The following is a 114,850-nucleotide window of genomic DNA, read 5'->3' as shown; positions in this document are numbered from 1 at the left end:
GCGGCTGGTGGCCGCGGCCAACGGACTGCCGGTCCGGTGGGACGGCACCGCCTCGGGGGGGGGGGGGGGGGGGGGGGGGGGGGGGGGGGGGGGGGGGGGGGCCCGGGCCCCCCCCCCCCCCCGCCCCCCCCCCCCCCCCCCGGGCCGGGGGCGGGGCCGAAGGATCAGTAGCTGGTGGTGACGGTGGCCCCGCCGAACGCGGTCGCGGCGTGGACGCTGATGTAGTGGGCGCCGCCGCGCGGGTTGTCGATCGTCAGGGTGTGGGAGTTGCCGGGGCCGGTGTCCCGGGCGGTGTGGGCGCCGGTGGTGGCCCAGTTGGAGTCGCTGTAGTAGAGGTCGGCGTCACCGGTGCCGCCGCTGAGGGTGATCTTCAGCTGGGTGGTGCCGTCCGGGATGTACAGGTAGTGGTAGGCGTAGTCGCCGGTGGGCGCGGAGAGGTTGCCGCGGCTGCAGTCCTTGTCCAGGACGCGGGTGTCGGGGTCGGTGCACTCGCCGCCGCCGGAGCCGTCGGTGACGGTGACTTCGCGGGTGGTGGTGGCCGTGGCGCCCTGGTCGTCGGTCACGGTCAGCCGGACGGTGTAGGTGCCCGCGGTGCTGTAGGTCTTGATGGGGTCGGTCTGCGTCGAGGTGGTGCCGTCGCCGAAGTCCCAGGCGCGGGAGGCGATGGTGCCGTCGGAGTCGGTCGAGCGGTCGGTGAGGGTGACCGTCAGGTCCTCGACCGCGGCGGTGAACTCGGCGGTGGGGGCCTGGTTGCCCGGCTGGCCGCCGCCCCCGCACTCACCGGCGGCGCAGGCCGCCAGCCAGGTCTTCCAGTCGCTGTCGTAGCGGGTGCCGATGGTGCTGGTGAGGTAGGTCCGGGCGGCGCTCCACTCGCCGGTGCGGTAGTGGCCGAGCACCGTGTCCAGGTCGTCGGGGTGCTTCTCCAGCAGGTAGCGCACGGCGAGGTAGCCCCAGCGGTACACCCGCGTCTGGTCGTGGGTGTAGTCGGTGTCGAACAGGGTGCTCAGGTTGTAGGTGCCCTTGCCGGCCTCGGTGATCGCGTCGGTGTAGGGCTCCTCGCGGTAGTGGTAGGAGATGTACTCCGCGAAGCCCTCCACCCACCAGATGGTGGGGGTGGTCATGTTCTCGGCGAAGTCGCCGTACATGGTGAAGCGGCCGTCGAGGTAGTGGGTGTACTCGTGGTTGAGGTTCCAGATGTGGAAGTCCGGCCGCAGCCACTCGGCCTCGTAGGCGATGAAGCGGGGCTGGTTGCCGACGACGGAGGGGTCGCCCTCCAGGTACATGCCGCCGTTGTTGGTGTCGATCCCGTACATCGCGCCGGCGTATGTCTGGTAGTCGGTGCTGGAGTCGTAGGCGATCACCTCGATGGTGGTGTTGTTGTCGTCGGCGACCGGGCCGTCGTCCTTGGCGATCCGGTGGAAGTAGGCGTCCTGCTCGATGAGGCTGGTGCAGCTGGCGTTCAGCTCGGCGGCCGTCATCTGCTGGGCGAGGATGCGGATGCTGGGGCTACAGGTGTGGTTGACCGGCAGGACCTCGCGCTTGAGGCGTTCCTGGAGGTCGCAGACGCCGTAGTCGGCGCAGTTCTCCCGGTCGTAGTAGTCGGCCATCTCCGCTATGCCCACCCAGAGCGGGGCGGTGGGGCCGGTGATGGAGGTCTGCTGGAGCAGGGCGGTGGCCAGGGGGCGGACCTTGCTCCGCAGGGTCGGGTGCTGGAGGAAGCGGCCCAGTTCGCGTCCGGCGTTGGACGTCAGATAAGCCTGATCGCCCTCGAGCAGGGAGAGGTGGTCGGCGGCGAAGCGGTACAGCGAGTCGATGACGCTCGGGTCCGCCTCGACGGCGCTGACGAACTCGGGCACCTGGTGGCCCCGGAAGGTCACCGTGTACACGTTGTTGACCGCGGCGAGCATCCGTGAGGACGCGTTCCAGGAGGAGTCGTAGTCCGCCAGCAGCTGCTTGACGACGGAGAGGTAGCGGGCGTTCTCCTGGGCGCTGTCGATCAGGATGACCGCCTCGGAGAGCGTCTCGCCGTTGGCGTCGGTGACGTCGCGCGACCGGGGGCTCGCGAAGAAGCCGTCGAGGCCCGAGCGGATGGCGGTCGTCAGGGTGGGACCGTACGGTCCGACGACGTCCGGGTTGTACCACTGCACGTAGTACCCGGCCCGGAGGTAGAGCACGAGCTGCGGGGTGCCGGTGCTGCCGTCACCCGGGTAGCTGGCGGCGTTGTCGCGCAGCGCGTACGCCACGGAGACCATCTGGGCCTCGCGGAAGGCCAGTTGGGCGTCGTTGCCGGTCAGGCTGAACAGGGTGTTGACGCAGTCGAGGGGGGACTCCTTGATCTGCCGCACCAGTTCGTCCCCGGTGCGGCCGGTGAAGTCGGCCGGATCGCACGCGGCGGCCGCCCGGGCCTTCTTGCCCGCGCTCTGCTTCCGCGGGGCGTCCTGGTGGCCGTAGGCCTCCTTGAGGGGGGACTTGTCGGCGCTCAGCGGCGGGATCTGGGACACCTTCAGCCGGCCCTCGATCTGGTGACCGGTGTCCGAGGTGGGGGACTGCTGCGCCAGCGGCGCGGGGTCGGCCGAGCCGCCGGGGCGGGACGGCTGCGACGCGTTCGATGCCGTGGCGGCCGAAGGGGAGTTCGGCTGCGCCTGGGCCGGCTGCGCGAGCAGCGCGACGCTCATCGCCCCGGCGAGAGCCAGGGGCAGAACGGCACCCACACCTCGGCGGACGAGTGTGGTTCTCACGTTGTTTCCTCCCATGAGGGATCGGAGGCACGCAGATGCGTGACCGATGGGATGCACAGGGCGTGGGCCAGGGGGTGTTGTCGTGCCGTGCTGTCGGCCGGACGGAATGGGGTCCATGTCCAGAGTTGACATGCCCACGCCCTGTGCCATGTACCATGGCACAGGTCACACCTCACAGGGAAGACGTAGGACCGGATCCGATGCGACTTCCCGGTGAACACCGCCCGGCGGTAAGGGGGTAGCCCGCCGGGAACCTCTCAGCCCGTTTCGGGGAAGTGACAGGCGGCCGTGCGCGCGCCGGAGCCCACGACCTGGAGCAGCGGCCGCTCGGTGCGGCAGACGGCCTGCGCCTTGGGGCAGCGCGGATGGAAGCCGCAGCCGCTGGGCGGCGCGGCGGGGCTCGGCGGGTCGCCGAGCAGGATGATCCGCTCCCGGCGCCGCTCCGCCGCCGGGTCGGGCAGCGGGACCGCCGAGAGCAGCGCCCGGGTGTAGGGGTGCGCCGGCCGCTCGTACAGCTCGCGCTTGTCACCGATCTCGACGATGCGGCCCAGGTACATCACCGCCACCCGGTCGCACACCCGCTTCACGACGGACAGGTCGTGGGCGATGAAGAGGAACGACAGCCCCAGCTCCTCGCCCAGACGCTCCATCAGGTTGACGACCTGGGCCTGGACGGACACGTCGAGCGCGGAGACCGGCTCGTCGGCGACGATCAGCCGGGGGCCGGTCGCCAGGGCGCGGGCGATGCCGATGCGCTGGGCCTGACCGCCGGAGAACTGGTACGGGTGCCGGTCCAGGTGTTCGGCGCCCAGGCCCACCAGGTCGAGCAGCGTGGCGGCCCGGTCCCGGGCCGCCGCGACCGTGGAGCCCTGCACCAGCAGGGGTTCGGCGATGATCCGGGCGACGGTCTGCCGGGGGTTCAGGGAGGCGTGCGGATCCTGGAAGATGATCTGGAGGTGCCGCCGCACGGGCCGCAGCGCGCGCGGGGACAGATGGGTGATGTCACGGCCCTCGAACTCCACGGTCCCCGCGGTGGGTTCCAGCAGCCGGACCAGCATCCGGCCCGTGGTGGACTTGCCGCAGCCGGACTCCCCGACCAGCCCGAGGGTCTCCCCCGCCGCGAGCTCCAGATCGACCCCGTCCACCGCGCGGACCGGTGCGGTGGCCCGCCCCAGGACGCGCCGGCCGGGGAACGTCTTCACCAGATCGCGTACGGACAGCAGGGGCGGCTCCCCCTCCGAACCGGCATCTGAGCGACGGGACTTGGCGTAGGTGGGTTTCATCGGGCCTCCTCGGCCGGTACGGGGACCCCGCCGGACGGACCGGAGTGCGGGGCGGCCGGGGCGGCCGGCAGGGGAAGGTGACAGGCGACCAGCCGGCCGCCGCCGGGCACGTCCCGGATACGGGGGCTCTCCCCGGCGCAGCGGGCCCGCTCCGGGGCGGTGGCGGCGGCCGCCCGGGGGCAGCGCGGCGCGAAGGGGCAGCCGGCCCGTGGCTCGGCCGGGGACGGCGGGGAGCCGGGGATGGCGCGCAGCGGTGCGTCGTCCGGGTCGTCCAGGCGGGGCAGCGAGTCCAGGAGGCCCCGGGTGTAGGGGTGCGCGGGGCTGTGGAACAGGTCGTCCACCGGGGCCTGTTCGGCGCCGCGCCCGCCGTACATGACGAGCACCTCGTGGGCGACGCGGGCCACCACGCCCAGGTCATGGGTGATCATCAGCACGCCCAGGCCCCGTTCCTGCTGGAGCCGGGCGATCAGTTCGAGGATCTGCGCCTGGACGGTGACGTCGAGCGCGGTGGTCGGTTCGTCGGCGACGAGCAGTTCGGGTTCGCAGGACAGGGCCATGGCGATCATGGCGCGCTGGCGCATCCCGCCGGAGAACTGGTGCGCGTACTCCCCCGCCCGGCGGGCCGGTTCGGGGATGCCGACCTCGCCGAGCATGTCCACGGCGCGTCTGCGGGCGACGCGCCGGCCGCTGCCGAAGTGGTGGCGGTGGGCCTCCGCGATCTGCTCGCCGACCGTGTACGCGGGGTGCAGCGCGGACAGCGGGTCCTGGAAGACCATGGCCATCCGGCGTCCGCGCAGCCGGCCGAACCGGCGGTCGGTCAAGCCGAGGAGCTCCTGTCCGGCGAGGGAGATCGATCCGCTCACCCGGGCCCGGCGGTGCAGCCCCATCACGGCGAGGGAGGTGACCGACTTGCCGGAGCCGGATTCGCCGACCAGCCCCAGGGTGCGGCCGGCCGCCACGGTGAAGGAGACCCCGTCGACCGCCTGGACGGTTCCGGCGGGGGTGTCGAAGGCGACCCGCAGGTCGTGGACGCGCAGCAGGGGGTGGTCCGGTGCGGTGGTGGCGGGCGGCACGGTGGTGGGCGGCACGTCAGTTCCTCACCCTCGGGTCGACGACGGCGTACAGGAGGTCGATGACGACGTTGGCCGCCACGATGAAGAAGGCCGCGAGCAGGGTCACGCCGAGCACGACGGGCTGGTCGGAGCGTTGCAGGGCGTCGTAGAAGAGCCTGCCGACGCCGGGGATGCCGAAGATGGACTCGGTGATGACCGCGCCCGCCAGCAGGGCGCCGAGGTCCATGCCGAAGAGGGTGAGGACCGGCATCATCGCGGAGCGCAGCCCGTGTTTCACCACGACGGTGCGGGCGGGCAGGCCCTTGGCGCGGGCGGTCCGGATGTACGGCTGCGCCATGGTCTCGATCATCGAACTGCGGCTCTGGCGCGCGTACATGGCGGCGTAGAGCAGAGCCAGGGCGATCCAGGGCAGCAGCAGGTTGACCGCCCAGGCCACGGGGTCCTCGGTGAGCGGGACGTAGGCGGGGTAGGGCAGCAGCCCGGTCAGCCGGACCAGCCCGTACAGGAGCATCACGGCGGTGAAGTAGACGGGCAGGGATGCCGTGGCCACCGCGCCGACCATCAGGGTGCGGTCGAGAAGTCCGCCCTTGCGCAGGGCGGCGGTCACTCCGGCGCTCAGCCCGAGCACCAGCCACAGGAGGGCGGCTCCGAACGCCAGGGAGACCGAGACGGGCAGGCGGTCCATCAGCAGGTCCCACACCGGCAGGGCGTTCTCGTAGGAGTAGCCGAGGCAGGGGAAGCCGCACTGCAGGGCGTGCGGGCCGCTGCCCAGTTCGCGGCCGGCGAAGATGCCGACGAGGTAGTCGCCGAACTGCCGCCACACGGGCTGGTCGAGCCCCATGAAGTGGCGTACCTCCGCGAGCCGTTCGGGGCTGCACGTCTTGCCGCAGGCGGCCGCGGCGGGGTCGGCGGGCAGCAGGTAGAAGATGACGAAGGTGACGGCGCAGATGGCGAGCAGGACGCCGGCCACGCCGAGGATCCTGCGGACCAGGTAGGTGATCACGGGCGTCCTCCCTGGGGGTCGAGGATGTCGCGCAGCGCGTCGCCGAGGACGGTGAAGGCGAGGACGGCGACGAAGAGGAAGACGCTGGGGACGATGAAGTACATGGGGTCCATCTCGTAGTACGCGACGGCCTCGGCGATCATCTGGCCCCAGGAGGGGGTGGGCGGGCGCACGCCCACCCCGAGGAAGCTGAGCGCCGCCTCGGTGCTGATCATTCCGGGGATCAGCAGGGTGGTGTACGCGATGACGGGACCGGAGATGTTGGGCAGGACCTGCCGGGTGAGGATGCGCCAGGGCCCGCTGCCGCAGGCGCGGGCGGCCTCGACGTACTCGCGGTGGCGCAGGGAGAGGGCCTCGGCGCGCACCACGCGGGCGATGCCGGGCCAGCCGAAGACGCCGATGACGACGGTCATCAGGACGACCCGGTTGACGTCCTGGGCCACCGACATCATCGCGATCATGAAGATGAGCGAGGGGAAGGACATGGTGAGGTCCATCAGCCGGCTCAGTACGGTGTCGACGCGGCCGCCGAAGTAGCCGGCCGCGATGCCCGCGGCGGTGCCGGTGACGACGACGATCGCGGTGGCGGCGAAGGCGATCAGCAGGGAGACCTGGGCGCCGTGGACGACGCGGGCGAACAGGTCGCGGCCGGTGACCGGTTCGACGCCGAGCCAGTGTTCGGCACTGATGCCGCCGAGGGCCCCGTGGGGCAGGCCGCCGAGGTAGGGGTCGATGGCGTCGGCGTCGAAGGCGGTGGGCGACCAGCCGCCCAGCCGGCTGAGGAGGGGCGCGGTGAGGGCGACCAGGATGAGCAGGGCGGCGGCGATCAGGGCGGTCCGGCTGCCCCGGTCGCCCCACAGACGGCGCCAGGTGGTCCGCCAGGGGGCGTCGGGCAGGGCGGCCGGGGAGCCGGGTCCGCCGGCGGCCGGGGTGTCGCCCGGTCCGGTGGCCGGCGGGATGAGGGTGGTCATGGTGATGGGTCCCCGTCCCCTCAGCCGTTGGTCCGGGACGGGTCCTTCAGGCCGATCACCGCGAAGTCGAACTGGCCGGTCCAGGAGGGGTGTCCGAAGGCTCCGGCGATGTTGTCGCCGACGAGCAGCGGCTTGCGCTCCCAGAGCAGGGGGATGGCCGGGGAGGTGCGCTGGATCTCCCGGTCGAGTGCGGTCCACGCCTCGTTGGCGGCGGCCGCGTCGGGCATCGCGGCGATCTCGTCCATGCGCTTCTCGACGGCCTTGTCGCGGAACTGGGAGACGTTGCCCTGGTTGCCCTTGGGCTTGATGGTGCGGCCGTCGAAAACGAACGGCAGGAAGGTGGCGGCGGACGGGTAGTCCGGGCACCAGCCGCTGATGGCCATGTCGGGGGCGTTGGCGGTATCGCCGATGGTGTCGTAGTAGACGGAGGGGTCGACGGTCTCGATCCGCAGCCGTATGCCGACCCGGGCCAGGCTCTGCTGGAGCGCCTCGGCACGGGTCTTGTCGCCGGTGGACACGGTGATCGTCGTGTCGAAGCCGTCCTTCCTGCCCGCATCGGCGAGCAGCTTCTCGGCCTTCTTCACATCTCCGGTGGCCGGTCCGTCGTGGACCGGGTCGGCGGGCCGGCCGCCGGTCAGGGACGGGGGCAGATAGCCGGTGGCGACGTCGTTGAGGGCCGGCCCGCCGTTGGCGGTCACCTGGGCCTCCTTGTCGACGGCGTACTGCATCGCCTGACGGAGCTTCGGGTCGTCGAACGGCGCCCGGGAGGTGTTCAGCGCGAGCATGTCGGTACAGCCGGTGCGCTCGGCGGAGAGCCGCTGCCGGATCGCGGGCTTCGGCAGGACCTTGGCGACGCTGGAGGGCTGGAGGTCGGACCACTCGACGGCGGAGGCATCGGCGCCCGCGCTCTCGATGATCCGGTCGTCGATCTGGCCGCCCTTGAGGCCCTGGATCACGACGATGCGGTCGGGGTACGCCTTGCGCACCGGGTCGGTCGCCGCGTCCCAGTGGGGGTTGCGGCCCAGCACCAGCTTCTTGCCGCGGGCGTAGCTCTCGATGCGGTACGGCCCGGAGGAGAAGGGCCGCAGGTCGTACTGGACGCCCTTCTCCCGGGACTCGGGCACGGGCGAGAAGGTGGGCAGCGTGACCGTGTAGGAGAACTCGGCGACGGGCCTGCGCAGCGAGAAGACGATGGTCCGGTCGTCGGGCGTCCGGATCGAGTCGAGGTGCTTGCCGTCCAGCGGACCGGCGTACCCCTCGGTGCCGGCCAGATAGCGCTGGGCGTAGTCGGGGCCGCCCGCGAGGTCCGGGGCGAAGGAGCGCTCGACGTTGTACTTGATGTCGCGGGCCCGGATCGGGGTGCCGTCCTCGTACACGAGACCGGACTTGAGGGTGAAGGTCCAGGTGCGGCCGCCGTCGGAGGATCTGCCGAGGTCGGTCGCGAGGTCGGGGACGATCTCGCTGCCCTTCTTCCCGGGTGCGGCCCGGAAGGTGGTCAGGGTGCGGTAGATCAGCCGGGTGCCGAAGTCCATGGTCGGCATGACCCAGTTGCGGGCCGGGTCCAGGTGGGCGAAGTCCTGGTTGGACAGCACGGTCAGGGTGCCGCCCCGCTTCGGGGTGCCGCCGATGACGGTGCCGGTCGCCACACCGGGCTGCCGCTTGTCCGGGCCGCGGCCGTCGTCACCTCCCTGTGTGGTGCAGGCGCCCAGCAGGGCCAGGGAGAGCGAGGCGGACAGGGATACGGACAGCGCGCGGGTGCGACGGGACATGGGTGCACTCCTCGTACGGGGATGGGTCACGGCGAAGGCGGAACGGGCCGGAGGAAGGAGAAGGGCCCCGAAGGGCTCGGCGATCCGGGCGGGCGAGCAGGCATCCGCGTCCGTATCGTGTGACCCGTAACATAGTAATGTGAAATTGCACAGCCAAGATGTACGTCACCCCGTTACCGAAACGTGTCCCCCGGGGCCCGGGTCGCTCACCGGCCTCCGCACCCCGTCGCCCGCCGCGCAACGTGACATTGTATAGTGCGGTGACAAATCATGAAGGGGAACGCATGAGTGAGCTGAAGTCCCGCAAACTCATCTCGGTGCAGGAGCATCTGCGCGACCAGGTGGCAGGCGCGCTGCGTGCCGCGCTGATAGCGGGGGAGCTTCAGCCCGGCGTGATCTACTCCGCGCCCACCCTCGCCGCCGAGTACGGCGTCTCGGCCACGCCCGTGCGCGAGGCCATGCTGGACCTGGCCCGCGAGGGCCTGGTCGAGGCGGTGCGCAACAAGGGGTTCCGGGTCACCGAACTCTCCGAGCGCGACCTGGACGAGTACACCGAGATCCGCGCGCTCATCGAGATCCCGACCATCGGCCGCGTGACCCGCACCGCCTCCCGCGAGCAGTTGGAGGCCGTACGCCCGGTGGCCGAGGAGATCGTCACCGCCGCGCAGGCCGGCGATCTGATCGCCTACCTGGAGTCGGACCGGCGCTTCCATCTCGACCTGCTCGCCCTCGCGGGGAACGCCCGCCTCGTCGAGACCGTGGCCGACCTGCGCAAGCGCTCCCGGCTCTACGGGCTCACCGACCTGTCCCAGGAAGGGTCGTTGGTGGGTTCGGCGCGGGAGCACACCGCGCTCCTGGACATCATGATCTCGGGGGACGCGGAAGCGGCCGAGGAGCACATGCGCCGCCATCTCGCGCATGTGCGGACCCTGTGGGCGGACCGGAAGCGGGAAGCCGAACGCGCCGCCCCGGCCCGTAAGCTCGGCACGCGCTGACGCCGAAGTCCGGGCGGGGCGAGGGGTGTCGACACCCGGTTCAGCTCAACTCAGCCGCGCATCACCGGCGTTGCCCGCCTTCCTCCGATACGCCGCGACCGCGACCACCAGGTCCTGCCAGCCCATCCCGCACGTCTTCACGACCAGCGGGCGGTCGGCCGGGGCTGCGGCGGCGGCCCGGTCCCCGGTCAGATCCGCCAGGGTGACCAGGGCGTCCGGGTCGAGCGCCCCCTCGTGGATCGCCATCACGACGTCGCCCGCCTCGCGGAGGGCGGTCGCGCGGCTCTCCACCAGGACGGTGGAACGCCCCATCAGCACGCTGTCGAGCTCCCGCGCGGCCGGTTCGTGCGAGCCGACCGCCAGCACCACCGCGCCGTCGCGCACCAGCCGCCCGTCGACCACCGGTTCGCGCGCGGACGTCGCCGTGACGACGACATCCGCGCGCCGCACCAGGGGAGCCACTCCCCCGCCGTCCGCCGCCAGGTGCCGGTCCGCCCAGCCGGGCACGCGCCCCCCGCGCCGGGTGACGACCGTGACGTCGGCCACCGGTACATGGGCCCGTACGGCGGCGACGTGCCCCTCCCCCTGGGGGCCCGCGCCGTGAACCACCAGACGCAGCCCCCCGCCCCCGCACCCGTCGGCGAGCGCGCGCAGCCGTTCCAGGCAGGCGGCGACCGAGACGGCCGGGGTGCGCAGGGTCGTCAGCGCCACCCCGTCCAGGAGAGCCACCGGCCTCAGGGTCGCGCTGTCGTGCAGCAGATACGTGGCGTTGATCCGGGGCAGCCCGCGCGCGGCGTTGCCGGGCGCGACGGTGGCGACCTTCACGCCGAACCAGCCGCCGTGCTCGGAGGGCATGAGCAGCCCCTGACCGTACGCCAGCGGCAGGACCGACCGCGGCACGTCACCGTCGGGGTCGAGCCCTCCGGCCAGCGCCTCCCGGACCGCGGCGACGGCGCCCGCCGGGCCGAGCGCGAACACGTCCTTCTCGTCGAGCGTCACCGTCATCGCAGCACGAACCCGGGTACGAGGGTGTCGTCGGGATCGACGGTGAAGCGGCTGGTCCCGGTGGCGTACGCGGTGCCCGTCACGGCCGGGACGACCGCGGGGCGGCCGTGGACCGTGGTCAGCCGCTCGATCCGGGCGCGGAAGACGGAGCCCACCACCGACTCGTGCCGCAGCTCGTCGCCGAGGCGCAGCTCCCCGGCGTCGGCGAGGAGCGCCACCCGGGCCGCGGTGCCCGAGCCGCACGGGGAGCGGTCGACCTGGCCGTCCGCGAACACCGTGACATTGCGGTGGTGCAGCCGCCGGGTGCCGTCGGGCCGTTCGACCGGGGTGCCGGCCTCCTCGGTGAACACCGTGCCGTAGACGCCGGACAGCCGGGCGTCGTCCGGGTGTTCGGCGGCACGGACGGCGTTCAGCGCGTCGCGGATCTCGCGGCCGGCCGCGACGATCGCGGTGACGTCCCCCGGCCGGACCCGCAGGCCGAGGCCGAGCCGGTCCAGCGGAAGCACGGCGTACATGGCGCCGCCGAAGGCGATGTCGACGGTGAGGCTCCCGTACGAGGTCGCCACCTCGACGCCGCGCGCGTGGACATGGCCGGGGACGTTGATGAACGTCACGTCCGCGACCCGGCCGTCGGCGGTGCGCACGCTCGCCGTGACCCGGCCGGACGGGACGTCGATGACGACGTCCGTCGTGCCGTCGGCCGGGGCCGGGACCAGGCCGGTGGCGACGGCCCAGGCGCCCAGAGCGATCGTGCCGTGGCCGCAGGCCGTGGAGAAGCCGTCCTTGTGCCAGAAGAGGGCGCCGAGTTGGGCCCCGGCGTCGTCCGGCGGGACCAGGAAGGCCCCGTACATGTCGGCGTGGCCGCGCGGTTCGCCGCACAGCAGGGCCCGCGTCCACTGTGCCCCGGCATCCGCCATGGCGGTCGTGCGACGCTCGGCGACGGTGAGCCCGGGCCCGGTCACGGCCGGCGGGGACGCGGACACGATCCGGAACGGTTCGCCGCCGGTGTGCCAGTCGACGGTCCCGATCGGCCCGGTGTACGAGTCGGCCGTCCCGATCGGTGCGGTGTACGGATCGGCGGTCATACGGTGAACCCCCTGGGATAGGGGTCCGTGGGGTCGAGCAGATACTGCGCGGTCCCGGTGATCCAGGCGCGGCCGGTGACGGAGGGCAGGACGGCGGGCCGGCCGCCGACCGTGGTCTCCGCCAGGATCCGGCCGGTGAAACGGGAGCCGATGAACGACTCGTTGACGAAGTCCTGCCCGGTCTTCAGCAGTCCCCGCGCGTGCAGTTGGGCCATGCGGGCGCTGGTTCCCGTCCCGCAGGGCGAGCGGTCGAACCAGCCGGGGTGGATCGCCATGGCGTGCCGCGAGTGCTCGGCGGTCGATCCGGGGGCCTCCAGGTAGACGTGGTGGCAGACGTCGATGGCGGGGTTCTCCGGGTGGACCACCGGGTTCTGCTCGTTGATCGCCTGCATGATGCCCAGGCCCGCGTCGAGCAGCCGCTGTTTCTCCGCCCGGTCGAAGGGGATGCCGAGGTCCTCGGTGCGTACGACGGCGTAGAAGTTGCCGCCGTACGCCATGTCGTAGCGGACCTGCCCGAAGCCCGCCACCTCGACCACCTGGTCCAGCGCGTGGCTGTAGGAGGCGACGTTCTCCAGGGTGACGGACTCCGCGCGGCCGTCGCGCACGGCGACCCGGGCCGTGACGAGACCGGCGGGGGTGTCGAGCCGTACGACGGTCTCCGGTTCGACCGCCTCGACCATGCCCGTCTCCACGAGGACCGTCGCCACGCCGATGGTGCCGTGGCCGCACATGGGCAGACAGCCGGAGACCTCGATGAACAGCACGCCGAAGTCGGCGTCCGGCCGGGTGGGGGGCTGGAGGATGGCTCCGGACATGGACGCGTGCCCGCGCGGCTCGCACATCAGCAGGGTGCGCAGTCCGTCGCGCTCCGCGATGAACCGCTGCCGCCGCTCGGCCATGGTGGCGCCCGGCAGGACGCCCACCCCGCCGGTGACGACCCGGGTCGGCATGCCTTCGGTGTGCGAGTCGACCGCGTGGTAACAGACCGTGGAACGCACGTCAGTTCACCCCGGCGTCGATGAGGGCCTGGGTGGCGGAGCGGACGACGGCCTCGGTCTCCGGGTCCAGAGGCTGCCGGGGCGGACGGCAGACGCCGCCGGTCCGGCCGATCATGTCCTGGCCGAGCTTGATCGCCTGGACGAACTCGGTCCTGCTGTCCCAGCGCAGGACGGAGTGGAGCCGGCGGTAGAGCGGGAGCGCGGTGTCCAGATCGCCCGCCAGCGAGGCGTTGTAGAGGTCGAGGCAGGCGCGCGGGAAGACCTGGGGGTAGCCGGCGACCCAGCCCTTGGCCCCGGCGACGGCGACCTCCAGGAGGGTGTCGTCGGTGCCGATGATGAGGTCGAGCCCGGGGGCGAGTTCATTGATGGCGTAGCACCTGCGGACGTCTCCGGAGAACTCCTTCACACCCACGATGAAGCCCTCGGCGTGCAGCTTGGCCAGCAGCTCCGGGCGCAGGTCGACCTTGGTGTCGATGGGGTTGTTGTAGGCGGTGACGGGGAGCCCGGCGGAGGCCACCATCGCGTAGTGCTCCAGGACGGCGCGGTCGTCGGCCCGGTAGGCGTTGGGCGGCAGGCACATGACGGCCTGGCAGCCGGCGTCCTTGGCGAACCGCGCGTGCCGCCGCGCCTCGATCGCGCCGTACGCCCCGACGCCCGGCATCACGGTGAAGCCCTCGGGGGCGTTCGCGACGGCGGTCTCCACGACGCGGTCGCGTTCCTCGTACGTCAGGGTCTGGTACTCGCCCAGCGAGCCGTTCGGGGCGACGCCGTGCAGGCCCTGTTCGGCGAGCCGGGCGACGTTGTCCCCGTAGGCGCCGTGGTCGACGGCGAGGTCCCGGTCGAAGGGGAGGCTCGTCGCGACGATGACGCCGTGCCAGGGCATACGGGTGGGGCTGGGGGTGGAGGTCGAGGTGGAGGTGCGGTCCATGGGAACTCCTCAGGTGTGATCGGAAGTGGACTCGCCGGAATCGGCGAGCGCACCGAGGGTGACGGGGGTCGCGATCAGCCGTTCCGCGGGGGTGTACGGCTGATCGCGGGCGGAGACGAGGCAGTGCACGGCGGGCCCGCACATCCGGCCCTGGCACCAGCCCATGCCGGCCCGGGTCAGCTGTTTGACCTGCCGGTGGTCGGATGCCGCGTCGTCGGCGCACGCGGTCCGGACCGCCCCGGCGGTGACCTCTTCGCACCGGCAGACCGTCGTGTCGTCGGTCAGCCAGGCGGGCCAGGCCGGCGGGAGAGGGTGCGCCTGTGCCATCGCCCGGGCGAAGGTGCGGTGCCGGGCCACGGCCCGGCGTTCCGCGGCCGCGCGCCGGGCGTTCGGCCGGCCCGGCACGGGAAGGTCGGTGAGCACCGAGACGGCGGCGACGCGGCCCTCGCTCACCGCGAGCGCGGCCCCGCCCACGCCGCAGGTCTCGCCCGCCGCGTACAGCCCGGGCACCGTGGTGCGCTGTCCGTCGTCGACGGCGGCGGCCGTGGTGCCGTCGCCCGCGTCGGCGAGCTCGCAGCCGAGGGGGAGCAGAAGGTCCAGCTGGGGGACGAAGCCCCAGCCGACGCCCACGGTGTCGGCCTCGATCCGGCGCTCCGTACCCGGCAGCGGGCGGCCGTCGGCGTCCAGGGAGGCGGTGCGCACGACGGCGACCCGTCCTCCCTGCCCCTCCTTGCCCTCCTTCTCCGTCTCTGCTTCCGCGCCGATGATCGCGGTGCGGGTGCGGACGGGGACCCGGTGCCGGGCGAGTGTGCCGGCGTACCCGGCGGCCTCGGCCCACTTGGCCGGGTTGCGCAGCAGCGGCACGGGACGGCGCAGCCACGCCGAGGGCGACGCCGCCTCGCACACGGCGACGACCTCGGCCCCGCGTGCGGCGAGGGCCGCGGCGACGGGCAGCAGGAAGGGGCCTGTGCCGCCGAGGACCACCCGGCGGCCGGCGACGACTCCCCCGCCCTTGAGCAGCGCCTGGAGCCCGCCGGCGGTGAGCACACCGGGCAGGTCCCAGCCGGGGAAGGGGAGTTGGCGGTCATAGGCGCCGGTCGCCACCAGCAGGGCCGGTGCGCGCAGCACGACGGCCCGCTCCTCGGGTGCCCGGGTGCGGTCCACGGCGTGGATGGTGAAGCCGTCGTCCTCGCGGGCCGTGGTCCAGACGTGGTGGTTCAGCAGCAGCGTGAGCCGCCCGGTGCGCTCGTGGGCGGAGAGGGTGGCGCGGAGCGCCCGGTAGGTGCGCAGGTCGTGGTGGAGGTCGGCGGTCGGCAGGGTCTCCTGGGCGTGGCGCGGCGGGTGGCGCCAGAACTGGCCGCCCGGGGCGGCGCCCGAGTCGACGAGGGCGACCCGCAGCCCGCCGTCCAGGGCGGTGGCGGCGGCGGCCATACCGGCCGGGCCGGCTCCCACGACGACGAGGTCACGGGGCTCACGCGTCGTCACGGGGCCGGGTGGCTCCGCCTGCGCCACGGGGTCACGGGGCTCACTCATCGTCGGCCTCCCCGGTCGTGACGGCCATGCCCGCACGGGCCTGGACCAGACAGGCGCGCTGCCCGCCCGTGCCGTCGACGGTCACCAGGCAGTCGTAACAGACGCCGATCCCGCAGAAGATCCCCCGGGGCCGCTGCCCGCCCCGGGTGGTCCGCCAGGCGACCCGGCCCGAGGCGACGAACGCGGCGGCCAGGGTCTGCCCCGGCACGAACGGCAACGGCTCGCCGTCCACGGTGAACGCGGTCTCTGCTGTCTCTGCGGTCACTTCGGCACACCTCCGGGGTTGAGGAATCGGTCGGGCAGCAGGCCGGTATGGGCGGCCGGATCGGCGCCGTGCCACGGGCGGCCGAGCAGATGGGCGGTGACGAGCGCGCCGGTTCCGGGGGCGAGGCCGATGCCGGCGCCCTCGTGGCCGCACGCGTGGACGACGCCGGGGACGCGGGGGTCCGGGCCGACGACCGGGAGATGGTCCGGGCAGTACGGCCGGAAGCCCCGGTAGGCGCGGATCAGGTGGACGCCGCGCAGGAACGGGAAGAGGCGGCACGCCTGCGCGGCGAGCGCGGTCACCACGGCCGGGTTCATCGAGGTGTCGAAGCCGACGCGTTCGCGGCTGGCGCCGATCAGGATGGTGCCCGCACGGGTGCCCTCGACGACGCACGAGGTCTCCAGCCCCTCGTCGCTGGAGGCGACGTTGGCGACGTAGTCGGCGGAGTAGACCTTGTGCCGGATCATCGGCGGCAGCGGCTCGGTGACGAGGACGAAGCCCCGGCGCGGCAGGATCTCGACGGGGGCGCCGAGCCGGCGGCCGACCTCGCCGCCCCAGGTGCCCGCGGCGTTGACCACGGCGTCGGCGGGCAGCACCGTGCCGTCGGCGGTGCGCACTCCGGTGATCCGGCCGTCGGCCCCGGTGACCGCGGCGGAGGCCTCGCCGGTGTGTGTCCGGGCGCCGCGCCGGACGGCGGCGCGCAGCAGTCCGGCCGCCGCGAGCACGGGCTGTACCTGGGCGTCCTGGGGATAGTGGACGCCGCCGGGGAGGCCGGGTGCGCTGTGCGGTTCGAGGTCGCGGACGCGTTCGACGGGTTCGGCGCGGACACCGGACGCCGCCTGGCGTGCGGCGAACGCGTGCAGGGCGGTGAGGGCATCGGGCGTGCTCGCGACGACGAGGCCGCCCTTGGTCTCGAACTCGACGGTCTCCGGGCCGAGTTCCTCGGCCGCCTCGTCCCACAGGTCACGGCTGAGCCGGGCCAGTTCCAGTTCGGGTCCCGGCTCCTTGTCGGAGAGGAGGATGTTGCCCTCCCCCCGGCTGGTCGTGCCCGCGCCGACGGGGCCACGGTCGAGGACCGTGACGTCGAGCCCCGCCGCGGCGGCATGGAACGCGCAGGCGGCGCCCACGATGCCCGCTCCGACGACTACGACTTTCATGGCCGCTCCCTAGTGCAATGTCACATGCCATTGCTTAGGCTATACATCCGGACGACCCGAGGACAACGCCATCGCCCCGGTGACTTTCACCCGGGCACCCGACGACGGCGCGCCGCCCACCGGCGCATACAGGGAGACGCATCACTGTGCATCCGACCGCACATCCCACCCCACCCGGGGGCTCACCCCTGACCGGGCACTCGCTCCTGGCCGGCCGCGAGGTGCCCGGCACCGGGGACGCCTGGTACGCGGTCGCCGCCGCGACCGGCGAACCGTTCGGCCCTCCGCACCGGGACGCCTCGGCGGAACAGGTCGCCGAGGCCGCCCGGCTCGCCGCGGCGGACGCCCGCGCCTACCGCGCCCTGCCGCCCGGACGGCGGGCGGCCTTCCTCGACGCCTGCGCGGAGGAGATCGAGGCGCTCGGCGACGCCCTGCTGGAGCCGGCGGCCCGGGAGACCGGACTCCCGACGGCCCGGCTCATCGGCGAACGGGCGCGCACCTGCGGCCAGTTGCGCCTCTTCGCCGAGCTGGTCAGGAGCGGTACGGCGCTCGGCGCCCGGCTCGACTCCGGGCCCTCGGGCGCCGACGTACGGCTGCGGCGCATCCCCCTCGGCCCGGTCGCCGTGTTCGGTGCGAGCAACTTCCCGCTGGCGTTCTCGGTCGCGGGCGGCGACACCGCGTCCGCGCTGGCCGCCGGCTGCCCCGTGGTGGTCAAGGCGCACCCCGCGCACCCGGGCACCGGCGAGGCGGTGGCCCGCGCCGTCACGGCCGCCGCCGCGCGCACCGGCATGCCGGCCGGGGTGTTCTCCCTGCTGGTGGGCCGGGGCCACGATGTCGGCCTCGCCCTGGTCGGCGATCCACGGATCAGCGCGGTGGGCTTCACCGGCTCCCGGGCGGGCGGGCTGGCACTGGTCGCGGCGGGCCGGTCGCGGCCGGTGCCCGTCCCGGTCCACGCCGAGATGTCCTCGGTCAATCCCGTGATCATGCTCGACGGGTCCCTCGCCGAACCGGAGCCGGCGGCCGGAGCGTACGTGGCGTCACTGACCAACGGGGCGGGGCAGTTCTGCACGAACCCCGGCCTCCTGCTGCTGCCGGCCGGACCGGCGGGCGACGCCTTCCTCGCGACCGTGGCCCGGACCCTGAAGGCCGCGGCGGGGCAGGTGATGCTCACTCCGGACATCGCCCGGGCGTACACCGAGGGCGTACGGCGGTGGGAGGCCGTCGCCGGCGTACGGGAGGTGGCCCGGGGCACGGCCGGGCCCGGCCCGTACGCGCCGGCGCCCGTGGTCCTGGAGTGCGACGCGGCCACGTACACCGCGCACGAGGTGCTCACCGGTGAGGTGTTCGGTGCCGCCGGGCTCGTCGTGCGCTGGTCCGGTACGGATGAACTCCTGGGCCTGCTGGAGGAGTTGGAGGGACAGCTGACGGCGACCCTGCACGGGACGGACGCCGACCGGGCGACGGCCCTGGAGCTGCTGCCGGTGCTGGAGGAGCGGGCGGGCCGCGTTCTGTGGGGCGGCTGGCCCACCGGCGTCGAGGTCTGCCACGCGATGGTGCACGGAGGGCCGTGGCCCGCGACGAGTTCCCCCGGGGCGACGAGCGTGGGCACCCTCGCCGTCGAGCGCTGGCTGCGCCCGGTCTGCTACCAGTCCCTCCCCGACGCCCTGCTGCCTCCCGAACTCCGCGACGGCAACCCCCTGCGGGTCCCCCGGCGCACAGGGGCGGGCCTCACGCCGGAGGAGTGAGGATCTCGACGACACCGCGCACGCACCGCACCCGTCCGCGCACGCCCCACGCCCGTCCGCGCACGCCCCACGCCCGTCCGCGTACGCCCCACGCCCGTCCGCGTACGGCATACACTGATTCGCGTACGCTATACACGGTCATGATGCGGCGTCAACACGATGGGAAGCTGGCGATGGCCGTGGAGCGCAGTCTGGAATTGCTCTGGGGAGACCGGAGCAGGCCGACCCGGGGGCCGAAGCCCGGGCTCAGCGTCGACAAGATCGTCGCGTCCGCGATCGAGATCGCGGACACCGAGGGCCTGGACGCCCTGTCCATGCAGCGGGTGGCCGCCCGGCTGAACTTCTCCACCATGTCGCTGTACCGCTATGTGCCGGGGAAGGAGCAGCTGTTCGACGTCATGATGGACGTCGCCGGCGGCCCCGCCCCCGACCTCGACGACCTCGACGGCTGGCGCCCCAAGATCGAACGCTGGGTGCACGCCCTGTGGGCCCGCTACCAGCAGCACCCCTGGATGCTGCAGGTCCGGGTCAGCGGCCCGCCGGTCGGCCCCAACGCGCTGTCCTGGCTGGAAGCCGCCCTGCGGGCGTTGTCCGAGACCCGGCTCCGGCACGAGGAGGTGCTCTCTGTGAGCCTCTTCCTCAACGGCGCCGTGAGCGGCCTCGCCAGGCTCTCCACGGACACGGCCCGGGCCACCGAGGCCACCGGGCGCGCCGACGCGCCCGCCGGTGACCCCGCGCCCGGCTACTCCGAGACGCTGGCCTCGCTGATCGACGCCGAACGCTTCCCCACGCTGCTGAAGATGGTCTCCGCCGGTGTGCTGCGGCCGGGCAGCGCCGCCGGGAGCGCCATCGGCGCGGGCTCCGCCCCCGACGTCGAGTTCGGCCTCCAGCGGCTGCTGGACGGCATCGAGGTCTACGTGGAGGCGCACGACCCCACACGTACCCGACCCCACGAGTGAGGAACGAAGTGCAGGCGAACACAGCGGTGCTGCCCTGGAGGGGCGTCAACTACAACACGGGGACGGACTATGCGGGCCTCGGTCCGGGCGCGGCGGGACCGCACTGGTCCCGCCCGCTCTACCGGGAGCACATGGCGGCCATCAGGAACGAACTGCACTGCACGTCGGTGAATCTCTACGGCACCGACATCGCCGGACTGACCGAGTGCGCGGCCGCGGCCGCGGAGGCGGGGCTGCATGTCTGGCTCCAGCCCCGCCTCGTGGAGGGGACGGCGGAGGCCACGCTCGCGTACCTCGCGGAGGCCGCCGGGGCCGCCGAGAAGCTGCGTCTGCGGTACGGCGCGATCGACCTCAACGTGGGGTGCGAGCTGACCGTCTTCGGTTCGGGCATCATCCCCGGCCGGACCCACGGGGACCGTGCGGCGAAGCTGCCCGACCCCGAGTGGTGGACGAAACTCCCCCAGTTCAACTCGCAGTTGAACGAGCTGCTCGGCCACGCCCAGGAGGTGGCCAGGACGCACTTCAACGGTCGGATCAGCTACGCCGCCGGCCTGTGGGAGGACGTCGACTGGACCGGCTTCGACTTCGTCGGAGTGAACTACTACCGGATGGCGTACAACTCCGCGGAGTACGTCACCGGCCTGCGGACGTACCTCCGGCCCGGAAAGCCCGTCCTGATCACCGAGTTCGGCTGCTGCACGTTCACGGGCGCCGGGGACATGGGCCCCGGCGGCTACGGAATCATCGACTGGTCCGCCCGTCCCCCGGCGCTGAACGACGCGTACACCCGCGACGAGCGGGAACAGGCGGACTATCTGGCACAGCAGTTGGACATCTTCGCCGCCGAGGGCGTCCACGGGGCGTACGTCTTCGAGTTCATCGCCCCCAAGCCGTACTCCCCCGATCCCCGCCACGATCTGGACATGGGCAGCTTCGGTCTGGCGAAGGTGGACCAGGACGGGGGCTGGGTGCCGAAGCTCTCCTTCCACGAGGTGGCGCGGCGCTACGGGACCCCCTGACCCCGTACACGCCGGCCGTTCAGAAGTCTCAGAGGTTCTTGAGGATCTCCGTCGCGATGTCCATGTGCAGCCGGCGGGTGTGGTCGACCGTACGTACCGGGCCGGTCAGCGCGACCCGGGCCGTGAGGCGTGCGTCGGTGCTCGACGCGCTCAACCGCAGTTCGAGATCGCCCGGCTCGACGATCCGGTGGCCGTCGCGGCCCGTGAAGGACGCGAGGTCCGCCGGGACCGTCGCCCGTACCCTGGCCGCCCGTCCCGGGCCCAGGTCGAGACGTACGTACCCGATGAGCCGCTGCACCGGCTGGACCACGGAGGCGACCGGGTCGTGGAGGTAGACCTGAACCACTTCGGTTCCCTCCCGCGTTCCGGTGTTGCGGATGGTGCAGGAGATCGTGAACTCCCCTTCTGTCGTGGCCCGTCCGCGCTCCACGACGAGGTCGTCCCACGCGAAGGCGGTGTACGTCAGACCGTGGCCGAACCCGAAGGCCGGGGTCGGGTCGACACTGGACATGTCGCCGGCGTGGCCCAGCCGCGCCGCCAGGTAGGTGGAGGGCTGGGAGCCCGGGTGGCGCGGCACGCCGACGGGCAGTCGGCCGGACGGTGCGGTGCGGCCGCTGAGCACCGAGGCGATGGCCGTCGTTCCCTCTTCGCCGGGAAAGAACGACTGCACGATCGCGGCCGCCTCGTCCACCGCGCGCCCGAGGGCGTACGGGCGTCCGGCGAGCAGGGTGACGACGACGGGGGTGCCCGCGTCGAGGAGGGCGTCGAGCAGTTGCCGCTGGACACCGGGGAGGGCCAGGTCCTCCGCGTCACAGCCCTCCCCGCTCGTGCCACGCCCGAAGAGTCCGGCCCGGTCGCCGAGTGCGACGATCACGAGGTCGGCGCCCCGGGCCAGTTCGACGGCCTCGGCGAAGCCGCCGGTGTCCGTGCCGTCGATGTCCGCGCCCCGCGCGGTGACGAGCTCGCTGTGGGGGAACTCCGCCGCGCATGCCTCGCGCAGGGTGGGCAGGTCGATGCCGAGCGGGGTGTCGGGGTGCTGACCTCCGACGTGGACGGGGAAGGCGTAGCAGCCGAGGACGGCTGTCGGGGTGTCGGCGTTGGGTCCGATGAGGGCGATACGGGCCGGGGCCCCGGCGCCCGCCGCCAGGGGCAGGGTGCCGTCGTTGCGCAGGAGCACGACGGCCTGTTCGGCGACGCGGCGGGCGAGCGCGCGGTTCTCGTCGGTGTCGAGACGGACGGTCCCGCGCAGCGCCTCCGAATTCCCGCCCGCTGGGCCGTCCGCGTCCACGACTCCGGCGAGCACCGGGGGCTTCGGCCTCCAGTCCGCGTCCAGCAGCCCCAAGCGGGCTTTCTGGACGAGGACTCGGCGTACCGCACGGTCCACCAGCGCCTCGGGGACATGGCCGTGGGCGATCGCGTCGGTCAGCGGGGTGCCGAACGTCTTCACGGTCGGCAGCTCCACGTCCACGCCCGCACCGAGTGCGGCACCGGCCGCTTCCCCGAAGGTTCCCGCCACCCCGTGCAGCGTCTTCAGGAACGCGATGCCGAAGTAGTCCGCGACCACGGTCCCGTCGAACCCCCAGGTGTCCCGGAGCAGACCGGTCAGCAACCGTCCGTCGGCCGCGGAGGGGATGCCGTCGGTGTCGGTGTAGGCGTGCATGACGGACCGTACGCCGCTTTCGCGTACGGCCATCTCGAACGGGGTCAGGATGATGTCGGCCCGCTCCCGCGCCCCCATGCCGACGGGGGCGAGGTTGCGGCCCGCCCGGGAGGCGGAGTACCCGGCGAAGTGCTTGAGCGTGGCGACGACTCCGGCCGACTCCAGTCCCCGTACATAGGCGGTGGCGACGGTTCCCACCAGGTACGGGTCCTCGCCGATCGTCTCCTCGACGCGACCCCAGCGTGCGTCGCGTACGACGTCGAGGACCGGGGCGAGCCCTTGGTGCACGCCGACGGAGCGCATGTCGCGGCCGATCGCGGCGGCCATCTCACGGATCAGCTCCGGATGGAAGGTGGCGCCCCAGGACAGCGGCACCGGGTAGGCGGTCGCGCCCCAGGTGGCGAAGCCCGCGAGGCACTCCTCATGGGCGAGCGCCGGGATGCCGAAGCGGTTCGCTCCGGCGATCCGCTCCTGGGTGCGCGCCAGCGAGAGGGCGCCCACGGCCGGGTCGACCGGAGCCGTTCCGAACGGGCGGGTCAGCTGGCCGAGGCCGTGCGGAAGAAGGTCGTCGAGGGCGACGGCCTCCTCCATGTCGTGCTGGAACGGCGCGACTTCGGCGCCCTCGTCGGACGCGCCCACCCAGACGCCGACGAGCTGGGAGGTCTTCTCCCGGAGGGTCATGGCGGCGATCAGGGCGTCGGCCCTGGCCTCGGGGGTGAGGCCGGGATCGTGCCAGGGCCCGGTGCGGTGGGCCGTGGTCACACTGTCGGTGTTGGCGGTCACTTTCCTCCTACCCCCATGAGCCCCTGGACCAGGGCACGACGAGCGAACAGGTAGACGATCAGGATGGGGAGCATGGACAGGACGACCGCGGCGAGCAGGCCCGGGGTGTCGACGCCGTGTTCCGTCTGGAATTCGTAGAGCCCCAGGGTGATGACCTTGGTCTCCGCGGACTGCGTCAGCACGAGGGGGAAGAGGAAGCCGTTCCACGCCTGGAGGGCGGAGAAGACGACGATCGTCGCGAGCCCGCTCCTGGACAGCGGCAGCACCAGCTGGAAGAAGACGCGCCGGGACGAGGCGCCGTCCATCGTCATCGCCTCGTACAGATCGGGGGTGATGTCGCGCATCACCCCCGTGAGGATCAGGGCGCACACCGGCATGGCGAAGGCCGCCGTCGGCAGGATGACGCCGATGAGGTGGTCGTAGAGACCGGCCTCGCTGATGACGAAGAACATCGGGACGATGACCGCCTGCGAGGGGATCGCCAGGCCCAGGAGGAACAGCCGGAAGACCGTGGTGGTGGCCCGGCCCCGGCTCCTGACGATGGTGTACGCCAGCGGCGGGACGAGGAGGACGACGATGCCCACCACGCACACGGTGACGACGACCGTGTTGAGGAAGTACTGCGCGAAGCCGCTGTTGAGGTCCTTGATGTAGTTGTCGAGCGTGAGGTGTCCGGGGAAGGCCAGCGGGCCGTTCGCCGCGTAGTCGGGGCGCGACTGGAACGTGGCGATGAGCATCACGTACAGCGGCAGCCCCACCACGAGGAGCCAGACCACCGAGCCGAAGCCGGCGACGTAGTTGGGACGGCTCTTCCTCACAGTCCCTCCATGGTGCTGCGCATCTTGTCGTAGCCCGAGAGCCGCACCACGATCAGCGAGATGAGCGTGGAGACGAGGACCAGGAGGAGGGCGATGGCCGAGGCCGATCCGTAGTCGAAGCTCTTGAACGCCTTCTGGTACATGTAGTACGCGCTGATGGTGGTGTCGCTGCCCGGTCCGCCCTGGGTCAGGATGAGCACGGTGTCGAAGGTCGTGAGTCCGCCGACCACCATCAGGATCATCGAGGTGATGATCGCGTTGCGCAGTTGTGGCAGCGTGATGTGGAAGAACTGCCGCACCCGGCCCGCGCCGTCGATCTGCGCCGCCTGGTAGAGGACCTGCGGCACCGCGCGCGCCGCGCCCTGGTAGATCAGCGTGTGCAGGGGGGTGAACTGCCAGGTGCTGACGAAGACCAGAACGCCGATCGCGCTGGCCTGCATCCCGAAGAGGTTGCCGTCGCCGAACAGCCAGGTGGCCTGCGCGGGGACCCCGAGGTTGGGGTCGAGGAGAGCGCGCCACAGCACGGACACGGCCGCGATGGAGAGCAGCATCGGGACGAAGTAGATGGCGGAGAGGACGGCCCGGTTGCGCTGGTGCCCCGCCGCCCAGACCCCGAGCAGAATGCTCAGCGGGGTCTGGACGAGGACCCCGAGCAGGGTGAGCAGGACGCTCAGCCAGAGGCTCTTGATCATGACGGGGTCGTCGAGGAGCTTCTTCCAGTTGGCGAGGCCGACGAACTCCGGGTCGCTCAGCCCGTCCCAGGCGGCGAAGGAGAGTACGGCGACCATGATCAGCGGGACGATGGCGAAGAGGCCGAAGAAGACGGCGGCGGGGGCCGCCCAGAGGAATCCCGGGCGGCTCGCTCCGATGCCGGCCGGGCCACCCCTGCTGATGGTTCGATTCATGTCATGCGTTCCGGGTCCCGGTTTCGGTGGGCTCACGAGGTCGGCAGCGCCTGCATGGCCTCGATGAAGGCGTCCTCGTCCATCGAGCCGTTGAAGAACTGCTGGAGGGACTGGTACATCGCGGTGGCCGCCGACTGCGGGTACGCCTGGTCCCAGGAGAGCTGGAACGCCGGGGCCTCCTTGACCATGTCGTACTGGAACTTCGCGAACGCGGGGCTGGCGGCGGTGTCCAGGAGACCTTCGGTGTTGGTCGTGGTCGGCAGGTTGCCGATGGAGAGCTGCGCCTCGACGAACCGGTCCGAGTACATGAGTTTCAGGAACTCGGCGACGGCCTGCGGGTGCTTCGTCCTCTTCACGACGGAGTAGAAGTTGTTGGTGTTGCCGACGAGGTTCGCCCGGTCGCCCTTGCCGCCCTCGACGGCGGGGAAGGCGCTGTATCCGAGGTCGCTCTTCGCGAACTCGGGGTGTGCGTCCTGCTGGGTGGAGTACTCCCACGAGCCCATCAGTTCGAAGCCGGCCCTGCCGGTCGCCAGGAGCGTGGGGGAACCCTGGTCGGTGAACTTCACCGAGTCGTAGTTGGTGCCGAAGGCCCCGGCGTCCACCAGCTCCCTGATCATGCCCAGCGCCTTCCGGCTGTCCGGGCTCGCCCAGGCGTCCTTGTCGCCGTCCAGCGCCTTCTGGAAGAGCTCGGGCCCGGCGATGCGGTCGTAGAGGTACTCGAACCACATCAGCGTCGGCCACCGGTCGCCGCCGCCCAGCGCGATCGGGGTGACGCCGTCGGCCTTCAGCGCCTTGACCGCCGCCAGCAGGTCGTCCCAGGTCTCCGGGGGTTCGACGCCCGCCTTCTTCAGGACCTTGCCGTTGTTGAACAGCAGCACGGGCTGCGTGCCGCGCATGGGGATCCCGTAGGACGTGCCGTCGACCACCGCGCTGTTGAACACGGACGGCAGGAACTTCGCCCTGAGGTCCGGGTCCTTGTCGATGAAGGGGTCCAGCGGGAGCAGCAGACCGGCGTCGACGAACGGCTTGATGCTGCCGCCGCCCCAGTTGAAGAAGACGTCCGGCGCCTGCTTGCCGCGGATGATCGTCTGCAGTTTGGCCTGGTAGTCGGCGCCCGGGATCGTGTCCAGGACGGCCTTCACCTCCGATGTCCGGTTGAAGGTGGCGACGAGCTCCTTCTCCACCTTGTTCGCCGCGTCCCCGTAGACCAGGACGTGGATGGTGTCGTCGCCGGCCGCGTCGGAGCCTCCCCCGCACCCGGACAGGGACAGCACCAGGGCCAGCGCGGCACCACCGACGACAACGGTCCGCGAGAACCGTGCGCGTTGCTTCATCGACTCGCCTCTCGAAACTGTTTCGGAGCAATTGCCGAAACTTCTGAGTCGGGACGCTAGGACTCCCCCTCCAAGGGGTCAACCCTCGGTCACAGCGTTATCGAAACGTTACGTACGGTTGGGGGTCGAGCCGTGCTTTATGCTCCTCGGCATGCGCGATGACGAGGAAATGGGCCGCATCACCCTGGCCCAGGTGGCCGAACGGGCCGGCGTCTCCATTTCGACAGTTTCGAAGGTCCTCAACGGGCGGCAGGACGTGGCGGCCCCCACGCGGGTCAAGGTGGAGCGCCTGCTGGAGGCCCATGCCTACCGGCGCACCACTCGGTCGGCCCGCGAGGCGCCGCTCATCGAGATCGTGTTCCACGAGCTGGAGAGCATCTGGGCGATGGAGCTGATCCGGGGGGTGGAGAACGTCGCCAAGGCCCACAACGCCGGGGTCGTCCTCACCGAGAGCGGAACCCGCCACGCGCCAGGACCGGAGTGGATGGAGGCGATGCTCCAGCGTCGGCCGCTCGGTGTCGTGCTGGTCTTCTCCACCCTGCCCGGCGCAGTGAAACAGCAGCTCAGGGCGCGTTCGATCCCGTTCGTCATCATCGACCCGGCGGGCGACCCCGACCCCGACGTGCCCTCGGTCGGCTCCGCCAACTGGAACGGCGGACTGGCCGCCACCCGGCATCTCATCGAGCGCGGGCACCGGCGCATCGGGATCGTCACCGGACCCGAGGACATGCTCTGCTCCCGCGCCCGGCTCGACGGCTACCGGTCGGCGATGACCATGGCGGGGCTGGAGGTGGACCCCGGGCTCATCCTGTTCGGCGACTTCCACGTGGAGGGCGGATACGACCGCGCCACCGAGATGCTGTCCCGGCCCCAGCGGCCCACCGCGATCTTCGCGGGCAGCGACCTCCAGGCACTCGGCGTGCTGGAAGCCGCCCGGGTGCACGGCCTGCGCGTCCCCGACGATCTCTCGGTGGTCGGCTACGACGACGTATCGATCGCCCGCTGGGCGAGCCCGGCACTGACCACGGTCCACCAGCCGCTGCGTCAGATGGCGGAGGAGGCCACGCAGATGCTGATGCGGCTCCGGGCCGAGGAGCCGGTCTCCACCCGGCTGGAGCTGGCGACGAGCCTGGTCGTACGCAAGAGCACGGCGCCGCCGCCCGAGAGCTGATCGCCTTGGGGGCACGGGGCACCGGGGGCACGGGGGGGCGCGGGGGGCACGGGGGGCACGGGGGGCACGGGGGGCACGGGGGGCACGGGGGGCACGGGGGGGCAATACCAGTGCGGCCGACGTGGGGCAGAGGCGAGGCCGTGGCCTGATTCCGGCCACACCCGGCCCTTACACCGCCTTGTGTACTCTCAAATACAGGATGCCCCGGCGCATGGCTGCTCTTCCCTGGCCTTGGGGAGAAGTACTGGCGTCCGCGCCGAGTTTGTGACGCGTGCTGAATCCCAGTGCTGTGCCAGCACCGTGGGGAACCGGTCTGTTGGACGCCCGCCTCGGCGGCGTAGCAGATTCCATCCCCCCTACCGCCCCGACCCGACTCGTGGTGCGACGTGCCGTTGTGACGTCGTCCACGCGCGGGCCGGCGCCGGAAGCCGAGGCATCATGCCGACCACTCGTCCCCCTTCGACGACCGTCTGTCCCCGATCTGTTCGCGAGCGACAGGACCGACGATGACCACAGGCACCACGCAATACGCGAGCGACACCGCACCGACGCGGGAACGACGGGCTGGCAGCGACTTCTCGCGCCTGTCCAAGCAGATCAAGGACGCCGGGCTGCTGCGGCGCCGCCCCTTCTACTACGGCGTGCGCATGGCGCTGGTGACCGCGGCGTACGCGTTCGGCTGGCTGGCCTTCGTGGCTGTCGGCGACAGTTGGTGGACGCTGCTCGCCGCTGTGTTCCTCGCCGCGGTCTTCGGGCAGGTCGCGCTCGTCGCGCACGACGTCGGTCACCGCCAGGTGTTCCGGCGCAGCCGGTCGAGCGCGCTGATCGGGCGGATCGCCGCCAATACGGGGATCGGCATGGGGTACGGCTGGTGGCAGGACAAGCACTCACGCCACCACGCGAACCCCAACCACGAAGAGCTCGACCCGGACGTGGCGCCCGACATCCTGGTCTGGAGTCAGGCCCAGGCCCGCAAGGCCACCGGTCTGCCCCGCGTGCTCGGCAAGGTGCAGGCGTACCTGTTCTTCCCGCTGCTGACGCTGGAGGGCTTCAACCTGCACGTCGCGGGGGTGCGAGCGCTGGCGGACCGTGGCCTCAAACAGCGCCGGATCGAAGGAACTCTTCTCGTCACTCACTTCGTCCTGTACCTCGGCGCGCTGTTTCTCGTCCTGTCCCCGGGGAAGGCCGTGGTGTTCCTCGTCGTGCACCAGTGCCTGTTCGGGGTCTACCTGGGAGCCATCTTCGCCCCGAACCACAAGGGAATGCCGACGCTCACCGGCGGCGAGCGGCCCGACTTCCTGCGCCGACAGGTCCTCACTTCCCGCAACGTGCGCGGAAACTGGTTCACGGACGTGGTGCTGGGCGGACTGAACTACCAGATCGAGCACCACCTGTTCCCGAGCATGCCCTCGCCGAATCTGCGCAAGGCACAGCTCCTCGTACACCGTTACTGCGACGAGCTGGGCGTGGCCTACCTACAGACCTCGCTCATCGCCTCCTACGGACAGGCGCTCAGGAGCCTGCACCAGGCAAGCAGCCCACTGCGGCAGCAGTCGCGTCCCGTCTGACGCCAGCGACGCCGCGCTCCGGCGCCAGTGACACCGAAGGTGCGACCGCCCCCCTGACGAGGCGGTCGCAGACGGCCTCCGATGCCTCTCCGGCTCAATCCGAAGTCACACGGGCGGAAGGCCTGGGTCAGCAGGTCGTCCATCGCGTGGCGGATGTACGCCGGCCGCTCCCCCACCATCCGCGCCGTCCGGTGAGAGCCGCCGTGTGATCCGGTCGAACAGCTCCGTCAGCGGCTCGCCGACATCCCGGCCGAACTCGGTCAGCCCGTAGGTGACCTGGGGCGGCGCCGTCGGCTCGACCTCCCGCCAGACCAGGCCGTCCTGGACCAGCGCCCGCAGGGTCTGGGCGAGCATCTTCTCGCTGACACCCTGGATGCTCTCGCGCAGCTCGTAGAACCGGAGAGCATTGCTCCGCAACGAGATCAGCACCCAGATGCCCCACCTGCTGGTCACATGGTCGACCACATCGCGCGCGGGGCAGTCGGTGTGAAACACGTCATACCGCTCCCCCGTCCCGGCCTGCCTGGTCTGCACACCTTCCGTCATGTCATGAGCTTACCTCTAGGTATGTCCTTACCAAAAGTTAGCCCACATGCCTAGCGTGCGGGCCACAGAGACATCCGAGAAGGAGCTGATCATGATCGTAGTGACCGGGGCTACCGGGAATGTGGGCCGTCCGCTGACGCAGGCGCTGGCTGAGGCGGGCCGGCAAGTGACGGCAGTATCACGGCACAAGGCGGCGGTGCCGGACGGCGTCCGTCATGTGGCGGCCGACCTGGCCGAGCCGGCCGGCCTCAAGCCCGCACTGGACGGGGCGGAGGCGCTGTTCCTGCTGCTGTCCGGCGACCTGCACGCGGCTGGTGCCAACCCTGCCGACATCATCGACGAAGCTGCGGCCAGCGGCGTCCGCCGGGTCGTCCTGCTCTCCACGCTGGGCGTGGTGACCAGGCCCTCCGGCCGAACGCGGATCGCGATGCGCGCCCTGGAGGACACGTTGCGGGAGTCCGGCCTGGAGTGGGCCGTCCTGCGGCCGGGCGGATTCGCCTCCAACGCCCTGTGGTGGGCCGAGTCCGTCCGCACGCAGCGGGTCGTCGCCGCGCCCTTCGGCGACATCGGGGTGCCGGTCGTCGACCCGGCGGACATCGCCGCGGTCGCGGCGGCCTGCCTGCTGGAGGACCGGCACAACGGCGGCGTCTACGAGCTGACCGGCCCGGAGGTGATCACTCCGCGCCAGCAGGCGGAGGCCATCGCCACCGCGCTGGGCTCACCGGTGAGGTTTCACGAACTCACCCGCGAAGAGGCCGAGACCGCCATGACCCGGAGCATGCCGGCGGAGCTCGCCAACGACACTCTGGACATCCTCGGCTCCCCCAGCGCCGCCGAACTGCGCGTCAGCCCGGACATCCGGCAGGTCCTCGGCCACGCCCCGCGCCCCTTCGCCGACTGGGCCGCCCGGAATGTCGCCGCGTTCCGCTGAGACCGGTCAGCACAGTCGGGCCGGAACCGGCGGCCGCCCCTGCGGCGAATCGACGTACAGCCGACCCCGTCGACCGTCGGCAGGCACAGGGTTGACCGGATTGGGACCCCTCCCACCGTCGCCGTGATGGCAAAGAGCGACGGCATCTCCACCGGGGTCCAGCCTCTGTCGTCCCACCGCCGCGTTGCGCAATCCTTCCGTCGACGTCCGCGGCCTGGAGGCGGGTGCGCACGGTGGTCTATGGGCCACCGTATGCGCCGCCGGCCGGTCACTGCTCCCGGTCCTGGTCCCGGCCCCGGTTCCGGTCCCGGTCCCGGTCAACCAGCTCGCAACGCCGGGCGTACATCTCCACCCCGGCCGCCCGCGCCGGCCGCTCCACCCGCCAGGTGGCCGCCGGCTCGGTGCGCCGGTTGCGGGCCCCGAAGAACCGCACCTCGACGGAGTACAACCGTGCCGGGCCGGCCTCGCTCAGCACACCCCGCGACGCGCCCTCACCCCGGGCGAACGCGGTCACGACCGGCCGGCCCTGCTCCACGAGCACCAGCACACGCTGGTCGTAACGAATCCCCGGCATCAGCTCCCCCATGCACCGGGCTCCGAAGGTACAGCGGCCAACGATGTGACGGTCAGGGTGGAAGGAAGCCGCTCCTGCGAGGGGACGGACGTGAAGGCATGTCACCGGAGGACAGCGGCAGCCACCACGCACCCCAGACGAAGGATCAGCTGTCCTTGTACGGCCGCTGTCTGGCCGCTGTCTGGCCGCTGTCTGGCCGCAAGCGTCTGACGGCCGGGGTACCGCGCAGCATGACTCAACCATTCCCGTGGTGACCCGCGCGATTCAGGTACTGGCGTCCCCCTGGGCGGGGCTTCAGTGGAGGCGGCCTGCCTGGCCTGGGCGTCACGCACCGCTCCGAGGTCGCCAAGAGCCTGTCCGCCGACCAGCGGCCGCACGGTCCGCAGGGGCAACCCGGCTTCGCTCCGCACCCCTGGCCGGCTATCCCGGCGAACAGCCCGCGCTGCTGTCCCACACCGCACTCGGCGGCCACCCACCCATCACCCGCGTCAACAACCCTGCGGGGCAATACACCTAGCCCCACCGAAGAGGCGTGATCACCCCACAGTGAGGCCCCGAGTGGTTCACGGCTCAGAGCTCGGGCATCACCGGCTCTTGCGGGGGCCGGGAATCTTCGGCAGCAGCTCCCACAGAGGCTGTCCACCGCTCGCCCAGGCCGCAAGGGTCCGCCGGTCGGCCAGGTGCATCTGCAGCTGAGCGGCCAAGGGTGCGCAACGCGCGGAGAACCGGCCGTTCGTGACGACGAGGACGATGTCCGCGCCGTGGAGCTGACGGGCGGTCCCGTTGACCCGCTGCAGGTCCGGGGTGCCGACCGCCGACCCGCCGTCCCCGGCCGCTCGGTGCTTGCACTGGATGACCCAGGTCCGGCCCATGGGGTCGGTGGCCTGGACGTCGGCGCCGTTGTCGCCGGCCCCGCCGATCTGCCGGGCGTCGGCGCATCCGTCACGGCGCATCAGGTCACGGATGGCGTACTCGAAGTCCCGGTGATGCAGGGCATCCAGCTGCGGCAGCGCGTAGCGCAGGGCCTGCTGCTGTACCCGCTCCCACGTCTGTTGCTGCTGGAACCGGTGGAACCGCCAGGCCCCGCCCACCGCGGCGCACGCTCCCAGCACGACGAGCACCCACCAGTTCGTCGCCAGCCAGGTGAGCACCGCCGACACCACCGCTATGGCCATGACCCCGCCCACGACGAGGAGCAGCAGGTCTTCCTGCCGCCGTCGTCTGCTGCGCCGCCGCTTCCGCTGCCGCCGCGCCGGCACCCGCCGCGCAGTCACCGTCCGGCCCCGGGCGAGGAGAAGCGGATCGGGTACGACACCGTCGGCTTCGGTAACGGACGCTGCTTCTCCCACTGCGGGAACTTGACCGGATACGCCCCGGGCGTTGGCCGAGGGTCCGGCTTTCCGTCAGGCCCTGCTGACGGGCTCCCGTTCCCGCCGGCGAGGACGACGAACCCGACGAGCACGATCACCGCCATGTTCTGACGCGCCCCGGGCGCCCACCTGGAGTGCCCCTTGACCTGCGTCCCGTCCGCCCGTTTGTACGGCCTGACCCATACCACCCGCGACCCCCTCGAACTGATCCACAACGACCGTTCATCGTCGCACCGGGCCTTGACGCCGCATCAGGAAAGCGAGACCGGAGACCGGAAACAGGCAGACGAATCAAGCCGCTTTTGAACTGCAACCCGATTTGTGAGCAACCGAGTTGGGGATCCCCTGTCAGTGGTGGCCCTAGCGTGGATGGGCGCCGGGGTCTCCCGGCCCTGGCCCTCTCCCGCGAGGAAACTTCACCATGACCCACGTCCGCGCACACCGCCGTGCAGACGGCACTTACGTCAAGGCCCACAACCGCCGTACCCGCCCCGGATCCGGTGCCACGAACCCCGCACCGCGCCGCGCAGGAGCCCGCCCCGGCAGGGCTCGCACCGTCCCCTCCCCCCGTCGGCCCGACCACCCGCGTACGCCGCTACCAGCGAGCAGACGGCACCAGCGTCCGCAGCCACCACCGGGTTCTGCCCCCGGGCGCAGCCGTCGCCGGATCCGGGATCGGCGGGCTGCTGCTCTTCTTACTCGTCCTCGCCGCGCTCGCAGGCGGGGGAGGCGGCCAGAGCACGCCGGGGGACGGCGCAGCCACGTCGAATCCGCCCACCGTGTCTCCCGCCGCCAGCAGGTAGCCCGGAGAGCCGCTGCTCCGGGCCGCGCACGATGAAGGGCCCAGCTGCCGAGGCTGGGCCCTTGCCGGCCTTCTGGCAAACCGCGCGATCTGCGCGAGAGACCCCCAACCTGTGGGCTCCAACCCGCCCTGCACAGCCCGCATGACCTGGAGAGAACGCCTGGTCTCCTTGGGAGTCCTCTGGGACTTTCCTGGGCTTTCAGCTGCGTCAAGGGGCACGAGCGTGAAGCAGCGGAAAGGCCATTTCCGTAGGTCAGGCGCCCTTCGCGACCGGTTCGAGGATCGCCACGCACTCCACGTGGTGCGTCATCGGAAACAGGTCGAACGCCCGCAGCGTCCGCACCTTGTACCCGCCGTCCCGGAAGTACGCCAGGTCCCGTGCCAGCGCCGCCGGGTCGCACGCCACGTAGGCGATCTTGCGTGCGCCCAGCCCCGAGAGGTGCTTGACGACCTGCTTGCCCGCGCCCGCTCGCGGCGGGTCCAGGACGATCAGGTCGCACTCCGTGATGCCCGTGCGGGGCAGGACCTGGTCGACCTTGCCGTGTTCGATGCGGACCCGGTCGAGGTCCTGGAGGTTGTGGCGGGCGTCCTCGACCGCGCGCTTGCCGGACTCGATCCCGAGCACCGCGCCCTTCTCGCCGATGCGCTGGCCGATGGCGCCGGCGAACAGGCCGACGCCGCAGTAGAGGTCGAGGGCGGTGTCGTTCTTGCGGGGCAGCAGGCCCTGCATGACCGCGCGGACCAGGGTGTTGGCCGCCTGCGGGTGGACCTGCCAGAAGCCGCCGGAGCCGACGCGGTAGGTGCGGTCGTCGGCGCGTTCGCGGACGAAGGCGCGGCCGTGGACCCGGTGGACGCCGCCGTCGTGCTCCTCGACGCGGAGGACCGAGACCGGCTTGTCGAGTTCGACCAGGGGCAAGCGGCCGCCGGGCTTCGGGGTGAGGATGACCTGGCGGTCGTTCGAGCCGGTGGCGGTGATGGCCTCCACCGCGGCGATCTGGGGCCACTCACGCTTCTCGACGCCGAGCTCGGAGACCCCCGGCGCGGCGATCAGGCAGTGGTCGATCGGCTGGACGTCGTGCGAGCGGTGCTTCCGCAGGCCCGCGCGGCCCTCCGCGTCGACGGCGTACTGCACGCGGGTGCGCCAGGCCGGCACCTCGCCCGCGGGGAGCTTGTCGCCCTCGGCCGGCATGACCGTGCCGTCCCAGCCGGCCTCCTCGGGGGTCAGGCCCGCCAGCCGCTGGAGCTGCTCGGCGATCACCTCGCCCTTGAGGCGGCGCTGGGCGCCGGGCTTGGCGTGCTGCCAGTCGCAGCCGCCGCACATGCCGGGACCGGCGTACGGGCAGGGCGCCTCGACCCGGTCCTTGGACGGCTCGATGATCCGTACCGCGTCGGCCCGCAGGAAGCGGGAGTCCGCGTCGCCGTCGGTGACCCTGGCGACGATCTTCTCGCCGGGGAGCGTGTGGCGGACGAAGAGCACCTGGTTCTCGGCGGTGCGGGCGATGCAGTGACCGCCGTGTGCGACGGGCCCGACCTCGACCTCGTACTCCTCCCCGACCAGCGACGACGTGGGTTCGTTCTGCATGAGGGGAGGCTCCAGGGAGGAAGGGGAAAGGCGGGTGCCCGCGCGGCCGGACAACAGCCCACCAGTCTACGTGGATGCCGTCAGGGGTGCTTACCACGAGACACCCGTCACCTCTTGCGGTTCGGCTCCTTGTGGCCGCGCTCCACCGGGCCCCGGCGGACCGACCCCGGAGCGCTCCAGTCCGCGCGCCTGCGGGCCCGCTTCTTCGCGGCCTCGGAGGACTGGAGCTGGTACGGGACCGAGGTCACCATGACGCCGGGGGTGAAGAGCAGCCGGCCCTTGAGGCGCAGGGCGCTCTGGTTGTGCAGCAGGTGCTCGTACCAGTGGCCGACCACGTACTCGGGGATGTAGACGCTGATCACATCGCGCGGGCTCCGGCGGCGCAGGCCCTTGACGTACTCGATGACCGGGCGGGTCACCTCGCGGTACGGCGAGTCGAGGATCTTGAGCGGGACGTTGATGCCGCGCCGCTCCCAGTCCTCGCGCAGCGCCTTCGTCTCGGCCGGGTCGACGCTGATGGAGAGCGCCTCCAGGTGGTCGGTGCGGATCAGTTTCGCGTAGGCGAGGGCGCGCAGCGTGGGGCGGTGGAGCTTGGAGACCAGCACGATCGCGTGGACGCGGGAGGGGCGCAGGGTCTCGTCGACGGGGGCCTCGTCGGCGGCGATCTCGGCGGCGACCCGGTCGTAGTGCTTCCGGATCGCGGTCATGGTGCCGTAGAAGATGACCATGCCGAGCAGGGCCACCCAGGCGCCGTGGGTGAACTTGGTGGCCAGGACCACGACGAGGACCAGGCCGGTGAAGGTCGCGCCGAAGGCGTTGATGGCGCGGGAGCGGACCATGTGGCGGCGCTTGGCCGGGTCCCGTTCGCCGGCCAGCAGACGGTTCCAGTGCCGGACCATGCCGGTCTGGCTGAGGGTGAAGGAGACGAACACCCCGACGATGTAGAGCTGGATCAGGTGCGTGGTGTCGGCGTCGTAGATCCAGACGAGCAGGATGGCGGCCCCGGCCAGCAGGACGATGCCGTTGGAGAACGCGAGGCGGTCGCCGCGGGTGTGCAGCTGGCGCGGCAGGTAGCGGTCCTGGGCGAGGATCGACCCGAGCAGCGGGAAGCCGTTGTACGCGGTGTTCGCGGCCAGGAAGAGGACGAGCGCGGTCGCGGTGGCGAGGACCATGAAGAGGAACGATCCGTGGCCGAAGACCGCCTCGGCGACCTGGGAGATCACCGGGTCCTGGACGAAGTCGGCGCCGACCGGGGAGCCGTCGCGGATGAGGTCCACGGCCGGGTTCTCGGCCATCTTGACGTCGGTGGCCATGGCCAGGCCGATGATCCCGCAGAACATGGTGACGGCGAGCAGGCCCATCGCGGCGAGTGTGGCCGCGGCGTTCTTGCTCTTGGGCTTGCGAAAGGCGGGGACTCCGTTGCTGATCGCCTCGACCCCGGTGAGGGCGGCGCAGCCGGAGGAGAAGGCCCGCAGGAGGAGGAAGACGAGCGCGAAGCCGGCCAGCCCCTCGTGCTCGGGCTTGATCTCGAAGTCGGAGGTGGGGGCGTGCATCGTGTCGCCGAGAACCAGCCCCCGGAACGCGCCCCAGAGGATCATCCCGAAGACACCGGCCACGAAGAGGTACGTGGGGACGGCGAAGAGCTTCCCGGACTCCCTGACGCCCCGCAGGTTCATCAGGGTGAGCAGGACGATGGCGCCGATGGCGCAGAGCGTCTTGTGCTCGATGACGAACGGGATCGCGGAGCCGAGGTTCTCGACGCCGGAGGAGATCGACACGGCGACGGTGAGGACGTAGTCGACGAGCAGGGCGCTGGCGACGGTCAGTCCGGCCTTCGGGCCGAGGTTGGTGGTCGCGACCTCGTAGTCGCCGCCGCCGCTCGGGTAGGCGCGGACGTTCTGCCGGTAGGAGGCGACGACCGTGAACATGAGGACGACGACCGCGAGGGCGATCCAGGGGCTGAAGTGGTAGGCCGACACCCCCGCGATGGACAGCACGAGGAGGACTTCTCCGGGTGCGTACGCCACCGAGGACAACGGGTCGGACGCGAAGACGGGGAGCGCGATGCGCTTGGGGAGGAGGGTCTCCCCGAGCTTGTCGCTGCGCAGCGCCCGGCCGATCAGGATCCGTTTGGGCAGGTCGGTCAGTTTGGACACGGTGAGGATCGTAAGCGGAGCCCGTGGCCGAAACGCACGCCCTTTCGACGTGGCCCCGCAATCTCCTGCGGTCGGCGGAGAAGGCCTCGCCATTCCTTAACGCGATCCTTGCGCCGGTCCGGACCGTTTTGCTTTTCCTTTACCGGGGTGCGCGAGGATACGGACACGCGGATGAGGCAGGGCCTCCCCCGGCGCATAAGCTCGACTCCGGGCCACACCGCGGGTGTGTGCCCCGTTGTTTGCCCAGCAAGCTGAGAGAGAAGTGTGAGCAGCGTGTTTTCGCAGGTCAGCCGGATGACCAGGACGGCGGGGTAGGCGCACAGTGCACATCGTCATCATGGGCTGCGGGCGCGTCGGAGCCGCTCTCGCACAGACCCTGGAACAGCAGGGGCACACCGTCGCGGTGATCGACCAGGACCCCACCGCGTTCCGTCGCCTCGGGTCCGGATTCGGCGGTCGCCGGGTCACCGGGGTCGGCTTCGACCAGGACACCCTCCGCGAGGCGGGGATCGAGGACGCCGGGGCGTTCGCCGCGGTCAGCAGCGGCGACAACTCCAACATCATCGCGGCCCGGGTGGCCCGCGAGATGTTCTCCATCGAGAACGTCGCGGCGCGGATCTACGACCCGAAGCGCGCCGAGGTCTACCAGCGCCTGGGCATCCCCACCGTGGCGACGGTGCGCTGGACGGCGGACCAGATGCTGCGGCGGCTGCTGCCGTCGGGCGCCGAGCCGCTGTGGCGTGACCCGAGCGGTGGTGTGCAGCTCGCGGAGGTGCACACGACGCCGTCGTGGATCGGCCACCGGATCAGCACGCTCCAGGAGGAGACGGGGGTCCGTGTGGCCTTCCTCACCCGGTTGGGCGAGGCCATACTGCCGACCTCGCAGACCGTCCTCCAGGAGGGCGACCTGGTCCACGTGATGATGCGTACGGACGAGATCGCCAAGGTCGAAGAGGCCTTCGCCGAGGGTCCCGAGGAGGACGGTCACTGATGCGTGTGTCGATTGCCGGGGCGGGCGCGGTGGGCCGTTCCATCGCCGCCGAGCTGCTGGAGAACGGGCACGAGGTGCTGCTGATCGACAAGGCGCCGAGCGCCATCTCGGTGGAGCGGGTGCCGATGGCCGAGTGGCTGCTCGCGGACGCCTGTGAGATCACGTCGCTGGACGAGGCGGCGCTGCAGCGGTGCAACGTGGTGATCGCCGCGACCGGGGACGACAAGGTCAATCTGGTCGTCTCGCTGCTCGCCAAGACCGAGTACGGCGTGCCGCGCGTGGTGGCCCGGGTGAACAACCCGAAGAACGAGTGGCTGTTCAACGAGTCCTGGGGCGTGGACGTCGCCGTCTCGACGCCGCGTCTGATGTCGGCGCTGGTCGAGGAGGCGGTGAGCGTCGGCGATCTGGTCCGGCTGCTGCGCTTCAGCCACGGCGACGCCAACCTGGTGGAGCTGACCCTGCCGCCGGAGTCGGCGCTCGCCGGCATCCGGGTCGGGGATGTGGCCTGGCCCGAGGACACCTCGCTGGTGACGATCATCCGGGGCACCCGGGTGCTGACGCCGAGCCCGGAGGAGTCCCTGGAGGCCGGTGACGAACTGCTGTTCGTGGCCGCCCAGGCGCGCGAGGAGCAGTTGGAGGATCTGTTGTCGGTGCGACGCGATCCGTCGGAGAGCTGACCACCGGAACGACCGAGGAGGCCCGGGACCGCTGAGCGGTTCCGGGCCTCCTCGTGTGATGCTACGGGATCCTCAGGTGGTGCTACGGGATCAGGCGTCCGGGTTGCGGAGCGCGGCGGCGGCCTGTGCCTTGCGCTCCTTCTCGGCCTCTTCCTCGGCCTCCATCTCGGCGAAGACATCGATGGGGGCCGGCGCCTTCGCGAGGAAGACCCAGGTCAGATAGACCGCGAGCAGGAACGGCGGGATCTTCAGCGAGACCAGTACCCAGCCCAGCTGGGTGGTGTCGGCCCACCAGTAGAGCGGGAAGAGGATCGCGCACTTGGCCAGCAGGATCAGGCCCCAGGCGTAGCTGGCCTGGGTGTACGCCTTCTTCCGGCCGGGGTTACGCGTCCGCCAGGAGAGGTTCTCCTTGAAGACCGGGCCGAGGATCAGGCCGATCAGCGGCACCCCGGCGATCGCGGTGCCGAGGTAGGCGACCGCGAGGCCCAGGGTGTAGAGCATGCCCGGCAGGTAGAAGTCCTTGGCGTTGCCCGTCATCATCGCGAAGACGACGCCGAAGGCCACCCCGAAGACGCCGCTGAAGGCGTGCTTGACGGTGTCCCGGCGGATCAGCCGTACGGCGACGAGGGCCAGGGACACGGCCAGGGCCGCGATGGCCGAGACCTGCAGGTTCTTGTTGATGGTGAAGATCGTGACGAAGAGCAGCCCGGGCAGGACTGTCTCCACCATGCCGCGCACGCCGCCGAAGGCCTCGAAGAGGGCGGCCTCGGTGACGGCCTTCGCCTCGGCGTCCTGCTGGGCGGCGTGCCTCCCGCCGGTGTGCTGCGGGTCGGTGCGGTGGGGCTGGTCCGTGTCGGACGTCGGCTTGTCGAGAGACGTCACCGGCTACTCCTTGCCGAGCGGTCGGAGTTCGTATGTGGGGTTGAACAGCACCCGGCGGCCGTGGCTCATGGCGACCCGCCCCGAGGCGAAGATCCTGCGGCCGGGCTCTATGCCGACGATGGAGCGACGGCCGAGCCAGACCACGTCCAGCGGTTCGGTTCCGTCGAAGAGCTCCGCCTCCAGGGCGGGCACTCCGGCCCGGGGACGGAGGGTGACGGTCCGCAACGTACCAGCCACCTTCACGATCTGCCGGTCGGAGCACTCGGAGATCCGGGTGCATCCGGTGGCCTGCGCGTCGTCCCGCAGCTCCTGGGACTCCAGGTCCTCCTGGGAACTGGAGAGCCGGTCGAGCATACGGCGGAAGCGCCCGGAAGGCCGCGCCGCCTTCCCGGCCTTCCCGGCTTTCTCGGATCGGGAAACAGCACTCATACCCGAAGCGTACCGGTCCTGGGGGCTGCGCACGGAGGCCCGGGGCGACCACTCGAAAGGGTGAGCCGGCGCATCTCAGCCGCGCTCGAAGCGGTAGCCCATGCCCGGTTCGGTGACGAAGTACCGGGGGTGCGAGGGATCCGTCTCCAGCTTGCGGCGCAACTGGGCCATGTAGACCCGCAGATAGTTGGTCTCGGTGCCGTAGGAGGGGCCCCAGACCTCCTGGAGGAGCTGTTTCTGGCTGACCAGGCGGCCGCCGTTGCGGACGAGGACCTCCAGCAGGTGCCATTCGGTGGGGGTGAGCCGTACGTCGCGGCCCGCCCGGTGCACCTTCTTCGCCGCCAGGTCGACGGTGAAGCCGGCCGTCTCGACGAGGGCGACGTCCTCGGTGCCGGCCTCCTGGCCGACCGGTTCCGCGCGGCGTACGGAGGCGCGCAGCCGGGCCAGCAGCTCGTCCATGCCGAAGGGCTTGGTGACGTAGTCGTCGGCCCCCGCGTCCAGGGCCTCCACCTTCTCGTCGGAGGTGTGGCGCGCGGAGAGGACGAGGATCGGGACCCGGGTCCAGCCGCGCAGGCCCTTGATCACCTCGACCCCGTCCATGTCGGGCAGCCCGAGGTCGAGGAGGACCACGTCGGGGTGGCGGGCGGCGGCGAGCTGGAGGGCGGTCGCCCCGTCGGGCGCGGCGTCGACCTCGTACTGCCGGGCCTTCAGGTTGATCACGAGGGCGCGGACGATCTGCGGCTCGTCGTCGACCACAAGCACCCTGGTCATCGGGGACCTGCCTTTCTGTCGTATCTGTCGTACGGGGAGGAGGAGGGATGCGTGCGGGTGCGGGTCACGAGGTGACCTGGGCCGGGAGCTCGGCGTCGGCCCGGACGCCGCCCGGCGCCGCGGCCAGCGTCAGGACCATGGTCAGCCCGCCGCCCGGGGTGTCCTCGGCGTCCAGCGTGCCGCCCATGGCCTCGGTGAAGCCCCGGGAGACGGCGAGGCCGAGACCCACGCCGGCGCCGCGCGGGGCGTCCCCGTACCGCTGGAAGGGTTCGAAGATCCGCTCCTTGGCCTCGTCGGGGACGCCCCGGCCCCGGTCCACGACCCGCAGTTCGACCCGGCCGCCGAGCGCGCTGGCGGCCACGGCGACGGGCTCCGGGCCGGGGTTGTACTTGACGGCGTTCTCCACGATGTTGGCGACGACCCGCTCCAGGAGCCCGGGGTCGACGGCGACCATCGGCAGCGTCTCGGGGATGTCGAGGTCGACGCTGCCCTCCGGGACGCCGCCGAGCGCCATGGGGACCACCTCGTCGAGGTCGATCTCGCGGATCAGGGGGGTCACGGTGCCGGTCTGGAGGCGGGACATGTCCAGCAGGTTGCCGACGAGGTGGTCCAGCCGGTCGGCGCCGTCCTCGATGCCTTCCAGGAGCTCCGCCTCGTCCGCCTCGGACCAGGCGACGTCGTCGGAGCGCAGCGAGCTGACGGCGGCCTTGATCGCGGCCAGCGGGGTGCGCAGGTCGTGGCTGACGGCGGCCAGCAGGGCGGTCCTGATCCGGTTGCCCTCGGCGAGCCTGCGGGCCTCCTCGGCCTCCCAGACCAGCCGCTGGCGGTCCAGGACGACGGCGGCCTGCGCGGCGAACGCGCCGAGCACCCGGCGGTCCTCGGCGGGCAGCACCCGGCCGGACAGCGCGAGGGCCATGTTGTCGCCGACCGGCATGTCCACGTCGGCGTCGTCGGGGCGGGCGACCGGGGCCGGTCCGACGGATCCGGCGCAGGTCCACGGCTCCACGTCGCTGCTGCGCTCCAGCAGGGCGACGGACTCCATGGCGAAGGTCTCCCGGACCCTCTCCAGCAGGGCGTCCAGGGCGGTCTCGCCGCGCAGCACGCTGCCCGCGAGGAAGGAGAGGATCTCCGACTCGGCGCGCAGCCGGGCGGCCTGGTGGGTGCGCCGGGCCGCGAGGTCGACCACGGAGGAGACCGCCACCGCCACCGCGAAGAAGATCACGATGGCGACGAAGTTCTCCGGGTCCTGGACGGTCAGGGTGTGGGTGGGCGGGGTGAACCAGTAGTTCAGGAGCATGGAGCCGGCGGCGGCGGAGGCCAGCGCGGGTCGCAGCCCGCCGAGCAGGGCCGCGGCCACCGTCAAGAAGAGGAAGAGCAGGACGTCGTTGGCGAGGCCGGGGGCGTCCTCCATGCCGCGCAGCGCCACCGCGAGCAGGACGGAGCCGACGACGCCGACGAGCCAGCCCCAGATGATCCGGGCGCGGCCGAGCCGGGCGCCGCGGGCGATGGGCAGGCCGCGGCCCTTGGCGACCTCCTCGTGCGTGACGATGTGGACGTCGAGGTCGGGGCCCGACTCGCGGGCGACGGTCGCGCCGACCCCGGGGCCGTAGATGTACTGCCAGGTCTTGCGGCGGCTGGAGCCCAGCACGATCTGCGTGGAGTTGACGCCGCGGGCGAACTCCAGCAGGGCCGCGGGTATGTCGTCGCCGATGACGTGGTGGAAGGTGCCGCCGAGGTCCTCGACCAGGGTGCGCTGGACGGCCAGCTCCTTCGGTGACGCGGAGGTCAGGCCGTCGCTGCGGGCGATGTAGACGGCGAGGATCTCGCTGCCGGAGCCCTTGGCCGCCATCCGGGAGGCGCGGCGGATGAGGGTGCGGCCCTCGGGCCCGCCGGTCAGCCCGACGACGATGCGTTCGCGGGCCTGCCAGGGGGTGCGGATGTTGTGCTCGCCCCGGTACTGCTGGAGGTACTCGTCGACCCGGTCGGCCACCCAGAGCAGGGCCAGCTCGCGCAGGGCGGTGAGGTTGCCGGGGCGGAAGTAGTTCGAGAGGGCCGCGTCCATCTTGTCGGGCTGGTAGATGTTGCCGTGCGCCATCCGGCGGCGCAGCGCCTGGGGCGACATGTCGACCAGCTCGATCTGGTCGGCCCGGCGGACCACCTCGTCGGGCACGGTCTCGCTCTGCCGGACGCCGGTGATCGACTCGACGACGTCGCCGAGCGACTCCAGGTGCTGGATGTTGACCGTGGATATGACGTCGATCCCGGCCTTGAGGAGTTCCTCGACGTCCTGCCAGCGCTTGGCGTTGCGGGAGCCGGGGACGTTGGTGTGGGCCAGCTCGTCCACCAGGGCCACGGCCGGGGCGCGCTCCAGGACGGCTTCGACGTCCATCTCGGTGAGGACGGCCGAGCGGTAGCTGATCTCGCTGCGCCGGATCTGTTCCAGGCCGTGCAGCAGCGCCTCGGTGCGCGGCCGGGCGTGGTGCTCCACGAAGGCCACCACGCAGTCGGTGCCGCGCTCGACCCTGCGGTGGGCCTCGGAGAGCATCGCGTACGTCTTGCCGACGCCCGGTGCCGCGCCCAGGTAGATCCGGAGTATGCCGCGTCCCATGGCCCCATTGTCTTCTTCCGTCCGGCGGCGTCCTGTCGACGGCCGGTGGCGCCCGGTGCGGCTGCCGCCCTCGACGCTACTCCGCCGGGGGCCGTGCTCGACGCCCGCGGGAACGTCAGTCGTGCTCGACGATGTGGCCGTCGCTCAGCTCCAGGACCCGGTCGGCGAGGCCCAGCAGCTGGGGGTCGTGGGTGGCGACGAGGGCGGTGACGTTCTCGCTGCGGACGACCGCGCGGAGCAGTTCCATCACGGCGAGCCCGGTCTCGGCGTCGAGCTGTCCGGTGGGCTCGTCGGCGATCAGGAGGGCGGGGCGGTTGGCCAGCGCGCGGGCGATGGCGACGCGCTGCTGCTGGCCGCCGGAGAGCTCGCCGGGGCGCTGCTCGGCGTGGTCGGCGAGGCCGACGAGGGAGAGCAGCAGGGCGACCCGCTCGTCACGCTCGGCCGGGTCGGCCTTGCGCAGCCGCAGAGGTACGCCGACGTTCTCGGCGGCGGTCAGGATCGGGATGAGGCCGAAGGACTGGAAGATGAAGCCGACCCGGTCCCGGCGCAGCTCCAGGAGGCCCTTCTCGCCGAGCCCCGCGAGCTCGGTGCCGTCGACGGTGATCCGGCCGTCGTCCGGGGTGTCCAGGCCGCCGACCAGGTTGAGCAGGGTGGTCTTGCCGGAGCCGGAGCGGCCCTTGAGCGCGACCAGCTCACCGCGGGGGATCTCGAAGGAGACGCCGCGCAGGGCGTGCACGGCCGCGGCCCCGCTGCCGTACGAGCGGTGCAGGTCCTCGACCGTGACCATGACCGTACGGGCCGGGTCCTCGGCGAGGGCCGTGCCGGACTGCCCGCTGGTGCTCTCGGTCATGCTGCTCCCCCGTGTGTACGTGTGCACAGGTGCACGTGGCCTTACGTCGTCGCCCGCCAGTATGTGCGTGCGGCACACACCCGGGCAATGGCCGGTGGGCCGCACCCGTGAAAAGGATGCGGCCCACCGGCCTGTGCTGTGAAGTGCCGCTGCGTGCTGCTAGCGGACCTCGGTGATCTCGGGGCCGCGCTGGAGCTGGCCCATGCCGCCGGAGAACTTCGAGCCCTCCTGCTCCTCCTGCTGCACGCCCTCGGGCACCATCTGCGCGTCGTCGGGGAGCTTGAGGACGATCGGGTCGCGGGGGGCCATCGGGCCGTCGCCGCGGACGACCACGGTGTCCCGGAAGACGGTCTCCAGCAGCCCGGCGGCCTCCGGCTGGACGGCTCCCTGGCCGGAGATCACTCCGCGCAGGAACCAGCGCGGCCCGTCGACGCCGACGAAGCGCACGAGCTGCACACCGCCCGTGCCGTCCGGGAGCTGTACGGGGACCTGCGCGCGCAGCTCCCAGCCCAGCGGGCCCTCGACCTCGTCGATGATGCCGCCCTGCTGGGTGATGCCCGAGGCGATCTCGTCGCGGACCTCGCCCCAGATGCCCTCTTTCTTGGGGGCGGCGAAGGCCTGCAGCTGGACCGCGCTGTCGCGCAGCACCACGGTGGCGGCGACGATCGCGTCCCCGGCCACCTCGACCCGCAGTTCCATGCCCTCGACCCCGGGGACGAAGATGCCGCCCAGGTCGACCCGGCCCTCGCCGGGCTGGGTGACCTCGGTGCTGTCCCAGGGTCCGTCCGGCCGGGGGGCCGGCGGAAGATTCATCCGACGGCTGCCCTTGGCGGCACCGTCGCTGCCCTCGGGCTCGTCGGCGACCTGCTCGGCCTCGCGCACCTCGTCCGCCGCGTCCTCGGCGGAACCACTCTTCTTGCGACGTCCGAACACGTCACTGTCCTTCCCGGTCGGATACGACCGAAGCGTAGCTGTTCCCACCGTGGGTGATCCCGCCCTCGGCGCCGTCCACCGACGCGTGGCCGCCGGTGGACCCGAAGCCCCCTTCGGCCCGCGCCGAGCCGGGAAGTTCCGCCACCTCGTGGAAGCGCACCTTCTCGACCTGCTGGACAACCAATTGGGCAATCCGGTCGAACCGTTCGAATCGCACGCTCTCGCGTGGATCGAGGTTGACCACGATCACCTTGATCTCCCCACGGTACCCGGCATCCACGGTCCCTGGGGCATTCACGAGGGCCACTCCGCAGCGGGCCGCGAGGCCCGAGCGCGGGTGCACGAACGCGGCGTACCCGTCGGGCAGGGCGATCGACACACCGGTGGGCAGCACCGCGCGCTCGCCGGGGGCGAGTTCGGCGGCCTCGGTGGTGACCAGGTCGGCCCCGGCGTCGCCCGGGTGTCCGTACGCCGGAATCGGCACGTCCGGGTCGAGGAGGCGGATCAGTACGTCGACGGGATTACGGGTCACGGGTTCACCTCGAAGGCGCGGGCGCGCCTGAGCTGGTCGGGGTCGGACATGGCCGCCCGGATCTCGGCGGGCCGGCCGTTGTCGATGAAGTGGTCGACCTTGACCTCGATGAAGAGGGCGTCGGCCCGGACCGCGACGGGGCCCTCGGGGCCGCCGATCCGGCCGGTGGCGGTGGAGTAGATCTTCCGGCCGTGCACGGCGGTGATCCGGGCGTCGAGGTGCAGCACGGTGTCCACGGGGACGGGCCGGACGAAGTCGGTCTCCAGCCGTCCGGTCACCGCGATCGTGCGCAGCAGCCAGTTCAGCGAGCCGAGCGTCTCGTCCAGCGCCGTGGCGAGCACCCCGCCGTGGGCGAGGCCGGGGGCGCCCTGGTGCGCGGGCTGCACGGTGAACTCGGCGGTGACGCTCACGCCTTCACCGGCCCGCGCCATCAGGTGCAGTCCGTGCGGCTGTCCCCCGCCGCAGCCGAAGCAGTGTTCGTAGTGCGCTCCGAGGAGCTCGCCGGGGGCGGGCGCGTCGGGGTGCCGGACCGGCGCGACGGCGTCGGCCGGGGGTGTCAGAGCTGCTGATGTTCCACTCACAGGCGCAGACCTTACCCGCGCGGCAGTGTGCCGGTCGCGCCGTGCCAAGCTTGGTTCCATGCAGCCTTCCGCACCGCCCTTCGACGAACGTCTCACCGCGCCCCGTTCCTGGTGGTTCATCGCCTTCGGGATCGGTATCGCCTGCGCTCTGATGCTGCTGCCGCTGGGCACCCTGCCGCTGCTCGCCGGGCTGGTCGGCGGCACGGCCGCGGCCGCGGTCCTGGTGAGCGGTTACGGCTCGGCCCGGATCCGGGTGGTGGCGGGGGCGCTCGTCGCCGGCGACGCCCGGATCCCGCTGTCGGCGCTCGGTGAGGCGGAGGCGCTGGACGCCGAGGAGGCGCGGGCCTGGCGCACGCACAAGGCGGACGCCCGTGCGTTCATGCTGCTGCGCGGCTATGTGGAGACGGCGGTGCGGGTGGAGGTCACGGATCCGGACGACCCGACTCCGTACGTCTATCTCTCCACCCGGGACCCGCAGGGCCTGGCGGCGGCGCTGAGCGGCGCCCGGACCGCCTGACACGACCGCCCGATCACCTGACACGACCGCCGGATCAGGGGCCCTCGATCTCCTTGGGCAGTTCGGCCGGGTTCAGGGGCTGCTCCAGCGGGGGCAGTGCCGCCAGCCGGTCCCAGGGGACCTGGTGCTTGCGCAGGTCGTCCCTGACCCGTTCGGCGAGCTTGCGGGTGTCGCGGCGGTTCATCATGGCGCCGACGGTGGCGCCGATCATGAACGGGATCAGGTTGGGCAGATTGCGCGCCATGCGCTTCGTGATCTGCTGGCGCAGCTCACGCTTCATCTGGCCGCCCAGGGCGGCGTTGAGCGTGGTGGGCCGGGTGACGTCGATGCCGCGCTCCTCCGTCCACGACGTCAGATACGCGGTGCTGCGCTGGCCGAGGTTGCCAGGGGGGCGGAGGCCGTAGACCTCGTGGAGCTCGGCGACGAGCTTCATCTCGATCGCGGCGACGCCGGTCACCTCCGCCGCCAGCTCGGCGAGCATGGCGGGCGGTACGGGCATCATCGCGGCGGCCCCGATGCCTGCGCCGACGGTCGCGGTGCCCCGGCAGGCTCCCGTGATCAGCTTGTCGGCCAGCTCCTCGGGCCCCAGCCCGGGAAACTGCCTCCGCAGGGTGGCGAGGTCGCGCACCGGCACGCGCGGGGCCGTATCGATGATGCGGTCGGCCAGCTGTGCGACCAGTGCCTTTGCGCTCTCCCCGCCCTTGCGTACGCCCCGTTTCACCGCGTGCAGGCGGCCCCCGGTCGTGGGCTCCGCCCGGTCCTGCTGGTCCTGCTCTCCGGCCAGGTCCGGCAGCGCTGCCGTCCCGGCCACTTCGAGCGAGGCCGAACGGCCCCGCTCGTCGTCGGAACTGCCGGAGTGCTCCGGCAGGGCGGCGGACCGCTCGGCAGACGCGTTACCGCCTTCTGCCGGGCCTGTGCCGCCTGTACCGTCCTGGCTCGTCTCCGCGCCGCGCCGGCGCCAGGGGCGCCGCTTGTGGAACGGTGTCTCGCCTGCCACGGCCGACTCGACCTCAGTCGCAGTCGCGGCAGATGGGCTGACCGTTCTTCTCGCGGGCCAGCTGGCTGCGGTGGTGCACCAGGAAGCAGCTCATGCAGGTGAACTCATCGGCCTGCTTGGGCAGCACCCGGACGGCCAGCTCCTCGTTGGAGAGGTCCGCGCCGGGCAGCTCGAGTCCTTCGGCCGCGTCGAATTCGTCGACGTCGACGGCGGAGGCCGTCTTGTCGCTCCGACGTGCCTTGAGCTCTTCGAGGCTGTCCTGGTCCACGTCGTCGTCGGTCTTGCGTGGGGTGTCGTAATCCGTTGCCATGTCGCTCTCCCCCTCTTGGGTGTCTACGGGTGTCTCAGCGCACGTAACGCGTGAGAGGCCGGACTTGTGCCCGACCTGAGGCGGAGATTTTGCCTCACATCAAGGTCTGTTACTCAATCGACACCCAACCGGGCGCCTCGGCGAGGCTCGGCTTGGGTGGCGATGGGGACCGTACACGGTCCCGACTGCGCAGTTCACAGGCGCTACCCCGTGTACTTCCCGTGATAACGATCCCCGAAAACCCGGACGATTACCGGCTTTCCGACAGAGTCGCGATCACGGAGAGTAGATGGTCGGAAAATCGACTCTGTGATCGATCACACACGACCCGCCCGGGAACGGGTCCTGAAAATTCCGCCCAAAGCGAACATGAAGATTCGGTGCAGAGTCACACCGTGCAGCCTCTCAGACCGGCAGGGTGACGCGCATCACGAGACCGCCGCCCTCGCGGGGCTCCGCGATGATACGGCCTCCGTGGGCCCGCGCGACGGACCGCGCGATCGACAGGCCGAGCCCGACCCCCTTGTCGCTGCCCGTGCGCTCCGTACGCAGCCGCCTGAAGGGCTCGAAGAGGTTGTCGATCTCGTACGCCGGGACCACCGGGCCGGTGTTCGAGACGACGAGCAGGGCCTGCCCGTCCCGTACCTCGGTGGTGACCTCCACCCAGCCGTCCTCGGGCACGTTGTAGCGCACGGCGTTCTGCACGAGGTTCAGCGCGATCCGCTCCAGCAGGACCCCGTTGCCCTGGACGACGCCGGATCCCCGCTCGCCGCGGATCTCCACGTTCTTCGCCAGCGCCTCCGCCCGGGTCTGGTCGATGGCGCGCTCCGCGACCTCGGCGAGGTCGACCGGTTTGCGCTCGACGATCTGGTTGTCGCTGCGGGCCAGCAGCAGCAGGCCCTCCACCAGCTGCTCGCTGCGCTCGTTGGTGGCCAGGAGGGTCTTGCCGAGCTGATGGAGCTCCGGCGGGGCCTCCGGGTCGGAGAGATGGACCTCCAGCAGGGTGCGGTTGATCGCCAGCGGGGTGCGCAGCTCGTGCGAGGCGTTGCCGACGAACCGCTGCTGCGCGGTGAAGGCCCGCTCCAGCCGGTCCAGCATGTCGTCGAAGGTGTCCGCCAGCTCCTTCAGCTCGTCGTCCGGGCCGTCCAGCTCGATCCGCCGTGTGAGGTCCGTACCGGCCACCCGGCGCGCGGTCCGGGTGATCCGGCCGAGCGGGGAGAGGACGCGTCCGGCCATGGCGTAACCGAAGGCGAAGGCGATGACGCTGAGGCCGACCAGGGCGAGGAGCGAACGGTTGAGCAGGGTTTCCAGCGCCGCCTTGCGCTGATTGTTGACGCAGGCGTTCATCGCGGCGTTGAAGGCGTCCGGGCTGGCGTTCGGGGGCAGGTCGCAGATCTCGCTGGTGACCTTGCCGCTCACGATCTCGAACGGCAGCTCACTGCCCACGTGCAGCGCCTGTGCGGCCAGCATGTAGATGATCGACAGCAGCACGATGCCCGCGATCAGGAACATCCCGCCGTACAGCAGCGTGAGCCGTATCCGGATGGTCGGGCGCAGCCAGGGGTACGGGGGCTCCTGCTGCTTGGGCTCCCAGGTGGGCTTCGGGGGCGCCGCGGGGGGCCCGGGGGTGGTGGCCATGGTCCTCAGATCCGGTATCCGGAGCCCGGCACGGTGACGATCACGGGCGGTTCGCCGAGCTTGCGGCGGAGCGTCATGACCGTGACCCGCACCACGTTGGTGAAGGGGTCGGTGTTCTCGTCCCAGGCCTTCTCCAGCAGCTGCTCCGCCGAGACGACCGCGCCCTCGCTGCGCATCAGGACCTCCAGCACCGCGAACTCCTTCGGGGCGAGCTGGATCTCCACCTCGTCGCGGAAGACCTCGCGGCGGTTCGGGTCGAGCTTGATGCCGGCGCGCTCCAGGACGGGCGGCAGCGCCACCGTCGTACGGCGGCCCAGCGCGCGCACCCGGGCGGTCAGCTCGCTGAAGGCGAACGGCTTGGGCAGATAGTCGTCGGCGCCCAGCTCCAGGCCCTCGACCCGGTCGCTGACGTCGCCGGACGCGGTGAGCATGAGCACCCGGGTGGGCATGCCGAGCTCGACGATCCTGCGGCAGACGTCGTCGCCGTGCACCACCGGGAGATCCCGGTCCAGCACGACGACGTCGTAGTCGTTGACCCCGATGCGCTCCAGGGCCGCGGCACCGTCGTAGACGACGTCGACGGCCATGGCCTCCCGGCGCAGTCCGGTGGCCACCGCATCGGCGAGCAGCTGCTCGTCCTCGACGACGAGTACGCGCACGGCGCAGTCCTTCCTTCGGTCCTTCGATGGGTTCACAGATCGAGCGGCCCACGCAGGGGCCGCTCGGACACGGGCAGCAATGCCGACTGTGCGCTTCCATCCTGCCCGCAACGCGTATAAACCGGCGGTAAGACGGCGGCGGGCCGGACCTCCGGGCGCCTTCCCGGCGGGAAGGCGGCGGATTTCCGGGCCAGTTGAGGTTTCTCCGGGCCACGGCGTGGGGAAGAGGGGTTCACACCCGCGATCACGCCTGTCACGTGGCATGCCACTGCCCGCTCCGCTTTCCCCGGAGCGGCGGCGCGATCACCCGCTCCTCCGGCCCCCCGGCCGGAGGGATCCCGGGCACACCCCCGTGCCACCGACCCACGATGAGGGGGCGCATCATGGACGCTTTCACCGCAGGTCTGCTGCAACGCATCAAGACCACCGAGTCCGACCTCACGCGGGCGCGCGAGGACGGCGACGACTTCCTCGCGGACGTCGAGCAGGGCGAGCTAGACGATCTCCGCCGTCTCGCCGCCGAGCACGGCGTGGAAATCGGCGCCACCAGCGTCTGAGCCGTACGCCACGGGGCCCCTGACACCGTCATGGTGTCCGGGGCCCCGTGGCGTGTGCGGCGGCCTCAGGCCCCTCGTCAGGGCCTTTCGCCTGCCGGAGGTCCCGTCTAGTCGTGCCAGGCGCCCAGCTCGTCCAGGGCGGCCTGCAGCGGCTCGAAGACGCCGGGGGTGGCGGCCACCGTCAGGTCGCCGTCGGCGGGCAGCCCCGGGCGGCCGCCGGTCAGCGCGCCCGCCTCCCGGGCGATGAGGTCGCCCGCGGCCAGGTCCCAGGGGTGCAGCCCGCGCTCGTAGTAGCCGTCCAGCCGGCCGGCCGCCACATCGCAGAGGTCGACGGCCGCCGAGCCGCTGCGCCGGATGTCCCGGAGCCTGGGGATCAGCTGCTGGGCGATGTCCGCCTGGTGCGCGCGGACGTGGGCGACGTAGTTGAAACCGGTCGAGACGAGGGCCTGGTCCAGCGGCGGGGCGGGCCGGCAGCGCAGGGCTTCGCCGTTCGCGAACGCACCGCCGCCGAGGACCGCCTGATACGTCTCCCGGCGCATCGGGGCCTCGACGACGCCGACGACCCGCTCGCCGTCACGCTCGGCCGCGATGGAGACCGCCCACGTGGGCAGGCCGTACAGATAGTTCACCGTGCCGTCGAGCGGGTCGATGACCCAGCGGATGCCGGTGGAGCCCAGGGAGCCGGCCCCCTCCTCGCCGAGGAAGCCGTCGTCGGGGCGGAAGTCGGAGAGGTAGCCGACGATCAGCTTCTCGGCGGCGATGTCCATCTCGGTGACCACGTCGATGGGGCTGGACTTGGTCGCGGCCACTCCCAGGTCGGCCGGGCGGCCGTCGCGCAGCAGGGCTCCGGCGCGGCGGGCGGCCTCCAGAGCGAGGTCGAGCAGTTCGGACAGGGCGGGGTCGGTCACGGGTGCTCCCAGGGGCTCGACGGGGACTGAAGGCTCTACATGTACGGGCTGTCGGCGCCCGCGGCGGCCGGCTTCGGGGCCCTGGCGGGGCAGCAGCCGACCGGACAGAGGTCGTGGGAGGGGCCGAGGGAGCCCAGCGCGCAGCGCTCCACCGCCCGGCCGCGCTCACGCGCGGCGCGCTCCAGGACCAGGTCCCGCACGGCGGCGGCGAAGCGCGGGTCGTCCCCGACGGTGGCGGACCTGCGGACCGGCAGACCGATCTCGGCGGCCTTCGCGGTGGCCTCGGTGTCGAGGTCGTACAGGACCTCCATGTGGTCCGAGACGAAGCCGATGGGCGCCATCACGACCGCGGGGACGCCCTCGCCGTGCAGGGTCTCCAGGTGGTCGCAGATGTCGGGCTCCAGCCACGGGATGTGCGGGGCGCCGCTGCGGGACTGGTAGACGAGCTGCCAGGGGTGCTCGACGCCGGTCTCCTCGCGCACCGCCTCGATGATCAGCCGGGCCACGTCGAGGTGCTCGGCGACATACGCGCCGCCCTCGCCGTGCGCCTCGGCCGGGCCCGAGGCGTCGGCGGCGGAGGTCGGGATGGAGTGGGTGGTGAACGCGATGTGCGCGCCCGCGCGGACGTCCTCGGGGAGATCGGCGAGCGAGGCGAGGACGCCGTCCGCCATGGGCGTCACGAAGCCGGGGTGGTTGAAGTAGTGCCGCAGCTTGTCGACCCGGGGCACGGGCAGCCCCTCGGCCGCCAGGGCGGCCAGCGACTCGGCGAGGTTCTCGCGGTACTGGCGGCAGCCGGAGTAGGAGGCGTAGGCGCTGGTGGCGAGGACGGCGATCCGGCGGTGTCCGTCGGCGGTCATCTCGCGCAGGACGTCGGTCAGATACGGGGCCCAGTTGCGGTTGCCCCAGTAGACCGGGAGGTCCAGGCCGTGGTCGGCGAAGTCCTTGCGCAGGGCGTCGAGCAGGGCGCGGTTCTGCGCGTTGATCGGGCTGACCCCGCCGAAGAGGAAGTAGTGCTGGCCGACCTCCTTGAGGCGTTCCTCGGGGATGCCGCGGCCGCGGGTCACGTTCACCAGGAACGGAACCACGTCGTCCGGGCCCTCGGGACCGCCGAAGGAGAGCAGCAGCAGGGCGTCGTAGGGAGCGGGATCGCGCAGATCGGACATGACATCGATCCTGCCACCCGCCTGTGACGGGGCGGCAACCGACATCCGACGCCCCGTCGGGAAGACCGTGAAGGCCGGAGATCCCGGGCGGCCGCACACCTGTGCCACTCCCCCGGACCGCCCCGTAATCCGGTGTCCGGAGCATCCGCCCGGCCGTAAGCTGTATCGGCCAGCTATACGCCTGACAGGCACGACCGGAGTCCCCCCTTGCCCAGCCCCTACCGCGTCATTTTCTCCGCCCCCGGTTCCAAGGGGTTCTCCGCAGCGGGCTTCTTCGGCCGGATGCCGTTGTCCATGATGGGCATCGGCGTCGTGACGATGATCTCCCAGCTCACCGGCCGCTACGGCCTGGCCGGGGCGCTGTCGGCGACCCTGGCGATGTCGGCGGCGGTCTGCGGCCCCCAGGTCTCCCGGCTGGTCGACCGCTACGGGCAGCGCAGGGTGCTGCGCCCGGTCACGCTGGTGGCGGTGGCGGCGGTGATGGGTCTGCTGATCTGCGCCCAGCAGGGGGCGCCGGAGTGGACGCTGTTCGTCTTCGCGGCGGGCGCGGGCTGTGTCCCGAGCGTGGGCTCGATGGTCCGGTCCCGCTGGGCGGCGATCTACCGGGGCTCCAGCCGGGATCTGCACACCGCCTACGCGTGGGAGTCGATCGTCGACGAGGTGTGCTTCATCTTCGGCCCGATTATCTCCATCGGTCTGTCCACCGCCTGGTTCCCGGAGGCCGGACCGCTGATCGCCGCCGCCTTCTTGCTGGTCGGCGTCTTCTGGCTGACCGCGCAGCGCGCGACCGAGCCGGTGCCGCACCCGAAGTCGCAGCACACCGGGGGCTCGGCGCTGCGCTCGCCGGGACTTCAGGTCCTGGTGGCCACCTTCGTGGCGACGGGCGCGATCTTCGGCGGCGTGGACGTGGTGACCGTGGCCTTCGCCGAGGAGCGCGGCCACAAGGCCGCGGCCTCCCTGGTGCTGGCCGTCTACGCGCTCGGCTCCTGTCTCGCGGGGGCCGTGTTCGGGCTGCTGCACCTCAAGGGGAACCCCTCGACCCGGTGGCTGGTGGGTGTCTGCGCGATGGCCGTGAGTATGATCCCCCTCCAACTGGCCGGGAACCTTCCGTTGCTGGCCGTGGCGCTCTTTGTCGCGGGCCTCGCCATCGCACCGACGATGGTCACCACCATGGCCCTCGTCGAAGCGCACGTACCGCGCACCAAGCTGACCGAGGGCATGACCTGGACCAGTACCGGGCTCGCCGTCGGAGTGGCGCTCGGCTCCTCGGCCGCCGGCTGGGTGGTCGACGCCGCCGGGGCGAAGGCGGGGTACGCGGTGCCCGCCGTGGCGGGAGCTCTCGCGGCGGCGGTGGCGTTCCTGGGGTATCGCCGGCTGGCCGGGCCGGCCGCTACGGGAGGGCGCGGGGAAGATGACCGACACCTACGCACGGACGACGACGAGCGCGTGGCGTAATTGGGCGGGCAATGTCACCGCCCGGCCGGCCCGCGCCGAGTCCCCCGCATCCGTGGACGAGCTCGCGGACGTGCTGCGCCGGGCGGGCGCGGAGGGCCTGAAGGTGAAGCCGGTCGGCGCGGGCCACTCCTTCACGGCGGCGGCCGCCACGGACGGGGTGCTGATACGCCCGGACCTGCTGACCGGGATCCGGGACATCGACCGTACGGCGATGACCGTGACGGTGGAGGCGGGCACTCCGCTCAAGCGGCTCAACACCGCTCTCGCCCGCGAGGGCCTGTCGCTCACCAACATGGGCGACATCATGGAGCAGACGATCGCAGGGGCGACCTCCACCGGTACGCACGGCACGGGCCGCGACTCGGCGTCGATAGCGGCGCAGATCCGCGCACTGGAGCTGGTCACCGCCGACGGCACGGTGCTGCGCTGCTCGGTCGGGGAGAACCCGGAGGTCTTCGCCGCGGCCCGGGTCGGGATCGGCGCCCTCGGAGTGATCACCGCCGTCACCCTCGCCGTGGAGCCGATCTTCCTGCTGACGGCCCGTGAGGAGCCGATGACCTTCGACCGGGTCACCGCGGACTTCGACGCGCTGGTCGCCGAGAACGAGCACTTCGAGTTCTACTGGTTCCCGCACACCGGGAACTGCAACACCAAGCGCAACAACCGCAGCGCCGGTCCGGCCGCCCCGCCCGGGCGGGTGAGCAGCTGGATCGACGACGAGCTGCTGTCCAACGGGGTCTTCCAGGTCGCCTGTTCGCTCGGCCGGGCGGTCCCGGCGACGATCCCCTCGATCGCCAGGCTCTCCAGCCGGGCGCTGTCGGCGCGTACGTACACCGACATCCCCTACAAGGTGTTCACCAGTCCGCGCCGGGTGCGGTTCGTGGAGATGGAGTACGCCGTTCCGCGCGAGCAGGCGGTGACGGTGCTGCGGGAGCTGAAGGCCATGGTCGAGCGCTCCCCGCTGAAGATCAGCTTCCCGGTCGAGGTGCGGACCGCCCCGGCCGACGACATGGCCCTGTCGACCGCCTCGGGCCGGGACAGCGCGTACATCGCCGTCCACCTCTACAAGGGCACGCCCCACCGCTCGTACTTCACGGCGGTCGAGCGGATCATGACCGCGCACGCGGGCCGGCCGCACTGGGGCAAGATCCACACCCGGGACGCGGCCTATCTGGCGGAGGTCTATCCCCGCTTCGGCGAGTTCACCGCGCTGCGCGACCGGCTGGACCCGGACCGGCTGTTCGGCAACGACTATCTGCGGCGCGTGCTGGGCGACTGAGATACGCCGTCGGCCCCGGCTTCCTCCTGATCGGGAGGGAGCCGGGGCCGAAGTGTTTCCGCCGGTACGTCGGTCACTCGGCGTCGGCGCCGCTGCCGGGCGGGGCCTGCTCGCCCTGTCCGGGGGCGATGCCCGTCCCGGTCGAGGGTGCGCCGGTTCCGGTGTCGCCGGAGGGTGTCGGGGTGGGCGGGGTCGGGTCGGGCGTGGTCCCGCCGTCGTCGCCGGAGGGCGTCGGGGTGGGGGCGGGCCCGGTGGTCGGGTTCTCACCGCCGGTGCCCGTACCGGGGTCCGGGCTCGTGCCGCTGCCGTCGCCGCCGTCCGTCGCGGGGGCCGAACCGGTGCCGTCGCCGGGGGTCGGCTGCCGCTCGTCCGCTCCCCCGTCCTGACCGGTGTCGCCGGAGGGCGTGGGGTCGGCGGGTCCGGAGTCCCGGTCGCCGCCGCCGCGTACGACGGAGCTGAGCGTGGTGCCCTGGCCGCCGCTGAGGTCGTTGCCCGAGATCATCTCGAACGCGGTGATCCCGGCCATGGAGACGGCGAAGACCGCGGCCGCCGCGAGCGCGGGGCGCTTCCAGCCGCGCATCCGGGTGCCGTGGGTGACGCCGTCGCTGAACGCGTCGTCGGCGACGGCCGGGCCCGCTCCGGCCCGCGGGAGCAGCCGCGTACGGTCGTCTGCTCCGGGATCTCCGGGGCCTCCGGGATCTCCGGGCGGTGGGACGCGGAGCATCCGGGTCCGCGCGTCGCCGAGGTCCAGCAGCTGCGTCCGGTCCGTGTCGACGGGCTTCAGCAGCCGCGTGCTCTCCGCGTCCGCACCCGCGTCCGGGGCCACCTCCGGGACCGCGCCCGGGTCGACTGTGGGCAGCACCGTGGTGGCGTCGTCGGCGGGCTCCGGCCCGGATCGCTCGGCGCGACGGGCGGCTGCGGGCATCGTCTCCTTGGTGTGCACCGTCACCTGACGGCCCTCCGGGTGGGTCACCTGGACCGTCACCTCGCGGATCTGCTCGCCGGTGCGGCGGAAGAAGTGCTGGAACACCGAGCCGCCACAGGTGGCGACGACGCTCATCACGCCCGCGCCGGCGATCGTGCCGTACACGCCCAACTGCGAGGCCAGCACCGCTGCCGCGACGGCCGCCACGGCACTCCCGGCGACCTGCGGGAGACTCAGATCTATGCGCCTTTCCTTGGGTTCTGTGTCACTTTCCGCCTTCTGAACCATTACCAGCCCCTGCTTGACATCTCTCCCACCATGCAACAAGAAGGGACATGTGAGCGAAGTGGATAGTTCCGTTTCCGGCGATTGTGTGAAGCACAACACGCATCAGGGGCATTTCACGGAGAACTGGGTATCTCAACTCCCGCGCCCCGCGAGAACTTCGGCGGCGCGCCGGTCCACCCCGGTGGCCCGAATGGAGTACTGTGACGAGCCCTGGGGCGGACTCCGACGTGGGAATCCGCAAGCACCGGAGGGGGCCGACGGCGGCACTCGAACCGGTGGCGTCGAAGCATCACACGGGTGCTTGCTGCACAGAGCGGCCAAATCGGTCACTTTGGGTCGCAATGGGTAACCGTGTCATGGTGGTGCACCAGGACGAGCGCCCGACACGCCGGGCAACTTGGCAAGGTTGTGGCAGGCTGCACCCGGGCAGGTCACACTCGACTAGCGGAAGCAGCGACGCACGTGACGTCGGCAGGCACCACCCGGGAGGTTCCCATGCCCGAACTGCGTGTCGTGGCCGTCTCCAACGACGGCACACGACTGGTGCTCAAGGCTGCGGACAGCACGGAGTACACGCTTCCGATCGATGAGCGGCTGCGCGCCGCCGTGCGCAACGACCGCGCCCGGCTCGGCCAGATCGAGATCGAGGTGGAGAGCCACCTCCGGCCCCGCGACATCCAGGCCCGCATACGGGCCGGTGCCTCCGCGGAGGAGGTCGCCCAGTTCGCGGGCATCCCCGTCGACCGTGTACGCCGCTTCGAGGGCCCCGTGCTCGCGGAGCGCGCCTTCATGGCCGAGCGGGCGCGGAAGACTCCTGTGCGCCGTCCCGGCGAGAACACCGGCCCCCAGCTCGGCGAGGCGGTGCAGGAGCGTCTCCTGCTGCGCGGCGCCGACAAGGAAACCGTCCAGTGGGACTCGTGGCGCCGCGACGACGGCACCTGGGAAGTCCTGCTCGTCTACCGGGTCGCGGGCGAACCGCACTCGGCGAGCTGGACGTACGACCCGCCCCGACGGCTGGTCCAGGCCGTGGACGACGAGGCGCGCTCGCTGATCGGCGAGACCGACGACGTCGCCGCGCCCGAGCCCAGCTTCCCGTTCGTGCCCCGGATCGCCCGGCTGCCGCGCGACCGGCCGCTGGACCGGAGCCTCGACCGGCAGATCGACCGCGACCGCCCGCTGGACCGTGCCCTCGACCGGCAGATCGAGCGGCCCGCCCCGGCCGCCGAGCCCGAGGAGTACGTGAGCAGCGCCTCGGCCGGTGAGCGCGACTCGCTGACCAGCCTGTTGGAGGCGGTGCCGAGCTTCCGCGGCGACATGGTCGTCCCCGAGCGGCCCACCCAGCCCGAACCGCCCGCGCTCGAACCGGCGGAGGAGACGGAGGCGGACGAGCCGCCCGCCGCCGCCGCTTCGGCGGGTGCGGGGTCCGCGTACGCGGATGTGCTGATGCCCCGGGCGGTGGCCGGCCACCGTGACCGGCTGACCGGGACGACGGACCGTCAGGCCGAGGCGGACGGAGTCCGGCCGGGCCGCCGGGCGGCCGTGCCGAGCTGGGACGAGATCGTCTTCGGCACCCGGCGCAAGAAGCAGGACTGACCGGGAATGACCACCGGTGGGAGAGGGGTCCGCACGCAGTCGCGTACGGACCCCGCTTCCTTACCGTCCACCGGTCGTGCGGCGGGCCTACTGGGGCTCGGGGCCCGTGGCGACCGGCCGGGAGGGGTCCGAGGACCACTCGGACCAGGAGCCGGGATACAGGACGCCGGTGAAGCCCGCGATCTCCAGGGCCAGCACCTCGTGCGCGCCGGAGACCCCGGATCCGCAGTAGACGCCCACGCCCTCGGCGCTTCCCTCCGCCCCCAGTGCGGCGAACCGGGCGGCGAGCCGTTCGGCCGGAAGATAGCGCCCGTCCTCGTCGACGTTCTGCGTGGTCGGCGCGGAGACGGCCCCGGGGATATGGCCGCCGACGCGGTCGATCGGCTCCACATCGCCCCGGTAGCGCTCCGCCGCGCGCGCGTCCAGCAGCAGACCCGACCGGGCGAAGGCCGCCGCACTTTCCGCGTCCAGCGTGGGCAGGGCCCCCGGCTTCGGCCGGAAATCGCCCTCGGCGGGGTGCGGGGTCTCGGTGGAGAGGTCGCCCGTCCAGGCCGCGAGACCGCCGTCCAGCACCCGTACGTCCTGGTGCCCCGTCCAGCGCAGCAGCCACCAGGCGCGCGCCGCGGCCCAGCCCTGGCCACCGTCGTACACCACGACGGGGGTGTCCTGGCCGACCCCGGCCCGGCGCATCACGGCCCCGAAGGCCTCCGGGTCCGGGAGGGGGTGGCGGCCGCCGTCGCCCGCCGGACCGGCCAGTTCCGTATCGAGGTCGACGAAGACCGCGCCGGGCAGATGACCGGCCTCGTAGTCGGGGCGGCCGTCGGGGCCGCCGAGCTGCCAGCGGACGTCCAGGAGCACCGGCGGGCGCGGCCCGGCCGACTCGCTCGCGCATTCGGATGCGGTGATGATGGGCTTCATGGGTGCCATCCTCGCGCAGAGGACCTGGCACCCGTAACAGCATCGGAAGGGACGGCCGGCGGGAATCCGGCCGTCCTTCGTCGAGAACCCGGACGACGCGGCGCGGCCGGTGCGCCTCCCGCGCCGGTGGGTGCAAGCATCTGGACGGGGCACGCGGACCGCTTCCCGACGACCCGGGACTGCGTCCCTGTCCCGTTCCCCCGCACGGCCACCACAACGGTCCGAGGAGAGAGAAGACGATGACCGAGGCTGCCGCCCGGCGCACGCCCGGAACACCTTGCTGGGTGAGTCTGATCGTGCACGGCCTGTCCACGACCCAGGAGTTCTACGGGGCCCTGTTCGACTGGGAGTTCCGGCCGGGCCCCGAGCAACTGGGCCCCTACGTCCGCGGGCTGCTGCACGGCAAGGAGGTCGCGGGCATCGGCCAGCTGCCGCCCGACCGGCATCTCCCGATCGCCTGGACCACCTACCTCGCCACGGACGACGCCGACGCCACCGCGGAGTCCATCCGCTCCTGCGGCGGGACGGTCGCGGTCGGCCCGCTGGACGCGGGCGAGGCCGGGCGGCTCGCCATCGCCTCGGACCCGAGCGGGGCGGTCTTCGGCATCTGGCAGGGCTCGGAGCACATCGGCACGATGACGGCGGGCGTGCCCGGCACCCCCGTCTGGAACGAGCTGGTGACCCAGGAGACCTCGATGGTCGCGAAGTTCTACCAGACGGTCTTCGGCTACGAGACGGAGGCGGTGCTCTCGGCCGACTTCGACTACCAGACCCTGCAGCTGGACGACATCCCGGTGGCGGCCCTGCACGGGGTCGGCCACGCGCTGCCGCGCGACCGGGGGCCGCACTGGATGACGTACTTCGAGGTCGCCGACACCGATCTGGCCACGGCCCGGGTCGTCGAGCTGGGCGGGCGGGTCCTGCAGCCGCCGCGCGAGGGGTCGAGCGGGCGGCTGGCGACGGTCGCGGATCCGGAGGGGGCCGTGTTCACGCTCATCCGGTCGGCCGGGAGCGGCGCGTCCGGCCGGTGAACGTCAGGACGCCCCGCCCTGCCCCGCCCCTCAGGCTGCCGTGTGCAGCGGAACCGTGAACTGCTTGAGCCAGGTGCCCGTGGAGAAGTCGCGGGCCTTGATGACGACCGTGCGGGGGCTCACCTCGACCTGGAGGCCCTGGTTGAAGGCGCCGCCCACCGCGACCTCGCCGCCCTTGCCGTCGTCCGTCCAGCCCGTCTGGACCGCCGCGGTGTTCACGACGGTGAAGCCGTCGAGGTTTCCGGTGCCGGGGACGACCCTGCGGACCACCCAGTCCGACAGGTTGAGATCCCAGTGGGTGTGGCCGGAGAAGAGGAACACGTCCTTGTGCCGGCCGAGGATGGACAGCAGCCGGTCGGGCTGGAGGTAGTCGCCCAGATAGAGCTTGTTGCGGGTGCCCGACACGGTGTTGGGCAAGGGGTGGTGGGTCATCACCATGACGGGCCTGCGCCGCCGCGCCCAGTGGGCGAGCCGGTCCTCCAGCCAGGCGAACTGCGCGTCGCTGATCCACACCTCGTCCCACAACTTCGCGTCGTGGTAGTGCGCGTAGCGTTCGGTCCCGAGGGTCAGTACGGGAATCCCGCCGAACGACGCCTCCGCGTAGACCTTGTTGCGCCCCGCGAAGTTGTAGAAGCTGCGGAAGAGCGAGCCTTCCGTGGTGCCGTTGGGCCAGGTGTCCTGGGCGAGCGTGTCCGGGTCGCTGTACTTGGGGACGTAGAACTCGTGGTTGCCGATGGCCCACGCGACGTTCTTGGGGTGCCGGTGCCGCGCGAGGGTGCGGCGGACGTCCGCGTACTCGAAGTCGTAGCCGCGGGGCGTGATGTCGCCGGCGACACCCAGCCCGGCGCTGTGGGGATTGATCCGGTGCAGGTCGTCGAGGGCCTTGCCGAAGTCGGCCAGGTCGCCCTGGATGTCGCTGATGACGTTGAACCGCACCGTCCGGCCCCCGCTGCCGTGGCCGCGCCTCTCGTCCTCCGAGGCGGCTGTGGCGGCCGTGGCCGATGGGGCTGTCAGGGCGGCGCCGACGGTGAGGGCCCCACCTGCCAGGAGTGAGGCGCGGCCGGTCCTGGCCATGAACGATCTGCGATCCATCGGTAGTACTTCCTTCGTCGTGCGACCCCTGTGTGGGGCCGGACCAAGGGAGCATTTCCGATCATGGTGACGTCTCGGCGTAGGGGAAGTGGCTGCGGGCTGAAGCCCGGGGACGACAGGTCCTGGGCGTCGGAGGCGGCCGGGGCGGCGGCCGCCGGTAGCGTGCCGTCTCCCCCGGGGTCACACGGGACGGTCCTCGAAACGGTGCACGACGATCCAGTAGTCGTCGTCCTCCTCGGTGAGGGCGCACAGCCGTCGGCCGTCCGTGGACATCGCGATGACCATGGAGCCGGCCCCGGGTACGAGGGCGGCGGAGAGCGCGGTGTGCGAGGTGCGACGCACCCGCACCCAGTCGCGATCGGCCCCCCGGACCAGGAAGCAGCCCTCGTCATCGATGACGGCAGCCGTCCGCGCGTGCTCCAGCCACAGCCGGTCGGCCTCCGCCGTCGCCCCCGGCGCCGAGCGCGCCACGGTCGCCAGCGGGGCCACCTCGACGTTGACGGCGGCCTTGAAGGCTCGCGCGTACGAGGGCAGCCCCTCGGCTGATCGTCGCCGTCCTCTTTGTTGATCTTGGCGCAGCGTTCTGGGAGCCCGGGAGCGACTTGGCGCGGAAGTCCACGGTGACAGCCGAAGGCGAAGACGTCGAGCCCCAGACCGTCGACCACGCGGGCCAGTCGGTCGGTCCGGCCGAGGGCGAGGAACTGTGTCTCGTCGACGATCACGTAGTCGACCCGGCCGCCCTGGAGCCCGCGAGCCGAACACCCCCACAGGACGCGGCTCCACTTGTCACCGCGGTTGTCACGCGACGCGCTCGGCGATGGCCGCCGGGAGCGGGTACAGGTGCTCCGCCGGCAGCAGGCTACGGGCCGCCGTCAAGTCATCGGCCTGTACCGCCGCGTGGACTTCGTGCGCCAGAGGGGTCACGTCCCTGATCCCCGTGATCCATCCGTCGACGTACCGCTCGACGGCCGGGCCGGACAGTCCGATCTGGATCGCACGGTGGGGAAGAGGACTCAGGGAGAGGTCCCGATCGGGATCCCATTGAACGCGGACCGGGCTCGACCTGACGGCCTCCTGCCAATCCTCCTTTACTGCGAATCTCCTGTTGTCAAAATGACTGAGACAGGCCCGAGAAAGGGCCCATTCGAATCCTTCGCGCGTGATGTCGACGGCCAGGACGCGTTCCTGATCCGTCTTCGCACCCCATCCGCAGCGGTACATCATCCAGAGAAAAGAAGGCTTGATCCACGTCATACGACCGCGTTTGAAAGGGTCCACGAAAGTTCCCGCGGCCAGCGCCGGTCCGGCGACCCGGTCGGCATAGGCTTGATAGACCGTCACGGTCGTCTCGTCGAACCGTGCCCGGATTTGACGGGCTGCTCCGCCCGCCACACCGGTGGCCATACCCTCCGTCGCGTCCTGCGTCATACGGAATCCTCGTCCGCCCAGACCTCGGGCTTCACGAGCACGGGATCCGCCACCGTGCGCGCCCCGGCCGCGTAGAGCAGCCAGCGCAGGTCCTCCCACGCAAAGAAGGGCTCACCCCAGGTGTCCGCCCACAGACGCAGTTCTGCGCCCTCCTCCGGCGAGGCCGTCAAGTCCCACCAGGCCCAGCCTCGGACCTCCAGGTCGGGATCGAAGCGATCCAGCCAGTTCTGCAGATCCCACGGCATGGCGCCGCCTGTCCGCTCCGCGTAGCGGTCGCGCCCAGCGACCGCGAAGGGCTCCGCCGGGGCCTGCGGGAAGCCGCCGCGGCAGATGCCGCGGAACCATGCGGGGATCGTGTCGACGGGCAGTTCGTCCTCGAAGGACTCCGTGGCGGCGATCTCCAGCACGGCGTCCAGGACCGCGCGCAGCCTGGCCGCGTAACGGTCCGGATCCCCGTCCACGGCCAGTTCGAAGTAGGCGAGGACAGGGGGCGCGGATTCGTTTTCCGGCCTGCCTGCCACTCGGGACCTCTCGATGCCGAGGTCTTCGATCGGATGCAGCATCTCGCATTCCTCCTAATGATCCTGGATGATCCTACCGGAGCCGGGAATGATGACCTTTCGCATCTGATCGAGTACCTCGCCGGGCAGTCCATAGAGGTCCGTCCCCCTCGTGGGGTCAGATATTTCCGGATAGATCTGTTTCACCTGCTTCCATTCATGTTTGGTGAATCCCCATCCGTCCGGCTGTTCCTGCGGCAGCGCTCTCGCCCGGATGTCATCGACAAAGCTCTTCGGCACGTCGAAGGCGACGATCTGCCCGCTGTCCCCCCGGAATTCCAGAGTGTGCCGCAGTTCTCCGCTCATGTTGACGTACAGGTGGTTGTTGCCGTCGATCCTGACGTTGCCGCTCTCGTCGACGTGGACTCTCTGACTGAGCGGATGGTCCGTCTGCTTGCGGTACACCGTGATCGTGCACTCGTCCGGTGCCAGGCCCAGGTGGTCCGACCAGGTGTGGGGGTTGTGGACGTAGGCCATCGGGTTCGGCGCCGGGGCCAGACCCAGCGGATCCGGGCTGAGATAGCGGGCCGTCTCCGGGTCGTACGTACGGAAGACGTTGTAGTGCAGACCCGATTCCGGGTCGAAGTACTGTCCGGGAAAACGCAACGGCATGTAGACCGAGGCTCCGCGGTTCCACTCGGTCTTCCCCCACAGGGTCGACCGGGTGTGCCAGGCGACCTCGCCCTGCTCGTCGACGAGTTCCGTGGGCGTACCGACCAGGTCCGTGACGATCGAGAAGAACCGGCTGTCGATCTCGTCCCTGGAGGCCCCGAGGACGCGCTCCGTCTGGGCCAGGGGGTGCAATCCGCGGTAGTCCCAGGTCACAGCCACCGGGTGGGGAAGCTCCGCCGCGTACGCGGTCTGCTCCACGAGGCTCGCGCCCTCCCAGGTGAAGAGCACCTCCTCAACGACTTCGCCGGCCTGCGAAAGGCGCCGCTTGGCAGTCCTCCGGCCCAAGGGGTCGAACAGATAGCGCCAGACGGTGCCGTCCGGGGTCGTCACCCCGACCAGTCTGTCTTCCACGTCCCAGGCGTAGTTCCAGGTGTCCGGCTTGCGGGAGAGACGCTTCGTCCGCTTCGTAACGACACGGCCCTGAGCGTCGTACGCGTAGCTCACACCACCGGCGCCGACCATGCGGTTGCCGTCGTAGACGCGCGGCCCCGTGGCCGATCCGGCGTCCGGGTCCGGAGCGGGCCAGGAGGCCGAAGTCTGGTTGCCGGACTCGTCGTAGGTGTAGCGCTCCGTCCACGTACCCGCATCCACTGCCGTGACGCGTGCGGCGGCGTCCAAGGTGAAGGTGCGCGCTCCGCCCGAAGCATCGTCGACAGCGACCAGATGCCCGTCGGGCCGGTAGCTGTAGCCGCGCCGTCGCAGGGTCCGTCCGTCACCGCCCGTCAGGTGCTGGCCGGTGAGGCGGCCCAGTTCGTCGAAGCCGTACGAGAGTCCGACGCCCGCCGGGCCACGCCGGACGGTTTCGCGGCCCGCCGCGTCATACTCGAAGGTCTGCGTCCGGCCCGAGGCCGTCAGACTCGCACGGCGGCCGGCGGCGTCGTAGGACCACTCGCTGACCGCTCCGCTCGGCGTGGTGCGCCGCGTGGTGCGCCCCAGCGCGTCGTAGGCGTAGACCGTGGTCCGGCCATCCACCGTCTCCGAGTGCAGCAACCCCTCGCGGTTGCGGACACGCGTCAGCGTCACGTCCGGGCCCACGGCCCGCGCCAGCTGGTCGGCATGGTCGTACTCGAATGTGGTGACGGCTCCGCCGGCGTCCTTGAGCACCGTACGCCCGAGCGCGTCGTACGTGTACCGGACCTGCTCCCCCAGGGCGTTCGTACGGGCGGACAGCTGGCCGGCCGCATCGTACGCATAGTGGAGCGTACGGCCGTCGAAGTCTGTCTCCGCGATGACCCTGCCCGCGGGATCGTACTCGTACGTCCACGTGAGCCCCCGCGGGTTGGTGACCTCCGTCAGCCGCAGTTCGAGGTCGTGCGCAAACGTGTAGCGCGCTCCGTCCGGACCGGTGCGCGCGGCAAGCGAGTCGAAGTCTCCGAACTCGTAGACCGACCGGGCGCCGTTCGCATCCGTGTGACTCAGGCAGTTCCCCTCGCCGTCGTAGGTCCACGACTGGCCGGTGCCGTCCGGTTCGATCCGGCTCAGCAGCTTGCCCTCGACGCTCCACGTCAGCCGGACTGTGCCGCCGAGCGGATCCGTGATGGTGGCCGGGCGGCCGAAGGCGTCGTACGCGTACCAGGTCGTGGCCCCAAGGGGATCGGTCGATTCCACGACACGCCCCGCCGCGTCGCAGCGGATCACCGACATCTCACCGAGGGCGTTCACCACCGAGGAGACGTGGCCGCGGACGTCGTAGGTGAACCGGGACTCCGCACCGGCGGCATCGATCACGGTGAGCGTGTTGCCGCGCTCGTCGTACGTGCGGCGGACCGAGGTGTCGTCCGGACGCTTGACGCGTTCGGGAAGGCCGAGCGCGTTGTACCGGATGGTCGTCACGCGGCCGTCAGGTCGTTCGACGGAGGTGACGAAACCCTGGTCGTCGTACGTCATGCGGGTGGCCCGCCCCAGCGGGTCGACGCGGCCCAGCAACCGGTTGAACGGTCCCCACTCGAACCGGGTCGTGGCACCGTTCTCATCGGTCTCGGCGACGACGAGCGACCTGTCGTCCACGACGTAGCGGCGGTGGTGCCCCAGAGCTCCGGTGACCGTCGTCAGGCCGTCCTCGTACGTGAAGCGGGAGTCCACATGCCCGTCCGCGCCCGACTGGGCGGTGCAGCGGTCCTGGTCGTCGTACGCGTAGGTGAAACGACGGCCGTTAGTGTCGGTCCAGGAGACAATGCGAGCCCGCTCGTCCAGCCCGAACGACAGCGGGCGGCCGCAGGAGTTGACCACCTCGGTCAGCTCACCGTCGGTGTAGCCGTAGTCGATCACCTTCGTGCCGTCGGCCAGGGAGAGCGAGGTGATCCGCCCCTCGGAGGTGGCGAGCCGGATGTGGTAGCCGCCACTGTGGCTGATGCCCGTCGGCGCGCCGTCCGCGTCGTAGTCGTACGCGATCCACGCCCCGCAGCGGTCCTCCGACTGGACGAGCACGCCCTCGGCCGTGAAGCGCAGAACGCTTCCCGTCTCGGGGTTCGCGACCGTGTACTCCCCCTCGGGCATGACGGAGAGGGGCCATCGGCGGCCGTGCGACGGCAGGACCGGCAGCCCGGGTGCCGGGTGCGGATAGGACAGGAAGCTACCGTCCTCACCGACGAGGACGATGCCGACGGAATCGATCTCCAGGCGCTGGTCGACGGTGCTCGCCCAGCGGCGGCCGAACCACCTGCCTGCCTGGTAGGAGGACTCGAAGGTACGGGTGAACAGCAGCGGCAGCGATCCGGGGAGGATGAGATCGGTCTGGGGCAGGACCATCCGTCCGGTCGCCACGTCGACGGGGTCCTCGACGCAGGTCGTGTCCTTTGCCGTACGCGAGGCCGGTCCGGGGCCCTCGCCCTCCAGGTGGGCCCGGGCGGGGCCTTTGAGGTCGTCGGCGTGCCTGGCGACCGTGGCGCCCTTCTTGAGTGCGCCGAGGCCTTTGGTGCCGACGAGTTCCGGGATGATTTTGCCGATGCCCTCGCTGGGGTCCTTCATGAACTCGTTGAGCATCTGCTTGCCGGCGCCCATGGGGTCGTTGACGGCCACGGTCAGCCCGGCGACGGTCGAATTGAGGCTGGTCTGGTACTCGGCGGGGTGGGTCAGGTTGTACGGGTCCGTCGGGTTGACCGAGCGGACGAAGTTGAGGAGGCCCGCGGTGCCCTTGACGACACCGCCTGCGAGATGGGTTCGCGCAACCTCCAGGTAGTCCATCCCGTCCTTGAGCTGTTCCGCGTACGAGGGCTTGGGCGGGGCGGCGTCACGTGCCGCGCGAACCGCTGTTCGTGCCGTCTCGGCGACGTCGTTGCGCTGGGTCCGGGCGGTGTCCAGTCTGTCCTGAGCGGCCTTGATCAGCGGTCCGGCGGGATCGGTGAAGTTCTCCGACGGCCTCGGTGGCAGTGTGTCCTTCTTCGCTTCGACCGCGGCGTTGTATTCGGTGACCGACTTGTTGTAGGCCGTGCGCGCGTCCTGCGAGGCCTTCTTGGCCCGGTTGTACTCCTCCAAGGCCTCCTTGGCCTGAGCCTGCGCCCACTCCACGGTCTCCGCGAACCGGTTCATCGCTTCCGCGGCTTTGCCGAAAGCCTCCGCCGCCTTGAACCAGCGCGGCGGCTCCTTGGCTATCGCCTTCTGGAACGCGTCCGCCGACGCGCCCTTCAGACCGTCGCCCTGCAGCCCCTTCAGGCCTTTGCCGACCATGGTGAAGGAGGACTCGAAGTCATTCAGGTGCGAGACCTGGGCACGGATCTTCGACACGCTGCCGTAGACCAGTTTCTTCGGGTCCTCGGTCTGCCCGAGCTCCAGCTCCGAGACGTCCGCCCCGAGCCGGTTGGCGGCGGAGCGGCTCTTGTCGCGGATCCAGTCCCCGGCCTCGTCGAGCCCGACGTCCTCGGCCACGCCGGCGGCCTTGTCCCCGGTCCATTCGATCGCATCGCCGACGTCCTCGGCCCGGTCCTCGACCCAGCCTTCCACGGGGTCCGGTACGAAGTCCTTCCAGCCCATCAGCTGCCGCCCCGGTCGGCCTGGTCGGCCTGGTCCAGCAGATCCTTGATCGAGCCGATCTTGCCGCTGGAGGTCAGCTTGTCCCCCGTGTCCGACCAGGTCTGCTTGATGTCCTGTTGGCTCTTCTCGAAGGACTCCGCGCTGTAGTCCGGCTTGTAGACGTCCGCCCGCCAGATGTCGTCCCAGCTCTTCTGCTCGATCTCGTCCTCACTCGCGTGCGGATTGCCGTACGCCGAGTTCGCCGCGACCTTGAACGCACCCTGCAGGTACTGCTCTTCCTCCCACACCGTGCCCGCCGCGATCCCGAGGTTCCCGGCCAGCGTGCTGGCGTTCTGCACGAGACTGCGCACGCCCCACTCCCAGCGCTCGCAGAAATCCTCGAAGTCGGTGGCCAGACCCATGTGCCCGGCCTCCATTCCCGTCATCGACAGGTCCTCGAAACCCGAACCCATGGACGCGCCCGCCGCGTCACCCGTCTCACGCAGCTCGGCCATGGCTTTACGCAGACCGTCCTGGATGTTCTTGACGGCGGCAGGCGAGACCTCCAGGTCTCCGTCGCCCGCCATCAGAGGGCACCCGCAAGCTCATCGTCCGCGTCCACCGCGCACCGGTCGGGGACGATGCCCACGACGGGAGGGAACAGCATCGAGGCATCCTCGTCCGCGACGTCGACGACCACCCCGGTCGGACCGTCGACCGCGGGAATCACCGCATCGACCAAGCGGGCGCCCAGGATCGAGAGGAACTCCCACTCACGGGCACCGGCACCAGCACCGCGCGTCTGCGCGAACCGGGCCAGCGCCTCCTCGTCCGTGAACGCGTAGATCCAGCGCACACCGCCCTGCCACCCCGACATCAGACCGCCGTCCTCACCCCCCGACAGCGGCACCAGCAATGCCGTGCGGCGGAATTCACCGAGCAAACGACCGGAATGCCCCGATCCGCCGCGCATCGCGGCTATTTCCTCGGCCAGTCCCATCGCAAGCTCCCGTTCCCGAGGACAGCCGGCAGCCCCCGCTTCGCACACGCTACTAAGAGACGCACAGGAGCTTGAACGGTTCCCCCTGCCGGTGGTCGGCCTCCGCGGGGCAGGCCGACCATCGGACGGGGAGGGTCCGGGCCGCTACGACCCGGCGGTCAGGCGTGGTTGACCGGGAGGACGTCCGGGGAGAGGGCACCGGCGTGGGCCGCGGCGCTCGTCATGCGCTTGCGGTGGTGGCGGCGGCACAGGACCTCGTAGCCGATCTTCTCCGCCGGGCGGTACACATCGCCGACCACGACCTGCGCGCCCTCCACCACCATCTCGCCGTCCACCGTGCGGGCGTTGTGCGTGGCGCGGGCACCGCACCAGCACAGGGCCTCGACCTGGAGCTGCTCGACCCGGTCCGCGAGTTCGATCAGACGCTGCGAGCCGGGGAAGAGCTTGGTGCGGAAGTCCGTGGTGATACCGAAGGCGAAGACGTCCATGTCGAGTTCGTCCACGATCCGGGCGAGCTGGTCGATCTGGTCCGGCGCCAGGAACTGGGCCTCGTCCACGATCACGTAGTCCGCCTTGCCGCCCTTCGAGAGCCGCGTGACGAGGTAGGCGTAAAGGTCCATGCCCTCGCCGGCCTCGACCGCCTCCGTCACCAGGCCGAGTCGGGAGGAGAGCTTGCCCTCCCCCGCGCGGTCGTCCCGGGTGAAGATCACGCCCTGGAGGCCGCGTGCCGAGCGGTTGTGACCGATCTGCAGGGCCAGCGTGCTCTTTCCGCAGTCCATGGTTCCGGAGAAGAACACCAGCTCGGGCATGAGAGGTCGAGCACCTTTCGGAGGGGGTGGGTACGGCGGGAGGGGTTACGAGCGTACTTCGAGGAGCGGGACGAGCTGTTCCACGGGGGTCAGGGAGCCGTGCACGCCGACCATCGCCGACTCGTGCGGCTCATTGACGGACGCCGTGATGATCACGTCGTCGTGGGCGGCGGCGACCACGTCGCCGATGCGGCCGTACACCCGCTCGTCGATCGTCGGCCCGAACCAGCCGGCCGCGATGGCCTCGTCCCGGCTCGCGATCCAGAACTGCTCGCCGAGGACCTCGCGCCAGACGGTCAGGACGTCGGACTGTGCGCCCGGGACGGCATAGACATGGCGGGCGCGGCCCTCGCCGCCGAGGAGGGCGACACCGGCGCGCAGCTCCCAGTCCTCGTCGAAGTCGATCCGGGACTGTTCGTCGAACGGGATGTCGATCATGCCGTGGTCGGCGGTGATGTAGAGCGCGGAGCGCGGCGGGAGCTGCTCGGCGAGGCGTCGGGCGAGCCCGTCGACGTACATCAGCTGGCCGCGCCAGGCGTCGGAGTCGGTGCCGAAGCGGTGGCCCTTGCCGTCGACCTCGCTGTAGTACGTGTAGACGAGCGAGCGGTCGCCGGCGGCCAGGCGCTGGGCGGCGACGTCCATCCGGTCCTCGCCGGAGAGCCGGCCGAGGAAGGAGCCGCCGCTGAGCGCGACCTTGGTGAGCGGGGTCTGCTCGAACGTCGGCGCGGAGACCTGTGCGGTGCGCACGCCCGCGGCGTCGGCGAGCTGGAAGACCGTGGGGTACGGCTGCCAGACCTTCGGCGCGGTCCACGGCCGCCAGCGGAGCTGGTTCATCAGCTCGCCGGTCTCCGGGTTGCGCGCGGTGTAGCCGGGCAGGCCGTGCTCGCCGGGCGGCAGCCCCGTGCCGACCGAGGCGAGCGAGGTCGCGGTGGTGGAGGGGAAACCCGCGGTGAGCGGGCGGCCGGTGCCGCCGCGCGAGGTGGGGAGGAGCGAGTGCAGGAAGGGCGCCTCGTCCGGGTGCGCGATGATCTGCTCCCAGCCGAGGCCGTCGATCAGGAAGACGCAGTTCCGGTCGGCGGGGGTCAGCTCGGGGATCGCGGCGGTGAACCCCGGCACCTCCTGTCCGGCGACGAGGGTCGGCAGCAGGTCGGCGAGCGAGCCGCTGCCGTACTCCGGCACGGGCGCGGTGTCGAGGGCGAGCGGGACGGGGTCCTGCCAGGCGGGCTGGGCCATCAGCGGCCGGTCGCCGCGGTGGCGGCCGTGGCCTCGGAGAGCGACTGGGCGAAGGCGAGGGTCTGGCGCACGGCGTCGGGGCCGTCCCCGGCCTCGCTGACCCGCAGGCTCAGATCGTCGGCGGTGGAGCTGCCGGTGTAGCCGTGGTCGGCCTCGCAGTTGGAGTCGCCGCAGGCGGCGGGCTCCAGGTCGATCCGGGAGACCGCGCCCCAGCCGATGGTGAGGACGACCTCGCGGGGCAGGGTGCCCGGGACGTACTTCTCCGGGTTGGCCACCACCCGGCTGACCACGACGGAGGAGATCCGCTCCAGCTTGACCGACTCGGTGGAGGTGGTGGCGTACGGCGTCGGGGAGCTGGTGTCGGCGGCCTGCTCGTCGGTGTGGCTGACGATGAACCGGTGCTCGGTCAGGACGAGGACCGTCACATGGCGGCGCACCTCGTTGGAGTCGAACGTGGTCTCCTGATGCACCAGGTACGAAGCGACCGGTTCCCCGCCGACGGCGGCCTCCACCGCCTCGGCCACGAGGGCCGGGTAGTAGCCGCTGCGCTCGATCGCCGCGCGCAGCCCCTGGGTCGTCGTACCGGTCTTTGCCATGAGCACCATCCTACGGCGGGCCGGTGACTGCCGGGGACGCCCCGGTGGGCACTGGTGGCCACCGGTGCCCACCAGTGGTCAGTAGTTCGGAAGGCGGCGGGGGCCGAGGTCGCCCCGGGCGGGCGGCGGGGCGAGCCGGACGCTCGCGCCGAGCACGGTCAGTCCCTGCGGGGCGACGACGACCGGTTCGAGGGCGACGGAGACCACCTCGGGGTGGTCGTCGACCAGCCGGGACAGCCTGAGCAGCAGCTCTTCGAGCGCGGCCGTGTCGACCGGGGCCGAGCCCCGCCAGCCGAACAGCACCGGGGCCGCCCGGATGGACCGGATCAGCTCGGCGGCGTCGCGGTCGGTGGCGGGGACCAGCCGGTGCGCGGTGTCGCCGAGCAGTTCGGAGGGCGCGCCCGCGAGTCCGAAGGAGAGGACGGCCCCGGCGGCCGCGTCGATGGAGGCCCGCACGACGGTGTCCACGCCGCGCGGGGCCATCGCCTGGACGACGGGCAGCAGTTCGGCGGGCTTGCCGAGGAGGTCGGTCAGCTCTCCGTACGCCCGGCGCAGCGCCTCCTCGTCGGCGAGGTCGAGGCGGACGCCGCCGAGGTCGGCGCGGTGGCGCAGGTGGGGCGCGGTGGTCTTGAGCGCGACGGGGTAGCCGAGCCGGGCCGCTGCGGCGACAGCCGCCTCCGGGTCGGGAGCGGGGAGCGTGGGGCGGACGTCGATGCCGTAGCGGCCGAGCAGTTCGCGGGCCTCGTCGTGGGTGAGCGGGCGGCCGCGCGGGTCGGGAGCGGTGGCGAGCTGTGCCTCGATCAGGGCGGCGGCCCCGGGCTCGTCGATGGTGTCGTCGAGGAACTCGGGGATCTTGCCGGGCACGGCCGCCTGGCGCCGCCACTGGGCGTACTTCACGGCCTCGGCGAGGGCGCGTACGGCACGTTCGGCGGCGGGGTAGGCGGGGATCCGGCCGGGGCCGGGGGCGGGAGCGGCTTCCTGGCTGGTGGCGGCTTCCGGGGCGGTGGTCGCGTCGGGGGTGGCGGTGGCTTCCGGGGTGGCGCCTTCTTCCGGGCCGGTGGTCGCTTCCGGGGCAGCGGTGGGCATGCGGCCGGGGCCGGCGCTTTCCCGGGCGGTGCTCGCTCGCGGGGCGGCGGCGGCCTGTGGGCCCTTGCCCGTGGCCCGGTCGGTGTTCGTGGCCGGGGCGGCGTTCGTGGCCGGGTCGGTACCCGTGGCCCGGTCGGCGTCCGTGGCCCGGTCGGCGTCCGTCGCCCGGTCAGCGTTCGTGGCCCGGTCGGTGCCCGTGGTCGGACCCGCCGTGACCGTGGTCGGACCCGCCGTGCCCGTGGTCGGACCCGCCGTGACCGTGGTCGGACCCGCCGTGACCGTGGTCGGACCCGCCGTGACCGTGGTCGGGCCCGCCGTGACCGTGGTGGCTGTCCGCGCCTGGGCGGCGGGCGTCACCGTGCGGGGGCGGGGCGCGGCCGTGCTGGACGCGGCCGCCAGCGCCTCGGCCAGGCCGCCGATCTCGACGTGGACGACGGCCACCGGCTTGGCCGAGCCCCCGGCCACGGCCTTGTGCAGGGCGGCGGCCAGGACCTGGCCGTCGCCGGTCTCGGCCTCGCCGTTCTCCCCCACCCACGGGATGGCGGTGACGATCACGGCGTCACAGGTGCCGTCCGCCAGCGCCTCGGCCAGCGCGTCCCGGAAGTCCTGCGGGGAGGCGGCCGTGGTGAGGTCGATCGGCGGGCGCGGGCGCAGCCCCTCGGCCAGGCACGCGTCGTACGTCAGGAGGCCGAGGGACTCGGAGTTGCCGAGGATGGCGACCCGGGGGCCGGCCGGGAGCGGCTGGCCCGCCAGCAGGAGCCCGGCGTCGACCATCTCGGTCACGGTGTCGACCCGGATGACGCCGGCCTGGCGCATCAGCGCGGAGACCGTGGCGTCGGGGATGCGGCTGACCGGGACCGCGTGGCCGGGCGGGGTGGAGCCGCTGTGCCGGGCGCCCTTGACCACGACGACCGGCTTCACGGCGGCGGTGCGGCGGGCGAGGCGGGTGAACTTGCGGGGGTTGCCGAGCGATTCGAGGTAGAGGAGGGCGACGTCGGTGTCCGGGTCCTCGAAGGAGTACTGGAGGAAGTCGTTGCCGGAGACGTCGGCCCGGTTGCCCGCCGAGATGAAGGAGGACAGGCCCGCGCCGCGCCGGTGGAGGCCGGAGAGCAGGGCGATGCCGATCGCGCCGGACTGGGTGAACAGACCGATCCGGCCGCGGGCGGGCGACTCGGGGGCGAGCGAGGCGTTCAGCCGGACGGTCTCGGCGGTGTTGATGATGCCGAAAGCGTTCGGGCCGATGATCCGCATGCCGTACGAGCGGGCCTGGCGGACCAGTTCGCGCTGGAGTTCGCGGCCCTCGGCGCCCCGCTCGGCGTATCCGGCGGAGAGGACGACCAGGCCCTGGACACCGTGCTCCCCGCAGTCGGCGACGGCCTCGGGGACCCGGTGGGCGGGGACGGCGATGACCGCGAGGTCGACCTGTTCGTCGATCTCGCCGAGTGTGCGGTGGGCGGGGACCCCGTCGAGGGTGGCGAGGTCCGCGTCGAAGGCGCGGTTCACCGCGTACGTACGGCCGGTGTAGCCGGAGGCGAGGAGGTTGCGCAGGACCGTGCGGCCCACCCCGCCGGGGGTGCGGCCGGTGCCGATGACCGCGACGGAGCCGGGGGCGAGGAGGCGCTGCACCGAGCGGGCCTCGGCGCGCTGTTCGCGGCCCCGCTGGACGGCGAGGGACTTCTCGGTGGGTTCGAGGTCGAGGGTGAGGTGGACGGAGCCGTCCTCGAAGCTGCGGCGCTGGGTGTAGCCGCCGTCCCGGAACACCTTGATCATTTTGTTGTTGGCCGGGAGCACCTCGGCGGCGAAGCGCCGGATGCCGCGCTCGCGGGCGACCGCGGCGATGTGTTCGAGCAGCGCCGAGGCGACGCCCCGGCCCTGGTGGGCGTCCTGGACGAGGAAGGCGACCTCGGCCTCGTCGGCGGGCGCGGAGGCCGGGCGGCCCTGGTCGTTGATGCGGTCGAAGCGGACGGTTCCGATGAACTCGCCGCCGATCGTGACGGCCAGTCCCACCCGGTCGACGTAGTCGTGATGGGTGAAGCGATGCACGTCCCGGTCGGATAGCCGGGGATACGGGGCGAAGAACCGGTAGTACTTCGACTCGTCGGACACCTGCTCGTAGAAGCTGACCAGTCGCTCGGCGTCGTCCGTGGTGATCGGCCTGATGCGCGCGGTGCCACCGTCGCGGAGCACCACGTCCGCTTCCCAGTGGTCGGGGTACGCGTGATGCGGACTCTGCTCGGGCGTGGGCTCCATGGGCAAAGCCTACGGCGGGGACACCGGTCGCGGAGGGATCGGTGCCGGGGCAGTCTGAGGAGGCCCGGACCGGGGCAGCCGGAGCACAGGGCCGGACGGGAGGCCGGGCACAGCACCACGCACTGCATGAGAGACTGGTCTAGACAACCGTTGATATGTGAAGGGCAGAACCATGGCTGAGCGCCGCGTAAACGTCGGTTGGGCCGAGGGCCTGCACGCCCGCCCCGCTTCCATCTTCGTCCGTGCCGCCACGGCTTCCGGCGTCCCCGTGACGATCGCCAAGGCCGACGGCAACCCGGTGAACGCCGCCTCCATGCTCGCCGTGCTCGGGCTGGGCGCGCAGGGCGGCGAGGAGATCGTGCTCTCGTCCGACGCGGACGACGCCGAGGCCGCGCTGGACCGGCTGGCGAAGCTGGTCGCCGAGGGCCTGGAAGAGCTTCCGGAGACCGTCTGACCCGAGCGACTCCGGCCCGGCCGGATGCGACAGGCGCGAGAGCCGTGATCCTTTCAAAGGATCACGGCTCTTTCGCTTTTCGGGGAATAGCGGCGCTTCGGTTCGACAATTCGGGCAGCACGAGCGACGCTCCCCGCAATTCACTTCTCTTTGTATACGGCTCTTCTGTTAATGGCGGACGCCCGCGGTGTTTACGCCATGTTGCGAAGTGCTCACGCGGGGAACGGGTGCGGTGCGCCGCCCCGGCAGGTCCGGGCGGCGCAGCCGGTGGGCCCCGGTGGCGCGTTCCGCGTGCTGGGCGGTCAGCGCCCTCGCCCGCTCCGCGTCACCGCGCGCCACGGCGTCCACGATCGCGCCGCGCTCGGCCCAGGCGTCGACCGGGCGGGCCGGCTGCTCGACCGCGTACATCCAGGCGATCTTGTGCCGGAGCTGGGTGAGCAGCGCGATGAGGGCGGGGCTGCCGGAGGCCTGGGCGAGGGTCTCGTGGAACCAGCCGCCCAGCGAGCGCAGATCCTCTCCCTCGCCCCGGCGAGCCCGCTCCTGGCCCAGCCTGACCAGGCCCCGGAGCACCTTCAGATGGGCTTCCGTGCGGCGCTGGGCGGCGCGGGCCGCGCCCAGGGGCTCCAGGAGCGTCCGCACCTCCAGGAGGTCGGCCGCCTCCTGCAGGGTGGGCTCGGCGACACACGCGCCGGCGTGTCTGCGGGTGACCACGAAGCCCTCGGACTCCAGCGTGCGCAGGGCCTCGCGGACCGGGACGCGGGAGACCCCGTAGCGGCGGGCCAGCAACTCCTCGGTGAGGCGGCTGCCGCGCTCGTACACACCGGAGACGATGTCGTCACGGATTGCCGTGCATACCGAATGCGCGGGAATGCGCATGTCCTGACCTCCGCCTTGATCCCCGCGAAACGCGGCCGCCCGACGTCTGTTCCGTGACTCTATTGCAATCCGCCGGAATTTCCGATGGCAGGCCGGAATCCATGGATATCTTCGGGCCGGAATTGCCGAAGGCCCCGGCGGGTGCCGGGGCCTTCGGGCGGGATCGCGCAGGGGCGGGTCAGACGTTCAGACCGTGGGAGCGCAGATAGCCGACGGGGTCCATGTCGGAGCCGTACTCGGGGGTGGTGCGGGCCTCGAAGTGCAGGTGCGGGCCGGTGGAGTTGCCGGTGGAGCCGGAGAGGCCGATCTGCTGGCCGGAGGAGACGCTCTGGCCGACGGAGACGCCGATCGAGGAGAGGTGGCCGTACTGGGTGTACGTGCCGTCCGTCATCCGGATCACGATGTTGTTGCCGTACGCGCCGCCCCAGCCGGCCTCGACGACCGTGCCGGCGCCGACCGCGACGACGGAGCTGCCGGAGGGGGCCATGAAGTCCACGCCGGAGTGGCTGCCGGAGGACCAGAGCGAACCGCCGGTCTTGTAGCCGGTGGTGACGTGGGAGCCGGCGACCGGGAGGTGGAAGGCGTTGAGGCGGGCGCGCTCGGCGGCGCGGGCGGCCCGGGCCTTCTCCTCGCGGACCTCCTTGGCGCGGGCCTCGGCCTTGCGCTCGGCCTCCGCCTTCGCCTTGGCCCTGGCGGCCTTGGCCTTGGCTTCGGCGGCGGCCTTGGCCTTCGCCTCGGCGATCGCGTCGGCCTGCTGCTTCTGGGCCTGCGCCTGCGCGTCGATCTGCTCGGCGAGGGTGGCGTCGAGGGCGACGACCCGGGTGAGGCCGGTGTCGGCGACCTTGGCGGCCTCGGTGTCCGCGGCGATGGCCGGGGAGGCCAGCGAGCCGACGACTCCGGTGGTGGCCAGGGTCGCGATGCCGGCGGCCCGGGCGCTCCGGCGCGTAAGGCGGCTCGGGGCACGGTGCTTCCCGGTGGCACGGGTGAACGCCATGGAGGGGCTGATCCTTTCCTTCCTTCTCGCCTACCGGGTTAGCTGACGGGTTCGGAGCAGGAAGGTCTCCTACGGATCCCCGCGCCGGTTCACGGCACGGGCCTCCGATTCACCCCAGGGACTGCGTGGGTCCCCGGCTCCCCAGGCTCGCGCCTGACGGGGACTCGGCGATGACTGCCCGGCGCCGCGGATGCGGCATACGGGTGACGGACAGCCGGGCCGACGCTAGGCGGGGCGACTTCCCATCACCAAACGGACAGAGGGATTTGTCGCGCATCCCACAGGGCAGACAGGCAACCTCTCCAACAAAGGGCGCAAAGCTCGCCAATCGGGCAAAAAGGGAGGACCCCGACGAACTTCCGTCCGTCGGGGTCCTCTTCGCGGCGGTGTGCCACGGGTGCCGTCAGCCGGTGACGACGGACACCTCACCGATGCCGAGCGCCCGCACGGGCTCCTCGATCTGCGCGGCGTCCCCCACGAGGACCGTGACGAGGCGGTCGACCGGGAAGGCGCTGACCACGGCGGCGGTCGCCTCCACGGTGCCCGTCTCGGCGAGCCGGGCGTAGAGGTGGGCCTGGTAGTCGTCGGGGAGGTGCTGCTCGACCTGGTCGGCCAGCGTGCTCGCGACGGAGGCGGCGGTCTCGAACTTCAGCGGGGCGACGCCCACCAGGTTCTGCACGGCCGTCTCGCGCTCGGCGTCGGTCAGCCCCTCGGCGGCCAGCGTCCGCAGGACCTTCCAGAGGTCGTCCAGCGCCGGTCCGGTGGACTCCGTGTCCACCGAGCCGCTGATCGCGAGCATCGCCGCGCCGCCCGAGTCGGGGCCGGACGAGCGCAGCACCTGGGCGAAGGCGCGCACCCCGTAGGTGTAGCCCTTCTCCTCGCGCAGCACCCGGTCCAGCCGAGAGGTGAGGGTGCCGCCCAGGCAGTACGTGCCGAGCACCTGCGCGGGCCACACGCGCTCGTGCCGGTCGGCGCCGATCCGGCCGATCAGCAGCTGGGTCTGGACCGCGCCGGGGCGGTCCACGATGACCACACGGCCGGTGTCGTTCGCGGTGATGGGCGGCACCGGGCGGGCCTGTCCCGCGTTGCCCGACCAGTCGCCGAGGGTCTCCGCCAGCAGCGCGTCCAGGTCGATGCCCGTCAGATCGCCGACGATCACGGCCGTCGCGGTGGACGGGCGGACATGGGCGTCGAAGAAGGCGCGCACGGCGGCATCATCGATCCGCCGGACGGTCTCCTCGGTGCCCAGGCGCGGGCGGGACATCCGGGCGGTGGCCGGGAACAGCTCCTTGGAGAGCTGCTTGGCGGCGCGCCGGGACGGGTTGGCCTGCTCGTGCGGGATCTCGTCGAGGCGGTTGCCGACGAGGCGCTCGATCTCGCTCTCGGCGAAGGCCGGGGCGCGCAGCGCCTCGGCGACCAGACCGAGGGCCTTGGCCAGCCGGGAGGCCGGGACCTCCAGGGAGACCCGGACGCCGGGGTGGTCGGCGTGCGCGTCGAGGGTGGCGCCGCAGCGCTCCAGCTCGGCGGCGAACTCCTCGGCGCTGTGCTTGTCGGTGCCCTCGGAGAGCGCCCGCGACATGATCGTGGCCACGCCGTCGAGGCCCTCGGGCTCGGCCTCCAGCGGCGCGTCCAGGAAGATCTCCACCGCGACGACCTGCTGGCCGGGGCGGTGGCAGCGCAGCACGGTCAGCCCGTTGGGCAGGGCGCCGCGCTCGGGCGCCGGGAAGGCCCAGGGGCGGGCCGTGCCGGCGGTGGGCTGCGGGTGGAACTCCATGGCTACTCCAGTCACGGCGGCGTCGCTCACTTGGCCGCCCCCTCGTGCGCGTCGCTGCCCTCGGCGCCGTCTTCGCCCTCGTCGGCCTCGTCGGCCGGCTCGATGGGCTCGTACACCAGCACCGCCCGGTTGTCGGGGCGCAGGGCCGCCTCGGCCGCCGCGCGCACCTCCTCCGCGGTGACGTCCAGGACCCGGCCCACGGCGCTCAGGGCGAGCTGCGGGTCGCCGAACAGGACCGCGTAGCGGCACAGTTCGTCGGCGCGACCGGCGACCGTGCCGAGCCGGTCCAGCCACTCGCGCTCCAACTGCGCCTGGGCCCGCTCCATTTCCTCGGGGGTGGGGCCCTCGGCGGCGAACCTGGCCAGCTCCTCGTCGACGGCGGCCTCGATCTGCTCCACCTCGACGCCGCCGGACGTCTTCACGTCCAGCCAGCCCAGCGAGGGCGCCCCGGCGAGCCGCAGCAGCCCGAAGCCCGCCGCCACCGCCGTACGGTCGCGGCGCACCAGGCGGTTGTGCAGCCGGGAGGACTCGCCGCCGCCGAGCACGGTGAGCGCCAGGTCGGCGGCGTCACAGGCGCGGGTGCCGTCGTGCGGGAGGCGGTAGGCGGCCATCAGGGCGCGCGCCGGGACCTCCTCGTGGACCACTTCGCGCAGCTGCTCGCCGATGGTCTCGGGCAGCGTCCCGTCGCGCGGCGGCTGCTTGCCGTCGTGGGACGGGATGGAGCCGAAGTACTTCTCGATCCAGGCGAGGGTCTGCTCGGGGTCGATGTCGCCGACCACCGAGAGCACCGCGTTGTTGGGCGCGTAGTACGTACGGAAGAACGCGCGGGCGTCCTCCAGCGTGGCCGCGTCCAGGTCGGCCATGGAGCCGATCGGGGTGTGGTGGTAGGGGTGGCCCTCGGGGTAGGAGAGGGCGGTCAGCTTCTCGAACGCGGTGCCGTAGGGCACGTTGTCGTAGCGCTGGCGGCGTTCGTTCTTGACGACGTCGCGCTGGTTCTCCATGGACTCCTCGTCGAGCGCGGCGAGGAGGGATCCCATCCGGTCGGCTTCGAGCCAGAGAGCCAGCTCCACCTGGTGGGTGGGCATGGTCTCGAAGTAGTTGGTCCGCTCGAAGCTGGTCGTCCCGTTCAGCGAGCCGCCGGCCCCCTGGACGAGCTCGAAGTGGCCGTTCCCCTTGACCTGTCCCGAGCCCTGGAACATCAGGTGCTCGAAGAGGTGAGCCAGACCGGTGCGTCCCTTGACCTCGTGGCGCGAGCCGACGTCGTACCAGAGGCAGACCGCGGCGACCGGGGTCAGATGGTCCTCGGAGAGCACCACACGCAGGCCGTTGGCCAGGCGGTGCTCGGTCGCTGTCAAGCCGCCGGAGCCGGCCTGTGCGGTGGCCGTGTGACCCATGGGCATGTACGTCCCTTCGATCGCGATACTGGACTTCCTGCCAGACCTGCCACTCTAAGCAAGCGCACCGGCACCTGGCGAAGTTCCCGTTCCCCGGATGTTTCCGTCGATGGTGTCGCGGACGCCGCCCGGGTGTGCCGCCCCGACCCGCTTCGGACGGGTCGAGGTCGGCGTTGTCAGTGCGGCGGTCCACAATGGACCGCGTCACTAGCTCGTGTTGTACCGAACAAGCTCAGGTTGTCCGAACAGAATCTGTGAAGGAGTCGCAGCCGCGATGGCCCGCCGTAGCACGAAGACCCCGCCGCCGGACGACTTCGAGGAGAAGATCCTCGACATCGACGTCGTCGACGAAATGCAGGGCTCCTTCCTCGAGTACGCGTACTCGGTGATCTACTCCAGGGCCTTGCCCGACGCCCGCGACGGCATGAAGCCGGTGCACCGGCGCATCGTGTCCCAGATGAACGAGATGGGGCTGCGCCCCGACCGCGGCTATGTGAAGTGCGCCCGCGTCGTCGGCGAGGTGATGGGCAAGCTGCACCCGCACGGCGACGCCTCGATCTACGACGCCCTGGTGCGCATGGCGCAGCCGTTCTCGATGCGGCTGCCCCTGGTCGACGGCCACGGCAACTTCGGTTCCCTCGGCAACGACGACCCGCCGGCCGCCATGCGGTACACCGAATGCCGGATGGCCGACGCCACCTCGCTGATGACCGAGGCGATCGACGAGGACACCGTCGATTTCCAGTCGAACTACGACGGCCAGGAGCGCGAGCCGGTCGTCCTCCCCGCCGCCTATCCCAACCTCCTGGTCAACGGGGTGTCCGGGATCGCGGTCGGCATGGCCACCAACATGCCCCCGCACAATCTGGGCGAGGTCATCGCCGCCGCCCGGCACCTGATCAAGCACCCGGGCGCCGACGTCGAGACGCTGATGCGCTTCGTGCCCGGACCCGACCTGCCCACCGGCGGCCGCATCGTCGGGCTCAACGGCATCAAGGACGCGTACGCGGCGGGCCGGGGCACGTTCAAGATCCGCGCCACCGTCTCCGTGGAGAACGTGACGGCCCGCCGCAAGGGCCTCGTCGTCACCGAACTGCCTTTCACTGTCGGCCCGGAGAAGGTGATCGCCAAGATCAAGGACCTGGTCTCGGCGAAGAAGCTCCAGGGCATCGCCGACGTCAAGGACCTCACCGACCGGGCGCACGGACTGCGTCTGGTCATCGAGGTGAAGAACGGCTTCGTGCCGGAGGCGGTGCTGGAGCAGCTCTACAAGCTGACGCCGATGGAGGAGTCCTTCGGTATCAACAACGTGGCACTGGTCGACGGCCAGCCGCTCACCCTGGGCCTCAAGGAGCTGCTGGAGGTCTATCTCGACCACCGCTTCGAGGTGGTGCGCCGGCGCAGCGAGTTCCGCCGCACCAAGCGCCGCGACCGGCTGCATCTGGTCGAGGGCCTGATCGTCGCGCTCCTCGACATCGACGAGGTCATCCGGATCATCCGGGACAGCGACAACTCCGCGCAGGCGAAGGAGCGCCTGATGGCGCACTTCTCGCTGAGCGAAATCCAGACGCAGTACATCCTAGACACCCCGCTGCGCCGGCTCACCCGTTTCGACCGGATCGAGCTGGAGAGCGAGCGGGACCGGCTCACCGGCGAGATCGACGCGCTGACCGCGATCCTGGAATCGGACGCGGAGCTGCGCAAGCTGGTCTCCTCGGAGCTGGCCGCCGTGGCGAAGAAGTTCGGCACGGACCGGCGCACGGTGCTGCTGGAGTCGGCCGGTTCGCAGATCGCGTCCGTGCCGCTGGAGGTGGCGGACGACCCGTGCCGGGTGCTGCTCTCCTCGACGGGCCTGCTGGCCCGTACGGCGAACGCGGAGCCGGTGGAGATCTCCGAGGACGCCCGGCGGACCAAGCACGACGTGATCGTGTCGGCGGTGGCGGCGACAGCCCGGGGCGATGTCGGGGCGGTGACCTCCACGGGCCGGCTGCTGCGGCTCTCGGTGATCGACCTGCCGCAGTTGCCGGACACGCACGCGGAGCCGAATCTCTCGGGCGGGGCGCAGATCTCCGAGTTCCTCAGCCTGGAGGCGGACGAGGAGCTGATCTGCCTCACGACGCTCGACGAGGCCTCGCCGGGTCTCGCGATCGGCACGCTCCAGGGCGTGGTGAAACGCGTCGTGCCGGACTACCCGCCCAACAAGGACGAGTTGGAGGTCATCGGCCTCAAGGACGGTGACCGCATCGTGGGCGCGACCGAGCTGCGGACGGGCGAGGAGGACCTGGTGTTCATCACCTCCGACGCCCAGTTGCTCCGCTATCCGGCGGCTTCGGTACGCCCGCAGGGGCGGCCCGCCGGAGGCATGGCGGGCGTCAAGCTGACGGCCGGGGCCGAGGTGCTGTCGTTCACGGCGGTGGACCCGGCGGCCGAGGCGATCGTGTTCACGGTGGCCGGCTCGCACGGCACGCTGGACGACTCGGTGCTGACGTCCAAGCTCACCCCGTTCGACCAGTATCCGCGCAAGGGCCGGGCGACCGGTGGGGTGCGCTGCCAGCGGTTCCTGAAGGGCGAGGACGTCCTGGTGTTCGCCTGGGCGGGCCCCACCCCGGCACGGGCCGCGCAGAAGAACGGCACCCCGGCGAAGCTGCCGGAGCCGGACCCGAGGCGGGACGGTTCGGGCACGCCGCTGCTGGAGCCGGTGGCCGTGATCGCGGGACCGCCGCTGTAGGCGTCCTCTTCGTACGGTGGGGAGCGGCCCGGGGCATCACGCCTCCGGACCGCTCCCCGCGGCGTTACGCCTCCGCGGCCGCTTCCGGTACGTCCACGGGGTCCGCCTCCTGCTGTACGTAGCGGAGCACGCCCCACATGGCGCGTTCGACAGCAGCGGCATCGGCGGACCCGTCGGGGTCGGGCCCGTCCGCGCGGCAGGCGGTGAGTCCGGCCAGCAGCGCTTCGGCGTCGATGCCCGCGCCGATCATGACGAGCTGAGTGAGCCGCTGTTCGCCGCGCGCCCACGGGCGGGGCACGAAGCGCAGGAAGCGGCCCACCGCGTGCAGCGCGTACGTGTTGTCCCGGTCGCCCGCGCCGAAGTCCGCGAACCCCTTGATCCGGTAGAGACCGTCGGGCCGGGAGTCGAGGAACGCCATGAAGCGGCGCGGGTCCAGGGCGATGTCGGAGGTGAAGTCGACGCTCTCGTACGCTGCGTGGAGGTGGTCGTCGTGCCCGTCATGCCCCTCGCACCCCTCCTCCTCCTCCCGCAGAAGGTCCTCGAAGGTCAGCTGCCCCGCCATCTCCTCGTGGTCCGGCCGCAGCGCGGGGTCGAAGAACAGCTCGGGGTCGATCCGGCCGTGCACGGCGGAGATCACGGCGGCCGGGCCGCTCAGCTCCGCGACCGTCGCGCGCAGCCGCTCCCGCTCGGCCTCCCCCACCCGGTCGGTCTTGTTCAGGACGACGAGGTCGGCGACGGCGAGATGGCGGTCGACCTCCGGATGCCGCTTGCGGGTGCTGTCGAACTCCGCCGCGTCGACGACCTCGACGAGACCCCCGTACAGGATGTGCGGGTTGTCGCTGGCCAGCAGCATGCGGACGAGTTCCTGGGGTTCGGCAAGACCGCTCGCCTCGATGACGATCACGTCCAGCCGGGCGGCGGGCCGGGTCAGCGTCTCCAGGAAGGTGTCGAGCTCGCTCGCGTCGACGGCGCAGCACAGGCAGCCGTTGCCCAGCGACACCGTCGAGCCGACCTGCCCCGAGACGGTCATGGCATCGATCTCGATGGCCCCGAAGTCGTTGACGATCACGCCGATCCGGGTGCCCGCCCGGTTGCGGAGCAGATGGTTCAGGAGCGTGGTCTTGCCGGAGCCGAGGAAGCCCGCCAGGACGACGACCGGGATCTGCGGGGTACGGGGCGGGGTCAACGGGAGCCTTCCTGGGGCGACGTCAGGGTGCCGGGACCGGCTGCGGCGGGGGTGCGCCGACGTAGCGGGCCGTCGGGCGGATGATCTTCGAGTCCTCCGCCTGCTCCAGGATATTGGCGCTCCAGCCGACCACCCGCGCCGCACAGAAGGTGGGGGTGAACATCGCGCGCGGCAGCCCGCACAGCTCCATGACCACTCCGGCGTAGAACTCCACGTTGGTGTGCAGCTCCCGGCCCGGCTTGAGCTCGGCGAGGATGGCCTCGACCTGGGCTTCCACCTCCACGGCGAAGTCGACGAGCGGGCCGCCGAAGCCCTGGGCGAGGGACTTGAGCATCCGGGAGCGCGGGTCCTCGGTGCGGTAGACGGGGTGGCCGAAGCCCATGATGCGGCGGCCGGCGAGGACCTGTTCGCGGATCCAGCCGTCGATGCGGTCCGGGGTGCCGATGGCGTCGAGGGTGTCCAGGGCCCGGCTGGGCGCTCCGCCGTGCAGCGGCCCGGAGAGCGCGCCGACCGCCGCGACCAGGCAGGCGGCCAGGTCGGCTCCGGTGGAGGCGACGACCCGGGCGGTGAAGGTGGAGGCGTTGAAGCCGTGGTCGACGGTCGAGATGAGGTACTGCTCGACGGCCCGGACCCGGTCGGGCTCCGGCTCCGCCCCGGTCAGCATGTACAGGTAGTTCGCGGCGTGCGGCAGGTCGGCGCGGGGTTCGACCGGCTCCAGGCCCTCGCCCAGGCGGTGGAGGGCGGTCAGGATCGTGGGGACGGCCGCGCAGGCGGCGAGCGCGTCCTCGCGTCGGCGGTCGGCGTCGATGTCGTACACCGGGCGGAAGCCGGCCGAGGCGCCGAGCAGGGAGAGCGCCGTACGGAGTCCGGCGAGCGGGCCGGAGACGACGCTCGCGCGGGCGATGGCGGGCAGCGCCTCGCGCACCTCGGCGGGCAGGGTGCGCAGCGCGGCCGTGCGGGCGGCGAAGTCCGCGGCGGCCGCCCGGTCCGGCAGTTCCCCGTGGACCATCAGATACCAGACGTCCTCGAAGCTACGGGTCCCCGCGAGCTCGATCGCCGAGTACTGGCGGTAGTGGAAGAAGCCCTCGCGACCGCGGACATCGCCGAGGGCGGTGTCGGTGACGACGACACCGGCGAGACCACGGGGGACGGCGGGGGTGACAGGGGTGGTGGTCATGGCTGCTCTCTCCTCCGTGCATGCAACATTGATTCGACTGTCCATGCTTGACTTGAGATCTGTCAATATTGATTGAATCAATATGTATGCGGAGTGGATACGGTGGTTCCATGACGGATCAACCAGAGCCCGACCGGCACGACACCCCCCGGCTCACCACCCGGCAGGCCGCCGAGCTGCTGGGCGTGAAGCCGGAGACGGTGTACGCCTACGTCAGCCGGGGCCAGCTCAGCAGCGCGCGGGCCGCCGGCGGCCGGGGCAGCACGTTCGACGCCGACGAGGTCCGGGCACTGGCCCGGCGCTCGGGGCGACGGGACCCCTCCCCGGCCGGGGGCGACCTCGCCTTCCGTACCGGCATCACGCTCATCGAGGGCGACCGCTGCTTCTTCCGCGGGGTCGACGCGACGGAGCTGGCCCGGCGGTACGGCTACGAGGAGGTCGCCGAGTGGCTGTGGACGGGTGAGCTGCGGCCCGGCGCCCGGTTCACCGCCCCCGCCGGGACCCTCGCGGCGGCCCGCCGGACGGTCGGCGCGCTGCCCGCCCACAGCGGGTCGACGGACCGGCTGCGGGTGGCGGTGACCGCGGCGGCGGCCACGGATCCGCTGCGGTTCGATCTGTCGCCCGAGGCGGTGCTGAGCAGCGCCCGAGGCCTGATTCCGACGCTGGTGGGCGCCCTGCCGGTGCTGGGCGGCGGCGACCCGGAGGGCGAAGAGGACTCCCTGGCTCGCCGGCTGTGGTCACGGCTCACCGCCGAGCCGGCCGACGCCCCTTCCCTCGCCGTGCTGGACGCGGCCCTGACCCTCCTGGTCGACCACGACCTGGCGGCCTCCACCCTGGCCGCCCGGGTCGCGGCCTCCGCGCGGGCCCACCCGTACGCCGTGGTCTCGGCGGGTCTCGGCGTACTGGAGGGTCCCCTGCACGGAGCGGCGAGCGGTCTGGCGCACCGGATGCTCCGGGAGGCGGTGGACCGGGGCAGCGCGGTCCCCGTGGTCGCCGATCATCTGCGGACCGGGCGGCGGGTGCCGGGCCTGGGTCACCGGCTGTACCGGGGCGAGGACCCCCGGGCGACCACCCTGTTCGCGCTGCTGGAGGACGTACCGCAGGCGGCCGGGGCGCTGGCGGCGGCCCGCGAGGTGGTGGAGACGACGGCGCGGCACGCTCCGCTGCACGCCAACATCGATCTGGCCCTGGCCGTCCTGTCCGTCTCCCGGGGGATGCCGGCGGACGCGGGCGAGACGGTGTTCGCGGTCTCCCGCACGGCGGGCTGGATCGCGCACGCGCTGGAGGAGTACGGGGAGCGCCCACTCCGTATGAGGCCGAGCGGCCAGTACACGGGCCCCCGGCCACCGCAGCCCACCCCTTAGGAGCCCCCCAGGTCCGGACCAAGGCCCCCGCAGCGCAAATTAGCTACGGATCACAGGGAATTCTCGCGCGGCGGCTGGGCGGTGGACCCGCGCACCACCAGCTCCGGCTCGAAGAGCAGCTCGTCCGAGGGCACGGTACGCCCGCCGATCTGCACCGAGAGCAGCTCCACGGCCGCGCGCCCCATGGCCTCGATGGGCTGGCGGACGGTGGTCAGGGGCGGCTCGGTGCAGTTCATGAAGGCCGAGTCGTCGTAGCCGACGACCGACACGTCGCCGGGCACCGAGAGACCTCGGCGGCGGGCGGCACGCACGGCGCCCAGCGCGAGCGGGTCGCTGGCGCAGATGATGCCGGTGACGCCCCGCTCCAGCAGCCGCATCGCGGCGGCCTGCCCGCCCTCCAGCGAGAACATCGCGCGGGCCACCCACTCGTCGGGAATGCTCGTGCCCGCCTCGTCGGCGAGCACCCGGGCGGCGGCGAGCTTGCGCTGCGAGGGCACATGGTCGGACGGGCCGAGGACGAATCCGATGCGCTCGTGGCCCAGCGAGACGAGGTGGCGCCAGGCCTGCTCGACCGCGACGGAGTCGTCGCAGGAGACGCCGGGGAAGCCGAGGTGTCCGATGGCCGCGTTGATCAGCACGACGGGGATCTTGCGGTCGGCGAGCACCTTGTAGTGGTCGTGCGGGGCGTCGGCCTGGTGGTAGAGGCCGCCCGCGAAGACCACGCCGGAGACCTGCTGCTGGAGGAGCAGTTCGACGTAGTCGGCCTCGGAGACGCCGCCCTTGGTCTGGGTGCAGAGCACCGGGGTCAGCCCCTGCTGGGCGAGCGCACCACCGACCACCTCGGCGAAGGCCGGGAAGATCGGGTTCTGCAACTCGGGCAGGACCAGCCCGACCAGCCGGGCCCGTTCGCCGCGCAGCTGGGTCGGGCGCTCGTATCCGAGGACGTCCAGCGCGGAGAGAACGGACTGCCTGGTGGCGTCGGAGACGCCCGGCTTACCGTTCAGCACCCGGCTGACCGTCGCCTCGCTGACTCCCACCTTCTGGGCCACTTGAGCAAGTCGTCGCGTCATGAGCGCAAGATTAGCGCAAGAAAAGCAAGAAGATTGCGGTGATGGTGAACTCCCCTGAAACGCTCACAGACGCGGCGCACCAAGGCAAGGGGTGCGCGCGGCGGAGCCCCCCGATGCGCGGCGATACACGGCTGTGCGCGGCCGAGATTTCCGCCCCGGCCGCCCGGCCCTTACCGTCTCTACGATGAACGCCCCACCGACCCCCGGCAGGGGACCGCGCCGGTTCGGCTGGCCCCAGCGGGTCTTCTCCCAGGTCCTGCTGATGCAGCTGGCCATCATCACCGGCGTGATCGTCCTGGTCACCGGCCTGTTCCTGGCTCCGCTCAGCGCCCAGCTGGACGACCAGGCGATGCGCCGCGCGCTGGCCATCGCCCAGAGCACCGCCGCCCAGCCGGGGATCGTGCGGGACCTGAGCAGCACGGACCCCTCCGACCGGGGGCCGGTCCATGCGGCCGCCGAGCGGGTCAGGCGGGCGACCGGAGCGGAGTACGTCGTCGTCATGGACCGGCGCGGGGTGCGCTGGTCGCACCCCGAGACGGACCGGATCGGCGCGGTCGTCTCCACCGACCCCGCTGAGGCGCTGCGCGGCCGCGAGGTGATGGAGATCGACAGCGGGACCCTCGGCCGCTCGGCACGGGGCAAGGTGCCGCTGTACGGCTCCTCCGGCGAGGTGATCGGCGCGGTCTCGGTCGGGATCGAGTACGACAGCGTCCGCGCCCGTCTCCTCGGGGCGATCCCGGGCCTGCTCGCGTACGCGGGCGGAGCCCTGGCCGTCGGGGCGCTCGCCGCGTATCTGATCTCCCGCCGGCTGCAACGGCAGACCCATGACCTGGCGTTCTCCGATATCTCCGCGCTGCTCACCGAACGCGAGGCCATGCTGCACGGCATCCGCGAAGGGGTCGTCGCCCTGGATGGGGCCGGCCGCGTCCGGCTGCTGAACGACGAGGCGCAGCGGCTGCTGGGCGTGGGCCCGGAGGCGGCGGGCCGGACGCTGGAGGAGGTGCTGGGCGACGGCCGGACCGCGGACGTGCTGGCCGGGCGGGTGGTCGGCGACGATCTGCTGGCGGTACGGGGCAGCCGGGTGCTGCTGGCCAACCGGATGCCCACGGACGACGGCGGAGCGGTGGTGACCCTGCGCGACCGGACCGAGCTGGAGCACCTGGGCCGCGAACTCGACTCCACCACGGGGCTGATCGACGCCCTGCGCGCCCAGGACCACGAGCACGCGAACCGGCTGCACACCCTGCTGGGGCTGCTGGAGCTGGAGATGCACGAGGACGCGATGGAGTTCGTGACGGAGGTGGTGGGCGTCCACCGGGCGACGGCCGAGCAGGTCACCGAGAAGGTCCAGGACCCGCTGCTGGCCGCCCTCCTCGTCGGAAAGGCGACGGTCGCCGCCGAGCGCGGCGTCTCGTTGCGGTTGACCCCGGGCACACTGCTGCCGGACCGGGTGGTCGACCCGCGCGGCCTGGTGACCGTGGTGGGCAACCTCGTCGACAACGCCACGGACGCGGCGGCCGGATCGGACGGGGCGCGGATCGAGGTCGGGCTGTGCGCGGAGGGCCGTACGGTGATCCTGGAGGTGCGCGACAGCGGCCCCGGCGTCCCCCGGGAGCAGCACACCTCGATCTTCACGGAGGGCTGGTCCACCAAGGACGTCCCGGCGCACGGAAAGCGCGGCCTCGGGCTCGCCCTCGTACGGCGGCTCGCGGAGCGCCAGGGAGGCAGTGTGACGGTCTCCGGAGCGGACGGGGCGGACGGGGGCGGTGCGGTGTTCACGGTCGTGCTGCCGGAGGCGCTGGCCGAGCCCGCCACGGAGTCCGGCGGCGCTCCGTCCCCCATACATCCGGCCACGACGGGAGAACAGCGGTGATCCAGGTCCTGATCGTGGACGACGACGTGCGGGTGGCGCGGATCAACGCGGCGTACGTCGCCAAGGTCCCCGGATTCCGGGTGGCCGCGCAGGCCCACTCGGCGGCCGAAGCCCTGGCGACGGTCGAGGAGGTCCCGGTGGACCTGATCCTGCTGGACCACTACCTGCCCGACCGCAACGGCCTCGCGGTCGTCCGGGAGCTGCGCCGCCTCGGCCGGCAGGTCGACGTGATCATGGTGACGGCCGCCCGGGACGTCGCGACCGTGCAGGACGCGATGCGGCACGGTGCGCTCCAGTACCTGGTGAAGCCGTTCACGTACGCGGGCCTGCGCTCGAAGCTGGAGGCGTACGCGGCGCTGCGGCACACCCTCGACGGGGGCGGGGAGGCCGAGCAGGCGGAGGTGGACCGGCTCTTCGGCGCGCTCTGGGCGGCGGGCGAGCCGGACCTCCCCAAGGGCCACTCCCCCACCACCGCCGAGCTCGTCCGGCAGGCCCTGCGCGGCGCGGAGGGCCCGCTCTCCGCCCAGGAGATCGCGGACAGCGCGGGGATGAGCCGGCAGACCGCCCAGCGCTATCTGAAGCTGCTGGAGCGCACCGGCAAGGTCCGGCTGACCCTGCGGTACGGGGAGACGGGCCGCCCGGAACACCGGTACGCCTGGGCCGGGTCCTGAGGCCTACGCCGGGGCCTGAGGCCTACGCCGCCCCGGCCCCCGTCAGCGCCCGGACCTCGGTCTCGGCGTGCTTGGCCTCGTCGGGCTTCTCGGGCGAGGTGACCGTACCGATCCAGCCGGCCAGGAAGCCGAGCGGGATGGAGACCAGGCCCGGGTTCTCCAGCGGGAACAGCTGGAAGTCGACGCCGGGGAACAGCGACGTGGGGCTGCCCGAGACGACGGGCGAGACCAGCACCAGCACGACCGCCGGGATCAGCCCGCCGTACACCGCCCAGACCGCGCCCCGGGTGGTGAAGTTGCGCCAGAACAGCGAGTAGAGCAGGGCCGGGAGGTTCGCCGAAGCGGCCACGGCGAAGGCGAGGCCCACCAGGAACGCGACGTTGAGATTCTGGGCGAGCAGTCCGAGGCCGATCGCGACCACGCCGATCCCCGCGGCGGCGACGCGCGCCACGGCGACCTCGCCGTACTGCTTGCGCCCGGGCCGGCGGAGCGAGGCGTAGAGATCGTGGGCGACGGACGCGGACGAGGCGAGCGTGATGCCCGCGACGACGGCCAGGATGGTGGCGAAGGCGATGGCGGCGACCACGGCGAAGAGAATCGTTCCGCCGGTGGATCCCTCGCCGCCGCCGAGATGGAGGGCCAGCAGCGGGACCGCGGTGTTGCCCGCCGCGTTCGAGGAGCGGACCTCGGCGGAGCCGACAAGGGCGGCGGCGCCGAACCCGAGCACGATCGTCATCAGGTAGAAGCTGCCGATCAGGCCGATGGACCAGACGACGGAGCGGCGCGCGGCGCGGGCGGTGGGCACGGTGTAGAAGCGCGACAGGATGTGCGGCAGCCCCGCCGTGCCGAGGACGAGGGCGACACCCAGGCTGATGAAGTCGAAGCGTGAGGTCCAGTCCCCGCCGTAGCGGAGGCCGGGGGCGAGGAAGTCCTTGCCGTGGCCGCTGCGTTCGGCGGCGGTGTTGAGCAGGTTGTTGACGTTCCCGTGGAAGTGGACCAGGACGAGCACGGTGAGCGCGACGGCTCCGGCCATCAGCAGGACGGCCTTGACGATCTGGATCCAGGTGGTGGCGCGCATGCCGCCGAAGGACACGTAGATCACCATGAGCGCGCCGACGCCGACGACCGTCCAGGACCGGGCCGCGTCGCTCGTACCGCCGAGGAGCAGGGCCACGAGGCTGCCCGCGCCGACCATCTGGGCCACCAGATAGAGCACGGAGACGGTGACGGACGAGGTGCCGAGCGCGGTGCGCACCGGGCGCTCCGCCATCCGTGCGGCGACCACGTCGGCCAGGGTGAACCGGCCGCAGTTGCGGACGAGTTCGGCGACGAACAGCAGGACGACCAGCCAGGCGACGAGGAAGCCGACCGAATAGAGCATGCCGTCGTAGCCGAAGAGGGCGATCAGCCCGGAGATCCCGAGGAAGGAGGCCGCCGACATGTAGTCGCCGGCGATGGCGAATCCGTTCTCCATGGGCGAGAACAGGCGTCCGCCGGCGTAGAACTCCTCGGCGGAGCCCTGCCGGTTGCGGCTGACCCAGGTGGTGATGAAGAGCGTCACCGCGATGAACGCGCTGAACAGCAGCAGGCCGAGTGTCTGGTGGTCGCCTCTCAACGTCCGAGCCCTCTCGTCAGCGGCCGGCCGAGGCCCCGGGTCATCTCCTGGGTGTCCCAGCGCAGGTCGAGCGCGGCCCGGTCCCTGCGCAGCCGCGCGTGCCGTGCGTAGGCCCAGGTGAGCAGGAACGTGGTGAGGAACTGGCCGAGACCCGCCACCATCGCGACGTTGACCGCGCCGGCGACCGGGCGGGCCATCAGCCCGGGCGCGGTGGTCGCGGCGACGACGTAGGCGAGATACCAGAGGAGGAAGGCGAGGGCGGCGGGGGCCACGAAGCGGCGGTAGCGGCGGCGCACCTCGCGGAAGGCGGCGCTGCGGTGCACTTCCAGATAGATGTCGGCCGCGCTGGGCAGCGGATCCGGTCCCGCCGCGCCGGACGCGTCGAGGCCGTCGACACCCCCCGTCGTCCCGTCCTGGTCGTACCGGTCGGAGACCGCCACGTCGTCCCACGGGTCGTCGAGCCGCACTCCCGCGGTCTCCGGCCCTGCTTCCTTCTCCACCGAACAACTCCCCTGATCCGCGGACCTTTTCGGCCGCACGGCCCACCATGGGCGGTTCGGGAAGATCACGGGCTCGCCATTCGCCCGACTTCACCCCTTCAGGTGACAGAAGTCCCGGACGGCTGCGCGATTCCCCGGGAGGGCCCCGGGAAACGTCCGCGGCCCCCGCTCCGGTGGACGGGAGCGGGGGCCGGGCGGGCGTACGGGGTCAGGCGTCGATGCGCGAGCGGTCCAGGGTGGCCGCCGAGCTGGTGATGAACTCCTTGCGGGGCGCTACCTCGTTGCCCATCAGCAGGTCGAAGACCTGCTCGGAGGATTCCAGGTCGCCGATGTTGATGCGCCGCAGCGTGCGGTGGCGCGGGTCCATCGTGGTCTCCGCCAGCTGATCGGCGTCCATCTCGCCGAGGCCCTTGTAGCGCTGGATCGATTCCTTGATCCGGACGTTCTTGCGCTGGAACTCCAGGAGGGTCTGGCGCAGCTCGTTGTCGGAGTAGGTGTAGACGTACTTGTCCTGGCCCTTCTTGGGCTGGACCAGCTCGATCCGGTGCAGCGGCGGAACCGCGGCGAAGACCCGCCCCGCCTCGACCATCGGGCGCATGTAGCGCTGGAAGAGGGTCAGCAGCAGGGTCCGGATGTGGGAGCCGTCGACGTCGGCGTCGGTCATCATGATGACCTTGCCGTAGCGGGCGGCGTCGATGTCGAAGGTCCGTCCGGACCCGGCTCCTATGACCTGGATGATCGCGCCGCACTCGGCGTTCTTCAGCATGTCGGAGACGGACGACTTCTGTACGTTGAGGATCTTGCCGCGGATCGGCAGCAGCGCCTGGAACTCGCTGTTCCGGGCCAGCTTGGCCGTGCCGAGCGCCGAGTCGCCCTCGACGATGAACAGCTCGCTGCGCTCGACGTCGTCGCTGCGGCAGTCGGCGAGCTTGGCGGGCAGCGAGGAGGACTCCAGCGCGGTCTTGCGGCGCTGGGCGTCCTTGTGCTGGCGGGCCGCGATCCGGGTGCGGGCGGCGGCCACGGCCTTCTCCAGCACCGCCCTGGCCTGGGCCTTGGCGTCCCGCTTCGTCGAGGTCAGGAACGCCTTGAGCTCCTTGGCGACGACGTTGGCCACGATCCGGTTGGCCGCCGAGGTGCCGAGCACCTCCTTGGTCTGCCCCTCGAACTGCGGTTCGGCGAGCCGCACGGTGACGACGGCGGTGAGCCCTTCGAGGGCGTCGTCCTTGACGACGTCGTCCTCGGCGACCCGCAGCATCTTGGCGGAGCGCAGCGCCTCGTTCACCGTCTTGGTCAGGGAGCGCTCGAAGCCGGTGACGTGGGTGCCGCCCTTGGGGGTGGCGATGATGTTCACGAACGACCGTACGGTCGTGTCGTAGCCGGTGCCCCAGCGCAGGGCGATGTCGACGGCCAGTTCGCGGGTGACCTCGGTGGCGGTCATGTGGCCGCGGTCGTCGAGGACGGGGACGGTCTCCTTGAAGGTGCCCGTGCCGCTCAGGCGCTGGACGTCGCAGACGGCCTTGTCCTGGGCCAGGTACTCGCAGAACTCGCTGATGCCGCCGTCGAAGCGGAACGTCTCCTCGGTCTTGCCCTCGCCGTCCAGCCCGCGCTCGTCGCGGACGATGATCGTGAGGCCGGGGACGAGGAAGGCCGTCTGGCGGGCGCGCTGGTAGAGCGTGTCCAGGTTGAGCTTGGCGTCCTTGAGGAAGATCTGGCGGTCCGCCCAGTACCGCGTCCGGGTACCGGTCCGGGTCTTGGGGACGCGCTTGCCCTTGCGCAGGCCGTTGGCCGGGTCGAAGGGGCTGTCGGGGCCCTGCTCGGTGAACATGCCCGGGACGCCGCGCCGGAAGCTGATGGTGTGGGTCGCGCTGTTGCGGTCGACCTCGACGTCCAGGCGGGCGGAGAGGGCGTTGACCACGGAGGCGCCGACGCCGTGGAGGCCGCCGGAGGCCGCGTAGGAGCCGCCGCCGAACTTGCCTCCGGCGTGCAGCTTGGTCATGACGAGCTCGACACCGGAAAGACCGGACTTGGGCTCGATGTCGACCGGGATGCCGCGGCCGTTGTCCCGGACCTCGACGGAGGCGTCGTCGTGGAGGATGACCTCGATCTGGTCGCAGTAGCCGCCGAGGGCTTCGTCGACGGAGTTGTCGATGATCTCCCAGAGGCAGTGCATCAGGCCGCGGCTGTCGGTGGACCCGATGTACATCCCGGGGCGCTTGCGGACCGCCTCGAGACCCTCGAGGACGAGAAGGTGCCGCGCGGTGTAGTTGGAGCTGTCTCGGTCGCCGCCTGCTCCGGTCAGCATCGCGGTGGACGGCACGGACGTTTCGGCGGTCACGCGGGTTCGCTCCTCGCTGAATTTCAACTGGGGCCCTTGTGGGTACAGGGCTCGGCTTCGGTTGCCGCTGAGAGCCTACAGAGGCCTGGTAGAGCGGTTGTAACGCCACCCTCGGGGAATCCTCATGCTAGTCGAGCTTCTTCCGGGCTCGCATGGGTGTTCGATCATTCGTTGGAGTGACGTGCACATCACGTTCCCTTCGACGCATGAACCATTTAGGCTCCGGGCACGTCCTCATGAACAAACCGGCAAGCCGGCCGGCGGGACCGACCCCCTAGACAAGCAATGCGAAACCGTAGCGCTCCGCATACGGCACATTCGCCGCCAACCGGCAACAGACAGCCACACCGAGAAGAAGTTTCGAAGAAAAGCCACGAGCGGGAACGTTTTCGGCCTGGTTGGATGTTGACCCTGGTACGACAGCTCGTCGAGCTAGAGAAGAGGCGACGTGACTACTGTTCTGACCCCCGCGAGCCCGCTGACCGCAGCAGACCGCTGTGACCGTTGCGGCGCCCAGGCATATCTGCGCGTCGTTCTGATCAGCGGCGGTGAACTGCTCTTCTGTGCCCACCACGGGCGCAAGTTCGAGCCGGAACTCAAGAAGATCGCCGCGGAAATACAGGATGAGACGGATCGGCTCAACGCCGTGCAGGCGGCCGCAGCCGACGAGGACCAACACTGACACCTCGCATCCACGACGAGCCAGGGGCCGGTCCCGACCGGCCGACGGGCGGTTCCCCCACGGGGGGAGCCGCCCGTTCTCGTTATGTCGGCCGGACCGCGCCGGCCCGGCTCAGATGCGGCCCGCGGCCCACTCCAGGGCGGCGGAGACCCGGGTGTACACCCCGGGGCTGCCCGCGCGCCCGCAGCCGCTGCCCCAGGAGACCAGGCCGATAAGCCGCCCACGGGCCACCAGCGGCCCGCCGCTGTCTCCCTGGCACGCATCCCGGCCACCCGCCGGATCGCCCGCACAGACCATCGCCGAGGCCTTGTACGTACCCTCCTGGCCGCCCGGGTAGGCCCGCGCGCAGTCGTTGTCCGGCAGGACCTGGACCCGCGCGGAGCGCAGCACGGAGGCGTACGTACCGCTTCCGGTGGTGTCGCCCCACCCGTAGACGTCCGCGGCGGTCCCGGCCCGGTAGGCGGCGTCCCCTCCCCTGGCCATCGGGATCACTCCGCCCTTCGGCAGTGCGCGCGACAGGGTCAGCACCGCGAGGTCGCCGGCGTTGGAGTCGGGGTCGTACGCCGGATTCACCCAGATGGACCGGACCGGGATCTCCTGGCCGCCGGAATCGCCCAGCCGCTCCCGGCCGGCGATGACCAGCAGGTCCTTGACCCGGTTCGCCGGTCCGCCGAGCGCCTCGTCACTCAGACAGTGGGCGGCCGTCAGGATTTTCGTGGGCGCCACGGCGACACCGCCGCAGAACTGGCCCGAGCGCGCCCCTCCGAACCGGTCCCGGCTCGACAGCGCCACGGCCCAGGGACTGTCCGCCACGGGGGCCGGCCCGCCGCCGACGATGATGCTGTCCGCGACCGCCGCGGAGGGCGAGGCGAGCGGCAGCACGGCCGCGGCGGTCAGGGCGAGCACCCCGGTCAGGGCACGGACGACGGGACGGGGCATGGAGGCTCCTGACGCTGAGGTGACAACAGATCCACCCAGCGTGGTCCAGCCGGTCGGCGTCCGCACCCGAGGACACGCCGGAGGGCCCGGATCCCCTGGGGGTTCCGGGCCCTCGGCCGGTGAATCTTCCGCGATCTAGTCGAGGTAGTCGCGCAGCACCTGGGAGCGCGACGGGTGACGAAGCTTCGACATCGTCTTCGACTCGATCTGACGGATGCGCTCACGCGTCACGCCGTAGACCTTGCCGATCTCGTCGAGCGTCTTCGGCTGACCGTCGGTGAGACCGAAGCGCATCGAGACCACGCCGGCCTCACGCTCGGAGAGCGTGTCGAGCACCGAGTGGAGCTGCTCCTGGAGAAGCGTGAAGCTGACCGCGTCCGCCGGGACGACGGCCTCGGAGTCCTCGATCAGGTCTCCGAACTCGCTGTCGCCGTCCTCACCCAGCGGGGTGTGGAGGGAGATCGGCTCGCGACCGTACTTCTGGACCTCGATGACCTTCTCGGGGGTCATGTCGAGTTCCTTGGCCAGCTCCTCCGGGGTGGGCTCGCGGCCCAGGTCCTGGAGCATCTGGCGCTGCACACGCGCGAGCTTGTTGATGACCTCGACCATGTGCACCGGGATACGGATGGTGCGGGCCTGGTCGGCCATCGCGCGGGTGATCGCCTGACGGATCCACCAGGTGGCGTACGTGGAGAACTTGTAGCCCTTGGTGTAGTCGAACTTCTCGACCGCGCGGATCAGACCGAGGTTGCCCTCCTGGATCAGGTCCAGGAAGAGCATGCCGCGACCGGTGTAGCGCTTGGCCAGGGAGACCACCAGACGGAGGTTGGCCTCCAGGAGGTGGTTCTTGGCCCGCCGGCCGTCCTCGGCGATGATCTCCAGCTCGCGCTTGAGCTTCGGTGCGAGCTTGTCGGCGTTCGCCAGCTTGTCCTCGGCGAAGAGACCGGCCTCGATGCGCTTGGCGAGCTCGACCTCCTGCTCGGCGTTGAGGAGGGGAACCTTGCCGATCTGCTTCAGGTAGTCCTTGACCGGGTCGGCGGTGGCGCCGGCGACGGCGACCTGCTGGGCAGGTGCGTCGTCCTCGTCGTCGTCGGAGAGGACGAAGCCCTTGTTCTCGCCCTCGCCCTCCTCTTCCTCACCCTTGGCGGTCTTGACTTCCTCGGCGGCCTCGTCACCGTCGAGAAGCTCGTCGTCCTGCTTGCCGGACTTCTTCGCCGCTGTCTTCTTGGCCGCCGTCTTCTTCGCGGCGGTCTTCTTGGCAGCCGTCTTCTTGGCTGCCGCCTTCTTGGCGGGAGCGGCCGCGACGGCGTCGTCGGCCACCGCGTCCGCACTCTCGGCCGCCGGGGCGGCGGTGGCCGCGACGGTCCTGGTCACGGTGGTCTTCGCCGCGACAGTCTTGGTGGCGGTGCGCTTGACCGGGCTCTTCGCTGCGACGCTCTTGCGGGCGCGCTTCGGCGACTCCGCGGCACTGACCATCAGCGTCACACCCTCTTCCTCGAGGATCTGGTTGAGGCTGCGCAGAACGTTCTTCCACTGGGTTGGCGGAATCTGGTCAGCCTCGAAGGCCCGACGCACGTCATCGCCGGCGATCTGCCCATCAGCCTTTCCCCGCTCGATGAGCGCCATCACAGACTCGGACTCGGCGATCTCCGGCGGGAGCGTACGGGATGTGCTGGCCGACACGAACAACCTCTCGGAACGATGGAAACGGCTTCCGGCCCTGCCCTGGAGAGGGCTGGAACCGACGACCGTCGACTGGGGATGTCGCCGACGGCGCGGGTTTGGCCTCAGAACTGCACAGCGCACCCAAGGGCTGCTGTATTCCTTCCGCGACGGTCACCTCTTAAGTCATCGCGCTGCTTCGAGGAGTGTTACGGCCAATCCGCGTGGCCCGAGTCACACCTCATTTGCGACGAACAGGGTCATGGGTGGCATCACCCCACAATTGTGCCGCCGAACCCGTGCGGTCCGGCGGCACCGGGCCCAGGCACCCGGCCGCGCTCCGGTCAGTGCTCGCGCGGCGCGGGAACCACACGCTCGACGTCGGGATGAACGACCAGCAGCTGGCGCATGGCCGTCTCGGCGGCCCCGGCATCGCCCGAGGCCAGAGCGTCGGCGATGCGCGCGTGGTGGGCGAGCGAGGTCTCACCGGGCCGGTCACAGCCGGTGACGGGACCGCCGGAGACATGGAGGGCGGCCGAGACGATGCCGGAAAGGTGTTCGAGCATCCGGTTGCCCGCGGCCTGGATCAGCAGGGCGTGGAACTCCGCGTCGGCGCGGGAGAAGGTGATCGCGTCCCCCTGCCCCATCGCGTGCCCCATGATCTCCACCATGTCGCCGAGCCGCTGCTGGATGTCGTCCCGGCCGTGCCCGGCCGCGAGGCGGGCCGCGAGCGGCTCGATGGTCCAGCGGAGCTCGGCCAGCTCACGGCGCTGGTCGTCACGCTGCGGACCGAAGGCCCGCCATTCGATGATGTCGGGGTCCAGCAGGTTCCAGTCGCTGACCGGGCGGACCCTCGTCCCCACATTGGGTCGCGCGCTGACCAGCCCCTTGGCTTCGAGGACGCGCAAGGATTCGCGTACGACGGTGCGGGAGACCTCGAATCGCTGGCCGATCTCCTCGGGAACGAGGGGGCGGTCCGCGCCGAGGTCACCGGAAACGATCATCTGGCCCAGCTGCTGGACGAGTTGGCCGTGGAGACCGCGCCCCCGGCTGGCCGCCCCCCGTCGGCTCGCCCGTCCCAGCTCGGAATCGGAACCACCCCAGGCCCGGGACGCGGCACGCTCGCCGGCCTGCGCCTCCGAATAGGGATAGCGGTCGAGTTCGCCCGAGCCGGCCAGGCCGGAATCGACGGTGCGGGCGGCGGTCATCATGGTGTGCGCAAGGGTACTCACGCATCCTTTGTCGGCGCGGCTCGCCCGCCCCTTGAGGTCTTTGGTGAAAAGCACACGAAAGGGTGATCGGCGCCCGCTCCGCAATTGACGCCATATACCTACAAATCGGTCATTTCTCAGGGAGTTACGGGCCCCTGTCCTCGATACGGGGCGACGGCGATCACCAACGCGCCCTTCCCCGAAGGCTGGTGAACAGATACGCGCAGACGAGAGCGGCCAACGACAGGGCGAGTGCGGTCCCGACGGGCTGCGCCACCACCCGCGCGACGGCCAGAACCCAGTGGTCCGCCTCCTGCGGCAGCTGCCACCCGGCCAGTTCGCGCAGCCGCTCCGGGAGCCCGGCGACCGACCGCGCGGACGGCGCCGCGAAGAGCTTCCGCACCAGCGGAACGACGAGCACCGGAACCGCCAGCACCGCGGCGATCCCCGCCCCGGCCACGCGGAAGACACCGGCGGCCAGCAGCCCCGCCCAGGCGCAGCCGACCGTGAGGCCGGCCCAACTCGCACCCAGCGCAAAGGCGTTCGACGGGATCTCGATCAAGTCCGGCCCGTAGACGAGCCGGAGGCTCTGCGCCCCGCAGACGACGGCGAGTCCCGCGAGCAGCAGGGCGAAACTCGCGGTCACGGTGAGCTTGGCCAGCAGCAGCCCGAGCCGCCGAGGCACGGTGCCGCGAGCGGCGGCGAGTGCCGGATAGCGGAACTCGTCCCCGAAGGACAGCGCCCCCAGCAGGCCCGCGCCGAGCGCGGCGGGAGGGAGCGGCAGCAGGGCGGGCCAGGCGGCGAGCACGCGGGGCAGCGCGGTGCCGTCGGTGCGGGCGAGCAGGACGGAGACGGCGGCCGACACCACCAGAACGGCCGCCATGGTCATGGCCGTTGTCCTGACGCCGAGGGAGCGTCGCAGTTCGTACCGGAGCGGGCGCAGGGGGCCGCGTGCGGGGCGCACCCGGATCGGGGGCGGCAGCTCGGACAGGGCGGCGGCCGCGTCGCTCCGCTCCCCGCCGGCGGCCTCATCGGGGGCGGTGGGTCCGGTGTCGCCGATCTCGTCGGCGAGCTGATGCACGGGAACGCCGTGCCGGTAGGCGGTGTCGCCGATCTCCGCGCAGTTGCTGCCGTAGACCGTCAGCCGGCCGCCGCTCGCCTCCTCGACCACTTCCACGGAGCGCTGCGCGGCGCGGGCCTCGCGGCTGACCACGGCCGCCAGCCGGGCCGCGTGCGGGGTACGGACGGCGACCCGGGCCCGGAGCCGGGTGCGGGCGAAGTCGGCGACGTCCTGGTCGGCGACGAGACGCCCGCCGCCGATGGTGACGACACGGTCGGCCGTGCGGGCCGCCTCCTTGGGGTCGCCGGTGGTGTGGAGGACCGTGCCGCCCTGGGCCGCGTGCGCGCGCAACAGCCCGTACAGCCAGCTGTTCTCCCGTGGGGACAGTCCTTCCGCGGGCTCGTCCAGGATCAGGGTGTGCGGGTCTCCGAGCAGCGCGGAGGCGAGGCCGAGCCGACGGTCCATGCCCACCGAGAGGGTGCCAAGACGCTGGTCCCCGAGCCCGGCGAGACCGACGACTTCGAGCACCTCGTCGGCCCGGGCGGCGGGCACGCCCGTGGCCGCGCAGAGCATCCGGAGCTGCCCCCGGGCGGTCCGGGAGGGATGTCCCGGGACATCGCCGAGCAGGACGCCCACTTCCCGTGCCGGGTGGGCGATGCGGTGCAGCGGCCGCCCCCGGAAGTAGGCGACGCCCCGGCCGGCGTCCAGTTCGAGCATCAGGCGCAGGGCCGTGGTCTTGCCCGAGCGGGGGGCGCCCAGCAGGGCCGTGACACGACCGGGCGGGGCCTCGAAGGTCAGATCGTTCACGGCGGGCGGAGCGTCGCGACGGGGGGTGCTGGTGAGTCCGATGGCCTGGAGCATCGCTTCTCTCGCGTCTCTCGCGGAAGGTGAGACCGCTCGGCGGCAGGGGGGTACCGCAGCAACATAACGCGACATTTCCGACTTTTGGCGCAGGGTGGGGCGACAGGCGTTCCGCTTGGGCCATCACAGCGGAACGCCCGGTGGCGCGGAACTCCGGTGGCTCAGACCTCGGGTCGCAGCATCGGCGGATTGAGCACCGTGGCCGCCCCGGCCCGGAACAACTGCGCGGGCCGGCCGCCCTGCCGCGTGGTCGTCCCGCCGGAGGGCACCAGGAATCCCGGCGTTCCGGTGACCTTGCGGTGGAAGTTACGGGGATCGAGGACCACGCCCCACACCGCTTCGTACACCCTGCGCAACTCGCCGACCGTGAATTCCGGTGGGCAGAACGCCGTGGCCAGCGAGGAGTATTCGATCTTGGAGCGGGCGCGCTCCACTCCGTCGGCCAGGATCCGCGCATGGTCGAAGGCCAGCGGCGCGGCCTGCTCGCCCTCCCGTCCGGTGCCGGGGTGCAGCAGATCCTCGACCGGTGCCCAGCGCGCGCTGTTGGCATCGCCGCCCGCCCGGGGCGCGGGCAGGTCGGGCGCGAGGGCGAGGTGGGCGACGCTGACCACCCGCATCCGGGGATCGCGCGCCGGATCTCCGTACGTGGCCAACTGCTCCAGATGCGCACCGTTGCCCACGGCCGGTTTCGCCGGATCGTGCGCGCAGAGGCCGGTCTCCTCGACGAGCTCACGCGCCGCCGCGGACCCCAGGTCCTCGTCCATCCTGACGAATCCGCCGGGCAGCGCCCACCGGCCCTGGAACGGGGTCTCTCCGCGGCGGACGACCAGCGCGCAGAGCGCGTGACGGCGCACCGTGAGCACGACCAGGTCGACGGTGACAGCGAAGGGCGGGAAGGTCGACGGGTCGTAGGGCGGCATGTCGCGATCATAGTCGTCTGCCTGACGATAAACACTCCCTTCGGCATGCTCGTGATCAGTCCGGGTGCCGCGGTCCCGGATGCGTCGTGGTCGAGGCCGAGCGGATCATCCGCACGGAGCACCGGCTGCGGCGCGGGGGATGCGCGCCGCGTCGATTCCGGACCAGGGGTCATCGGCGCGTCCTGGTGCCGCGCCGGCCGTACCGCCGGGCCTCGCGCGGCCGTCGCCCGGCCGCCGGGGTGCGGGGACGGACCGAGCCGGGTGCCGTCTTCCCTCGCTCGGTGCCCGGGGGCCGGGGTGCGCGTCCTCGGCGTCGGCCCCCATCGGGCAGCGGGCGGACCGTGCGGATGTGCAGCGGGGTGGCGCCCCGGTCGGCGGCGATGTCCACCACCGCCTCCGGCGACCCGGCGCCGGAAGCCGCCTCCTCGTCCACGACCACGTCCGTGGCCTCGCGCAGGCAACGGCGCAGGGCCTCCGGATCGAGCCCTTCGTTGCAGGCCCGATGCAGCAGTTGGGCGAAGGTGTAGTCGGGATCGGCGCGCAGCGCCAGCGTCAGGGCGACCCGCGCGCCCGGCTCGTCGCCCGTGGACCAGGAGACCCAGCCCGCCAGGGTGAGCGGAGCGGCGGCGTGCTCCCCGTACCGCCCGACGCAGCGCCGTGCCAGGGCACGCCACAGGCGCAGGGCCGACTGTGCTTCCGCCCCCTCCATCCAGGCGGCCGCCTTGTCCCGGGTCTCCCGGTCCTGGAGCCCGAGGATGACGGCGGCGGCCTCGTCGGAGCCGATGACCTGGTCGTCCCCGGCGTCCGCGAGCGCGGGCGGCGCGGGCCGGGACGCCTCGATGCGCTCCATGAGCGTGCGCGCCAGCCGGAGGGTCTCCGTCGCGACCTCCCGCCTGGCCCGCTCGTCGAGGAGCCTGGGCACCAGCTCCGGCATGGCCCTGTCCAGGGCCTCCTGCTGTGTGGTCACGTCGACCGGTGTCCTCCACGGCTGGAGCCGCGCTTCCATGTCGCGCAGCGTGCCCCGGACGTGGACGCCCGCGTAGGTGGCGGCCGCGGCCATCACCGTGGTGCCGGGCATCGCCAGGGGATTTCCCTGGTCGGGGCAGCATCGGGGGTCCGGGCAGCAGTACGACCAGTAGCGGCCGTCGGAGATGCAGAGCGCTTCGAGGACCGGAACGTCGAGCGCTCCGCACGCCGTGCGCAGGCGTTGCGCGAACGGCCTGAGCCGCTCCATGGTCCGCCGGCCGTCCGAGCCGTCCGGCGAGTCCTGGCAGAGGAAGATCACGATCGCGTCGGGCCGTCCTTCACGGCGCTCGCTCCCCGAGATCAGGCACTCGGCGAGCTGATCGGAGACCGGCCCCCATTCACCGGGCGCCTGCGGAATTCCGAGTCGGAGCCGGCCGCCGAACCGGCCCCGCCCGCCGTGCAGGGCGACCATCACGACGCTGTCGTTGGGGTAGAAGCCCATGAGATACGGGAGGGCGTCGGCGAGCTCGGCCGGGCCACGCAGGGTGATCTGCTGTTCCCCGGCCGGGCCGGTGGATTCGTGGTGCTTGTTCATAACTCGACGGTCCCGCGAGCGTCCGGATCCCGAAAGCCCTGTGGATAACGTTATCCACAGGGCCGGCCCGGTCCTTCACAGCTGTCCGGCCGTCGGGTTACCTGGAGAGCTGTTCCCCCGAAAGCGGAAAGCTGCCGACGGGGCGGGGGCAGTAGGCCGTCCAGTCGGTCTCCACCGCCGCTGGAGAGGCGGCCCCCACACTCGCGACGGCTTCACCTTCTGTCACCCCAACGGATGCTCCGGCCCGTCAGGTGGGAAAGAGCTCGATGAGCGTTGAGGGAGCGCTGGCTGGATATCGAGTGATCGGGCCGATGTAGCGTCCTCAGGGTCGGTCCGCGTCGGCCTCGGTGCTCTCGTGCGTACACGTGAGCGCCGACGAGCGGGGCGACCGTGGCGGTCCAGGGGCCGGCTTGGTGTGAACAAAGTGCCGGGCGGGGCCTCGTCGTTCAGCTCAGGTCCGGCTTGTGCGGTGCCTGTGTCGTCGATTCCGGGCATGCCCCAACCTCCAACACGTCGGCATGCGGACAGGCGTCGGCATGCGGCCCACCATGTCGTTGAATTCCCAACATGTGGTTAACCCTCGAACAACAGGAGCAGCCATGACGTCCACTGATGCGAAGAGCGTCGTCCTCGCCTACCTCAAGGCGATCGACGAGCGCGACGCGGAAGCCATTCAGGCGACCCTCTGGGAGGACGCCGAGTTCCGCATCCCCGGCGAGCACCCGCTCGCCGGAAGCTGGGTCGGTCTTGACGAGATCCTCAACAAGTTCATGTTGCCGCTGATGGAGCTGTTCTCCACGGACGTTCCCTACACCATCGAGATGACGCAGGTCATAGCCGAGGGCGACACGGTCGTGCTCGACTGCGTGGCCCGTGCCGCGTCCCGCTCCGGCCGCCCCTACGAAGCGCCCATCGTCTCGGTGTTCGCCATCCAGGACGGCCGGATCAAGGCTATGCGCGAGTTCTTCGACACCCAGTACTTCGTGCGGACGCTGTTCGGCGACGACAACGGCTGAACAGGAGGCCGGGGGGCCGAGTTACCGCCGTATGAGCGCACCCGCCTAACGTCGGAATCCACTCCCAGTGACACGTCACGCCCTTGAGACCCGTAGGGCGGGCGTGTATGCGGCGGCACGTCGCGCTCTCGAAACCCGATGGGCGGGCGTGCCGTTCACGTTTCCGGCGCTCGTCATGGAGATGGAAGTACGTAAGGGCTCGCAGAGAATCATGGTGTTGCTTCCCATGGTTCGCCTCGCCTGCGCGGTATGCGCATATCCGACGAGGTCCGTGATCAACACGCTCTGAACCGGCCACGACACGGCAGGCCTTCGCCGTTGCCTCCATCCGCCGCTGGTGGCAGGCCCGTGCCGGCCACGACTCCCCGCAGGCCATGCGGCGCTGATCACCGCGGACGCGGGCGGCTCCCACGGGTACCGCGCCCGCGCCTGGACGGCCGAACCCTGCCGCCCTGACCTCCGAGACGGGGCCGGAGATCACGGTCAGCCCGTTTCCGCGGCCCGGACGCGAGCTCGGCCTGGTGCCGGTCGTGCCTCAACGGCCCCACTCGGCAACGAGTTCGGCGATCACGTCGGGCGACAGACCCGTGATCCTCCGGTCCCATCGCGCGACCTTGGCTGACCGTGTTGTATACGTCGTTGCCCTTCCCCGGCCGGACGGCCGCCACGTGAATCCCGGTGCGGTGCGCGGAAGTCGAGGGGGCGGGTCGCCGGGTGCGGACGACGCGCCAGTGGCGTCGAAGAGCGGAACGGCGCCGGGCGCCTCCATGAGATCGCGGAGAACACGAGTGTGAGCTCGCACGAAACATTGCCGTCATACGTGCAGTTGGCGCCCTCGAGCTTGCCGCCTGATCAACGTGAGAAAGACTCACTACGGAAAGCACAGTTGCCGGGGCGGGACCGCCGGGAGACGGGGCAATGAGCGGGCGGCGGAAACTGTGCCGACAAGCCCGAACGGGCATGCCTGAAGACCGCTTTGCACCCGTGCCGACAGCACGGACGGGCACCTCCAGCAACCTTGTTTTAGGGCGTTACTCTGGTTATGGTGACTCCACCAGCCTGCTTGGAAGTGCCCGCGGGAGCTGGAAACTGCCACACACGGGAACCTCTTCCACCTCCCGGCATCCGCGGGTAATACACGGGGAAATATCACCTTGCACCTGACATGCACATCAGGCGTTCCACCTTCGTACACCGACCCGTTAACCCGCTCTTCCCATCGCCGGGAACACGCGGGAGACCATTCGCGGGATGAACAATTCAGCCCACTGACCCCCGCCCGATACCACCCGTCACGAGCGGGCCATTCGCAACGAGGAGCAGCCATGTGGTTTCGGATACTGGGACCATTGGAAGCCCTCGACAGCGGTCGGCCTATCGCGCTGGGCGGCACCAAACAGCGTGCCACATTGGGGTACCTGCTCCTGAACGCCAATCGCGTGGTCCCTACCCGGGAACTGCTCGGCGCGCTGTGGCCGGACAGGACGCCGCCGACGACGGCCCGCAAGATCCTGCAGAATGCCGTATGGGGCCTGCGCGGATCGCTCGCGGCCGACGGTGCCGACCGCCACGGCGAGTTACTGCTGACGAAGGCCCCCGGATACGTCATGCAGGTGGACCGCGACCAGGTCGACCTGCACCTCTTCAACCGCCGCGTGCAGGAGGGGCGCACCGCCCTGCAGTCCGATTCCCCGGCGCGGGCCGCCTCCATCCTGCGCGACGCCGTGGCGCTGTGGCACGGCCAGGCCCTGTCCGACCTGGTCGAGAGCGGGATCAACTGGCCGGAGCTCGACGCGGCGGAGAACTCCCGGCTCGACGCGATGGAGGACTACTTCGAGGCCGAGCTGCGCTGCGGACGGCACCAGTCCACGCTGGGGGCACTGGAGTCGATGGTGGAGGCCCAGCCCTTGCGCGAGCGGTTGTGCGGGCAGTTGATGCTCGCCCTGTACCGGTGCGGCCGGCAGGCCGACGCGCTGAACGTCTACAGCCGGGTCCGCGCGTCCCTCATCGAGGATCTCGGCCTTGAGCCGCGACGCGAGCTGCAGTCCCTGCAGCAGGCGATCCTGACCCAGGACTCCACACTGTCGTCACCCGAAGTCCCCTCACCGACACCGGAGCTGGTGCCGACGGATACCGGCCCGGTGCAGGAGCACGCACCGGCACGGCCCGCCCAGCAGCGCTTCGCGACCGCGGCCTCCGAGCCTTCGCCGACGTACGACACCCAGGTCCACGCGTACGCGGACCGCCGCGAGGACCCTCTCCCCGACACGTCCGCCCCAGCCACGCGCGCACGGGTGAGAATGCAGCGGACCGACTCGGTGATCCAGCACCGGCCGGTGAGCGTGGTGCTGGTCACGACCGGGCTGCGGGCGCCCGCCGGGGGGCGGACTCAAGGCACCGACGAGCTGCGCGACCGTCTGACCGGCCGCATCCGGGACCTCGTGGAGGAACTCGGCGGTTCGGTGATCAGCTCCATAGGATCCACTCAGCTCGCTGTGTTCGGCTCCGGGCCCGAGGGCCAGGGCCACGCCGAACGGGCCGTGTGCGCCGTCTTGGCCGTCCGGGACGAGTTCCACACCGCCCCCACGGTCACCCCGCTCGACCGTTCGGCACGGCGCGCCGCAGAAGCCACGACGGTGTACGCCGCGGTGTCCACAGGTGAAGCTTTGCTGCGCTACGAGGGTGACAGATCCGGTGCCGTCCGGTCGGCGGACGGAGCACTGCTCGACGAGTGCCAGTCCCTGCTGTCCCGCGCCTCCGCGGGGGAGATCTGGGTGTGCGGGAACACCCGGCACCTGACCGCGTCGGAATACTCCTTCGTCTCCGTCAGCGACTCACCGCAGGCGTGGAAGGTGAACTGGTCGCGCCCGCGCGCCGAGCGGCCTGTGCCGACGGCGGGTGTGGTGGACAGGGAGATCGAACTCGACCTTCTGCGTGGCATGCTGGAACGTGTCCGGCACCGCGAGACCCCGCACGTGGTCACCATCGTCGGAGAGCCCGGTATCGGAAAGAGCAGGCTGCTCAAGGAGTTCGAGCGCCGCTCCATGGGACAGCCGATCGCCACCTGGTTCCTGGTGCCCTCCGGCCCGGACAGGGACGGGCGGCAGACATACGGTCCCCGGCCCTTCGAGCTGCGGAGGAGCCCTCTCTTCGATCCGTACGAAAGCGAGACCCAGGAGTTCGATCTGACCCAGGCTCTGAAGTCCGGCCATAACCCCCTGAAAAGCCTCGCGCGGGAATGCCCGCTGGTCATGTTCGTCGATGACCTGCACGACGCCGACAACGCCCTGCTGGACTTCATCGGCATGATGGGCAGTGAGGTGACGCGGGTGCCGCTGTTCGTCGTGGCCACGGCTTCACCGCAGCTTTTTCACCGGCGTCCGGGCTGGGGCGGCGGGAGGCCGCACTTCACCACCATATCCATCGATCCGCCGGTCATATCCCGCCGAACGATGGTCAGCCCTGCGGCCGGTTCCTCAGGCCGGCCGCTGCCCGGCCTGGCCGACTGCACGCCATGACCGCCCGCGGACCGCGTACTCAATGGTGCAGTCCCTTCTTCCCGGGGGTCCAGAACGGCTTCGTCCTGATCTGCGTACGAGGCCACTTGCGCACGTTGACCAGGTGGTCGCGGACCGCCTGGCACGTACGGGCCTCGCCCGCCACATAGGCCATGCCGACGCCTTCGGGAAGGTCCAGTTCCGACACCGCCCCGAGCAGGACCTTCGAGGAGACGGGGGAGGCGCCTTCTCGGTGGGCACGCCTGAGGACGTGCGGCCCGGGCACGGGCACCTCGTCCTCACGGGACTCGCTCTCCAGCGCTCCGTACACCCGCGCCTCGGGCCCCAGTGCCCTGATCATGGGTCCGAACGCGGCGGACGCGGTCTCCTCGCCGACGAACACGTGGTACGGGGCGTCCGTGCGCAGGTCGAAGTCGCCCAGCGGCCCCCAGAAGGAGACGTCTTGGCCGACCTGCGCGTCACGGGCCCAGCGCAGCCCGATGCCGTCGCCGTCGTAGAGATGCGCCCGGATCTCCACCTCTCGGCCGTCGTCCGACTGGTCCCAGACCGAGTAGGTACGGAGCGTCTCACCCGGGCGAAGGATGCCGTACAGCGACAGGGGGTCGTTGATCTGGATCCGCAGGTGCCGGCCCGGCGGGACGGTCGTGCCCGCCAGCCCGTCAGCGGCGATCCTGATGCGCCTCATCGTCGGAGTCACTGAGCCCGTCTCCGTGATCACCCCTTCCAGCCGCTGCTTGGCGAAGAGGTGTTCCAGAGGATTGAGCGACGGGCGACGCGCGGGCTTCACCGTACTGTCCGGCATGAGGAGTCCTCCCCGGTGCGTCGTTCCAGCCGCTCGCTTGCTCGCATCCGGCCTTGTGCGCACCGCAACTGTGGCATAGGTGTCACTTCATCAGCGACGCTTAGGTTTGACTTACTGACTTACGTTACGGTCCCTAACAAATCATGGATCGGTCGCCAAGTCAATGAGTGGGGAAAAGTACGAGGGCTGCTGGGTCAGAAGCCGGCCGTCGGCGGCCCGGCCGGAACGCCGGGCCGCCGACGGGCGTTCACCCCTGCCCGGGTGCGGGGAAGTGGCCGACGCTCACGAAGAAGTCGACGTACGTGCGGAAGAGTTCCTCGGTGAGCGGGGGGCACTCGACGCCGGTGCCGATCAGGGCCGCCTCCGTGGAGGCGGTGTCGACGCCCGCCGCGGCGTCGGCAGCGCTCAGGGCGAGCGCCTCGAAGGCGTCGAAGAGCGGCAGCATGGCGTTGTCCCGGTTCGCGTGCACGCGGGCGCGCCACGCGTCGTGGCCCATGTCGTCGATCGCGTAGCCGTAGCGCCGCAGGTACTCCACGCAGTCCTGGAAGGTCACCCCGCTCTGGTTGAAGAGGTGGAAGGTCTGGGCGGCAGCCTCCTTCTTCCGGGACAGGGCGACGATGGCCGCGCTCACGTAGTCGACCGGCACGAAATGCACGCTTCCGCCGAGCCCTTGGGGGGCGGCCCCGGCCTGGACCAGGCCCTTGAGGCTGAGCCAGACGAAGTCGCTGGTCTGGCAGGCACCCCGGTCCCGGTCGCCCGAGATGACGTCCGCCCGGTGGACGGTGACCGGCAGCCCCCGCTCGGCGGCGAGGCCCACGATCCGCTCCGCCACCCACTTGCTCTGCACGTAGCCGGTGGGCTGCGACTCGACGGGCGCGGTCGGGTCCTCCGGCCTGCGCGGCGCGCCTCCGGGCTCGCCGCCGGCGAAGACGCCCGTGGTCGACACATAGTGGACGGGCACCGAGCGGTGGCGTGCGGCCAGCCGCAGCACCTCGACGGTGCCGGAGACGTTAGGGGCCTTCAGCTCCGCGTACGGGTAGAGCCAGTTGACGGTCGCACCGGCGTGGTAGACGGCGTCCACGCGCCTGGCCAGGGAGTCGAACTCCTCCTCGTCCAGGCCCAGCCGCGGCGCGGCGAGATCGCCGACGACGACGCCGAGGCGGGCGGGGTCGATCTCGTCCCAGACCCGGAACCACTCCAGGCCCGCCCGCAGCCGCTCCCGCGCCGCCTCCTCGTCGGCGCCGCGCACCAGGCAGTGCACCCTTACGTGTCCCGCGCGCATCAGGTCGCGGAGCAGGAAGGCGCCGAGGAAGCCGGTGGCGCCCGTCAGCAGCACCTCCTGCGGGTTCGTGACCTCGTACGAAACCTCCGGCGCGGGGGCGATGTCGGCGGGCAGGTCGATCTCGGCCGCGAAGTCCACCTCGTGGCGCGAGTCGGAGACCTGCTCCCCGATCCGCTCCAGGAGGGCCGTCCGTAGGAAGACCGCGAGTTCGGTCGGCGTGGGCCGGTCGAAGACCACCGTGGCCGGGAGCCGGCAGCCGGTGGTGGCGATGAGCTGGTTGCGCAGTTCCACGGAGGTGAGGGAGTCGAAGCCCAGGTCCGGGAAGCGCTGTTCGGGCCGGATGCCGTCCGTGCTCGTGTGCCCGAGCACAGTGGCGGTCTCGGCCAGGACCAGGTCGAGCACCCGGCGCAGCTGCTCCTTCTCCTCGAGGCCGGTCAGCCGCCCGAGCAGGGTGTCGAAGCCGTTGTCGACGTTCTGGGCCGCGCGGCGCACCGGGGTGCGCAGCAGGCTCCGCAGCACGGTCGGTACCTGCGAGGGCCGTTCGCGCAGGGTCGCCGCGTCGAGCGGCATGCCCACCAGGGCGGGTTTCCCGAGGCGTAGCGCGATGTGGAGCATGGCCCGGCCCTGCTCCTGTCCGATGGGGCGGAAGCCGCCGCGAGCGATGCGGCTGAGGTCGGCCTCGTCCAGGTGTCCGGTCATGCCACTGTCCTGCGTCCACACACCCCAGGCCACGGAGGTGGCGGCGAGCCCCGCGGCGGCGCGATGCTCGGCCAGGGCGTCGAGGAACACGTTGGCTGCCGCGTAGTTGGACTGACCGGCGCCGCCGATGACACCGGCGACGGAGGAGAAGAGGACGAAGGCCGTCAGGTCCAGGTCACGGGTGAGATCGTGCAGGTGCCATGCCGCGTCGACCTTGGGGCGCATGACCTTGTCGAGCCGCGCGGGTGTCTGGTCGGGCAGCAGCCCGTCGTCCAGGACACCGGCCGTGTGCAGGACACCGGTCAGCGGACGGTCGGCGGGCACGGTGGCCAGCAGGCCCGCCAGGGCCTCCCGGTCGGCGATGTCGCACGCGGCGATCTCCACCTCGGCGCCGAGAGCGGTCAGTTCCCGGCGCAGCGCGTCGGCCCCGGGGGCGTCCGGCCCCCGGCGGCTCACGAGGAGCAGCCGCGCCACCTCGTGCTCGACGACCAACTGCCGGGCGAACAGGGCACCCAGGGAGCCGGTACCACCCGTGATCAGGACCGTGCCGTCGGGCCGCCAACGGTTGCGGTCGGCGCCCGTGTCCGTGTCCGTGGTGGCGGGTGGCGCGACACGGCGCAGCCCGGGTACGAGGATCTTGCCGCCGCGGATCGCCGTCTGCGGCTCCCCCGAGGCGAGGGCCGCCGGCAGTGCGGCCGCGGAGCGGGGGTCGCCGTCGAGGTCGACCAGCATGATCCGGCCGGGTGCCTCCGACTGTGCCGAGCGCAGCAGGCCCCACAGCGCGGCCGCCCCCGGCTCCGCCGCCCCCTCTCCCAGAGGGCTCATCGCTCCTCGGGTCGCCACGACGAGCGGAAGGGTGGCGAGCCGCTCCTGTGCCAGCCACTCCTGGAGCAGTGCGAGCATCCGGTGCGCCGCGGCACGTACCGAGCCGGGGACCTCGGCACCGGACACCGGCTGCCGGGGCGCGGTGAGGTCGAGGAGGACGGCGTCCAGCGGTTCGCCGGCACGGGCGACGGCGTGTACGTCGTCGAAACGGCGGGCGCCGGGCACGGTGGGGTCCGTGCTGTCGCCGAGGAGGCCCCAGCGTGGGGTGCCCGTCGCGTCGGGTATGCCGTGCAGCGGGTTCCAGACCGTCTCGAACAGGGCGTCGTAGCCGTGCTTGAGCGCCGTGCCGAGCGCGCGCGCGCTGACCCCGCGCGGCGTGATCCGCTCGGCGCTGAGGACGGGGTGTCCGGCGCGGTCCGCCGCCAGCAGGGTGTAGCCGTCCGCGACCCGGTCGAGCCGCACGCGCAGGGCGGCGGCTCCGGTGGCGTGCAGGCGCACCCCTCGCCAGTCGGCGATCGGTGTGGGGGCGCCGATCGGCTCCTCGGTCAGCTCCCAGAGCCGGGCGGCCATGTCCAGCAGCGCCGGGTGCAGACCGAAGTAGGCGCAACCGGAGTGGAGTTCGTCGGGCAGGCTCACTTCGGCGAACAGGCTGTCGCCGCTGCGCCAGACCGCGGTGCGGCCCCCGTCCGCCGGGCCGTGCCCGGCCGCGTCGGGGGATTCGTCGTCCAGGGCGATCTCCTCGGCGCCGGACGGCGGCCAATCCGGGATGCCCGTTGCGTCGGTCGCGGATGAGGTTGCGAGGAGACCCGAGGCGTGGACCGTCCAGAGCGTGTCGACGGCGTCGGTGCGCGCCGAGACGGTAACGGTACGGCGGCCGGAGTCGTCGCGGGCGCCGACGCGGACCTGTATCTGGAGCCCGCCGCTCGCCGGCAGCACCAGCGGGGCGGTGAGGGTGAGCTCCTCCAGCAGGGTGCAGCCCGTCTCGTCGCCCGCGCGGACGGCGAGTTCGACGAAGACGGAGGAGGGCACGACCTCGGTGCCGCGGACGGTGTGACCGGTGAGCCACGGGTGGGTGGAGCGGGACATCCGCCCGGTCAGCAGGGCCTCGTCCCCGTCGGCGACCGGCACCGCGGCGCCCAGGAGCGCGTGCCCGGCATGGGTGAGCCCGAGACTCGCCGCGTCCCCGGCAAGGGCCTGCTCGTCGAGCCAGTACCGCTTGCGCTGGAAGGCGTAGGTCGGCAGGTCCACCCGGCGGGTGCCCTCACCGGCGAGAGCTCCGGCCCAGTCGACGTCCACGCCCCGCACCCACACCTCGGCCAGCGAGGCCAGGAACCGGCCGGGGCCGCCCTCGTTGCGGCGCAGGGTTCCCGCCGCCACGGCAGGGACTTCCGGCCTGACCGTGTTCTCCAGCGTCTGCTGGATGCTCGTGGTCAGCACCGGGTGGGCGCTGACCTCGATGAACGTACCGAAGCCCGCAGCGGCCAGCGACTCGACGGCGGGCTGGAAACGCACCGTCTGGCGCAGGTTCCGGTACCAGTAGCCGGCGTCCATCGCGGAGGTGTCCAGCCATGTCCCGGTCGTCGTCGAGAAGAGCGGCACATCGGAGTCCTTGGGCCGCACATCGGCGAGCACCCGGGCCAGTTCGTCCTCGATCCGCTCCACGTGCCAGGTGTGCGAGGCGTAGTCCACCGCGATCCGCCGGGCGCGTACGCCCTCGGCCTCGCACTGCGCGAGGAGCTCCTCCAGCGCGTCCGGGTCGCCCGCCACCACGACGGACGTGGGACCGTTCAGCGCGGCGACCTCCAGCCGGCCCGGGTACCGCGCCAGCCGGGTCTCGACGTCCGCCCGCGCCTGCGTCACCGACACCATGCCGCCCGCGCCGGCCAGGCCGGCCGCGATGGCCTGCGACCGCAGGGCCACCACGCGGGCCCCGTCCGCCAGGGAAAGCGCGCCGGCCACGCACGCGGCCGCGATCTCGCCCTGCGAGTGGCCCACCACCGCCGCCGGTCGCACCCCGTAGGAGCGCCACAGCTCCGCAAGGGACACCATCACCGCCCAGGACACCGGCTGCACCACGTCGACGCGCTCCAGCGTCGGCGCGCCCGGCGTCCCGCGGAGCACGCCCTCGAGGTCCCAGTTCACGAACTCGGCGAGCACACGGCCGCACGCCTGCATCCGCTCAGCGAACACCGCCGAGGAATCGAGCAGGTCCACGGCCATGCCCGTCCACTGCGTGCCCTGGCCCGGCAGCACGAACACCGTACGGCCTGCGGCTGCGGAGGCGGTGCCCCGCACGACGCCGGGCGCGGACTCGCCGCGGGCCAACGCGCCCAAGCCGACGACCAGTTCCTGGTGCGAGGTGCCGGTGACGACCGCGCGGTCCTCGAAGGTGGCGCGGCTCGACACCAACGACCAGGCCACGTCCCGGGAATTCGGGGCGGACGTCCCCTCCATGGCCGTCAGCAGCCGCGCCGCCTGGCCGCGGAGTCCTTCCGGCGAGCGCCCCGAGACCACCCACGGCACCACCGCCGAGGCGTCGGCGGCGGGCTCCGCGCCAGATGCCCCAGCGACTTCCTCGGGCACTTCCTCCAGCACCACGTGCGCGTTGGTGCCGCTCACGCCGAAGGAGGAGACGGCGGCCCGGCGCGGTGCCCCCGTCTCGGGCCAGGGCCTGGCATCGGTGAGCAGTTCCACCGCTCCGGAGTCCCAGTCGACCTGCGGGGTGGGAGCGTCCACGTGCAGCGTCCTGGGCAGCACCCCGCGCCGCATCGCCTCGACCATCTTGATCACGCCGCCGACTCCCGCGGCGGCGACGCTGTGACCGATGTTCGACTTCAGCGAGCCCAGGTACAACGGACGCCCCGCACGGCGCTGCTGCCCGTACGTCGCCAGCAGCGCCTGCGCCTCGA

Annotated in this window: 90 protein-coding genes, 2 pseudogenes and 1 riboswitch; of the genes and pseudogenes, 24 read left to right on the top strand and 68 right to left on the bottom strand. The window is 71.6% G+C overall.

Going from position 1 to position 114,850, the window contains the following annotated elements:
* Window positions 1–164 precede the first annotated feature (164 nt).
* From ACIQPT_RS32240 to ACIQPT_RS32215, 6 genes are all read right to left on the bottom strand, one after another.
* On the bottom strand, window positions 165–2,675 hold the full coding sequence (locus tag ACIQPT_RS32240) for a collagenase (RefSeq protein WP_401161076.1): 2,511 nt from the start codon (window positions 2,673–2,675) through the stop codon (window positions 165–167).
* 320 nt (window positions 2,676–2,995) lie between these two features.
* Window positions 2,996–4,021, bottom strand: a complete 1,026-nt coding sequence (locus tag ACIQPT_RS32235; protein WP_401161074.1) for an ABC transporter ATP-binding protein — start codon at window positions 4,019–4,021, stop codon at window positions 2,996–2,998.
* Complete coding sequence (locus ACIQPT_RS32230; RefSeq protein ID WP_401161072.1) at window positions 4,018–5,109, bottom strand: ABC transporter ATP-binding protein; 1,092 nt, start codon at window positions 5,107–5,109, stop codon at window positions 4,018–4,020. The genes ACIQPT_RS32235 and ACIQPT_RS32230 overlap by 4 nt, the downstream gene beginning before the upstream one ends.
* Before the next feature lies 1 nt (window position 5,110).
* A complete protein-coding gene (locus ACIQPT_RS32225; RefSeq protein WP_401161070.1) occupies window positions 5,111–6,097 on the bottom strand; it encodes an ABC transporter permease in 987 nt (328 codons plus the stop codon).
* Entirely contained in the window at window positions 6,094–7,068 is a 975-nt protein-coding gene (locus ACIQPT_RS32220) for an ABC transporter permease (RefSeq protein WP_401161068.1), read from the bottom strand. Before ACIQPT_RS32220 ends, ACIQPT_RS32225 begins: the two co-directional genes overlap by 4 nt.
* A 20-nt stretch (window positions 7,069–7,088) precedes the next feature.
* Window positions 7,089–8,837 (bottom strand): ABC transporter substrate-binding protein, encoded by a 1,749-nt coding sequence (locus ACIQPT_RS32215; protein WP_401161066.1) that lies wholly within the window; start codon window positions 8,835–8,837, stop codon window positions 7,089–7,091.
* 284 nt (window positions 8,838–9,121) lie between these two features.
* Here ACIQPT_RS32215 and ACIQPT_RS32210 point away from each other — a divergent pair, with 284 nt between their 5' ends.
* The gene (locus tag ACIQPT_RS32210) at window positions 9,122–9,832 is read left to right on the top strand and encodes a GntR family transcriptional regulator (protein WP_401161064.1); all 711 of its coding nucleotides are present in this window, start codon (window positions 9,122–9,124) and stop codon (window positions 9,830–9,832) included.
* 45 nt (window positions 9,833–9,877) lie between these two features.
* Here ACIQPT_RS32210 and ACIQPT_RS32205 read toward each other — a convergent pair whose 3' ends face one another.
* The 7 genes from ACIQPT_RS32205 to ACIQPT_RS32175 are packed head-to-tail and all read right to left on the bottom strand — an operon-like array spanning window position 9,878 to window position 16,803.
* On the bottom strand, window positions 9,878–10,837 hold the full coding sequence (locus ACIQPT_RS32205) for an ornithine cyclodeaminase family protein (RefSeq protein ID WP_401161062.1): 960 nt from the start codon (window positions 10,835–10,837) through the stop codon (window positions 9,878–9,880).
* A complete protein-coding gene (locus ACIQPT_RS32200; protein ID WP_401161060.1) occupies window positions 10,834–11,922 on the bottom strand; it encodes a proline racemase family protein in 1,089 nt (362 codons plus the stop codon). Before ACIQPT_RS32200 ends, ACIQPT_RS32205 begins: the two co-directional genes overlap by 4 nt.
* Window positions 11,919–12,920 carry a proline racemase family protein gene (locus ACIQPT_RS32195; protein WP_401161059.1) on the bottom strand — a complete coding sequence of 334 codons (1,002 nt, stop codon included), beginning with the start codon at window positions 12,918–12,920 and terminating at the stop codon, window positions 11,919–11,921. The genes ACIQPT_RS32200 and ACIQPT_RS32195 overlap by 4 nt, the downstream gene beginning before the upstream one ends.
* Window position 12,921: 1 nt before the next feature.
* Window positions 12,922–13,848: a dihydrodipicolinate synthase family protein gene (locus ACIQPT_RS32190; protein ID WP_401161057.1), complete on the bottom strand. Its 927-nt coding sequence runs from the start codon at window positions 13,846–13,848 to the stop codon at window positions 12,922–12,924.
* A 9-nt stretch (window positions 13,849–13,857) separates the two neighbouring features.
* Entirely contained in the window at window positions 13,858–15,381 is a 1,524-nt protein-coding gene (locus ACIQPT_RS32185; RefSeq protein WP_401161056.1) for an FAD-dependent oxidoreductase, read from the bottom strand.
* Complete coding sequence (locus ACIQPT_RS32180) at window positions 15,374–15,646, bottom strand: (2Fe-2S)-binding protein (RefSeq protein WP_401161054.1); 273 nt, start codon at window positions 15,644–15,646, stop codon at window positions 15,374–15,376. The genes ACIQPT_RS32185 and ACIQPT_RS32180 overlap by 8 nt, the downstream gene beginning before the upstream one ends.
* Window positions 15,643–16,803 (bottom strand): NAD(P)/FAD-dependent oxidoreductase, encoded by a 1,161-nt coding sequence (locus tag ACIQPT_RS32175; RefSeq protein WP_401161053.1) that lies wholly within the window; start codon window positions 16,801–16,803, stop codon window positions 15,643–15,645. The genes ACIQPT_RS32180 and ACIQPT_RS32175 overlap by 4 nt, the downstream gene beginning before the upstream one ends.
* 146 nt (window positions 16,804–16,949) lie before the next feature.
* Here ACIQPT_RS32175 and ACIQPT_RS32170 point away from each other — a divergent pair, with 146 nt between their 5' ends.
* The 3 genes from ACIQPT_RS32170 (at window position 16,950) to ACIQPT_RS32160 (ending at window position 20,526) form a co-directional block, all read left to right on the top strand.
* Window positions 16,950–18,548 carry an aldehyde dehydrogenase (NADP(+)) gene (locus tag ACIQPT_RS32170; protein WP_401161051.1) on the top strand — a complete coding sequence of 533 codons (1,599 nt, stop codon included), beginning with the start codon at window positions 16,950–16,952 and terminating at the stop codon, window positions 18,546–18,548.
* Window positions 18,549–18,691: 143 nt separating this feature from the next.
* The gene (locus ACIQPT_RS32165) at window positions 18,692–19,507 is read left to right on the top strand and encodes a TetR/AcrR family transcriptional regulator (RefSeq protein ID WP_401161050.1); all 816 of its coding nucleotides are present in this window, start codon (window positions 18,692–18,694) and stop codon (window positions 19,505–19,507) included.
* An 8-nt stretch (window positions 19,508–19,515) separates the two neighbouring features.
* Window positions 19,516–20,526: an abortive infection protein gene (locus ACIQPT_RS32160; RefSeq protein WP_401161049.1), complete on the top strand. Its 1,011-nt coding sequence runs from the start codon at window positions 19,516–19,518 to the stop codon at window positions 20,524–20,526.
* Window positions 20,527–20,554: 28 nt separating this feature from the next.
* Here ACIQPT_RS32160 and ACIQPT_RS32155 read toward each other — a convergent pair whose 3' ends face one another.
* The 4 genes from ACIQPT_RS32155 to ACIQPT_RS32140 are packed head-to-tail and all read right to left on the bottom strand — an operon-like array spanning window position 20,555 to window position 26,026.
* Window positions 20,555–22,969, bottom strand: coding sequence for a glycoside hydrolase family 3 N-terminal domain-containing protein (locus ACIQPT_RS32155; RefSeq protein ID WP_401161048.1), 2,415 nt, complete (start codon window positions 22,967–22,969; stop codon window positions 20,555–20,557).
* Window positions 22,966–23,787 carry a carbohydrate ABC transporter permease gene (locus ACIQPT_RS32150; RefSeq protein WP_401161046.1) on the bottom strand — a complete coding sequence of 274 codons (822 nt, stop codon included), beginning with the start codon at window positions 23,785–23,787 and terminating at the stop codon, window positions 22,966–22,968. Before ACIQPT_RS32150 ends, ACIQPT_RS32155 begins: the two co-directional genes overlap by 4 nt.
* Window positions 23,784–24,692 carry a carbohydrate ABC transporter permease gene (locus tag ACIQPT_RS32145; protein ID WP_401161045.1) on the bottom strand — a complete coding sequence of 303 codons (909 nt, stop codon included), beginning with the start codon at window positions 24,690–24,692 and terminating at the stop codon, window positions 23,784–23,786. The genes ACIQPT_RS32150 and ACIQPT_RS32145 overlap by 4 nt, the downstream gene beginning before the upstream one ends.
* Before the next feature lie 32 nt (window positions 24,693–24,724).
* The gene (locus tag ACIQPT_RS32140) at window positions 24,725–26,026 is read right to left on the bottom strand and encodes an ABC transporter substrate-binding protein (RefSeq protein WP_401161043.1); all 1,302 of its coding nucleotides are present in this window, start codon (window positions 26,024–26,026) and stop codon (window positions 24,725–24,727) included.
* Between the two features lie 139 nt (window positions 26,027–26,165).
* Here ACIQPT_RS32140 and ACIQPT_RS32135 point away from each other — a divergent pair, with 139 nt between their 5' ends.
* Both ACIQPT_RS32135 and ACIQPT_RS32130 read left to right on the top strand, forming a co-directional pair.
* Window positions 26,166–27,197 carry a LacI family DNA-binding transcriptional regulator gene (locus ACIQPT_RS32135; RefSeq protein ID WP_401161041.1) on the top strand — a complete coding sequence of 344 codons (1,032 nt, stop codon included), beginning with the start codon at window positions 26,166–26,168 and terminating at the stop codon, window positions 27,195–27,197.
* A gap of 506 nt (window positions 27,198–27,703) precedes the next feature.
* A complete protein-coding gene (locus ACIQPT_RS32130) occupies window positions 27,704–28,765 on the top strand; it encodes a fatty acid desaturase family protein (RefSeq protein WP_401161039.1) in 1,062 nt (353 codons plus the stop codon).
* 105 nt (window positions 28,766–28,870) lie between these two features.
* Here ACIQPT_RS32130 and ACIQPT_RS32125 read toward each other — a convergent pair whose 3' ends face one another.
* Complete coding sequence (locus ACIQPT_RS32125; RefSeq protein WP_401161037.1) at window positions 28,871–29,311, bottom strand: winged helix-turn-helix transcriptional regulator; 441 nt, start codon at window positions 29,309–29,311, stop codon at window positions 28,871–28,873.
* A 91-nt stretch (window positions 29,312–29,402) separates the two neighbouring features.
* On the opposite strand from ACIQPT_RS32125, the gene ACIQPT_RS32120 reads away from it, so the two are divergent.
* Entirely contained in the window at window positions 29,403–30,242 is an 840-nt protein-coding gene (locus tag ACIQPT_RS32120) for an SDR family oxidoreductase (RefSeq protein WP_401161035.1), read from the top strand.
* A 268-nt stretch (window positions 30,243–30,510) separates the two neighbouring features.
* On the opposite strand, the gene ACIQPT_RS32115 is transcribed toward ACIQPT_RS32120, so the two are convergent.
* The 4 genes from ACIQPT_RS32115 to ACIQPT_RS32100 form a co-directional block, all read right to left on the bottom strand.
* A complete protein-coding gene (locus ACIQPT_RS32115; protein ID WP_401161033.1) occupies window positions 30,511–30,828 on the bottom strand; it encodes a hypothetical protein in 318 nt (105 codons plus the stop codon).
* A 572-nt stretch (window positions 30,829–31,400) separates the two neighbouring features.
* Entirely contained in the window at window positions 31,401–32,090 is a 690-nt protein-coding gene (locus ACIQPT_RS32110; protein WP_401161031.1) for a restriction endonuclease, read from the bottom strand.
* A 1,151-nt stretch (window positions 32,091–33,241) separates the two neighbouring features.
* Window positions 33,242–34,570, bottom strand: coding sequence for a class I SAM-dependent RNA methyltransferase (locus ACIQPT_RS32105; RefSeq protein WP_401161030.1), 1,329 nt, complete (start codon window positions 34,568–34,570; stop codon window positions 33,242–33,244).
* Window positions 34,571–34,677: 107 nt separating this feature from the next.
* Window positions 34,678–36,726 (bottom strand): APC family permease, encoded by a 2,049-nt coding sequence (locus tag ACIQPT_RS32100; RefSeq protein ID WP_401161028.1) that lies wholly within the window; start codon window positions 36,724–36,726, stop codon window positions 34,678–34,680.
* A gap of 322 nt (window positions 36,727–37,048) precedes the next feature.
* Between ACIQPT_RS32100 and ACIQPT_RS32095 the strand changes: the two genes are divergently transcribed.
* Window positions 37,049–37,717 (top strand): potassium channel family protein, encoded by a 669-nt coding sequence (locus tag ACIQPT_RS32095; RefSeq protein ID WP_401161027.1) that lies wholly within the window; start codon window positions 37,049–37,051, stop codon window positions 37,715–37,717.
* Window positions 37,717–38,394 (top strand): potassium channel family protein, encoded by a 678-nt coding sequence (locus ACIQPT_RS32090; protein ID WP_401161025.1) that lies wholly within the window; start codon window positions 37,717–37,719, stop codon window positions 38,392–38,394. The genes ACIQPT_RS32095 and ACIQPT_RS32090 overlap by 1 nt, the downstream gene beginning before the upstream one ends.
* A gap of 90 nt (window positions 38,395–38,484) precedes the next feature.
* Here ACIQPT_RS32090 and ACIQPT_RS32085 read toward each other — a convergent pair whose 3' ends face one another.
* From ACIQPT_RS32085 to ACIQPT_RS32050, 8 genes are all read right to left on the bottom strand, one after another.
* Entirely contained in the window at window positions 38,485–39,276 is a 792-nt protein-coding gene (locus tag ACIQPT_RS32085) for a DUF3159 domain-containing protein (protein WP_401161023.1), read from the bottom strand.
* Between the two features lie 3 nt (window positions 39,277–39,279).
* Entirely contained in the window at window positions 39,280–39,705 is a 426-nt protein-coding gene (locus ACIQPT_RS32080; RefSeq protein ID WP_401161021.1) for an OB-fold nucleic acid binding domain-containing protein, read from the bottom strand.
* 75 nt (window positions 39,706–39,780) lie between these two features.
* Window positions 39,781–40,476 (bottom strand): response regulator, encoded by a 696-nt coding sequence (locus ACIQPT_RS32075; protein WP_401161019.1) that lies wholly within the window; start codon window positions 40,474–40,476, stop codon window positions 39,781–39,783.
* A gap of 64 nt (window positions 40,477–40,540) precedes the next feature.
* A complete protein-coding gene (locus ACIQPT_RS32070; protein ID WP_401161017.1) occupies window positions 40,541–43,084 on the bottom strand; it encodes a DUF4118 domain-containing protein in 2,544 nt (847 codons plus the stop codon).
* A 115-nt stretch (window positions 43,085–43,199) separates the two neighbouring features.
* Window positions 43,200–43,934: an ABC transporter ATP-binding protein gene (locus tag ACIQPT_RS32065; RefSeq protein ID WP_401161015.1), complete on the bottom strand. Its 735-nt coding sequence runs from the start codon at window positions 43,932–43,934 to the stop codon at window positions 43,200–43,202.
* A gap of 159 nt (window positions 43,935–44,093) precedes the next feature.
* Window positions 44,094–44,867 carry a DUF3710 domain-containing protein gene (locus ACIQPT_RS32060; RefSeq protein ID WP_401161013.1) on the bottom strand — a complete coding sequence of 258 codons (774 nt, stop codon included), beginning with the start codon at window positions 44,865–44,867 and terminating at the stop codon, window positions 44,094–44,096.
* A gap of 1 nt (window position 44,868) precedes the next feature.
* The gene (gene dut / locus ACIQPT_RS32055) at window positions 44,869–45,399 is read right to left on the bottom strand and encodes a dUTP diphosphatase (protein WP_030577310.1); all 531 of its coding nucleotides are present in this window, start codon (window positions 45,397–45,399) and stop codon (window positions 44,869–44,871) included.
* On the bottom strand, window positions 45,396–45,980 hold the full coding sequence (locus tag ACIQPT_RS32050) for a PaaI family thioesterase (protein WP_401161011.1): 585 nt from the start codon (window positions 45,978–45,980) through the stop codon (window positions 45,396–45,398). Before ACIQPT_RS32050 ends, dut begins: the two co-directional genes overlap by 4 nt.
* Before the next feature lie 58 nt (window positions 45,981–46,038).
* On the opposite strand from ACIQPT_RS32050, the gene ACIQPT_RS32045 reads away from it, so the two are divergent.
* A complete protein-coding gene (locus ACIQPT_RS32045) occupies window positions 46,039–46,497 on the top strand; it encodes a DUF3093 domain-containing protein (protein ID WP_401161009.1) in 459 nt (152 codons plus the stop codon).
* A 34-nt stretch (window positions 46,498–46,531) separates the two neighbouring features.
* On the opposite strand, the gene ACIQPT_RS32040 is transcribed toward ACIQPT_RS32045, so the two are convergent.
* The 4 genes from ACIQPT_RS32040 to ACIQPT_RS32025 form a co-directional block, all read right to left on the bottom strand.
* Window positions 46,532–47,494 (bottom strand): hypothetical protein, encoded by a 963-nt coding sequence (locus tag ACIQPT_RS32040; protein ID WP_401161007.1) that lies wholly within the window; start codon window positions 47,492–47,494, stop codon window positions 46,532–46,534.
* Between the two features lie 13 nt (window positions 47,495–47,507).
* Complete coding sequence (locus ACIQPT_RS32035) at window positions 47,508–47,804, bottom strand: DUF4193 domain-containing protein (protein WP_003965732.1); 297 nt, start codon at window positions 47,802–47,804, stop codon at window positions 47,508–47,510.
* Between the two features lie 405 nt (window positions 47,805–48,209).
* Window positions 48,210–49,442, bottom strand: coding sequence for a sensor histidine kinase (locus tag ACIQPT_RS32030; protein ID WP_401161004.1), 1,233 nt, complete (start codon window positions 49,440–49,442; stop codon window positions 48,210–48,212).
* Between the two features lie 5 nt (window positions 49,443–49,447).
* Window positions 49,448–50,101 (bottom strand): response regulator transcription factor, encoded by a 654-nt coding sequence (locus ACIQPT_RS32025; protein WP_003965735.1) that lies wholly within the window; start codon window positions 50,099–50,101, stop codon window positions 49,448–49,450.
* 383 nt (window positions 50,102–50,484) lie between these two features.
* Between ACIQPT_RS32025 and ACIQPT_RS32020 the strand changes: the two genes are divergently transcribed.
* Window positions 50,485–50,658: a hypothetical protein gene (locus tag ACIQPT_RS32020; RefSeq protein ID WP_164493914.1), complete on the top strand. Its 174-nt coding sequence runs from the start codon at window positions 50,485–50,487 to the stop codon at window positions 50,656–50,658.
* Window positions 50,659–50,765: 107 nt separating this feature from the next.
* Here the strand turns inward: ACIQPT_RS32020 and ACIQPT_RS32015 are convergent, their stop codons facing one another.
* Complete coding sequence (locus tag ACIQPT_RS32015) at window positions 50,766–51,566, bottom strand: inositol monophosphatase family protein (protein ID WP_401161001.1); 801 nt, start codon at window positions 51,564–51,566, stop codon at window positions 50,766–50,768.
* 35 nt (window positions 51,567–51,601) lie between these two features.
* Window positions 51,602–52,729, bottom strand: coding sequence for a ferrochelatase (locus tag ACIQPT_RS32010; RefSeq protein ID WP_401160999.1), 1,128 nt, complete (start codon window positions 52,727–52,729; stop codon window positions 51,602–51,604).
* A 207-nt stretch (window positions 52,730–52,936) separates the two neighbouring features.
* Here ACIQPT_RS32010 and ACIQPT_RS32005 point away from each other — a divergent pair, with 207 nt between their 5' ends.
* Window positions 52,937–54,184, top strand: a complete 1,248-nt coding sequence (locus tag ACIQPT_RS32005; protein ID WP_401160997.1) for an MFS transporter — start codon at window positions 52,937–52,939, stop codon at window positions 54,182–54,184.
* The gene (locus ACIQPT_RS32000; RefSeq protein WP_401160996.1) at window positions 54,141–55,463 is read left to right on the top strand and encodes a D-arabinono-1,4-lactone oxidase; all 1,323 of its coding nucleotides are present in this window, start codon (window positions 54,141–54,143) and stop codon (window positions 55,461–55,463) included. Before ACIQPT_RS32005 ends, ACIQPT_RS32000 begins: the two co-directional genes overlap by 44 nt.
* A 73-nt stretch (window positions 55,464–55,536) precedes the next feature.
* Here ACIQPT_RS32000 and ACIQPT_RS31995 read toward each other — a convergent pair whose 3' ends face one another.
* The gene (locus tag ACIQPT_RS31995) at window positions 55,537–56,595 is read right to left on the bottom strand and encodes a hypothetical protein (RefSeq protein WP_401160994.1); all 1,059 of its coding nucleotides are present in this window, start codon (window positions 56,593–56,595) and stop codon (window positions 55,537–55,539) included.
* A 576-nt stretch (window positions 56,596–57,171) separates the two neighbouring features.
* On the opposite strand from ACIQPT_RS31995, the gene sepH reads away from it, so the two are divergent.
* The gene (gene sepH / locus ACIQPT_RS31990; protein WP_401160992.1) at window positions 57,172–58,269 is read left to right on the top strand and encodes a septation protein SepH; all 1,098 of its coding nucleotides are present in this window, start codon (window positions 57,172–57,174) and stop codon (window positions 58,267–58,269) included.
* An 87-nt stretch (window positions 58,270–58,356) separates the two neighbouring features.
* On the opposite strand, the gene ACIQPT_RS31985 is transcribed toward sepH, so the two are convergent.
* Complete coding sequence (locus ACIQPT_RS31985) at window positions 58,357–59,187, bottom strand: sulfurtransferase (protein WP_401160991.1); 831 nt, start codon at window positions 59,185–59,187, stop codon at window positions 58,357–58,359.
* A 239-nt stretch (window positions 59,188–59,426) separates the two neighbouring features.
* Between ACIQPT_RS31985 and ACIQPT_RS31980 the strand changes: the two genes are divergently transcribed.
* On the top strand, window positions 59,427–60,218 hold the full coding sequence (locus ACIQPT_RS31980; protein ID WP_401160989.1) for a VOC family protein: 792 nt from the start codon (window positions 59,427–59,429) through the stop codon (window positions 60,216–60,218).
* Between the two features lie 30 nt (window positions 60,219–60,248).
* Here ACIQPT_RS31980 and ACIQPT_RS31975 read toward each other — a convergent pair whose 3' ends face one another.
* The 12 genes and pseudogenes from ACIQPT_RS31975 to ACIQPT_RS31920 form a co-directional block, all read right to left on the bottom strand.
* On the bottom strand, window positions 60,249–61,310 hold the full coding sequence (locus ACIQPT_RS31975) for a metallophosphoesterase family protein (protein ID WP_401160987.1): 1,062 nt from the start codon (window positions 61,308–61,310) through the stop codon (window positions 60,249–60,251).
* 180 nt (window positions 61,311–61,490) lie between these two features.
* Window positions 61,491–61,799: a hypothetical protein gene (locus ACIQPT_RS31970; RefSeq protein WP_401160985.1), complete on the bottom strand. Its 309-nt coding sequence runs from the start codon at window positions 61,797–61,799 to the stop codon at window positions 61,491–61,493.
* A gap of 94 nt (window positions 61,800–61,893) precedes the next feature.
* Window positions 61,894–62,053: pseudogene (locus ACIQPT_RS31965) on the bottom strand (thymidine kinase); the annotation flags it as partial.
* A 55-nt stretch (window positions 62,054–62,108) separates the two neighbouring features.
* Window positions 62,109–62,738, bottom strand: a complete 630-nt coding sequence (locus ACIQPT_RS31960; protein ID WP_401160983.1) for a DUF4291 domain-containing protein — start codon at window positions 62,736–62,738, stop codon at window positions 62,109–62,111.
* Window positions 62,735–63,301 (bottom strand): hypothetical protein, encoded by a 567-nt coding sequence (locus tag ACIQPT_RS31955; protein ID WP_401160981.1) that lies wholly within the window; start codon window positions 63,299–63,301, stop codon window positions 62,735–62,737. Before ACIQPT_RS31955 ends, ACIQPT_RS31960 begins: the two co-directional genes overlap by 4 nt.
* A gap of 12 nt (window positions 63,302–63,313) precedes the next feature.
* Entirely contained in the window at window positions 63,314–67,939 is a 4,626-nt protein-coding gene (locus ACIQPT_RS31950) for a putative T7SS-secreted protein (protein WP_401160979.1), read from the bottom strand.
* Window positions 67,939–68,505, bottom strand: coding sequence for a hypothetical protein (locus ACIQPT_RS31945; protein ID WP_401160977.1), 567 nt, complete (start codon window positions 68,503–68,505; stop codon window positions 67,939–67,941). The genes ACIQPT_RS31950 and ACIQPT_RS31945 overlap by 1 nt, the downstream gene beginning before the upstream one ends.
* Window positions 68,505–68,918, bottom strand: coding sequence for a hypothetical protein (locus ACIQPT_RS31940; protein ID WP_401160975.1), 414 nt, complete (start codon window positions 68,916–68,918; stop codon window positions 68,505–68,507). Before ACIQPT_RS31940 ends, ACIQPT_RS31945 begins: the two co-directional genes overlap by 1 nt.
* Before the next feature lie 158 nt (window positions 68,919–69,076).
* Window positions 69,077–69,727, bottom strand: a complete 651-nt coding sequence (locus tag ACIQPT_RS31935) for a thymidine kinase (protein ID WP_401160973.1) — start codon at window positions 69,725–69,727, stop codon at window positions 69,077–69,079.
* Window positions 69,728–69,772: 45 nt separating this feature from the next.
* Entirely contained in the window at window positions 69,773–70,960 is a 1,188-nt protein-coding gene (locus tag ACIQPT_RS31930; protein ID WP_401160971.1) for an alkaline phosphatase family protein, read from the bottom strand.
* Window positions 70,960–71,556 (bottom strand): DUF5998 family protein, encoded by a 597-nt coding sequence (locus ACIQPT_RS31925; protein ID WP_164614753.1) that lies wholly within the window; start codon window positions 71,554–71,556, stop codon window positions 70,960–70,962. Before ACIQPT_RS31925 ends, ACIQPT_RS31930 begins: the two co-directional genes overlap by 1 nt.
* 78 nt (window positions 71,557–71,634) lie before the next feature.
* Window positions 71,635–74,892, bottom strand: a complete 3,258-nt coding sequence (locus ACIQPT_RS31920) for a GNAT family N-acetyltransferase (protein WP_401160969.1) — start codon at window positions 74,890–74,892, stop codon at window positions 71,635–71,637.
* Between the two features lie 172 nt (window positions 74,893–75,064).
* Here ACIQPT_RS31920 and ACIQPT_RS31915 point away from each other — a divergent pair, with 172 nt between their 5' ends.
* Window positions 75,065–75,346 carry an HPr family phosphocarrier protein gene (locus ACIQPT_RS31915; RefSeq protein WP_032767773.1) on the top strand — a complete coding sequence of 94 codons (282 nt, stop codon included), beginning with the start codon at window positions 75,065–75,067 and terminating at the stop codon, window positions 75,344–75,346.
* Between the two features lie 168 nt (window positions 75,347–75,514).
* Here ACIQPT_RS31915 and ACIQPT_RS31910 read toward each other — a convergent pair whose 3' ends face one another.
* The 4 genes from ACIQPT_RS31910 to ACIQPT_RS31895 form a co-directional block, all read right to left on the bottom strand.
* Window positions 75,515–76,222: a GntR family transcriptional regulator gene (locus ACIQPT_RS31910; protein WP_401160967.1), complete on the bottom strand. Its 708-nt coding sequence runs from the start codon at window positions 76,220–76,222 to the stop codon at window positions 75,515–75,517.
* 178 nt (window positions 76,223–76,400) lie between these two features.
* Entirely contained in the window at window positions 76,401–77,216 is an 816-nt protein-coding gene (locus ACIQPT_RS31905; protein ID WP_401160965.1) for a M23 family metallopeptidase, read from the bottom strand.
* A 13-nt stretch (window positions 77,217–77,229) separates the two neighbouring features.
* Window positions 77,230–77,396: riboswitch (cyclic di-AMP (ydaO/yuaA leader) on the bottom strand.
* 223 nt (window positions 77,397–77,619) lie between these two features.
* Complete coding sequence (locus ACIQPT_RS31900; RefSeq protein WP_401160964.1) at window positions 77,620–78,990, bottom strand: M16 family metallopeptidase; 1,371 nt, start codon at window positions 78,988–78,990, stop codon at window positions 77,620–77,622.
* Between the two features lie 26 nt (window positions 78,991–79,016).
* Window positions 79,017–80,390, bottom strand: a complete 1,374-nt coding sequence (locus tag ACIQPT_RS31895; protein ID WP_401160962.1) for a M16 family metallopeptidase — start codon at window positions 80,388–80,390, stop codon at window positions 79,017–79,019.
* A 268-nt stretch (window positions 80,391–80,658) separates the two neighbouring features.
* Here ACIQPT_RS31895 and ACIQPT_RS31890 point away from each other — a divergent pair, with 268 nt between their 5' ends.
* On the top strand, window positions 80,659–83,112 hold the full coding sequence (locus ACIQPT_RS31890) for a DNA topoisomerase (ATP-hydrolyzing) subunit A (RefSeq protein ID WP_401160960.1): 2,454 nt from the start codon (window positions 80,659–80,661) through the stop codon (window positions 83,110–83,112).
* Between the two features lie 64 nt (window positions 83,113–83,176).
* Here the strand turns inward: ACIQPT_RS31890 and ACIQPT_RS31885 are convergent, their stop codons facing one another.
* Together ACIQPT_RS31885 and ACIQPT_RS31880 are read right to left on the bottom strand one after the other, a co-directional pair.
* Window positions 83,177–84,298: a CobW family GTP-binding protein gene (locus tag ACIQPT_RS31885; protein ID WP_401160958.1), complete on the bottom strand. Its 1,122-nt coding sequence runs from the start codon at window positions 84,296–84,298 to the stop codon at window positions 83,177–83,179.
* Between the two features lie 22 nt (window positions 84,299–84,320).
* On the bottom strand, window positions 84,321–85,475 hold the full coding sequence (locus tag ACIQPT_RS31880) for a citrate synthase/methylcitrate synthase (protein ID WP_401160956.1): 1,155 nt from the start codon (window positions 85,473–85,475) through the stop codon (window positions 84,321–84,323).
* A gap of 110 nt (window positions 85,476–85,585) precedes the next feature.
* Between ACIQPT_RS31880 and ACIQPT_RS31875 the strand changes: the two genes are divergently transcribed.
* Entirely contained in the window at window positions 85,586–86,839 is a 1,254-nt protein-coding gene (locus ACIQPT_RS31875; protein ID WP_401160955.1) for a citrate synthase, read from the top strand.
* 50 nt (window positions 86,840–86,889) lie between these two features.
* On the opposite strand, the gene ACIQPT_RS31870 is transcribed toward ACIQPT_RS31875, so the two are convergent.
* On the bottom strand, window positions 86,890–87,909 hold the full coding sequence (locus ACIQPT_RS31870; RefSeq protein ID WP_401160954.1) for a LacI family DNA-binding transcriptional regulator: 1,020 nt from the start codon (window positions 87,907–87,909) through the stop codon (window positions 86,890–86,892).
* A 184-nt stretch (window positions 87,910–88,093) separates the two neighbouring features.
* Here ACIQPT_RS31870 and ACIQPT_RS31865 point away from each other — a divergent pair, with 184 nt between their 5' ends.
* Entirely contained in the window at window positions 88,094–89,782 is a 1,689-nt protein-coding gene (locus ACIQPT_RS31865; protein WP_401160952.1) for an ATP-binding protein, read from the top strand.
* On the top strand, window positions 89,779–90,453 hold the full coding sequence (locus ACIQPT_RS31860) for a response regulator (protein WP_401160950.1): 675 nt from the start codon (window positions 89,779–89,781) through the stop codon (window positions 90,451–90,453). The genes ACIQPT_RS31865 and ACIQPT_RS31860 overlap by 4 nt, the downstream gene beginning before the upstream one ends.
* A 22-nt stretch (window positions 90,454–90,475) precedes the next feature.
* On the opposite strand, the gene ACIQPT_RS31855 is transcribed toward ACIQPT_RS31860, so the two are convergent.
* The 3 genes from ACIQPT_RS31855 to ACIQPT_RS31845 all read right to left on the bottom strand — a co-directional run bounded on the left by ACIQPT_RS31855 (window position 90,476) and on the right by ACIQPT_RS31845 (window position 94,903).
* Window positions 90,476–92,068, bottom strand: a complete 1,593-nt coding sequence (locus ACIQPT_RS31855; protein ID WP_401160948.1) for a cation acetate symporter — start codon at window positions 92,066–92,068, stop codon at window positions 90,476–90,478.
* A complete protein-coding gene (locus ACIQPT_RS31850) occupies window positions 92,065–92,568 on the bottom strand; it encodes a DUF485 domain-containing protein (protein ID WP_401160946.1) in 504 nt (167 codons plus the stop codon). Before ACIQPT_RS31850 ends, ACIQPT_RS31855 begins: the two co-directional genes overlap by 4 nt.
* A 208-nt stretch (window positions 92,569–92,776) precedes the next feature.
* The gene (locus ACIQPT_RS31845; RefSeq protein WP_401160944.1) at window positions 92,777–94,903 is read right to left on the bottom strand and encodes a type IIA DNA topoisomerase subunit B; all 2,127 of its coding nucleotides are present in this window, start codon (window positions 94,901–94,903) and stop codon (window positions 92,777–92,779) included.
* A 448-nt stretch (window positions 94,904–95,351) separates the two neighbouring features.
* Here ACIQPT_RS31845 and ACIQPT_RS31840 point away from each other — a divergent pair, with 448 nt between their 5' ends.
* Entirely contained in the window at window positions 95,352–95,585 is a 234-nt protein-coding gene (locus ACIQPT_RS31840; protein WP_401160942.1) for a hypothetical protein, read from the top strand.
* 111 nt (window positions 95,586–95,696) lie between these two features.
* Here the strand turns inward: ACIQPT_RS31840 and ACIQPT_RS31835 are convergent, their stop codons facing one another.
* The 6 genes from ACIQPT_RS31835 to ACIQPT_RS31810 form a co-directional block, all read right to left on the bottom strand.
* Entirely contained in the window at window positions 95,697–96,524 is an 828-nt protein-coding gene (locus ACIQPT_RS31835) for a S1 family peptidase (protein ID WP_401160941.1), read from the bottom strand.
* A 135-nt stretch (window positions 96,525–96,659) separates the two neighbouring features.
* Window positions 96,660–98,207, bottom strand: coding sequence for an RNA polymerase sigma factor (locus ACIQPT_RS31830; RefSeq protein ID WP_401160939.1), 1,548 nt, complete (start codon window positions 98,205–98,207; stop codon window positions 96,660–96,662).
* 323 nt (window positions 98,208–98,530) lie between these two features.
* On the bottom strand, window positions 98,531–99,397 hold the full coding sequence (locus ACIQPT_RS31825) for a FadR/GntR family transcriptional regulator (protein WP_308457918.1): 867 nt from the start codon (window positions 99,395–99,397) through the stop codon (window positions 98,531–98,533).
* Window positions 99,398–99,578: 181 nt separating this feature from the next.
* Entirely contained in the window at window positions 99,579–101,318 is a 1,740-nt protein-coding gene (locus ACIQPT_RS31820) for an ATP-binding cassette domain-containing protein (RefSeq protein WP_401160937.1), read from the bottom strand.
* Between the two features lie 161 nt (window positions 101,319–101,479).
* Entirely contained in the window at window positions 101,480–102,238 is a 759-nt protein-coding gene (locus tag ACIQPT_RS31815) for an NUDIX domain-containing protein (RefSeq protein ID WP_030080101.1), read from the bottom strand.
* Between the two features lie 169 nt (window positions 102,239–102,407).
* Entirely contained in the window at window positions 102,408–103,799 is a 1,392-nt protein-coding gene (locus tag ACIQPT_RS31810; protein WP_401160935.1) for a DUF4192 domain-containing protein, read from the bottom strand.
* A gap of 599 nt (window positions 103,800–104,398) precedes the next feature.
* Between ACIQPT_RS31810 and ACIQPT_RS31805 the strand changes: the two genes are divergently transcribed.
* The 3 genes and pseudogenes from ACIQPT_RS31805 to ACIQPT_RS31795 all read left to right on the top strand — a co-directional run bounded on the left by ACIQPT_RS31805 (window position 104,399) and on the right by ACIQPT_RS31795 (window position 108,333).
* Window positions 104,399–104,815, top strand: coding sequence for a nuclear transport factor 2 family protein (locus ACIQPT_RS31805; protein WP_401160933.1), 417 nt, complete (start codon window positions 104,399–104,401; stop codon window positions 104,813–104,815).
* Window positions 104,816–105,104: 289 nt separating this feature from the next.
* A pseudogene (locus ACIQPT_RS31800) lies at window positions 105,105–105,321 on the top strand (ISAzo13 family transposase); the annotation flags it as partial.
* Between the two features lie 933 nt (window positions 105,322–106,254).
* A complete protein-coding gene (locus ACIQPT_RS31795; RefSeq protein ID WP_401160931.1) occupies window positions 106,255–108,333 on the top strand; it encodes a BTAD domain-containing putative transcriptional regulator in 2,079 nt (692 codons plus the stop codon).
* A gap of 19 nt (window positions 108,334–108,352) precedes the next feature.
* Here ACIQPT_RS31795 and ACIQPT_RS31790 read toward each other — a convergent pair whose 3' ends face one another.
* Together ACIQPT_RS31790 and ACIQPT_RS31785 are read right to left on the bottom strand one after the other, a co-directional pair.
* The gene (locus ACIQPT_RS31790; RefSeq protein ID WP_401160929.1) at window positions 108,353–109,135 is read right to left on the bottom strand and encodes a siderophore-interacting protein; all 783 of its coding nucleotides are present in this window, start codon (window positions 109,133–109,135) and stop codon (window positions 108,353–108,355) included.
* Between the two features lie 247 nt (window positions 109,136–109,382).
* The coding region (locus tag ACIQPT_RS31785; RefSeq protein ID WP_401160927.1) for a thioester reductase domain-containing protein at window positions 109,383–114,850 on the bottom strand (5,468 nt) is incomplete at its 5' end.

Origin of the sequence: Streptomyces sp. NPDC091289 (assembly GCF_044757365.1) — a bacterium.
In the GTDB taxonomy this organism is placed as follows: Bacteria; Actinomycetota; Actinomycetes; order Streptomycetales; family Streptomycetaceae; genus Streptomyces.
The sequence above is the reverse complement of the archived record's forward strand: the minus strand, read 5'-3'. Positions and strand labels throughout refer to the sequence as shown.

Bases quoted from the DNA above. Each gene is read 5' to 3' on its own strand.
- ACIQPT_RS32145 (WP_401161045.1), bottom strand. From the start codon at position 24,692: ATGAATCGAACCATCAGCAGGGGTGGCCCGGCCGGCATCGGAGCGAGC.
- ACIQPT_RS32135 (WP_401161041.1), top strand. From the start codon at position 26,166: ATGCTCCTCGGCATGCGCGATGACGAGGAAATGGGCCGCATCACCCTG.
- ACIQPT_RS32215 (WP_401161066.1), bottom strand. From the start codon at position 8,837: ATGTCCCGTCGCACCCGCGCGCTGTCCGTATCCCTGTCCGCCTCGCTC.
- ACIQPT_RS31825 (WP_308457918.1), bottom strand. From the start codon at position 99,397: ATGATGACCGCCGCCCGCACCGTCGATTCCGGCCTGGCCGGCTCGGGC.
- ACIQPT_RS31915 (WP_032767773.1), top strand. From the start codon at position 75,065: ATGGCTGAGCGCCGCGTAAACGTCGGTTGGGCCGAGGGCCTGCACGCC.
- ACIQPT_RS31900 (WP_401160964.1), bottom strand. From the start codon at position 78,990: ATGGAGTTCCACCCGCAGCCCACCGCCGGCACGGCCCGCCCCTGGGCC.
- ACIQPT_RS31835 (WP_401160941.1), bottom strand. From the start codon at position 96,524: ATGCCCCGTCCCGTCGTCCGTGCCCTGACCGGGGTGCTCGCCCTGACC.
- ACIQPT_RS31980 (WP_401160989.1), top strand. From the start codon at position 59,427: ATGACCGAGGCTGCCGCCCGGCGCACGCCCGGAACACCTTGCTGGGTG.
- ACIQPT_RS32020 (WP_164493914.1), top strand. From the start codon at position 50,485: ATGGACGCTTTCACCGCAGGTCTGCTGCAACGCATCAAGACCACCGAG.
- ACIQPT_RS32035 (WP_003965732.1), bottom strand. From the start codon at position 47,804: ATGGCAACGGATTACGACACCCCACGCAAGACCGACGACGACGTGGAC.
- ACIQPT_RS32090 (WP_401161025.1), top strand. From the start codon at position 37,717: ATGCGTGTGTCGATTGCCGGGGCGGGCGCGGTGGGCCGTTCCATCGCC.
- ACIQPT_RS32210 (WP_401161064.1), top strand. From the start codon at position 9,122: ATGAGTGAGCTGAAGTCCCGCAAACTCATCTCGGTGCAGGAGCATCTG.
- ACIQPT_RS31790 (WP_401160929.1), bottom strand. From the start codon at position 109,135: ATGCCGGACAGTACGGTGAAGCCCGCGCGTCGCCCGTCGCTCAATCCT.
- ACIQPT_RS31975 (WP_401160987.1), bottom strand. From the start codon at position 61,310: ATGGATCGCAGATCGTTCATGGCCAGGACCGGCCGCGCCTCACTCCTG.
- ACIQPT_RS32045 (WP_401161009.1), top strand. From the start codon at position 46,039: ATGCAGCCTTCCGCACCGCCCTTCGACGAACGTCTCACCGCGCCCCGT.
- ACIQPT_RS32070 (WP_401161017.1), bottom strand. From the start codon at position 43,084: ATGGGACGCGGCATACTCCGGATCTACCTGGGCGCGGCACCGGGCGTC.
- ACIQPT_RS32205 (WP_401161062.1), bottom strand. From the start codon at position 10,837: ATGACGGTGACGCTCGACGAGAAGGACGTGTTCGCGCTCGGCCCGGCG.
- ACIQPT_RS32105 (WP_401161030.1), bottom strand. From the start codon at position 34,570: ATGCAGAACGAACCCACGTCGTCGCTGGTCGGGGAGGAGTACGAGGTC.
- ACIQPT_RS32200 (WP_401161060.1), bottom strand. From the start codon at position 11,922: ATGACCGCCGATCCGTACACCGCACCGATCGGGACGGCCGACTCGTAC.
- ACIQPT_RS32235 (WP_401161074.1), bottom strand. From the start codon at position 4,021: ATGAAACCCACCTACGCCAAGTCCCGTCGCTCAGATGCCGGTTCGGAG.
- ACIQPT_RS32175 (WP_401161053.1), bottom strand. From the start codon at position 16,803: ATGAAAGTCGTAGTCGTCGGAGCGGGCATCGTGGGCGCCGCCTGCGCG.
- ACIQPT_RS31920 (WP_401160969.1), bottom strand. From the start codon at position 74,892: ATGGAGCCCACGCCCGAGCAGAGTCCGCATCACGCGTACCCCGACCAC.
- sepH (WP_401160992.1), top strand. From the start codon at position 57,172: ATGCCCGAACTGCGTGTCGTGGCCGTCTCCAACGACGGCACACGACTG.
- ACIQPT_RS32115 (WP_401161033.1), bottom strand. From the start codon at position 30,828: ATGGGGGAGCTGATGCCGGGGATTCGTTACGACCAGCGTGTGCTGGTG.
- ACIQPT_RS31960 (WP_401160983.1), bottom strand. From the start codon at position 62,738: ATGACGCAGGACGCGACGGAGGGTATGGCCACCGGTGTGGCGGGCGGA.
- ACIQPT_RS31925 (WP_164614753.1), bottom strand. From the start codon at position 71,556: ATGGCAAAGACCGGTACGACGACCCAGGGGCTGCGCGCGGCGATCGAG.
- ACIQPT_RS32190 (WP_401161057.1), bottom strand. From the start codon at position 13,848: ATGGACCGCACCTCCACCTCGACCTCCACCCCCAGCCCCACCCGTATG.
- ACIQPT_RS31985 (WP_401160991.1), bottom strand. From the start codon at position 59,187: ATGAAGCCCATCATCACCGCATCCGAATGCGCGAGCGAGTCGGCCGGG.
- ACIQPT_RS32165 (WP_401161050.1), top strand. From the start codon at position 18,692: ATGCGGCGTCAACACGATGGGAAGCTGGCGATGGCCGTGGAGCGCAGT.
- ACIQPT_RS31945 (WP_401160977.1), bottom strand. From the start codon at position 68,505: ATGGCGGGCGACGGAGACCTGGAGGTCTCGCCTGCCGCCGTCAAGAAC.
- ACIQPT_RS31815 (WP_030080101.1), bottom strand. From the start codon at position 102,238: ATGCCGCCCTACGACCCGTCGACCTTCCCGCCCTTCGCTGTCACCGTC.
- ACIQPT_RS31865 (WP_401160952.1), top strand. From the start codon at position 88,094: ATGAACGCCCCACCGACCCCCGGCAGGGGACCGCGCCGGTTCGGCTGG.
- ACIQPT_RS32125 (WP_401161037.1), bottom strand. From the start codon at position 29,311: ATGACGGAAGGTGTGCAGACCAGGCAGGCCGGGACGGGGGAGCGGTAT.
- ACIQPT_RS32065 (WP_401161015.1), bottom strand. From the start codon at position 43,934: ATGACCGAGAGCACCAGCGGGCAGTCCGGCACGGCCCTCGCCGAGGAC.
- ACIQPT_RS31895 (WP_401160962.1), bottom strand. From the start codon at position 80,390: ATGCCCATGGGTCACACGGCCACCGCACAGGCCGGCTCCGGCGGCTTG.
- ACIQPT_RS31805 (WP_401160933.1), top strand. From the start codon at position 104,399: ATGACGTCCACTGATGCGAAGAGCGTCGTCCTCGCCTACCTCAAGGCG.
- ACIQPT_RS32140 (WP_401161043.1), bottom strand. From the start codon at position 26,026: ATGAAGCAACGCGCACGGTTCTCGCGGACCGTTGTCGTCGGTGGTGCC.
- ACIQPT_RS31810 (WP_401160935.1), bottom strand. From the start codon at position 103,799: ATGAACAAGCACCACGAATCCACCGGCCCGGCCGGGGAACAGCAGATC.
- ACIQPT_RS31875 (WP_401160955.1), top strand. From the start codon at position 85,586: ATGACGGATCAACCAGAGCCCGACCGGCACGACACCCCCCGGCTCACC.
- ACIQPT_RS31940 (WP_401160975.1), bottom strand. From the start codon at position 68,918: ATGGGACTGGCCGAGGAAATAGCCGCGATGCGCGGCGGATCGGGGCAT.
- ACIQPT_RS32030 (WP_401161004.1), bottom strand. From the start codon at position 49,442: ATGGCCACCACCCCCGGGCCCCCCGCGGCGCCCCCGAAGCCCACCTGG.
- ACIQPT_RS32240 (WP_401161076.1), bottom strand. From the start codon at position 2,675: ATGAGCGTCGCGCTGCTCGCGCAGCCGGCCCAGGCGCAGCCGAACTCC.
- ACIQPT_RS31950 (WP_401160979.1), bottom strand. From the start codon at position 67,939: ATGGGCTGGAAGGACTTCGTACCGGACCCCGTGGAAGGCTGGGTCGAG.
- ACIQPT_RS31870 (WP_401160954.1), bottom strand. From the start codon at position 87,909: ATGACGCGACGACTTGCTCAAGTGGCCCAGAAGGTGGGAGTCAGCGAG.
- ACIQPT_RS31935 (WP_401160973.1), bottom strand. From the start codon at position 69,727: ATGCCCGAGCTGGTGTTCTTCTCCGGAACCATGGACTGCGGAAAGAGC.
- ACIQPT_RS31880 (WP_401160956.1), bottom strand. From the start codon at position 85,475: ATGACCACCACCCCTGTCACCCCCGCCGTCCCCCGTGGTCTCGCCGGT.
- ACIQPT_RS31955 (WP_401160981.1), bottom strand. From the start codon at position 63,301: ATGCTGCATCCGATCGAAGACCTCGGCATCGAGAGGTCCCGAGTGGCA.
- ACIQPT_RS32010 (WP_401160999.1), bottom strand. From the start codon at position 52,729: ATGTCCGATCTGCGCGATCCCGCTCCCTACGACGCCCTGCTGCTGCTC.
- ACIQPT_RS32220 (WP_401161068.1), bottom strand. From the start codon at position 7,068: ATGACCACCCTCATCCCGCCGGCCACCGGACCGGGCGACACCCCGGCC.
- ACIQPT_RS32185 (WP_401161056.1), bottom strand. From the start codon at position 15,381: ATGAGTGAGCCCCGTGACCCCGTGGCGCAGGCGGAGCCACCCGGCCCC.
- ACIQPT_RS32130 (WP_401161039.1), top strand. From the start codon at position 27,704: ATGACCACAGGCACCACGCAATACGCGAGCGACACCGCACCGACGCGG.
- ACIQPT_RS32120 (WP_401161035.1), top strand. From the start codon at position 29,403: ATGATCGTAGTGACCGGGGCTACCGGGAATGTGGGCCGTCCGCTGACG.
- ACIQPT_RS31910 (WP_401160967.1), bottom strand. From the start codon at position 76,222: ATGCGCATTCCCGCGCATTCGGTATGCACGGCAATCCGTGACGACATC.
- ACIQPT_RS32000 (WP_401160996.1), top strand. From the start codon at position 54,141: ATGACCGACACCTACGCACGGACGACGACGAGCGCGTGGCGTAATTGG.
- ACIQPT_RS31930 (WP_401160971.1), bottom strand. From the start codon at position 70,960: ATGGCCCAGCCCGCCTGGCAGGACCCCGTCCCGCTCGCCCTCGACACC.
- ACIQPT_RS32075 (WP_401161019.1), bottom strand. From the start codon at position 40,476: ATGACCAGGGTGCTTGTGGTCGACGACGAGCCGCAGATCGTCCGCGCC.
- ACIQPT_RS31890 (WP_401160960.1), top strand. From the start codon at position 80,659: ATGGCCCGCCGTAGCACGAAGACCCCGCCGCCGGACGACTTCGAGGAG.
- ACIQPT_RS31905 (WP_401160965.1), bottom strand. From the start codon at position 77,216: ATGGCGTTCACCCGTGCCACCGGGAAGCACCGTGCCCCGAGCCGCCTT.
- ACIQPT_RS31820 (WP_401160937.1), bottom strand. From the start codon at position 101,318: ATGCTCCAGGCCATCGGACTCACCAGCACCCCCCGTCGCGACGCTCCG.
- ACIQPT_RS32080 (WP_401161021.1), bottom strand. From the start codon at position 39,705: ATGAGTGCTGTTTCCCGATCCGAGAAAGCCGGGAAGGCCGGGAAGGCG.